Annotated in this window: 106 protein-coding genes and 2 pseudogenes (2 of these 108 only partly in view); 76 read left to right on the top strand and 32 right to left on the bottom strand. The window is 71.5% G+C overall.

Annotated features, from left to right (window positions below; all coding sequences use genetic code 11):
- The 3 genes from metH to GA0115234_RS13650 all read left to right on the top strand — a co-directional run.
- Positions 1–1,120, top strand: partial view of a methionine synthase gene (metH, locus tag GA0115234_RS13660; RefSeq protein WP_093541292.1) — the end only. 2,393 nt of this gene lie to the left of the window's left edge; the window shows 1,120 of its 3,513 coding nt (coding positions 2,394–3,513); its start codon lies off the left edge, out of view; it ends in the stop codon at positions 1,118–1,120.
- A 121-nt stretch (positions 1,121–1,241) separates the two neighbouring features.
- Entirely contained in the window at positions 1,242–1,943 is a 702-nt protein-coding gene (locus tag GA0115234_RS13655; protein WP_093541291.1) for an HAD family hydrolase, read from the top strand.
- Positions 1,944–2,309: 366 nt separating this feature from the next.
- Positions 2,310–3,908, top strand: a complete 1,599-nt coding sequence (locus GA0115234_RS13650; protein ID WP_093541289.1) for an ABC transporter substrate-binding protein — start codon at positions 2,310–2,312, stop codon at positions 3,906–3,908.
- 54 nt (positions 3,909–3,962) lie between these two features.
- Here GA0115234_RS13650 and GA0115234_RS13645 read toward each other — a convergent pair whose 3' ends face one another.
- Positions 3,963–4,634: a response regulator gene (locus GA0115234_RS13645; RefSeq protein WP_093541287.1), complete on the bottom strand. Its 672-nt coding sequence runs from the start codon at positions 4,632–4,634 to the stop codon at positions 3,963–3,965.
- Between the two features lie 26 nt (positions 4,635–4,660).
- Complete coding sequence (locus GA0115234_RS13640; protein WP_237541346.1) at positions 4,661–5,506, bottom strand: RecB family exonuclease; 846 nt, start codon at positions 5,504–5,506, stop codon at positions 4,661–4,663.
- Between the two features lie 171 nt (positions 5,507–5,677).
- On the opposite strand from GA0115234_RS13640, the gene GA0115234_RS13635 reads away from it, so the two are divergent.
- The 3 genes from GA0115234_RS13635 to GA0115234_RS13625 all read left to right on the top strand — a co-directional run bounded on the left by GA0115234_RS13635 (position 5,678) and on the right by GA0115234_RS13625 (position 8,723).
- On the top strand, positions 5,678–6,928 hold the full coding sequence (locus GA0115234_RS13635; RefSeq protein WP_093541285.1) for a site-2 protease family protein: 1,251 nt from the start codon (positions 5,678–5,680) through the stop codon (positions 6,926–6,928).
- Between the two features lie 61 nt (positions 6,929–6,989).
- Entirely contained in the window at positions 6,990–7,895 is a 906-nt protein-coding gene (locus GA0115234_RS13630) for a tRNA (adenine-N1)-methyltransferase (protein WP_093541283.1), read from the top strand.
- A gap of 249 nt (positions 7,896–8,144) precedes the next feature.
- On the top strand, positions 8,145–8,723 hold the full coding sequence (locus GA0115234_RS13625; RefSeq protein ID WP_093541624.1) for a hypothetical protein: 579 nt from the start codon (positions 8,145–8,147) through the stop codon (positions 8,721–8,723).
- A 39-nt stretch (positions 8,724–8,762) separates the two neighbouring features.
- Here the strand turns inward: GA0115234_RS13625 and GA0115234_RS13620 are convergent, their stop codons facing one another.
- Entirely contained in the window at positions 8,763–9,074 is a 312-nt protein-coding gene (locus tag GA0115234_RS13620) for a ferredoxin (RefSeq protein ID WP_093541280.1), read from the bottom strand.
- Positions 9,075–9,316: 242 nt separating this feature from the next.
- Here GA0115234_RS13620 and arc point away from each other — a divergent pair, with 242 nt between their 5' ends.
- The 6 genes and pseudogenes from arc to prcA all read left to right on the top strand — a co-directional run bounded on the left by arc (position 9,317) and on the right by prcA (position 15,131).
- Positions 9,317–11,083 carry a proteasome ATPase gene (arc, locus tag GA0115234_RS13615; protein ID WP_093541278.1) on the top strand — a complete coding sequence of 589 codons (1,767 nt, stop codon included), beginning with the start codon at positions 9,317–9,319 and terminating at the stop codon, positions 11,081–11,083.
- A gap of 235 nt (positions 11,084–11,318) precedes the next feature.
- The gene (gene dop / locus GA0115234_RS13610; protein WP_093541276.1) at positions 11,319–12,830 is read left to right on the top strand and encodes a depupylase/deamidase Dop; all 1,512 of its coding nucleotides are present in this window, start codon (positions 11,319–11,321) and stop codon (positions 12,828–12,830) included.
- A gap of 122 nt (positions 12,831–12,952) precedes the next feature.
- Complete coding sequence (locus tag GA0115234_RS13605) at positions 12,953–13,171, top strand: ubiquitin-like protein Pup (RefSeq protein WP_093541274.1); 219 nt, start codon at positions 12,953–12,955, stop codon at positions 13,169–13,171.
- A gap of 101 nt (positions 13,172–13,272) precedes the next feature.
- Positions 13,273–13,463, top strand: a pseudogene (locus GA0115234_RS43400) (endonuclease domain-containing protein); the annotation flags it as partial.
- Complete coding sequence (gene prcB, locus GA0115234_RS13595; RefSeq protein WP_093541272.1) at positions 13,415–14,260, top strand: proteasome subunit beta; 846 nt, start codon at positions 13,415–13,417, stop codon at positions 14,258–14,260. The pseudogene GA0115234_RS43400 and the gene prcB, both read left to right, overlap by 49 nt.
- Positions 14,261–14,318: 58 nt before the next feature.
- Positions 14,319–15,131 carry a proteasome subunit alpha gene (gene prcA, locus GA0115234_RS13590; protein WP_093541270.1) on the top strand — a complete coding sequence of 271 codons (813 nt, stop codon included), beginning with the start codon at positions 14,319–14,321 and terminating at the stop codon, positions 15,129–15,131.
- Positions 15,132–15,199: 68 nt separating this feature from the next.
- Here the strand turns inward: prcA and GA0115234_RS13585 are convergent, their stop codons facing one another.
- Entirely contained in the window at positions 15,200–16,240 is a 1,041-nt protein-coding gene (locus GA0115234_RS13585) for a LacI family DNA-binding transcriptional regulator (protein WP_093541268.1), read from the bottom strand.
- 133 nt (positions 16,241–16,373) lie between these two features.
- Here GA0115234_RS13585 and GA0115234_RS13580 point away from each other — a divergent pair, with 133 nt between their 5' ends.
- From GA0115234_RS13580 to GA0115234_RS13525, 12 genes are all read left to right on the top strand, one after another.
- Entirely contained in the window at positions 16,374–17,633 is a 1,260-nt protein-coding gene (locus GA0115234_RS13580; RefSeq protein ID WP_093541266.1) for an MFS transporter, read from the top strand.
- Positions 17,634–17,642: 9 nt separating this feature from the next.
- On the top strand, positions 17,643–19,004 hold the full coding sequence (gene pafA / locus GA0115234_RS13575; RefSeq protein ID WP_093541264.1) for a Pup--protein ligase: 1,362 nt from the start codon (positions 17,643–17,645) through the stop codon (positions 19,002–19,004).
- A 126-nt stretch (positions 19,005–19,130) separates the two neighbouring features.
- Positions 19,131–20,072: an FKBP-type peptidyl-prolyl cis-trans isomerase gene (locus GA0115234_RS13570; protein ID WP_093541262.1), complete on the top strand. Its 942-nt coding sequence runs from the start codon at positions 19,131–19,133 to the stop codon at positions 20,070–20,072.
- Between the two features lie 46 nt (positions 20,073–20,118).
- Positions 20,119–20,490, top strand: a complete 372-nt coding sequence (locus GA0115234_RS13565; RefSeq protein ID WP_093541260.1) for an FKBP-type peptidyl-prolyl cis-trans isomerase — start codon at positions 20,119–20,121, stop codon at positions 20,488–20,490.
- 116 nt (positions 20,491–20,606) lie between these two features.
- A complete protein-coding gene (locus GA0115234_RS13560) occupies positions 20,607–21,560 on the top strand; it encodes a helix-turn-helix transcriptional regulator (protein WP_093541258.1) in 954 nt (317 codons plus the stop codon).
- Between the two features lie 16 nt (positions 21,561–21,576).
- On the top strand, positions 21,577–22,545 hold the full coding sequence (locus tag GA0115234_RS13555; RefSeq protein ID WP_093541256.1) for a helix-turn-helix transcriptional regulator: 969 nt from the start codon (positions 21,577–21,579) through the stop codon (positions 22,543–22,545).
- Positions 22,546–22,552: 7 nt separating this feature from the next.
- Positions 22,553–22,825 (top strand): CpXC domain-containing protein, encoded by a 273-nt coding sequence (locus GA0115234_RS13550; RefSeq protein ID WP_237541320.1) that lies wholly within the window; start codon positions 22,553–22,555, stop codon positions 22,823–22,825.
- Positions 22,826–22,892: 67 nt separating this feature from the next.
- Positions 22,893–23,090 (top strand): hypothetical protein, encoded by a 198-nt coding sequence (locus GA0115234_RS13545; protein WP_093541254.1) that lies wholly within the window; start codon positions 22,893–22,895, stop codon positions 23,088–23,090.
- A gap of 265 nt (positions 23,091–23,355) precedes the next feature.
- Complete coding sequence (tatA, locus tag GA0115234_RS13540; protein WP_093541252.1) at positions 23,356–23,649, top strand: Sec-independent protein translocase subunit TatA; 294 nt, start codon at positions 23,356–23,358, stop codon at positions 23,647–23,649.
- 65 nt (positions 23,650–23,714) lie between these two features.
- A complete protein-coding gene (tatC, locus tag GA0115234_RS13535; RefSeq protein WP_093541250.1) occupies positions 23,715–24,665 on the top strand; it encodes a twin-arginine translocase subunit TatC in 951 nt (316 codons plus the stop codon).
- A gap of 17 nt (positions 24,666–24,682) precedes the next feature.
- Positions 24,683–25,603, top strand: a complete 921-nt coding sequence (locus tag GA0115234_RS13530; RefSeq protein WP_093541248.1) for a diacylglycerol kinase — start codon at positions 24,683–24,685, stop codon at positions 25,601–25,603.
- Between the two features lie 44 nt (positions 25,604–25,647).
- Positions 25,648–28,482: a DEAD/DEAH box helicase gene (locus GA0115234_RS13525; protein ID WP_093541246.1), complete on the top strand. Its 2,835-nt coding sequence runs from the start codon at positions 25,648–25,650 to the stop codon at positions 28,480–28,482.
- A gap of 412 nt (positions 28,483–28,894) precedes the next feature.
- On the opposite strand, the gene GA0115234_RS13520 is transcribed toward GA0115234_RS13525, so the two are convergent.
- The 3 genes and pseudogenes from GA0115234_RS13520 to GA0115234_RS13510 form a co-directional block, all read right to left on the bottom strand.
- Positions 28,895–29,995, bottom strand: coding sequence for an LLM class flavin-dependent oxidoreductase (locus GA0115234_RS13520; RefSeq protein WP_093541244.1), 1,101 nt, complete (start codon positions 29,993–29,995; stop codon positions 28,895–28,897).
- 219 nt (positions 29,996–30,214) lie between these two features.
- A pseudogene (locus tag GA0115234_RS13515) lies at positions 30,215–31,486 on the bottom strand (allophanate hydrolase); the annotation flags it as partial.
- 9 nt (positions 31,487–31,495) lie between these two features.
- A complete protein-coding gene (locus tag GA0115234_RS13510; RefSeq protein WP_093541240.1) occupies positions 31,496–33,016 on the bottom strand; it encodes a PucR family transcriptional regulator in 1,521 nt (506 codons plus the stop codon).
- Positions 33,017–33,105: 89 nt separating this feature from the next.
- On the opposite strand from GA0115234_RS13510, the gene GA0115234_RS13505 reads away from it, so the two are divergent.
- From GA0115234_RS13505 to GA0115234_RS13485, 5 genes are all read left to right on the top strand, one after another.
- Positions 33,106–34,152 carry a DUF917 domain-containing protein gene (locus GA0115234_RS13505; protein WP_161275595.1) on the top strand — a complete coding sequence of 349 codons (1,047 nt, stop codon included), beginning with the start codon at positions 33,106–33,108 and terminating at the stop codon, positions 34,150–34,152.
- The gene (locus GA0115234_RS13500; protein ID WP_093541236.1) at positions 34,149–35,489 is read left to right on the top strand and encodes a hydantoinase/oxoprolinase N-terminal domain-containing protein; all 1,341 of its coding nucleotides are present in this window, start codon (positions 34,149–34,151) and stop codon (positions 35,487–35,489) included. Before GA0115234_RS13505 ends, GA0115234_RS13500 begins: the two co-directional genes overlap by 4 nt.
- 95 nt (positions 35,490–35,584) lie before the next feature.
- A complete protein-coding gene (locus tag GA0115234_RS13495) occupies positions 35,585–37,021 on the top strand; it encodes a purine-cytosine permease family protein (protein ID WP_093541234.1) in 1,437 nt (478 codons plus the stop codon).
- A gap of 48 nt (positions 37,022–37,069) precedes the next feature.
- Positions 37,070–38,665 carry a hydantoinase/oxoprolinase N-terminal domain-containing protein gene (locus GA0115234_RS13490; protein ID WP_093541232.1) on the top strand — a complete coding sequence of 532 codons (1,596 nt, stop codon included), beginning with the start codon at positions 37,070–37,072 and terminating at the stop codon, positions 38,663–38,665.
- Entirely contained in the window at positions 38,658–39,731 is a 1,074-nt protein-coding gene (locus GA0115234_RS13485) for a DUF917 domain-containing protein (protein ID WP_093541230.1), read from the top strand. Before GA0115234_RS13490 ends, GA0115234_RS13485 begins: the two co-directional genes overlap by 8 nt.
- Positions 39,732–39,874: 143 nt before the next feature.
- Here GA0115234_RS13485 and GA0115234_RS13480 read toward each other — a convergent pair whose 3' ends face one another.
- Together GA0115234_RS13480 and GA0115234_RS13475 are read right to left on the bottom strand one after the other, a co-directional pair.
- Positions 39,875–40,318, bottom strand: coding sequence for an SPW repeat protein (locus tag GA0115234_RS13480; protein ID WP_093541228.1), 444 nt, complete (start codon positions 40,316–40,318; stop codon positions 39,875–39,877).
- A gap of 154 nt (positions 40,319–40,472) precedes the next feature.
- On the bottom strand, positions 40,473–42,083 hold the full coding sequence (locus GA0115234_RS13475; RefSeq protein ID WP_370804386.1) for a molybdopterin-dependent oxidoreductase: 1,611 nt from the start codon (positions 42,081–42,083) through the stop codon (positions 40,473–40,475).
- Between the two features lie 158 nt (positions 42,084–42,241).
- On the opposite strand from GA0115234_RS13475, the gene GA0115234_RS13470 reads away from it, so the two are divergent.
- The 3 genes from GA0115234_RS13470 (at position 42,242) to GA0115234_RS13460 (ending at position 44,951) form a co-directional block, all read left to right on the top strand.
- Positions 42,242–42,907 (top strand): PadR family transcriptional regulator, encoded by a 666-nt coding sequence (locus tag GA0115234_RS13470; RefSeq protein ID WP_093541618.1) that lies wholly within the window; start codon positions 42,242–42,244, stop codon positions 42,905–42,907.
- Positions 42,908–43,161: 254 nt separating this feature from the next.
- Positions 43,162–44,175, top strand: coding sequence for an ATP-binding cassette domain-containing protein (locus GA0115234_RS13465; protein WP_093541226.1), 1,014 nt, complete (start codon positions 43,162–43,164; stop codon positions 44,173–44,175).
- Complete coding sequence (locus GA0115234_RS13460; protein WP_093541224.1) at positions 44,172–44,951, top strand: ABC transporter permease; 780 nt, start codon at positions 44,172–44,174, stop codon at positions 44,949–44,951. The genes GA0115234_RS13465 and GA0115234_RS13460 overlap by 4 nt, the downstream gene beginning before the upstream one ends.
- 342 nt (positions 44,952–45,293) lie before the next feature.
- Here GA0115234_RS13460 and GA0115234_RS13455 read toward each other — a convergent pair whose 3' ends face one another.
- Both GA0115234_RS13455 and GA0115234_RS13450 read right to left on the bottom strand, forming a co-directional pair.
- Positions 45,294–46,136, bottom strand: coding sequence for a siderophore-interacting protein (locus tag GA0115234_RS13455; RefSeq protein ID WP_093541222.1), 843 nt, complete (start codon positions 46,134–46,136; stop codon positions 45,294–45,296).
- A 77-nt stretch (positions 46,137–46,213) separates the two neighbouring features.
- Complete coding sequence (locus tag GA0115234_RS13450) at positions 46,214–47,122, bottom strand: 5'-3' exonuclease (RefSeq protein ID WP_093541220.1); 909 nt, start codon at positions 47,120–47,122, stop codon at positions 46,214–46,216.
- Positions 47,123–47,538: 416 nt separating this feature from the next.
- Between GA0115234_RS13450 and GA0115234_RS13445 the strand changes: the two genes are divergently transcribed.
- The 4 genes from GA0115234_RS13445 (at position 47,539) to GA0115234_RS13430 (ending at position 52,667) form a co-directional block, all read left to right on the top strand.
- Positions 47,539–48,612 carry a quaternary amine ABC transporter ATP-binding protein gene (locus tag GA0115234_RS13445; RefSeq protein ID WP_093541218.1) on the top strand — a complete coding sequence of 358 codons (1,074 nt, stop codon included), beginning with the start codon at positions 47,539–47,541 and terminating at the stop codon, positions 48,610–48,612.
- Entirely contained in the window at positions 48,605–51,241 is a 2,637-nt protein-coding gene (locus GA0115234_RS13440) for an ABC transporter permease/substrate binding protein (RefSeq protein WP_093541216.1), read from the top strand. The genes GA0115234_RS13445 and GA0115234_RS13440 overlap by 8 nt, the downstream gene beginning before the upstream one ends.
- Before the next feature lie 160 nt (positions 51,242–51,401).
- Positions 51,402–51,947: a helix-turn-helix domain-containing protein gene (locus GA0115234_RS13435; protein WP_093541214.1), complete on the top strand. Its 546-nt coding sequence runs from the start codon at positions 51,402–51,404 to the stop codon at positions 51,945–51,947.
- A gap of 12 nt (positions 51,948–51,959) precedes the next feature.
- Complete coding sequence (locus GA0115234_RS13430; RefSeq protein ID WP_093541212.1) at positions 51,960–52,667, top strand: helical backbone metal receptor; 708 nt, start codon at positions 51,960–51,962, stop codon at positions 52,665–52,667.
- On the opposite strand, the gene GA0115234_RS13425 is transcribed toward GA0115234_RS13430, so the two are convergent.
- Positions 52,606–53,775, bottom strand: coding sequence for a TDT family transporter (locus tag GA0115234_RS13425; protein ID WP_093541210.1), 1,170 nt, complete (start codon positions 53,773–53,775; stop codon positions 52,606–52,608). The two genes, GA0115234_RS13430 and GA0115234_RS13425, sit on opposite strands and share 62 nt — an antisense overlap.
- Positions 53,776–53,845: 70 nt before the next feature.
- Here GA0115234_RS13425 and GA0115234_RS13420 point away from each other — a divergent pair, with 70 nt between their 5' ends.
- Together GA0115234_RS13420 and GA0115234_RS13415 are read left to right on the top strand one after the other, a co-directional pair.
- A complete protein-coding gene (locus GA0115234_RS13420) occupies positions 53,846–54,781 on the top strand; it encodes a LysR family transcriptional regulator (RefSeq protein WP_093541208.1) in 936 nt (311 codons plus the stop codon).
- Between the two features lie 61 nt (positions 54,782–54,842).
- Positions 54,843–55,799: an aminoglycoside phosphotransferase family protein gene (locus GA0115234_RS13415; RefSeq protein WP_093541206.1), complete on the top strand. Its 957-nt coding sequence runs from the start codon at positions 54,843–54,845 to the stop codon at positions 55,797–55,799.
- A 92-nt stretch (positions 55,800–55,891) separates the two neighbouring features.
- On the opposite strand, the gene GA0115234_RS13410 is transcribed toward GA0115234_RS13415, so the two are convergent.
- A complete protein-coding gene (locus GA0115234_RS13410) occupies positions 55,892–56,587 on the bottom strand; it encodes a FadR/GntR family transcriptional regulator (protein ID WP_093541616.1) in 696 nt (231 codons plus the stop codon).
- Between the two features lie 163 nt (positions 56,588–56,750).
- Between GA0115234_RS13410 and GA0115234_RS13405 the strand changes: the two genes are divergently transcribed.
- Positions 56,751–57,683: a DUF2510 domain-containing protein gene (locus GA0115234_RS13405; RefSeq protein WP_093541204.1), complete on the top strand. Its 933-nt coding sequence runs from the start codon at positions 56,751–56,753 to the stop codon at positions 57,681–57,683.
- A gap of 15 nt (positions 57,684–57,698) precedes the next feature.
- Here the strand turns inward: GA0115234_RS13405 and GA0115234_RS13400 are convergent, their stop codons facing one another.
- The gene (locus tag GA0115234_RS13400) at positions 57,699–58,901 is read right to left on the bottom strand and encodes an amino acid deaminase/aldolase (RefSeq protein WP_093541202.1); all 1,203 of its coding nucleotides are present in this window, start codon (positions 58,899–58,901) and stop codon (positions 57,699–57,701) included.
- A 473-nt stretch (positions 58,902–59,374) separates the two neighbouring features.
- On the opposite strand from GA0115234_RS13400, the gene GA0115234_RS13395 reads away from it, so the two are divergent.
- Together GA0115234_RS13395 and mycP are read left to right on the top strand one after the other, a co-directional pair.
- The gene (locus tag GA0115234_RS13395; protein ID WP_093541614.1) at positions 59,375–60,271 is read left to right on the top strand and encodes a hypothetical protein; all 897 of its coding nucleotides are present in this window, start codon (positions 59,375–59,377) and stop codon (positions 60,269–60,271) included.
- A complete protein-coding gene (gene mycP / locus GA0115234_RS13390) occupies positions 60,268–61,461 on the top strand; it encodes a type VII secretion-associated serine protease mycosin (protein ID WP_093541200.1) in 1,194 nt (397 codons plus the stop codon). The genes GA0115234_RS13395 and mycP overlap by 4 nt, the downstream gene beginning before the upstream one ends.
- Before the next feature lie 13 nt (positions 61,462–61,474).
- On the opposite strand, the gene GA0115234_RS13385 is transcribed toward mycP, so the two are convergent.
- The gene (locus GA0115234_RS13385) at positions 61,475–62,188 is read right to left on the bottom strand and encodes a serine hydrolase (protein WP_370804381.1); all 714 of its coding nucleotides are present in this window, start codon (positions 62,186–62,188) and stop codon (positions 61,475–61,477) included.
- A 112-nt stretch (positions 62,189–62,300) separates the two neighbouring features.
- On the opposite strand from GA0115234_RS13385, the gene GA0115234_RS13380 reads away from it, so the two are divergent.
- A complete protein-coding gene (locus tag GA0115234_RS13380; protein ID WP_093541196.1) occupies positions 62,301–63,029 on the top strand; it encodes an SseB family protein in 729 nt (242 codons plus the stop codon).
- Between the two features lie 66 nt (positions 63,030–63,095).
- On the opposite strand, the gene GA0115234_RS13375 is transcribed toward GA0115234_RS13380, so the two are convergent.
- Positions 63,096–63,458 carry a DUF1844 domain-containing protein gene (locus GA0115234_RS13375; protein WP_093541194.1) on the bottom strand — a complete coding sequence of 121 codons (363 nt, stop codon included), beginning with the start codon at positions 63,456–63,458 and terminating at the stop codon, positions 63,096–63,098.
- Positions 63,459–63,801: 343 nt separating this feature from the next.
- Here GA0115234_RS13375 and infC point away from each other — a divergent pair, with 343 nt between their 5' ends.
- From infC to GA0115234_RS13325, 9 genes are all read left to right on the top strand, one after another.
- On the top strand, positions 63,802–64,500 hold the full coding sequence (infC, locus tag GA0115234_RS13365; protein ID WP_218107178.1) for a translation initiation factor IF-3: 699 nt from the start codon (positions 63,802–63,804) through the stop codon (positions 64,498–64,500).
- A 120-nt stretch (positions 64,501–64,620) separates the two neighbouring features.
- Positions 64,621–64,815: a 50S ribosomal protein L35 gene (rpmI, locus tag GA0115234_RS13360; protein ID WP_072484441.1), complete on the top strand. Its 195-nt coding sequence runs from the start codon at positions 64,621–64,623 to the stop codon at positions 64,813–64,815.
- Between the two features lie 109 nt (positions 64,816–64,924).
- On the top strand, positions 64,925–65,308 hold the full coding sequence (gene rplT, locus GA0115234_RS13355; protein WP_072484442.1) for a 50S ribosomal protein L20: 384 nt from the start codon (positions 64,925–64,927) through the stop codon (positions 65,306–65,308).
- A gap of 125 nt (positions 65,309–65,433) precedes the next feature.
- Entirely contained in the window at positions 65,434–66,264 is an 831-nt protein-coding gene (locus GA0115234_RS13350; protein ID WP_093541190.1) for a TrmH family RNA methyltransferase, read from the top strand.
- 103 nt (positions 66,265–66,367) lie between these two features.
- The gene (locus GA0115234_RS13345; protein WP_093541188.1) at positions 66,368–67,531 is read left to right on the top strand and encodes a sensor histidine kinase; all 1,164 of its coding nucleotides are present in this window, start codon (positions 66,368–66,370) and stop codon (positions 67,529–67,531) included.
- 146 nt (positions 67,532–67,677) lie between these two features.
- Positions 67,678–68,805: a phenylalanine--tRNA ligase subunit alpha gene (gene pheS / locus GA0115234_RS13340; protein ID WP_093541186.1), complete on the top strand. Its 1,128-nt coding sequence runs from the start codon at positions 67,678–67,680 to the stop codon at positions 68,803–68,805.
- Positions 68,805–71,318: a phenylalanine--tRNA ligase subunit beta gene (pheT, locus tag GA0115234_RS13335; RefSeq protein ID WP_093541184.1), complete on the top strand. Its 2,514-nt coding sequence runs from the start codon at positions 68,805–68,807 to the stop codon at positions 71,316–71,318. The genes pheS and pheT overlap by 1 nt, the downstream gene beginning before the upstream one ends.
- Positions 71,319–71,743: 425 nt before the next feature.
- Complete coding sequence (locus GA0115234_RS13330) at positions 71,744–73,093, top strand: transcriptional regulator (RefSeq protein WP_093541182.1); 1,350 nt, start codon at positions 71,744–71,746, stop codon at positions 73,091–73,093.
- An 87-nt stretch (positions 73,094–73,180) separates the two neighbouring features.
- The gene (locus tag GA0115234_RS13325) at positions 73,181–73,711 is read left to right on the top strand and encodes an NUDIX domain-containing protein (protein WP_093541180.1); all 531 of its coding nucleotides are present in this window, start codon (positions 73,181–73,183) and stop codon (positions 73,709–73,711) included.
- A 72-nt stretch (positions 73,712–73,783) separates the two neighbouring features.
- Here the strand turns inward: GA0115234_RS13325 and GA0115234_RS13320 are convergent, their stop codons facing one another.
- Positions 73,784–74,644, bottom strand: a complete 861-nt coding sequence (locus GA0115234_RS13320) for a 3-hydroxybutyryl-CoA dehydrogenase (protein WP_093541178.1) — start codon at positions 74,642–74,644, stop codon at positions 73,784–73,786.
- 215 nt (positions 74,645–74,859) lie between these two features.
- Between GA0115234_RS13320 and GA0115234_RS13315 the strand changes: the two genes are divergently transcribed.
- Positions 74,860–76,110, top strand: a complete 1,251-nt coding sequence (locus GA0115234_RS13315) for a glycoside hydrolase family 10 protein (RefSeq protein ID WP_093541176.1) — start codon at positions 74,860–74,862, stop codon at positions 76,108–76,110.
- 131 nt (positions 76,111–76,241) lie between these two features.
- Here GA0115234_RS13315 and GA0115234_RS13310 read toward each other — a convergent pair whose 3' ends face one another.
- Together GA0115234_RS13310 and GA0115234_RS13305 are read right to left on the bottom strand one after the other, a co-directional pair.
- Complete coding sequence (locus tag GA0115234_RS13310) at positions 76,242–76,451, bottom strand: DUF1918 domain-containing protein (protein ID WP_093541175.1); 210 nt, start codon at positions 76,449–76,451, stop codon at positions 76,242–76,244.
- Positions 76,452–76,537: 86 nt separating this feature from the next.
- Positions 76,538–77,527, bottom strand: coding sequence for a DMT family transporter (locus GA0115234_RS13305; RefSeq protein ID WP_093541173.1), 990 nt, complete (start codon positions 77,525–77,527; stop codon positions 76,538–76,540).
- Here GA0115234_RS13305 and GA0115234_RS13300 point away from each other — a divergent pair.
- Both GA0115234_RS13300 and GA0115234_RS13295 read left to right on the top strand, forming a co-directional pair.
- Positions 77,526–78,995, top strand: a complete 1,470-nt coding sequence (locus GA0115234_RS13300; RefSeq protein ID WP_093541171.1) for an aminotransferase-like domain-containing protein — start codon at positions 77,526–77,528, stop codon at positions 78,993–78,995. The genes GA0115234_RS13305 and GA0115234_RS13300 overlap by 2 nt on opposite strands.
- Positions 78,996–79,142: 147 nt before the next feature.
- On the top strand, positions 79,143–79,718 hold the full coding sequence (locus tag GA0115234_RS13295; protein WP_093541612.1) for a histidine phosphatase family protein: 576 nt from the start codon (positions 79,143–79,145) through the stop codon (positions 79,716–79,718).
- Positions 79,719–79,961: 243 nt separating this feature from the next.
- Here GA0115234_RS13295 and GA0115234_RS13290 read toward each other — a convergent pair whose 3' ends face one another.
- The 3 genes from GA0115234_RS13290 to GA0115234_RS13280 all read right to left on the bottom strand — a co-directional run bounded on the left by GA0115234_RS13290 (position 79,962) and on the right by GA0115234_RS13280 (position 81,925).
- Entirely contained in the window at positions 79,962–80,705 is a 744-nt protein-coding gene (locus GA0115234_RS13290; RefSeq protein ID WP_093541169.1) for a Clp protease N-terminal domain-containing protein, read from the bottom strand.
- A 108-nt stretch (positions 80,706–80,813) separates the two neighbouring features.
- A complete protein-coding gene (locus GA0115234_RS13285) occupies positions 80,814–81,317 on the bottom strand; it encodes a hypothetical protein (protein ID WP_093541167.1) in 504 nt (167 codons plus the stop codon).
- A gap of 110 nt (positions 81,318–81,427) precedes the next feature.
- Entirely contained in the window at positions 81,428–81,925 is a 498-nt protein-coding gene (locus GA0115234_RS13280; RefSeq protein ID WP_093541165.1) for a peptidylprolyl isomerase, read from the bottom strand.
- Positions 81,926–82,196: 271 nt separating this feature from the next.
- Here GA0115234_RS13280 and GA0115234_RS13275 point away from each other — a divergent pair, with 271 nt between their 5' ends.
- A complete protein-coding gene (locus tag GA0115234_RS13275) occupies positions 82,197–82,979 on the top strand; it encodes a DUF6796 family protein (RefSeq protein ID WP_141718425.1) in 783 nt (260 codons plus the stop codon).
- Positions 82,980–83,051: 72 nt separating this feature from the next.
- Here GA0115234_RS13275 and GA0115234_RS13270 read toward each other — a convergent pair whose 3' ends face one another.
- On the bottom strand, positions 83,052–84,236 hold the full coding sequence (locus tag GA0115234_RS13270) for a serine hydrolase domain-containing protein (RefSeq protein WP_093541161.1): 1,185 nt from the start codon (positions 84,234–84,236) through the stop codon (positions 83,052–83,054).
- Positions 84,237–84,579: 343 nt separating this feature from the next.
- Here GA0115234_RS13270 and GA0115234_RS13265 point away from each other — a divergent pair, with 343 nt between their 5' ends.
- Positions 84,580–86,022: an MFS transporter gene (locus GA0115234_RS13265; protein ID WP_093541159.1), complete on the top strand. Its 1,443-nt coding sequence runs from the start codon at positions 84,580–84,582 to the stop codon at positions 86,020–86,022.
- On the opposite strand, the gene GA0115234_RS13260 is transcribed toward GA0115234_RS13265, so the two are convergent.
- Entirely contained in the window at positions 86,000–86,602 is a 603-nt protein-coding gene (locus GA0115234_RS13260; RefSeq protein ID WP_093541157.1) for a TetR/AcrR family transcriptional regulator, read from the bottom strand. The two genes, GA0115234_RS13265 and GA0115234_RS13260, sit on opposite strands and share 23 nt — an antisense overlap.
- A gap of 139 nt (positions 86,603–86,741) precedes the next feature.
- Here GA0115234_RS13260 and GA0115234_RS13255 point away from each other — a divergent pair, with 139 nt between their 5' ends.
- The 3 genes from GA0115234_RS13255 (at position 86,742) to GA0115234_RS13245 (ending at position 90,830) form a co-directional block, all read left to right on the top strand.
- Positions 86,742–88,334: a class I adenylate-forming enzyme family protein gene (locus GA0115234_RS13255; protein WP_093541155.1), complete on the top strand. Its 1,593-nt coding sequence runs from the start codon at positions 86,742–86,744 to the stop codon at positions 88,332–88,334.
- Positions 88,335–88,395: 61 nt separating this feature from the next.
- Entirely contained in the window at positions 88,396–89,592 is a 1,197-nt protein-coding gene (locus GA0115234_RS13250; RefSeq protein ID WP_093541153.1) for an acyl-CoA dehydrogenase family protein, read from the top strand.
- A gap of 71 nt (positions 89,593–89,663) precedes the next feature.
- Entirely contained in the window at positions 89,664–90,830 is a 1,167-nt protein-coding gene (locus GA0115234_RS13245; RefSeq protein ID WP_093541151.1) for a CaiB/BaiF CoA transferase family protein, read from the top strand.
- A 304-nt stretch (positions 90,831–91,134) separates the two neighbouring features.
- On the opposite strand, the gene GA0115234_RS13240 is transcribed toward GA0115234_RS13245, so the two are convergent.
- Positions 91,135–92,157, bottom strand: a complete 1,023-nt coding sequence (locus GA0115234_RS13240; RefSeq protein WP_202553647.1) for an NAD(P)/FAD-dependent oxidoreductase — start codon at positions 92,155–92,157, stop codon at positions 91,135–91,137.
- Between the two features lie 173 nt (positions 92,158–92,330).
- A complete protein-coding gene (locus tag GA0115234_RS13235; RefSeq protein ID WP_093541147.1) occupies positions 92,331–92,651 on the bottom strand; it encodes a hypothetical protein in 321 nt (106 codons plus the stop codon).
- A 302-nt stretch (positions 92,652–92,953) separates the two neighbouring features.
- On the opposite strand from GA0115234_RS13235, the gene argC reads away from it, so the two are divergent.
- Genes argC through GA0115234_RS13210 form a run of 5 tightly spaced genes read left to right on the top strand, consistent with a single transcriptional unit; the run spans position 92,954 to position 97,772 of the window.
- Positions 92,954–93,982 (top strand): N-acetyl-gamma-glutamyl-phosphate reductase, encoded by a 1,029-nt coding sequence (gene argC / locus GA0115234_RS13230; protein WP_093541145.1) that lies wholly within the window; start codon positions 92,954–92,956, stop codon positions 93,980–93,982.
- Positions 93,979–95,133: a bifunctional glutamate N-acetyltransferase/amino-acid acetyltransferase ArgJ gene (gene argJ / locus GA0115234_RS13225; protein WP_093541143.1), complete on the top strand. Its 1,155-nt coding sequence runs from the start codon at positions 93,979–93,981 to the stop codon at positions 95,131–95,133. The genes argC and argJ overlap by 4 nt, the downstream gene beginning before the upstream one ends.
- The gene (argB, locus tag GA0115234_RS13220) at positions 95,130–96,032 is read left to right on the top strand and encodes an acetylglutamate kinase (RefSeq protein ID WP_093541141.1); all 903 of its coding nucleotides are present in this window, start codon (positions 95,130–95,132) and stop codon (positions 96,030–96,032) included. Before argJ ends, argB begins: the two co-directional genes overlap by 4 nt.
- Positions 96,029–97,225 carry an acetylornithine transaminase gene (locus tag GA0115234_RS13215; protein ID WP_093541139.1) on the top strand — a complete coding sequence of 399 codons (1,197 nt, stop codon included), beginning with the start codon at positions 96,029–96,031 and terminating at the stop codon, positions 97,223–97,225. Before argB ends, GA0115234_RS13215 begins: the two co-directional genes overlap by 4 nt.
- 10 nt (positions 97,226–97,235) lie before the next feature.
- Entirely contained in the window at positions 97,236–97,772 is a 537-nt protein-coding gene (locus GA0115234_RS13210) for an arginine repressor (protein WP_093541137.1), read from the top strand.
- A gap of 24 nt (positions 97,773–97,796) precedes the next feature.
- Here GA0115234_RS13210 and GA0115234_RS13205 read toward each other — a convergent pair whose 3' ends face one another.
- Together GA0115234_RS13205 and GA0115234_RS13200 are read right to left on the bottom strand one after the other, a co-directional pair.
- Positions 97,797–98,498: a L,D-transpeptidase family protein gene (locus GA0115234_RS13205; protein WP_093541610.1), complete on the bottom strand. Its 702-nt coding sequence runs from the start codon at positions 98,496–98,498 to the stop codon at positions 97,797–97,799.
- A 55-nt stretch (positions 98,499–98,553) separates the two neighbouring features.
- A complete protein-coding gene (locus tag GA0115234_RS13200; protein ID WP_093541608.1) occupies positions 98,554–99,168 on the bottom strand; it encodes a pyridoxamine 5'-phosphate oxidase family protein in 615 nt (204 codons plus the stop codon).
- Positions 99,169–99,450: 282 nt separating this feature from the next.
- Between GA0115234_RS13200 and argH the strand changes: the two genes are divergently transcribed.
- Both argH and GA0115234_RS13190 read left to right on the top strand, forming a co-directional pair.
- The gene (argH, locus tag GA0115234_RS13195; protein WP_093541135.1) at positions 99,451–100,884 is read left to right on the top strand and encodes an argininosuccinate lyase; all 1,434 of its coding nucleotides are present in this window, start codon (positions 99,451–99,453) and stop codon (positions 100,882–100,884) included.
- A 115-nt stretch (positions 100,885–100,999) separates the two neighbouring features.
- Complete coding sequence (locus tag GA0115234_RS13190; protein WP_093541133.1) at positions 101,000–101,971, top strand: aldo/keto reductase; 972 nt, start codon at positions 101,000–101,002, stop codon at positions 101,969–101,971.
- 28 nt (positions 101,972–101,999) lie between these two features.
- On the opposite strand, the gene GA0115234_RS13185 is transcribed toward GA0115234_RS13190, so the two are convergent.
- Positions 102,000–102,515 carry a hypothetical protein gene (locus tag GA0115234_RS13185; RefSeq protein ID WP_093541131.1) on the bottom strand — a complete coding sequence of 172 codons (516 nt, stop codon included), beginning with the start codon at positions 102,513–102,515 and terminating at the stop codon, positions 102,000–102,002.
- Between the two features lie 82 nt (positions 102,516–102,597).
- On the opposite strand from GA0115234_RS13185, the gene GA0115234_RS13180 reads away from it, so the two are divergent.
- Positions 102,598–103,149, top strand: a complete 552-nt coding sequence (locus GA0115234_RS13180; RefSeq protein WP_093541129.1) for a TetR/AcrR family transcriptional regulator — start codon at positions 102,598–102,600, stop codon at positions 103,147–103,149.
- Positions 103,146–104,690 (top strand): MFS transporter, encoded by a 1,545-nt coding sequence (locus GA0115234_RS13175; protein WP_093541127.1) that lies wholly within the window; start codon positions 103,146–103,148, stop codon positions 104,688–104,690. Before GA0115234_RS13180 ends, GA0115234_RS13175 begins: the two co-directional genes overlap by 4 nt.
- A 98-nt stretch (positions 104,691–104,788) precedes the next feature.
- Here the strand turns inward: GA0115234_RS13175 and GA0115234_RS13170 are convergent, their stop codons facing one another.
- On the bottom strand, positions 104,789–105,460 hold the full coding sequence (locus GA0115234_RS13170) for a lysophospholipid acyltransferase family protein (protein WP_093541125.1): 672 nt from the start codon (positions 105,458–105,460) through the stop codon (positions 104,789–104,791).
- A 234-nt stretch (positions 105,461–105,694) separates the two neighbouring features.
- On the opposite strand from GA0115234_RS13170, the gene GA0115234_RS13165 reads away from it, so the two are divergent.
- The 3 genes from GA0115234_RS13165 (at position 105,695) to GA0115234_RS13155 (ending at position 108,069) form a co-directional block, all read left to right on the top strand.
- Positions 105,695–106,867, top strand: coding sequence for a glycerophosphodiester phosphodiesterase (locus tag GA0115234_RS13165; RefSeq protein ID WP_093541123.1), 1,173 nt, complete (start codon positions 105,695–105,697; stop codon positions 106,865–106,867).
- Positions 106,868–106,962: 95 nt separating this feature from the next.
- Positions 106,963–107,529, top strand: a complete 567-nt coding sequence (locus GA0115234_RS13160) for a sigma-70 family RNA polymerase sigma factor (RefSeq protein WP_093541121.1) — start codon at positions 106,963–106,965, stop codon at positions 107,527–107,529.
- Positions 107,530–107,565: 36 nt separating this feature from the next.
- Positions 107,566–108,069, top strand: a complete 504-nt coding sequence (locus GA0115234_RS13155) for a GNAT family N-acetyltransferase (protein WP_093541119.1) — start codon at positions 107,566–107,568, stop codon at positions 108,067–108,069.
- Positions 108,070–108,094: 25 nt separating this feature from the next.
- Here the strand turns inward: GA0115234_RS13155 and GA0115234_RS13150 are convergent, their stop codons facing one another.
- Both GA0115234_RS13150 and GA0115234_RS13145 read right to left on the bottom strand, forming a co-directional pair.
- A complete protein-coding gene (locus GA0115234_RS13150; protein WP_093541117.1) occupies positions 108,095–108,532 on the bottom strand; it encodes a hypothetical protein in 438 nt (145 codons plus the stop codon).
- A gap of 2 nt (positions 108,533–108,534) precedes the next feature.
- On the bottom strand, positions 108,535–108,894 hold the full coding sequence (locus tag GA0115234_RS13145) for a hypothetical protein (RefSeq protein WP_093541115.1): 360 nt from the start codon (positions 108,892–108,894) through the stop codon (positions 108,535–108,537).
- 604 nt (positions 108,895–109,498) lie between these two features.
- Here GA0115234_RS13145 and GA0115234_RS13140 point away from each other — a divergent pair.
- The 5 genes from GA0115234_RS13140 to cbiE all read left to right on the top strand — a co-directional run.
- Positions 109,499–110,560 carry a methionine ABC transporter ATP-binding protein gene (locus tag GA0115234_RS13140; RefSeq protein WP_161275594.1) on the top strand — a complete coding sequence of 354 codons (1,062 nt, stop codon included), beginning with the start codon at positions 109,499–109,501 and terminating at the stop codon, positions 110,558–110,560.
- The gene (locus GA0115234_RS13135; RefSeq protein ID WP_093541111.1) at positions 110,557–111,228 is read left to right on the top strand and encodes a methionine ABC transporter permease; all 672 of its coding nucleotides are present in this window, start codon (positions 110,557–110,559) and stop codon (positions 111,226–111,228) included. The genes GA0115234_RS13140 and GA0115234_RS13135 overlap by 4 nt, the downstream gene beginning before the upstream one ends.
- Positions 111,229–111,303: 75 nt before the next feature.
- Positions 111,304–112,170, top strand: a complete 867-nt coding sequence (locus GA0115234_RS13130) for a MetQ/NlpA family ABC transporter substrate-binding protein (RefSeq protein WP_093541109.1) — start codon at positions 111,304–111,306, stop codon at positions 112,168–112,170.
- Between the two features lie 140 nt (positions 112,171–112,310).
- The gene (locus GA0115234_RS13125; RefSeq protein WP_093541107.1) at positions 112,311–112,958 is read left to right on the top strand and encodes a GNAT family N-acetyltransferase; all 648 of its coding nucleotides are present in this window, start codon (positions 112,311–112,313) and stop codon (positions 112,956–112,958) included.
- Positions 112,959–113,066: 108 nt separating this feature from the next.
- Positions 113,067–113,338, top strand: the start of a protein-coding gene (gene cbiE / locus GA0115234_RS13120) for a precorrin-6y C5,15-methyltransferase (decarboxylating) subunit CbiE (protein WP_093541105.1). It continues 955 nt past the right edge of the window; the window shows 272 of its 1,227 coding nt (coding positions 1–272); its start codon is at positions 113,067–113,069; the stop codon falls past the right edge of the window.

The following is a 113,338-nucleotide window of genomic DNA, read 5'->3' as shown; positions in this document are numbered from 1 at the left end:
CACCGTGATCATGAAGGAGAACCTGGAGGAGCTGAACCAGCGCAAGATGGCCGCCGACTTCCCCGTCATCCTCGGCGGCGCGGCCCTCACCCGGGCCTATGTCGAGCAGGACCTCCACGAGATCTACGAGGGCGAGGTCCGCTACGCCCGCGACGCGTTCGAGGGGCTGCGGCTGATGGACGCGCTGATCGCCGTCAAGCGCGGTGTCCCGGGCGCGGTCCTGCCCGAGCTCAAGCAGCGCCGGGTGCCCAAGCGCGACACCGCGGTCCTGGAGGTCGACGAGCCGCAGGAGGGCGTCCGTTCCGATGTCGCCGTCGACAACCCGGTCCCCGAGCCGCCCTTCTGGGGCACCCGGGTCGTCAAGGGCATCCAGCTCAAGGAGTACGCGTCCTGGCTCGACGAGGGCGCCCTCTTCAAGGGTCAATGGGGCCTGAAGCAGGCCCGCGCCGGTGACGGACCGACGTACGAGGAGCTGGTGGAGACCGAGGGCCGCCCGCACCTGCGCGGCTGGCTCGACAAGCTCCACACCGAGAACCTGCTGGAAGCCGCCGTCGTCTACGGCTACTTCCCGTGCGTGTCCAAGGGCGACGACCTGATCCTGCTCCACGAGGACGGCTCCGAGCGGACCCGCTTCACCTTCCCGCGCCAGCGCCGCGGCCGCCGCCTCTGCCTCGCCGACTTCTTCCGTCCCGAGGAGTCCGGCGAGACGGATGTGATCGGCCTCCAGGTGGTCACCGTCGGCTCGAAGATCGGTGGCGAGACCGCGAAGCTCTTCGAGGCCAACTCCTACCGCGACTACCTGGAGCTGCACGGCCTGTCCGTGCAGCTGGCCGAGGCCCTCGCCGAGTACTGGCACGCCCGGGTCCGCTCGGAGCTGGGCTTCGCCGGCGAGGACCCCTCCGACGTCGAGGACATGTTCGCGCTGAAGTACCGGGGGGCGCGCTTCTCCCTCGGCTACGGCGCCTGCCCCGACCTGGAGGACCGGGCGAAGATCGCCGAACTGCTCCAGCCGGAGCGGATCGGGGTGCACCTCTCGGAGGAATTCCAGCTGCATCCGGAGCAGTCCACCGACGCGATCGTCATCCATCACCCGGAGGCGAAGTACTTCAACGCCCGGTAAGGCGCCGTTCAACGCGCCGTAGCAGGACAAGTCGTAGACTGGTCGGTCCAGTGCAGGCCGGTCGCCCTTCCCACGGGAAATGGCGGCCGGCCTTCTCGTCCCTTTACGGAAGGTGTGCCGGATGACCAGTACGGTTCCCGCGTCCTCGACCCGCACGGCCGAGGGCGCCGCGCTCCAGGCCGTCCTCCTCGACATGGACGGCACCCTCGTCGACACCGAGGGGTTCTGGTGGGACGCGGAGGTGGAGGTCTTCGCCGAGCTCGGTCACCGGCTCGACGAGACGTGGCGGGACGTGGTGGTCGGCGGGCCGATGACCCGCAGCGCCGGGTACCTCATCGATGCCACGGGTGCGGACATCACGCTCGGTGAACTCACCGTGCTGCTCAACGACCGCTTCGAGCGGCGGATCGGCCGCGGTGTGCCGCTGATGCCGGGCGCGGCGCGGCTGCTCGCCGAACTGGCCAGGCACGAGATCCCCACGGCCCTGGTCTCCGCCTCGCACCGGCGGATCATCGACCGGGTGCTGGAATCGGTGGGCCGGCACCACTTCGCCCTGACCGTCGCGGGCGACGAGGTCTCCCGGACGAAGCCGCATCCGGAGCCCTATCTCACCGCCGCCTCCGGTTTCGGCGCGGAGCCCGAGCGCTGTGCGGTCATCGAGGACACCGCGACCGGGGTCGCCGCCGCGGAGGCGGCGGGCTGCCGGGTGGTCGCCGTACCGTCCGTCGCGCCCATCGCCCCCGCGTCCGGCCGGATGGTCGTCCGTTCGCTGGAAGAAGTCGATCTCGCCTTCCTCCGGGGTCTGGTCACGGGAACACATTGATCCGTGCACCGAGAGTGTTTCTGTGAATGAACGGAAAAGCTCTCGGCGGTGGATGGTGCTTTTTCTGTCGTGCGGAAGTGTGGGAATGCCGGTGCGCGATAGAGGATTCGAACGGTGAAAGGCGTGAGCTTCATCACCTGAATGTGCTTCGGAAGGGTTTCGGGATCACCTGGCGTGTCTGTTTTGGGGTGATGCAATGTCCCGGTTCATTGCGATATCCGCGAAACCCTTCCGGTAGGGGGAAATCGGCTCGCCGCCCCTTCCCGTCACCATCCGATGACGCACCGGCGCTTCGCCGGTCCGGCATTGCCGGTGGCGCGCACTAAGGTCGCTTTCTCCATGCACGGATGAGGGAGAGCGTCCACGATGAACCGCAAGACTCTGGTGCTGCCGGCCGTCGTCGGCCTGCTCGCGCCCGTACTCGCCGCCTGCGGCGCGTCGGATGACGGGAGCGAGGGCAAGGCCGCCATCGTTGTCGGCACCACGGACCGGTTCGTCGCCTCGAAGGACGGCCCCGCGCCGCTCGATCCCGCCATCGGCTACGAAGCCGGCGTGTGGAACGTGCTCCGGCAGACCTTGCAGACCCTGGTGCATGTGCCGCGCGGCGGCGGCGAGCCGGTGCCCGAAGCCGCGGAGAGCTGCACCTTCACGGACACACAGAGCGAAAGCTACCGCTGCAAGCTGCGCAGCGGTCTGAAGTTCGCCGACGGCAAGCCCGTGACCGCCGACGACGTGAAGTACTCCATCGACCGCGTCATCCGCATCGACGCGCCCAACGGGCCGGTCGCCCTGCTCGACAACATCGACACGGTCGAGACACAGGGCGAGCGGGAGGTCATCTTCCACCTGCGCGCCCCGGACGCCACGTTCCCCTACAAGCTCGCCACCCCGGTCGCCGGGATCGTGCCGCGCAGCCGGTACGAGGCGAAGTCCGTGCGCACCGGATTCCAGGTCGACGGCTCCGGCCCGTACACCATGAAGCCGGAAGTCGAGCACAACCAGATCGTCAAGGTGGTCTTCACCAGGAACCCCCACTACAAGGGGGATGTGAAGGTGCGCAACGAGAAGGTCGAGCTGGACGTCTTCCCCGACGCGACGGCCATGGGCAAGGCCCTCGACAGCCGGAAGATCGACATGATGACCCGCACGATGTCGCCCGAGCAGTCCCAGCGGATGCTCGAAGAGCCCAGGGACGACATCAAGCTCACCGAGGTGCCCGGCCTAGCCATCCACTTCCTGGGCTTCAACACCAAGGACCCGGCCGTGAAGAACAAGGCCGTCCGCCAGGCCATGGCCCAGGTCATCGACCGAGGCGAGATCGCGAGCAAGGTGTACGGCACCACGGCCGAACCGCTGTACTCGCTGATCCCGCCCGGAATCACCGCGCACACCAACGCCTTCTACAACGCGTACGGCGAACCCAGCACCGAGAAGGCCGCGGCGATCCTGAACGACGCGGGCGTCGAGACCCCGGTGAAGTTCACGCTCCACTACCCGACCGACCGGGTCGGCGCCGGCACCCCCGCCGAGTTCGCGACCCTGAAGAAGCAGTTCGACGCCACCGGGCTCTTCGACGTCACCGTCCGGGGAACCCCCTGGGCGAAGTACCGCCCGGCACAGCTGCGCGGCGACTACGCGGTCTACGGCATGGGCTGGTTCCCCGACTTCCCGGACCCCGACAACTTCACCGCGCCGTTCCTCGACCGGAACAACTTCCTCAACTCGCCCTACACATCGGCCCCGGCGCAGAATCTGATCGCGCAGTCACGCCGCGAGAGCGACCGCAGCGCCGCGACCAAGACCTTCCAGCGGATCCAGGAGATCGTCGCCACGGACGTTCCCGTCCTGCCGATCTCACAGGACAAGCAGTACGTCGCCTCGCGCGACGGACTCACCGGCGTCGAGTGGGCGGTCAACTCCTCCGCCGACCTCCAGCTGTGGGAACTGGCGAAGGACACCCACTGAGCCTGGACGCCACTCCGGTCCGGGCGGGGGACACCCACCCGGACCGGGACGGGCTCACTGGGCGCCGGGGCGCACCAGACCGCTCTCGTACGCGTACACGGCGGCCTGCACCCGGTCGCGCAGACCGAGCTTGGTCAGCACATGGCCGACATGCGTCTTGACCGTCGTCTCGCTGACGAAGAGATCCGCGGCGATCTCGGCATTCGACAGACCGCGCGCCACCAGCTTCAGCACCTCGACCTCACGGTCGGTCAGCGTGTGCAGGGTGTCGGGCACCGGCTCCTCGCCGGAGGGAAGATGGTCCGCGTACTTGTCGAGGAGCCTGCGGGTGATGCTCGGCGCGAGCATCGCCTCGCCCGCCGCGACCACCCGGATGGCCTGCACCAGCTCATTGGCCGGAGCGTCCTTCAGCAGGAAGCCGCTGGCCCCGGCGCGCAGCGCCTCCACCACGTACTCGTCGAGATCGAAGGTGGTCAGCACCAGCACCTTCGCCGGGCCGTCGCGGCCGGGACCGGTGATCTGGCGCGTCGCCTCGACGCCGTCCATCCGCGGCATGCGGATGTCCATCAGCACCACATCGGGCTGCAGCGCCCGCACCTGGTCGAGCGCCTGGAGACCGTCACCGGCCTCGCCCACCACCGCGAGGTCGCCCTCCGCCTCCAGAATCATCCGGAAGCCGGTGCGCAGCAGTGGTTGGTCGTCGACCAGTAGGACGCGGATAGCCACAGGGTCTCCTTCACGGTCCTTCGAATTCACGGCCCTTCGAGAGCCACAGGCCGGCCGGCCTCGGCAGGGACCGGATCCATTCTGCCCTGCGTATCCTGCCCCGGCTCCGCCGGGCGGACCGTCAATGGATAGACCGGGGGAGTACCACCGAATTCGGGGCATACCGACCGGTGGTCGCACCAGCCGCAGAGCTTCGTGGGCCGGGGCCGCCACTCGCCCGTCTCCGTGGCCAGCCGGATCGCGTCCCACAGCGCCAGGAGCTTGCGCTCCACCCGCTCCAGGTCCGCCACCACCGGGTCGTACGTCAGGATGTCCCCGCTGCCGAGGTAGACGAGCTGGAGCCGGCGAGGCACCACGCCCTTCAGCCGCCAGATCACCAGCGCGTAGAACTTCATCTGGAAGAGCGCGCCCTCCGCGTACTCCGGACGCGGCGACTTTCCGGTCTTGTAGTCGACGATCCGGACCTCGCCCGTCGGCGCCACATCGATCCGGTCGATCACCCCGCGCAGCCGCAGCCCCGACTCCAGCTCGGTCTCGACGAAGAGCTCCCGCTCGGCGGGCTCCAGCCGCGTCGGATCCTCCAGCGAGAACCACCGCTCCACCAGGCTCTCCGCCTCCGAGAGCCAGCGCGCGAGCCGCTCGCCCCCGGCATCCTCGGCGAACAGCTCCGACAGCTCCGGCTTCGACTCCAGCAGCCGGTCCCACTGGGCCGGGATCAGCGCCGTGGCCCGGCCCGAGGTGCGCTCGACCGCGGGATTGTCGAAGAGCCGTTCCAGCACCGCATGCACCAGCGTGCCCCGGGTAGCCGCCTCGCTGGGCTTCTCCGGCAGCTTGTCGATGACCCGGAAGCGGTACAGCAGCGGACACTGCATGAAATCACTCGCCCGCGACGGCGACAGGGACGAAGGCGGCTGAGCGGGCCGCGGCAGGGAGGTCATGTCGAAGACCCTACGGCCCGCCACTGACAGCGGGCGGCATACCATCGACCACACAGCCTCGAACACTGCATGATCGTGCCGTAGGGCACCGACCGAAGGGACCCCGTGGACGAGAGCGGCGACAGCGGGCGCCCGCAGCCCGGCGCAGGGGGAACGGCCCCCGGCACCGGCCCCGACAAGGGCGAACCGCAGCGCCCCGAAGAGCCCGGAGGCGGCATCCTCATGGGCCGCCCCTTCGGCGTGCCGGTGTACGTCGCGCCCAGCTGGTTCCTCGTGGCCGCGCTGATCACCTGGGTCTTCGGCGGCCAGCTCGAACGGGTGCTGCCCGAGCTCGGCGCGGCACGCTATCTGGTCTCCCTCTTCTTCGCGATCGCCTTCTACGCCTCCGTACTCGTCCACGAACTCGCCCACACCGTCGTGGCGCTGCGCTACAAGCTGCCGGTGCGCCGCATCCAGCTCCAGTTCTTCGGCGGCGTCTCCGAGATCGAGAAGGAGTCCGAGACCCCGGGCCGCGAGTTCCTGCTCGCCTTCGTCGGACCGCTGCTCTCCCTGGTGCTCGCGGGTGTCTTCTACATCGGGATGAAGTTCGTCGCGCCCGGCACCGTGCCCGGCGTCCTGCTCGCCGGGCTGATGATCTCCAACCTCCTGGTGGCCGCCTTCAACCTCCTGCCCGGCCTCCCGCTGGACGGCGGACGCATGCTCCGCGCCGTCGTCTGGAAGATCACCGGACGGCCGATGAGCGGCACCGTCGCCGCCGCCTGGGTCGGCCGCGCCCTCGCCGTCATCACGCTGATCGGCCTGCCGCTGCTCACCCACACCGGGACCTTCGGCAACGACCCCGGCGACCTCAGCGGCATGGACACCATCACCGACGCGCTGCTCGCCGCCATCCTCGCCGCGATCATCTGGACCGGAGCGGGCAACAGCCTGCGCATGGCCCGCCTGCGCGAACACCTCCCCGAGCTGCGCGCCCGCACCCTCACCCGGCGCGCCGTCCCGGTCGAGGCCGCCACCCCGCTCTCCGAGGCACTGCGCCGGGCCAACGAGGCGGGCGCCCGCGCGCTCGTCGTCGTCGACGGACACGGCGAGCCGAAGGGCATCGTCCGGGAGACGGCCATCGTCGGCGTGCCGGAACACCGCCGCCCCTGGGTCGCCGTCAGCGGCCTCGCCCAGGACCTCACCGACGGTATGAAGGTCTCCGCCGAGCTGTCCGGCGAGGCGCTCCTGGACAGGCTCAAGGCCAGCCCGGCCACCGAGTACCTCGTCCTGGAGGAGACCGGCGAGATCTACGGCGTCCTCTCCACCGCCGACGTCGAACGCGCGTTCGTCGCCGCCCTGGCGAGGCCCGCCGCCTGACGGCCCTGCCCCGCCCCGGGCTCGCGGTCGGAGCCCTGGGAATCACCGGTACGCTGGTCACATGTCTGAACCGACCGGTGCCGCCCGCCGACGCGGGCCCTTCAAGGTCGGGGACCAGGTCCAGCTCACCGATCCCAAGGGACGCCACTACACCTTCACGCTCGAAGCCGGAAAGAATTTCCACACCCACAAGGGTTCTTTCCCGCACGACGAGCTGATCGGTGCCCCCGAGGGCAGTGTGGTCCGAACCACGGGAAACGTCGCCTATCTCGCGCTGCGCCCCCTGCTCCCCGACTACGTCCTGTCCATGCCCCGCGGCGCCGCCGTGGTCTACCCCAAGGACGCGGGGCAGATCCTGGCCTTCGCCGACATCTTCCCCGGCGCCCGCGTCGTGGAGGCCGGCGTCGGCTCCGGCTCGCTCTCCACCTTCCTGCTGCGCGCCATCGGCGACCAGGGCATGCTGCACTCCTACGAGCGCCGCGAGGACTTCGCCGAGATCGCCCAGCAGAACGTGGAGCGCTACTTCGGCGAACCGCACCCGGCCTGGCAGCTCACCGTCGGCGACCTCCAGGACAACCTCTCGGACACCGACGTCGACCGCGTCATCCTGGACATGCTCGCCCCCTGGGAGTGCCTGGAGGCCGTCTCCAAGGCACTGGTGCCCGGCGGCATCCTCTGCGCCTACGTCGCCACCACCACCCAGCTCGCGCGGACCGTCGAGTCCATCCGCGAGATCGGCTGCTTCGCCGAACCGCAGCCCTGGGAATCGATGATCCGCAACTGGCACGTCGAGGGCCTGGCCGTCCGCCCGGACCACCGCATGATCGGCCACACCGGCTTCCTCGTCACCGCCCGCCGCCTGGCCGACGGTGTGGAGGCCCCGCTGCGCCGCCGTCGCCCCGCCAAGGGCGCCTACGGCGAGGACTACGACGGTCCCGGCAGCCAGAGCGGCTCCTCGCGCGGCTGACCGCGCAACGTACCGGCGCCGCCGCCGAGTTCCCGGACCGACCCGGGAACTCGGCGGCGGCGCCTCTTCGTTGCCGGTACGGGGACACCGTCCCCACTGGCCCGCCGATCCGTACCGACCCCACCGTTCCGCTGTTCTGTGAGGTGTGGCACGATGCTGGCCACCCCGCGCCGCCGCGGCGGTACCACCGTCGGCGCCGCCGCTCATGCAGGCATCCTCGATCCTCAGGAACCACAGGAGACATCCCGCGTGCAGACCTCCGAGCTCCCGGACCTCGCGCACACCGACACCAAGCCGCTGCACTGGCTCGCCACCGCGGCGGCCATGGCCGCCGTCGTCGCGGCCGCCGGCCTGCTCCAGCCGGACCCCACGGCCTCGGCTTCCACCCCCCACCGCACCACGGCTCAGCACGGCACCACGACCGTCGCGGCCCCCGATCCCGCCCGCGCGTCCTTCCCGCTGGACTGCGGCCAGGTCGGCAGCACTGTGGCCAAGCAGGCCACCGGAGACCTCGACGGCGACGGCCGCCCCGAGACCGTCGCGGTGGTCCGCTGCGCGGCCGGCTCCGGCACCCCGCCCAGCGGCGTCTACGTCCTCACGCACGGAAGCGGGGCCGCACCGAGGGTCGTGGCAACCCTGGTGGACCCCGCCCAGGAGATCAGCGTCGGTGATTTCGCGGTGCGTGACGGAATTGTTTCGGCCACTCTGTTCGGCTACTCCTCGGACACCGTGGCGCGCTGCTGCCCCGACCGGCAGGAGCGGGCCACCTGGCAGTGGAAGGGCGGCGCGTTCGTCCGCGCCACCCAGGCCGCCCCGAGCGCCGCCTGACCGCTCACCGAGGGTGACCGAAGGCCCGAGGCCGCCGGATCAGGCGGCCTCGGGGCCGTACACCTCGACGCTGTCGGAGACGCGGCGGACATGGATGCAGTCGCCCGGACACTCCTTGGCCGAATCGACGACGTCCTGGAGGAGCGGCAGCGGGACGGGTGTCGTCGCGCCCTTGTCCTGCAGCAGTTCGTCGTCCGCGCTCTTCACGTACGCCAGACCGTCGATGTCCAGCTCGAAGACCTCGGGCGCGTACTGGACGCAGATGCCGTCTCCCGTGCAGAGGTCCTGGTCGATCCAGACCTCCAGGTCCTGCGTGTCGCCACCGTTGGGAGCGTCCTGCTGCACGGTCATTTCTCCTGCCGTTCCCTGCGTATACGAACCAAAAGAAGCCAGCCCTGACGGGTGTTGAACGGTTCGACGATACAACCGGCCGCTTTCCGATGTTGAAGGGTGGGTATTCCCCTGACACGAGGGGGGAACGCAAGGGTGAAGATCGGACACGTACCGCAGTCTTTGTGATCTAGGGGTTTCAATCATCACCCACCCAGGTAGGGTCAGGAAGCGTCCAGCTCCCCTTGGAGGAGGTGAGGACCGTGGCAGCCCACGACGACGACATCAACCGCGGCATCCGGCCCGTGCGGGGGTCCGAAGACCCAGCCGGCCAGGTCGCCTATCTTGAGCAGGAAATCGCCGTCCTGCGACGTAAGCTCGCCGACTCTCCGCGCCATACGAGGATTCTCGAAGAGCGGATCGTCGAGTTGCAGACCAACCTGGCAGGCGTGTCCGCACAGAATGAGCGGCTCGCCAACACATTGCGCGAGGCCCGCGACCAGATCGTGGCCCTCAAGGAAGAAGTCGACCGGCTCGCACAGCCACCGGCCGGTTTCGGTGTGTTTCTGCAGGGCAATGAGGACGGCACCTGCGACATCTTCACCGGGGGCCGAAAGCTCCGGGTGAACGTCAGCCCCAGCGTCGAGCTCGACGACCTCCGGCGCGGCCAGGAAGTCATGCTCAACGAAGCACTCAACGTGGTCGACGCCATGGAATTCGAGCGGGCCGGGGACATCGTCACCCTCAAGGAAATCCTTGAGGACGGCGAGCGGGCCCTGGTCATCGGGCACACCGACGAGGAACGGGTGGTCAGGCTCGCCGAGCCGCTGCTGGACATCACCATCCGCCCCGGCGACGCCCTCCTGCTCGAACCCAGGTCCGGCTACGTCTACGAAGTGGTCCCCAAGAGCGAGGTCGAGGAGCTCGTCCTCGAAGAGGTACCGGACATCGACTACGACAAGATCGGCGGTCTGGGCGACCAGATCGAGCTGATCCGCGACGCGGTCGAGCTCCCCTACCTCCACCCCGACCTCTTCAAGGAACACGAGCTGCGCCCGCCCAAGGGCATCCTGCTCTACGGCCCGCCCGGCTGCGGCAAGACACTCATCGCCAAGGCCGTCGCCAACTCCCTTGCCAAGAAGGTCGCCGAGGTCACCGGCCAGCCGGCCGGCAAGAGCTACTTCCTCAACATCAAGGGCCCGGAGCTGCTCAACAAGTACGTCGGCGAGACCGAGCGACACATCCGCCTGGTCTTCCAGCGTGCCCGTGAGAAGGCGAGCGAGGGCACCCCCGTCATCGTCTTCTTCGACGAGATGGAGTCGCTCTTCCGCACCCGGGGATCCGGCGTCAGCTCGGACGTGGAGAACACCATCGTCCCCCAGCTGCTCGCCGAGATCGACGGCGTCGAGGGCCTGGAGAACGTCATCGTCATCGGCGCCTCCAACCGCGAGGACATGATCGACCCCGCGATCCTGCGGCCCGGCCGCCTCGATGTGAAGATCAAGATCGAGCGTCCGGACGCGGAGGCCGCGAAGGACATCTTCGCGAAGTACCTCACGCCTTCGCTGCCGCTGCACGCGGACGACCTCGCGGAGCACACCGGCTCCAAGGAGGCCGCCGCACACGCCATGATCCAGTCGGTCGTCGAGCGGATGTACACGGAGTCCGAGGAGAACCGCTTCCTGGAGGTCACGTACGCCAACGGCGACAAGGAAGTCCTGTACTTCAAGGACTTCAACTCCGGCGCGATGATCCAGAACATCGTCGACCGGGCCAAGAAGATGGCCATCAAGGCCTTCCTCGACCAGGGCCAGAAGGGCCTTCGGGTCTCCCATCTCCTCCAGGCCTGCGTGGACGAGTTCAAGGAGAACGAGGACCTGCCGAACACCACCAACCCGGACGACTGGGCCAGGATCTCCGGCAAGAAGGGCGAGCGGATCGTCTTCATCCGCACGCTCGTCACCGGAAAGCAGGGCGCGGACACCGGTCGCTCCATCGACACGGTGGCGAACACCGGGCAGTACCTGTAAGCACGCGCACCGGCTGCGGATGCCCGGCCGGGCATCCGCAGCCGGTCGCTTTCGGTCCAGCTCGCGCGACACCGCAGCAATGACGCAATTGATCTCCCCACCAGCACAGAGGCGCTCTAGGCTCTTGCGTACCGCCCGGTCGCGCAGTGCGTGGACGGGCAGCGCACGCGCACCGACAAGCAGCGGTACTTGAGCGCCGCCCCTCAAGGGAGCGCCGCCGGGCAAGGAGGGCCGCATGACCGTACGGCGAGTAATGGGCATCGAGACGGAGTACGGGATCTCCGTCCCCGGCCATCCCAACGCCAATGCCATGCTCACCTCGTCCCAGATCGTCAACGCCTACGCAGCGGCGATGCACCGGGCGCGCCGCGCCCGCTGGGACTTCGAGGAGGAGAATCCGCTGCGGGACGCGCGGGGTTTCGACCTCGCCCGCGAGACCGCGGACTCCAGTCAGCTCACCGACGAGGACATCGGCCTCGCCAATGTCATCCTCACCAACGGGGCCCGCCTCTACGTCGACCACGCGCACCCGGAGTACAGCTCCCCGGAAGTCACCAATCCGCGGGACGCGGTCCTCTGGGACAAGGCCGGCGAACGCATCATGGCCGAGGCGGCCGAGCGCGCGGCCCAGCTTCCCGGCGCCCAGCCGATCCATCTCTACAAGAACAACACCGACAACAAGGGCGCCTCGTACGGCACGCACGAGAACTACCTGATGAAGCGGGAGACCCCGTTCTCCGACATCGTGCGCCATCTGACCCCGTTCTTCGTCTCCCGCCAGGTGGTCACCGGGGCGGGACGGGTGGGAATCGGCCAGGACGGCCACGAGCACGGCTTCCAGATCAGTCAGCGCGCCGACTACTTCGAGGTCGAGGTCGGGCTGGAGACCACGCTCAAGCGCCCCATCATCAACACCCGGGACGAACCCCACTCCGACGCCGAGAAGTACCGCAGGCTCCATGTGATCATCGGGGACGCGAACCTCTCGGAGATCTCCACCTATCTCAAGGTCGGCACCACCGCCCTGGTCCTGTCCATGATCGAGGACGGCTTCATCAACGTCGATCTCGCGGTCGACCAGCCGGTGCGCACCCTGCACCACGTCTCCCACGACCCGACCCTGAAGCATCTCGTCACGCTGCGCAGCGGCCGCACCCTCACCGCGGTACAACTGCAGATGGAGTACTTCGAGCTGGGCCGCAAGTACGTCGAGGAGCGGTACGGGGCCGATGCCGACGAGCAGACCAAGGACGTCCTGAGCCGCTGGGAGGACACTCTCAACCGGCTGGAGAACGATCCGATGAGCCTCTCCGGCGAGCTCGACTGGATCGCCAAGCGGGAGCTCATGGAGGGCTACCGCCGCCGTGACGGCCTGGACTGGGACGCGGCGCGCCTGCACCTGGTGGATCTCCAGTACGCCGACGTGCGGGCCGAGAAGGGCCTGTACAACCGTCTGGCGGCCCGCGGGAAGATGAAGCGGCTGCTGGACGAGGACGAGGTCGAGCAGGCCCGTACGAAGCCTCCGGAGGACACCAGGGCCTACTTCCGCGGCCGGTGCCTGGAGCAGTACGCCGACGACGTGGCCGCGGCCTCCTGGGACTCGGTCATCTTCGACCTGCCGGGTCATGACTCCCTGCAACGGGTACCCACGCTGGAACCGCTCCGCGGCACCCGCAACCACGTCAAGGAGCTCCTGGACCGCTGCCGCACGGCGGAGGAGCTGGTCCAGGTCCTGTCGGGCGGCTGAAAAGGCCGGGATCGGGGAATCATCGGTATGACCCCCGGACGTTGAGGGAAAGTACCGGGCCGAAGTCGGAGCCCGTGGGTAGGGTCTGATTCAAGTGCTTCGAACCGAGCGGGGTGAGCTAGATGGCGACCAAGGACACCGGCGGCGGACAGCAGAAGGCGACACGGTCCACCGAGGAGGTCGAGGAGCAGGCGCAGGACGCCCAGACCTCCGAGGACCTCAAGGACCGCCAGGAGAAGCTGAGCGACGACGTCGACTCCGTCCTGGACGAGATCGACGACGTGCTGGAGGAGAACGCGGAGGACTTCGTGAGGTCCTTCGTACAAAAGGGCGGCCAGTAGTTCACGGATGTGAACGCGGGGGAGTGGAGAGCGGTGCGCGCGGTACGGGCCGGGTCGGCCCGTACCGCGCGGGCGCAAGCGGCACCGCGAGCCGCGCAGCTGCCCCCGCGGCCCATGTGGATCGCCGCCGCGGGGCGGGTAGGGTCCGTGGCGTAACCGCATCAACTGCAATTCGGCCATCGGCAAGTTGGGAGACGATCCTGACGCCTAGCTCAGGGCCGTCGTTTACCTGGAGGGAAACGCGTGGAAGCCAACACTCGTAGCACCGGGCGTCTACCAGCTGCCTTCCTGACGCCGGGATCCTCTTCTTTCATGGATTTCCTGTCCGACCAGGCACCCGGCATGCTCCCCGGAAACCGGAGCCTGCCGCCCCTGCAGGGGGCCATCGAGGCGCCGCACGGGACGACCATCGTCGCGGCGACGTTCCCCGGCGGTGTGGTCCTGGCCGGTGACCGGCGCGCGACCATGGGCAATGTGATCGCACAGCGCGACATCGAGAAGGTCTTCCCCGCCGACGAGTACTCGGCGGTGGGCATCGCCGGTACGGCCGGTCTGGCCGTCGAGATGGTCAAGCTCTTCCAGCTGGAGCTGGAGCACTTCGAGAAGGTCGAGGGCGCCCAGCTCTCCCTGGAGGGCAAGGCGAACCGGCTCTCCACGATGATCCGCAGCAATCTGGCCATGGCCATGCAGGGCCTGGCCGTCGTGCCGCTCTTCGCCGGCTTCGACGTCGACCGCGAGAAGGGCCGCATCTTCTCGTACGACGTCACCGGCGGCCGTTCCGAGGAACACGGATACGCGGCCACCGGCTCCGGGTCGGTCTTCGCCCGCAGCTCGATGAAGAAGCTCTACCGCCAGGACCTGACGGAGCAGGAGGCCCTCACCCTGGTCGTGCAGGCGCTGTACGACGCCGCGGACGACGACTCGGCGACCGGCGGCCCGGATGTGGCCCGGCGGATCTACCCGATCGTCACCGTCATCACCGACGAGGGCTTCCGGAAGCTGGACGAGGCGGAATCCTCCGAGATCGCCCGCTCCATCCTCGAACGCCGGCTGGAACAGCCCGACGGCCCGCGCGCCGCGCTGCTCTGACCTCCGTTCCGCTGCTTCTTCGATGCTCTTGTCACTGACAGAAAGGGACGGATAACCGGTGTCGACGCCGTTCTATGTCTCACCTCAGCAGGCCATGGCCGACCGGGCGGAATACGCCCGGAAGGGCATCGCCCGTGGTCGCAGCCTGGTTGTGCTGCAGTATGCCGACGGCATTGTGTTCGTCGGCGAGAACCCGTCCCGCGCGCTGCACAAGTTCAGCGAGATCTACGACCGGATCGGTTTCGCCGCCGCCGGCAAGTACAACGAGTACGAGAATCTCCGCATCGGCGGCGTGCGCTATGCCGATCTGCGCGGGTACACCTACGACCGTGACGATGTGACGGCCCGTGGGCTGGCCAACGTCTACGCGCAGACGCTGGGCACCATCTTCTCCAGCGCGGCCGAGAAGCCGTACGAGGTGGAGCTGGTGGTCGCCGAGGTCGGCTCCGAGCCGGACGGCGACCAGATCTACCGGCTGCCGCACGACGGCTCGATCGTCGACGAGCACGGCTCGGTCGCGGTCGGCGGCAACGCCGAGCAGATCAGCACCTTCCTGGACCAGCGGCACCGCGACGGGATGACGCTCGCCGAGGCGCTGAAGCTGGCCGTGCAGGCGCTGTCCCGTGATCCCAACGGCAGCGAACGGGAGATCCCCGCGGAGCGGCTGGAGGTCGCGGTCCTGGACCGTACGCGGCCGCAGCAGCGGAAGTTCAAGCGGATCGTCGGCAGGCAGCTGGCGCGGCTGCTGGAGGCGGACGGCGGATCCGCGCCGACGGACGCCCCCTCCGACACGGAGGAGGGCGAGGGCGGCGCGTCCGCCACCACGACGGATGCTCCCAAGTCCACCGACTCGGGCGGGGACGTGGAGTAGTCCTCCCAGGGACGCCCCACCGCTGTGCCCGTGCCCCGGTCCGCCGCTTCCGGCGGGCCGGGGCACCGTCATGACCGCGGGGCGTCCGGGGGAGCGGGCGCCGAGGAGCCGCGGGCCACCAGATGGACGGGGAGGCTGCCGGGCTCGACCGGCCGGTCGTCCAGGACCGCCAGCAGGGCGGCCATGCCGCGCTCCCCGACCTGCTCGGCGGGCAGCTGCACGGTGGTGAGCTCCGGCTCCACGGCCGTCGCCAGGGCCAGATCGTCGAACCCGGTGACGGACAGGTCCTCGGGCACGCGGAGGCCGAGCCTGCGGGCCGCCTTGCAGGCACCCGCGGCGAGGATGTCGTCGTCGCAGACGAGGGCGGTGGGCCGGGGGCCCGGGGCGGCCAGCGTGCGCTCCGCGGCCACGCGGCCCGCGTGGACGTCGAGCGCCGCGCTCACGGTCCGTACGGAGGTGCCGGGTACCGCCCGCAGGGCGTCGTGGAGCGCCCGGCCGCGTGCCGCGAAGGTCCAGGAGTCGACCGCCGACGCCAGGTGGACGAAGCGGCGGTGGCCGAGGGCGAGCAGATGGCCGGCGACCTGCCGCATTCCGTCGGCGATGTCCAGGTTGACGCGGGCGGCGACACCGGTGTCCGCCGGGTCGCTGTCGAGCATGACCAGCGGCAGGCCGGCGCCGCGCAACGCGTCGAGCGCGCCGGCGGCCATGGAGGAGGCGATCACGCCGCCCAGCGAGGTGCTCGCCGAGGCGAACGGGTCCCGGGCCGGTCCGGTGCCGTCGGGGGACGGGTAGAGGACGACGCCGAAGCCGTGCTCGGCGGCGACCGCGGCGGCGCCGGTGTAGACGCGCGCGAAGAACTCGTTGGTGAGCGCGGGGACGACCAGCAGCGCGGTCCTGGTGCGGCCCAGGCGCAGGCTGCGGGCGGCGAGATTGGGCCGGTAGCCGAGGTCGTGGGCGGTGCCGCGCACGCGTTCGGCGGTGGCCTCGGAGACCCTGCCCCGCCATTTGCCGCCGAGCACGAGGGAGACGGTGGCCTGCGAGACACCCGCCGCCCGCGCCACATCGCGGCTGGTGGGCCGGGTCGGGGCGGGCTGTGGTGCGCTGGTCACTCGGGCCTCCGGGCCGGTCGGGGCAGGCGTCGTGAGGTGGACCTGCGGACTGGGCCATGGTACGTATGAACCTCGACGTTATACGTAAAACCTCGCGGTCGTCGGACCGTACGGGGGAGAGGGGCGACAGGACATGGCCGCGGGATATCTGGACATCCTCCGGGCGCGGCACGCCGCCCGGCTGCTGGCGGGGACCCTGGTGGGGCGGCTGCCGAACGGCACCGCCCCGGTCGCGATCGTGCTGTTCACCCGCGCCGAGGGCGGCACCTACACCCTGGCGGGGGCCCTCGCGGCCGTGTACGGGCTGGCCACCGCCGTCGGCCAGCCGCTGCTGGGCCGCGCCGTGGACCTGTACGGCCAGCCGCGCGTCCAGTTCCCGGCCGCCGTGGTGTCGGCGCTCGGCATGGCCCTGCTGGCCCTGGTGGGCCTGGGATCGCTGCCGCTGGCCTACGGGGCGGTGGCGGTGGCCGGAGTCTTCACACCGCCGCTGGAGGGCGGCCTGAGGGCCCTGTGGCCGAGCGTCCTGGGCCGCGAGGACCGGGTGCACCGCGCGTACGCCATGGACGCCGTCGCCCAGGAAATCATGTTCACCGTGGGCCCGCTGCTGGTGACGGTGCTGGTCTCCCTCTGGTCACCGGCCGCCGCCCTGCTCGTCATCAACGCGACAGGCGTCCTCGGGGCCCTCTCCGTCGTCCTCTCCGAGCCCTCCCGGACCTGGCGCTCCGCGCCCCGCGAGGCCCACTGGCTGGGCGCGCTGCGCTCCCCGGGGCTGCTGGCGCTGCTCGGGTCGTTCTTCTTCGTCGGGCTCGCGCTGGGCTCCATCACGGTGGCCGGCGTGGCCTACGCCGACGACCACGGCCGGGAGTCGGTGTACGGCTGGCTGATGGCCGCGCTCGGGCTGGGCGCGCTGATCGGCGGCGCGGTCTACGGGGCCCGGCAGTGGGCCGGGGCGCCGGAACGCCGGCTGCGGGTCATCGTCGCGCTGCTGGCACTGGGCTATCTGCCGCTGATGCTGACCCCGGGAGTGGTCGCCATGACCGCACTGGCGGCAGTGGCCGGGGTCTTTCTGGCACCCGCGATCGCCTGCTCCTTCATCGTCGTCGACCGGCATGCCCCGCGGGGCACCGTGACCGAGGCGTTCTCCTGGCTGGTGACGACCTTCGGGGTCGGCGCGGCGGCGGGAACGGCCGTGGCGGGCCCTGCCGTCGAGCTGGGCGGCACCTCGTGGAGTTTCGCCGTGGCGGGGGCCGGTGGGGTGGCGGCGCTGCTCGTTCTGCTGGCGACCGGAAAGGTGCTGGCAGTTCCCGGGCGTACGGCGGTTGCCGCACAGGGATCGGAAAATGATCGGAACGGTGCTGTCGAACCCGGTTTCAGCTCAGGCCATCAGGCGTAATGTTCAGTCATGGACCGCCGCATTTTCGGGCTGGAGAACGAGTACGGCGTCACGTGCACGTTCAGGGGACAGCGCCGACTGTCCCCTGATGAAGTGGCGCGCTACCTCTTCCGCCGTGTTGTGTCATGGGGCCGCAGCAGCAATGTCTTTCTGCGGAACGGCGCCCGCCTCTACCTCGACGTGGGATCGCATCCGGAATATGCAACCCCCGAATGCGACAACCTGACCGAACTGGTCACCCACGACAAGGCCGGCGAGCGCATTCTCGAAGGCCTGCTCGTCGACGCCGAACGCCGCCTGCACGAGGAGGGAATCGCGGGCGACGTCTATCTCTTCAAGAACAACACCGACTCGGCGGGAAACTCCTACGGATGCCATGAGAACTACCTCGTGGCCCGCCATGGAGAATTCTCCCGGCTCGCGGACATCCTCATTCCCTTCCTCGTCACGAGGCAGCTGATCTGCGGCGCGGGCAAGGTGCTGCAGACCCCCCGGGGCGCGGTCTACTGCGTCAGCCAGCGTGCCGAGCACATCTGGGAGGGTGTCAGTTCCGCGACCACGCGTTCGCGCCCGATCATCAATACGCGTGACGAACCGCACGCGGACGCCGAGCGGTACCGCCGCCTCCACGTCATCGTCGGTGACTCCAACATGTCCGAGACGACCATGCTGCTCAAGGTCGGCGCGACCGATCTGGTGCTCCGCATGATCGAAGCGGGCACGGTGATGCGGGATCTGACGCTGGAGAACCCGATCCGGGCGATCCGGGAGGTCAGCCACGACACCACGGGTCAACGCAAGGTGCGCCTGGCCAGTGGCCGCGAGGCGTCCGCCATCGAGGTGCAGCGCGAGTACTACGAGAAGGCCGTCGACTTCGTCGACCGCCGTGGCATCCGCACCGGGACCGTCGCCCAGGTCCTGGAGCTCTGGGGCCGTACGCTCGACGCCATCGAGGCCGAGGATCTCGACCGGATCGAGACCGAGATCGACTGGGTGATGAAGTACAAGCTCATCGAGCGGTACCGGGCCAAGCACAACATGACCATGTCGCATCCGCGGGTCGCCCAGATAGACCTCGCGTACCACGACATCCACCGTCGTCGCGGTCTGTACTACCTGCTGGAGCGCAAGGGGCAGGCCGCCCGCGTCTGCAACGACCTGAAGATCTTCGAGGGCAAATCCGTGCCCCCGCAGACGACCAGGGCGCGGCTGCGCGGCGACTTCATCCGCAGGGCGCAGGAACAGCGGCGGGACTTCACCGTCGACTGGGTCCACCTCAAGCTCAACGACCAGGCGCAGCGCACCGTGTTGTGCAAGGACCCCTTCCGTTCGGTGGACGACCGGGTGGAGAAACTGATCGCGGGTATGTGAGCCGGCACAGGACGATCCCGGCCTCCGACGCGACGCGGGCCCCGTGCGTTCCTCGTACGGGGCCCTGCGTACGCCCTAGAGTGTCGGGGACTCAACCAACTGTGCCGTCTGAGATCTGAGGAACAAGTGCGCCGACTTGCCGGCCTTCTCGTCGTCCCCCTGTTGCTGCTGACAGCGGCCTGCGGGAGCGAAAAGGGCTCCGATTCCGTTTCCGCCACGTCGAAGGACGGGTTCCCCGCGATCACCGCGGGCGCGAAGTTCGGTGAGAAGCCGACCCTGGCCAAGGGCACGGGCAACCCGCCCAAGGAGCTGAAGACCCGGGTCGTCAGCCAGGGAGACGGCGCCGCGCTCAAGAACGGCGACGCGATCCAGGTCAACTACCTCGGTCAGGCCTGGGACTCCGACAAGCCCTTCGACAACAGCTTCGACCGCAAGCAGCCGTTCGACCTGACCCTCGGCGCCGGCATGGTCATCCAGGGCTGGGACAAGGGCCTCGTCGGCCAGAAGGTCGGCAGCCGGGTCCAGCTGGTCATTCCGCCGGACCTCGGATACGGCGACCAGGGCCAGGGCGACATCAAGCCCAAGGCCACGCTCGTCTTCGTCGTCGACGTCCTCAAGGCGACGCAGATCCCGGCCTCCGCCAAGGGCACCGAGGTCGCCCAGGACAACATCGACCTCCCGAAGGTCGGCACCAACACCGACGGCAAGGCCCCCAAGGTCACCATCCCGACCAAGAGCGCCCCGCCGAGCAAGCTCGTCTCCAACTACGTCCTGGAGTCCAAGGGCGAGGTCGTGAAGGACACCGACAGCGTCGTCGTGAACTACGTCGGCCTGCTGTGGAAGGACGGCAAGGAGTTCGACAGCACCTACAAGGCGGGCAAGACGCAGACCTTCCCGCTCGCCCAGGTGACCCTGAAGGGGCTGAAGAACGGTCTGGTCGGCAAGAAGATCGGCAGCCGGGTGCTCCTGGTCATCCCGCCGGACCAGGGCTTCGGTGACAAGGCTCAGCAGACCATCCCCGCCAAGTCCACGCTGGTCTTCGCCGTCGACCTCCTGGCGAAGATGTAAGACTGTCCCGGTTGCCCAGTAGTTCATCAGTAAGAGGAGCAAGTCAGTGAGCATCGAGAAGCCCGAGATCGACTTCCCGGGTGGCGAGCCGCCGGCCGACCTGGAGATCGAGGAGATCTGGGAAGGCGACGGCGCGGTGGCCAAGGCGGGCGACAAGGTCTCCGTCCACTACGTGGGTGTCGCCTTCTCCACCGGCGAGGAGTTCGACGCCTCCTGGAACCGCGGCGCTCCGCTCCAGTTCCAGCTCGGTGTCGGCCAGGTCATCGCCGGCTGGGACCAGGGCGTGCAGGGCATGAAGGTGGGCGGCCGTCGCAAGCTGACCATCCCCGCGCACCTCGCGTACGGCGACCGCGGCGCCGGTGCCCGCATCGCGCCCGGCGAGACGCTGATCTTCGTCTGCGACCTGGTCGCCGTCTGATCCGCCGCCTCCGTGCGATACGAGGGCCCGTGCCACCAGGCACGGGCCCTCGCTTTTGTCCCGACAGCGCGTAGCGGTACGGTCGACCGTCGGAGAGCGAAACAGAAAGGGCGTCGATGGCGATTGCCAAGGCCGAGCGGCTGATGAACCTGGCGCTGTGTCTGCTGGGGACCCGCCGTCCGCTCAGCAAGCGCGAGCTGCGCGGTTCCATCGAGGCCTATCTGGAGGCGGGCTCCGACGACGCCTTCAACCGGATGTTCGAGCGCGACAAGGATGATCTGCGCGAGCTCGGTCTGATCATCGAGACCGTGGAGAACCTGGACGGCGAGACGGGATATCTCGCCCGCCGCGACAGCAACCGGCTCCCCCCGATCACGCTGGACGCCGAGGAGGCCGCCGCGCTCGGGCTGGCCGCCAAGGTCTGGCAGCAGGCGCGGCTGGCCGGTGCGGCCAGTGGAGCCCTGCAGAAGCTGCGGGCCGCAGGCATGCCGGAGGCCGAGGACGCGTACGAGGTGCACAGCGCCCTCGAACCGCGCATCCCGGTCCACGAGGCGGCCTTCGAGCCGCTGATGCTGGCCTGCCGCGACCGCCGCCCGGTGACCTTCGACTACCGCAAGGGCAATGCCGCCACGCCCGAGCAGCGCCAGGTCGAGCCGTGGACCCTGGAGTGCTGGCGCGGACACTGGTACCTGGCCGGCTGGGACCGGGACCGCGGCGCCGAGCGGGTCTTCCGGCTCTCCCGGATCACCGGCCGGGTCCGCTCCCGGGCCGGGGCCTTCACCACCGAGGTGCCCGACGTGGTGACCGTGCGCGAGACGGTCGAGAGCTGGGCCGGTGAGACGGCCACCAGGACCGCGCTGATCAGGCTGCGCACCGGCGCCGGCTACCCGCTGCGCTCGCGCGCCGTGTCGGTCCGGGAACTCGGGAACGGGTGGGACGAGTTGGAGATTCCGTACGGACACGGTCTGGACGCCTGGCTCGTCGAGTTCGGTCCGGACGTCGTCGTACAGGAACCCGCCGACCTGCGGGCCGATGTGGTGGACCGGCTGCGCGCCGTGGCCAAGGACTGAGCGAGGGACGGCACTCATGGCCACGAACGCGATCGACCAGACCCGCCGGATGCTCTCCCTGGTGACCTATCTGCGCGAGCGCCCCGGCGCCCACGTCCAGGACGTCGCCCGAGCCTTCGGGATCACCGAGGACGAACTGATCTCGGACCTCGACGTACTGCCCATGTGCGGGACGAGCTTCCGCGGCGGGGACCTGCTGGACATCGACACCGACGGCGACCGCATCTGGTGGCACAACCCGGACGACGTCGCGGAGCCGCTGCGGCTCGCCGCCGACGAGGCGACGGCCCTCCTGGTCGCCGCCCGCGCCGTGGCCACGCTGCCGGGGCTGCGCGAGAGCGACCGGCAGGCGCTGCTGCGGGCCACCGCGAAGCTGGAGACCGCGGCCGGCGAGGTGGGGGCGGCGAGCTCGCGGCTCTCGGTCACCTTCGAGTCCGAGGGCGGTGTCTTCGCCGATGTCGACCGGGCGATCTCCGAGCGGCGCCGCCTCTGGCTGCGCTACTACTCTCCCGCGCGCGACGAACTCACCGAGCGCGAGGTGGACCCGATCCGGCTGTTCGCCGTGGGACACACCTATATGGAGGCCTGGTGCAGGTCGTCCGAGGACCGGCGTACGTTCCGGCTCGACCGGGTCGCCGAGATCCGGCTGCTGGACGAGCCCGCCGCACCGCCCGAGCTGGAGCTGAGGGACCTGTCCGCAGGGCTCGTCCAGCCGGCCGCCGAGGACCCGGAAGTCGTCGTCGAGGTGGGACCCGGCGGACGCTGGGTCGCCGAGTACTACCCGCACGACAGCGCGGAGGAGCTGCCCGACGGCGGGCTTCGGATCGCCCTGCGCACCCCCGACCCGGCCTCGCTGCGGCGGCTCGCGCTGCGCCTGGGCGGGGAGGGCCGCATCGTCTCGCCGCCGGAGCTGGCGCGGAGCGCACAACAGGCGGCCCGTGCGGCGCTCGCCGCGTACGACGAGCCGGTCCGAGCGGAGGCCTGAGGGAGATATGAGCAACATGCCCGTGGTGTCAGGTGTTGCGACCGTGGTCGTGCCCGAGTCCGTACGGTTCAGGGCCGCTTGCCCGGACTGCCGCGAGCGGTTCGAGCTGGCCGCGGCCGCCATTCGTCTCGCGGTGGGGGCGAGCCGCCGGACGACGTTCTACTCCTTCACCTGCCCGCAGTGCGGCGCGGCCGTACGGAAGCCCGCCGGGGAGCGGATAGTCGAGCTCCTCAGCGGGGGCGGGGTGCGGACGCTGCGCCTCCACACCACCGGCCTCTAGAGAACTTCCACCTGCCTCCAGCGAACTTCCACGCCGTCGGCCCCCTAGACACATCGAGGCTCTGCGCATGTTCTGGCCCATGCTCGCCATCGCCCTGGGATTTCTCGGGATCGCCGTTCTCGGCGTGCTGGCCGTCAAGGTCTTCATCGAGGCCCAGCGGCTCGGGCATCAGGTGACCCGGACCACCCAGCGCATCAACCGGGCCGCGGAGGACCTCGAAAGGGCGGCGACGGACCTGGCCGCGACCGGCGAGGCGCTGCGCTAGAAGTCACCGCCCCGCTGGGCCCGTACACGGCTGTGAGCAGGGCGGATCGATCCGGACGGGCGTGGCCTCCTGTTTCGCGGGTTCGGAGGGTACGCTGCTGAAGGCGGCCCTGAGAGCGAGGCATGGGCCGTAATCGCAAGGATGCATGGGTATTGCCCTGCGTTTACTCCTGCGGGATACGATCGCTGACGGTAAGAAGATCGGACGTCTCGTCCGAGGTTCCATCCGCCCCACCCCTGCTGCCTCGGTGAGAAGGTACACGCATATGTTCGGAAGGCTCGGCGCTCCCGAGATCATCCTGATCCTCGTCGTCATTGTTCTGCTGTTCGGCGCGAAGAAGCTTCCTGACATGGCTCGCTCGCTCGGCAAGTCGGCCCGCATCCTCAAGAGCGAGGCCAAGGCCATGAAGTCCGAGAGCGGCCCGTCGGCGACCCCGGCCGAGCCGGCCGCGAACGACGACGCCCAGGACCAGGCCGCCCAGCGCACCATCAAGGCCGCCCCCGGCGACGTGACCAGCGCGCGTCCGGTCGCGGAGCCGACCGACACGACCAAGCGCTGACAAGAAACGGGCCGACGCAGGCGCCCTGATCGGTGAGGGCCTGCTGCACGAGATGAGGACGTGGGTTGCTCAAGTCTGCCCGCAAGCAGGAGACGGACCCAGAGGGGCGCATGCCCCTGGTCGAGCACCTGCGTGAGCTGCGTAACCGGTTGGCCAAGGGGCTGCTCGGGATCGTCGTCGTCACGATTGTGGCCGCGTTTTTCTACAAGGAGATCATCGAGCTCTTCACCGACCCGGTGCTGAAGTCGGTCGGGTGCGCGTACAGCTTCGCCGAGCTCACCCAGCAGAAGGACGGTACCTGCGCGCGTATCGTCCTGAACGGTCTGCTCACCCCGTTCACCCTGGCCCTCAAGGTCTCCTTGATGTCCGGTGTCGTCCTGTCGTCCCCGATCTGGCTCTACCAGTTGTGGGCCTTCGTCGCGCCGGGGCTCCACAAGCACGAGAAGAAGTACTCGCTCGCCTTCGTGGGCGCGGGATTCCCGCTCTTCCTGGCCGGTGGCTTCTTCGCGTACAAGACGCTGCCGACGATGGCGCGGGTGCTCCTGGAGTTCTCGCCGGCCGACCTCGACAACCAGTTGCCGCTGGACGAGCTGCTCGACCTGATCACACGCATGGTGGTGGTCTTCGGGCTCTCCTTCGAACTGCCGCTGCTGCTCGTCATGCTGAACTTCGGCGGGGTCATCACCGGCAAGCGGATGCTCGGCTGGTGGCGGGGCATGATCATGGGGATCACGGTCTTCGCGGCCGTGGCCACGCCCAGCACCGACCCGGTCAGCATGCTGGGTCTCGCCGGACCGATCTGGGTGCTCTACTTCGTGGCGACGGGGATCTCGCTCCTCAACGACCGCCGCAAGGAACGGACCGCCGCGGGCGGACCCTCCGACGACGAGGCCTCGGAGCTGGACCTCACCCCCGAGGACATCGGTGAGATCGAATCGGTCTCGTCCAGCCGTTCATTGCCCACCCAGGCGAGCTCGGACCGTGACCGCCTGAACGGTTACGACGACATCACCTGACCTTGTAGGGTCCCCGGGTGACCAGCGAGATCACCCTTTTCGTCAATCCCACCGCAGGACGCGGCCGGGGCGCGCACGCCGCGCAGCCGGCCGCTTCCGCGTTGCGGGACGCCGGATTCTCCGTGCGCACGGTTCTCGGTGAGGACGCCGACGACGCCCTGCGGCGCGCCCGTGAGGCCGTTGCGGGCGGGACCGGCGCCCTGATCGCCGTCGGCGGGGACGGCATGATGTCGCTCGCCCTGCAGGCGGTCGCGGGAACGATGACCCCGCTCGGCGTCGTGGCCGTCGGCACCGGGAACGACTTCGCCCGCGCGCTCGGACTGCCGATACGGGACCCGGCCGCCGCCGGACGGCTGGCCGCCGAGGCGCTCAAGGGCGGGGCCGTCCGGGAGATCGACCTGGGCCGGGTCGGTGAGCGCTGGTTCGGGTCCGTGCTCGCCTCCGGCTTCGACTCCCGGGTCAACGACCGGGGGAACCGGATGCGATGGGTCGGCGGACGGTTCAAGTACGACCTCGCGATCCTCGCCGAACTCGCCGCGTTCAAGCCCATCCCGTACCGCATCAGGCTGGACGGCGGGCCGGTCCGGGAGATCGAGGCGACGCTCATCGCCGTCGGCAACGGGACGACGTACGGCGGCGGCATGCGGATCTGCGCCGACGCCGTCATGGACGACGGGCTCTTCGACGTGACCGTCGTCGGGGACTGCAGCCGTACCACCCTGATCAAGGTCTTCCCCCGCGTCTACAAGGGAACGCACCTCGGCCACCCCAGGGTCACCGTGCACCGGGTCTCCTCGATCGAGCTGGCCGCGGCCGGTGTCACCGCGTACGCGGACGGTGAACAGCTCGGTGCGCTGCCGCTCACCGCACACTGCGTACCGGGCGCGGTCCGGGTGCTCGTACCGGGTCCTCCCGCCGGAATTTCCGCCGGAATTTAAAGACCGCGTCACTGTCAGAGGCGGCGGGTAGGCTCGTAGACAAGATGACAGAGGACCTCTCACCAGCTGAGCGATACCAGGCTTCTCGGATCCGCGCCGCCGAGCTGGCCACCGCACTCGCGCCCTTCCGCGAGTTGTACGAATTCGATCTGGACCCCTACCAGATCGAGGCCTGCGAGGCGCTGGAGGCCGGCAAGGGGGTGCTCGTCGCGGCCCCGACCGGCTCGGGCAAGACGATCGTCGGCGAATTCGCCGTGCACCTCGCCCTCGAACAGGGCCGCAAGTGCTTCTACACCACCCCCATCAAGGCCCTGTCCAACCAGAAGTTCGCCGATCTGGTCAAGCGCTACGGACCGGAGAAGGTCGGCCTGCTGACCGGCGACAACAGCGTCAACGCCGATGCCCCGGTGGTCGTCATGACCACCGAAGTGCTGCGGAACATGCTGTACGCGGGCTCGCAGGCGCTGCGGGGGCTCGGCTTCGTGGTGATGGACGAGGTCCACTACCTCTCCGACCGCTTCCGGGGCGCGGTCTGGGAGGAAGTGATCATTCACCTCCCGGACTCCGTGACGCTGGTGTCGCTCTCGGCGACCGTGTCCAACGCGGAGGAGTTCGGCGACTGGCTGGACACCGTCCGCGGGGACACCCAGGTGATCGTCTCCGAGCACCGCCCCGTGCCGCTCTGGCAGCACGTGCTGGCCGGCCGCCGGATGTACGACCTCTTCGAGGAGGAGAGCGACCACGGCGGCCGCGGCACCGCTCGCCGCGAGGTCAACCCCGATCTCGTCCGGCTCGCCCGGATGGAGAACCAGCGGGGGTACAACCCGCGGGAGCGCCGTCGCGGCAAGATGGTCCGCGAGGCCGACCGCGAGCGCGAGCGGCGCCAGCGCAGCCGGATCTGGACCCCGTCGAGGCCCGAGGTCATCGACCGGCTGGACGCCGAGGGGCTGCTCCCCGCCATCACGTTCATCTTCAGCCGGGCCGGCTGCGAGGCCGCCGTGCAGCAGTGCCTGCACGCCGGACTGCGGCTCAACGACGAGGACAAGCGACGCCTGGTCCGCGAGATCGTCGAGGAGCGGACCGCTTCCATTCCCGGCGAGGACCTCCATGTGCTGGGCTACTACGAGTGGCTCGAAGGGCTGGAGCGGGGCATCGCCGCGCACCACGCGGGCATGCTGCCGACGTTCAAGGAAGTCGTCGAGGAGCTGTTCGTACGCGGGCTCGTCAAGGCCGTCTTCGCCACGGAGACCCTCGCCCTCGGCATCAACATGCCCGCGCGCTCGGTGGTGTTGGAGAAGCTCGTCAAGTGGAACGGCGAGCAGCACGCCGACATCACCCCCGGCGAGTACACCCAGCTGACCGGACGGGCCGGGCGGCGCGGTATCGATGTCGAGGGCCACGCGGTGGTGCTGTGGCAGCGCGGTATGGATCCGGGGGCGCTCGCCGGGCTCGCGGGCACGCGCACGTATCCGCTGCGATCCAGCTTCCGGCCCTCCTACAACATGGCCGTGAACCTGGTGCAGCAGTTCGGCCGGCACCGTTCGCGGGAGCTGCTGGAGACCTCCTTCGCGCAGTTCCAGGCGGACCGGTCGGTGGTCGGCATCTCGCGGCAGGTCCAGAAGAACGAAGAGGGCCTGGAGGGCTACCGGGAGGGCATGACCTGCCACCTCGGGGACTTCGAGGAGTACGCGCGGCTGCGCCGCGACCTCAAGGACCGGGAGACCGAGCTCGCCAAGCAGGGCGCGACGCAGCGGCGGGCCGAGGCCGCGGCGTCCCTGGAGCGGCTCAAGCCCGGCGATGTCATCCATGTGCCCACCGGCAAGTTCGCCGGACTGGCCCTGGTCCTCGACCCCGGTCTGCCCGCCGGGCGGACCAATGGGCACGGCCACCGCGGGCTCGAATACCACGACGGGCCGCGGCCGTTGGTGCTCACCGCCGAGCGTCAGGTCAAGCGGCTCGCCTCGATCGACTTCCCGGTTCCGGTGGAGGCGCTGGAGCGGATGCGGGTACCGAAGTCGTTCAACGCGCGCTCCCCGCAGTCGCGCCGTGACCTGGCCTCCGCGCTGCGGACCAAGGCCGGGCACATCGTGCCCGAGCGGCACCGCAAGGGGCGGTCCGCCGCGGCCGACGACCGGGAGATCGCCCGCTACCGGGCGGAGTTGCGCGCGCATCCCTGCCACGGGTGCGCCGAGCGCGAGGACCACGCGCGGTGGGCCGAGCGGTATCACCGCTTGCAGCGCGACACCCGGCAGCTGGAGCGGCGGATCGAGGGGCGGACGAACACCATCGCCCGCACCTTCGACCGGATCGTCGCCCTGCTCACCGAGCTCGACTATCTGCGGGGCAACGAGGTCACCGAGCACGGGCGCCGTCTGGCCCGGCTCTACGGCGAACTCGACCTGCTGGCGAGCGAATGCCTGCGGGCGGGCGTGTGGGAGGGGCTGAACCCTGCGGAACTCGCGGCGTGCGTCTCGGCGTTGGTGTACGAGGCGCGGCAGGCCGACGACGCGGTGGCGCCGAAGGTGCCGTCGGGGCCGGCGAAGACCGCGATGGGCGAGATGGTCCGGATCTGGGGGCGGCTCGACGCCCTGGAAGAGGACTTCAAGATCAACCAGGCGGAGGGCGTCGGGCAGCGCGAACCCGATCTCGGCTTTGCCTGGGCGGTCTACATGTGGGCGTCGGGGCGGTCGCTGGACGAGGTGCTGGGCGAGGCGGAGATGCCGGCCGGGGACTTCGTGCGGTGGTGCAAGCAGGTGATCGACGTGCTGGGGCAGATTGCGGCTGCGGCGCCGCGGGACGGGAGTTCCGTGGCGCGGAATGCGCACAAGGCGGTGGATGCGGTGTTGCGGGGGGTTGTGGCGTACAGCTCTGTGGGGTGAGGTGTCCGCTGGGTGCGGTGGGGGAGCGGTGCGGTTCTGGTGTGGGGTGCGGTGGGGCTGCTCGCTGGGGGTGCGCCTGCGGCGGGCTTGTTCCCCTGCCCGCCCCTTCCCGTAACCGGGGGCTCCGCCCCCGGGCCCCCGCTCCTCAAACGCCGGAGGGGCTGGAGAGGGGTGCCTGCGGGGTGTGGGGATGCATGCCGGAGGGGCTGGAGAGGGGTGTCGGTGGGGTTGGGGATGCATGACGGAGGGGCCGGAGGCGGGCTTCGGTGCGGTAGGGGTGCATGTGGGAAGGGTTGGAGGCGGGCGCCGGTGGTGCTGGAGGTGCGTGCCCGAAGGCCCGGAGGTGGGTGCCGGAGGGGCGAACTGCCGCGCCGGAGGGGCTGGGTTGGGCGGTCCCTCCGGCGCGGGGGCGTTATGCGGCCTGGTGGGACGCGTCTCGTTTGGCTACTTCCTCGCGGACGATCGGGATGACGTGCCGACCGAAGTCGATCGCGTCGTCCAGCAGGTCGTAGCCGCGGGCCGAAAGGATTTCCACGCCCAGGTCGTAGTAGTCCAGCAAGGCCTGGGCCACTGTCTCGGGGGTGCCCACCAGGGCCGTCGAGTTACCGGCGCCACCCGTCTCCGCCGCGGTCGGTGTCCACAGGGCGCGGTCGTGGAGGTCGCCCTCGGCGGCCACTGCCAGGAGTCGTCGGGAGCCGGTGTTCTCGGGGTTCCTCAGCGGGTGACGGCGGCTCAGCGGGGTGCCGGACTTGCGGGCCCTGATCCGGGCCAGGGTGCGGTGGGCCTTCTCCCAGGCCAGTTCCTCGGTCGGTGCGATGATCGGGCGGAAGGCGACCTGGATCCTCGGCACATCCGTACGCCCCGCCGCCCTCGCGGCCTCCTTCACCGAGGCGATCTGCTCCGCGGTCTGGGCCAGCGGCTCGCCCCACAGGCAGTAGATGTCGGCCTCGGCGCCCCCGGCCGCGTACGCCGCGGGTGAGGAACCACCGAACGAGACCTGCGGATGCGGCTGTTGCACGGGGAAGGTGTCGCTCACGAAGTCGTTGAAGCGGTAGTGCGTGCCCTCGTGGTCGAAGGGCTCGTGCGAGGTCCAGGCCCTCTTGATGATCTGGATGGCCTCACGGGTGCGTGCGTACCGCTCGTCCTTGGTCAGGAAGTCGCCCTCGCGCTGCTGCTCGTGGTCGTTGCCCCCGGTGATGAAGTGCACGGCGAGGCGGCCGTCGCTGATCCGGTCCAGGGTCGCGAAGGTCTTGGCCGCGAACGTCGGGTACGAGACGTTGGGGCGGTGCGCCACCAGGATCTGGAGCTTTTCGGTGTGGGCCGCGACATAGGCGGCGGCCGGGGACGGGTCGGGGGAGCCGGAGCCGTAGGCGAACAGCACCCGGTCCCAGCCGTGGTCCTCGTGCGCGCGGGCCAGCTTGAGCGTGTACTCCTTGTCGAAGGACGCCCCGGCGCGGGGTGTCACTTCGGAACCATCGTTCGTCGCTGCGATGCCGAGAAACTCGACGGGCATGGCGAAGCCTCATCTCGTGCTGCGGAAAACCGGTCGGGTGAAGGGCTGACGTGGAACGGTCAGCGGCAACACGAGGCGGACCACACTCGACCGAAGTCGATGTGGTCACGGGTGACCAGCCGCAGCTGAGGGCGCATCTGCCCAGTGGAACAGGTGTGCTGGCGGCCAGTCAACCGTTTCCGGGGGCAATGGCCGGGACCCGTCCCGGCGTCAGGGCGCCGGGGCCAGCAGGGCGGCGATCCGGGCCAGACGTTCGTCGGTGTGCGCCGGGCCGATCAGCATCACGCCGAACGGCAGGCCGTCCACCACACCGGCGGGAGCCGCCACCGCGCACAGCCCGAGCAGGTTGGTGGAGCTGGTGAACCGGCCGAGGCGGGTATGGGCGCCCACCGGGTCCGCGGCGACCTCGGCGAGGGTGGGGTGCCCCGGCGCGGTGGGCAGCAGGAGCGCGTCCGCGTCGCCGAGTGCGGCCGTCGCGGCGGTACGGAGGACGGCCAGCCGGGCCTGGTCGGCGAAGAGCCGGTGGGCCGGGATGTCGCGGGCCGCGGTGATGATCCGGGCCACCGTGGGGTCGAGGTCCGGGGCGGTGGGGTCGCCGTCGATGAACGCGCCGACCGCGGTGTAGCGCTCGGCGACGAACGCACCGCCGTACAGCAGCGCACCGGCCTCGGTGAACGGTGTCAGGTCGACCGGCCGGAGCCGGGTGCCCGCCGCGCGGAGCCGGGCGGCGGCCGATTGGTACGCCGCGGCCCAGCCCGGGTCGAGTGCGCCGAGCTGTCCGTTGGACGGCACCGCGATCCGCCAGGGGCCCGGAGCACGGGGGCGGTCGGGGCGCGGGGCCGGGCCGGCCATCAGGGCCATCGCCCGTTCGGCCTCGGGGAGCGTACGGGCGAGGACGGTGACGCAGTCCAGACTCGCGCAGGCGGGGACCACCCCCTGGGTCGGGACGAGACCGCGGGTCGGCTTGAGTCCGAAGACGCCGTTGAACGCGGCGGGGATCCGGCCGGAGCCCGCGGTGTCCGTGCCCAGTGCGAGGTCGACGAGGCCCAGGGCCACCGCGACCGCCGAACCCGAGCTGGAGCCGCCGCCGACCCGCTCCGGATCCTGCGCGGCGGCCACCGCGCCGTACGGGGACCGGGTGCCGGTCAGGCCCGTGGCGAACTGGTCCATGTTGGTCGTGCCGAGCACCAGCGCCCCGGCGGCCCGCAGCCGGGCCACCGCCGGGGCGTCGCGGTCCGGCTCGTACGCGTACGAGGGACAGCCCGCCGTGGTGGGGAGGCCGGCCACGTCGATGTTGCCCTTGACGGCCAGCAGCCGGCCCGCGAGGGGGAGGGACTCGCCCGAGGCCAGGCGGGCGTCGAGCCGCTCGGCCTCCGCCGCCACCTCGTCCCGGGGTCGCAGACCGATCCAGAGTTCGGGGCGCCCGACCGCTTCGATCCGGTCATGGGCGGCCCGGACACGGGCGAGGACGGGGGAGGTCGTCGGTGGCACGGTCGCTCCTCAGGGGCGGTTCGCCGGGGCGGCGGACAGGCCCGCGCGGCAGGCCAGTTGGAGGGCGAGGCGGACATCCGGCTCGTTCAGATCGGCGCCCGTCAGCTGGACGATCTTGCGGATCCGGGCGCCCACCGCGTTCCGGTGCAGATGGAGGGCCTCCGCCGCGAGGGCGGGGGAGTTGTTGTGGTCCAGGTACCCCTGGAGCGTACGCAGCAGGGGTTCGGCGCGCTCCGGGCCCAACGCCACTACCGGGGCGAGGAGTTCACTGACCGCCTCGCGCGCCGTGTCGGAGGCGTACCACTCCAGCAGCATCCGGTCCAGGCCCACCGCGTCGTGCGCCGCCACCGAGGGCCCCGCCCCGCGCGGCACCGCGGCACGGGCCTCACGGGCGGAGGTACGGATGCCCAGCGGGCCCCGGTGCGACGAGCCCACGCCGCATCGCAGACCGGCCTCCGGGCGCAGTCCGGCCAGCCGGTCCACCACCCGGCGGGCGCGGGCCAGAGTGGCGCGCCGCCCGTCCGCCCCCGGGTCGGCCGGCCAGGTGCTGAGCAGGACGAGGGCATCGTCGACCAGCGCGGCGTTCCACTGGACGGCGTCGGCGGACCGCGGTGCGGGAGCGGACGGGGCGGCGGGGGTGGTGGGGAGCGCCGTCCCGTCCCAGGTGCGCAGCAGGGTCAGCGCCTGGGACATCACCGCGTCCAGGGCCTTGGGCCGGTTCGAGGCGTCGAGGCCGCCCGCCTCCACCCGCAGCGCGATGTGCCAGCCGTCCACCGGCAGCGCCAGCGCCCGGCCCCGGGCGGCCAGCCGGGCGGCCTGGTCCTGCGGGGCCACGAGCAGCTCGGCGAGCAGCCGGCCCCGGGAGCGCACCGGTACGTCGCCGTGCCCGCCGCCCGCCGCCGCGAGGGCCGCCAGCGCGAGGACGGAGCGCACCGCCTCCCCCGCGTGACCGGGGCGGGCCGGGGCCGCGAGCCGGATCTCGCCGTCCGGGCCCGCGGCGGCCGCGCCCTCCTCGCCCGGACCGGCGGCGCGCAGCTCCACGGGCAGGCCCAGGGCGCGTCCGGCCGCCGTGGCCACCCGGTCGGGGTCGCCCGCGACGGCCGTCACCTCCCGTGCCGCGGCCGCGACCCGGGCCAGCGCGTCCGCCGCGGACCCGGCCACTGCCCGCTCCACCGCCACCACGAGGGCCGCGAGGTTCCCGTCGGCGTACAGCACCGCGACCCGGCCTCGCTCGGCGAGCGCCCGCGCCGTGGCCGTCACCTCGGCGGGCAGCCCGTGCGGCGTCTCCGTCACGCCCGTCAGGACCAGCGCGGCGGCCCCCGCCGCGGCCGCGTCCCGCACCGCCACGTCCAGCAGATGCCCCGGCACCGGGGCCAGCAGCACGGCGACCGTCCCGGCCGGGATGGCCGCGAGCCGGTCCGGGCGAGCCTCCAGACGCACCCCCGTGACCTCCCCCGCGTCGAGCGGGCCCACCAGCGGGCGGACCGCGTCGAGCCCGGGGGCGGAGAGGAGTTCCAGGATGTTCGCCATTCCCCCAGTGTGCTGCAAGCACATCAGGTGGTGGAATCGCGGGCTTCTGGCCCATGGGGAGCGTGATCCGTCTCCGTACGCTGGGATTCATGCACGTGGACGCCGGAGCACTCGCCGACTTCGCGCGGGGCTGTGCCGTCCTGGGATCAGGGGGCGGCGGACCCGCCGATGTGACCCTTCCCGTCGCCGGACAGGCGATCGAGGAGTGCGGCCCGGTGCCCGTCGTCGACCCGGCCGCGCTCCCCGCCGACGCGCTCGTCATGCCCGTCGGGCTCGTGGGATCGCCCGCCGTCGCCGCCGAACGGATCGGCGGCCGGGACGAACCCGCACGGCTGCGGGACCGCTTCGAGGCCCTGCACGGCGCCCCGGTCGCCGCGGTGATGAGCAGCGAGATCGGCGGCCTCAACGGCTGCGTCGCCGTCGCCTGGGCGGCCCGGCTGGGGCTGCCGCTGCTCGACGCCGACTCGATGGGCCGGGCCTTCCCCCGGATGGACCAGAACGTCCTGGAACTGGCCGGACTGCGCCCGGGACCGGCCGTGCTCGCCGACGAACACGGTCACACCGTGGTGGTCGACGACGTCGACGGCGCGCACCTGGAACGGTTCGCCCGCGCCGCCGTCGTCGCCTTCGGCGGGCGCGCCGCGTCCACCGACTACCCCCTGACCGCCGGACAGGCGGCCCGGCACGCCGTCGCCGGATCGGTCACCCGCGCCCTGGCCCTCGGCCGCGGCGAAGGACCCACGCCGCTGCTGACCGGCAAGGTCTCCTCCGTACGGCGGTACGCCACCGAGGGCGCCGACGGCGACGACGCCACCGGCGTCCTGCTGGAGGGCGGCGGCCCCGACGCGGGCCGGCTGGTGCTCGTCGAGGCCCGCAGCGAATTCGTCGCCGCCCTGGAGCACGGCACCCCGCTGGCCGTCGTACCGGACGTCATCGCCCTGGTCGACGTGGCGACCGGATGGGCCGTCCCGGTCGAGGAGGTCCGCTACGGACTGCGCGTCCACCTCGTCACGCTCCCCTCGCACCCCGCCTGGTACACGCCCGAGGGCCTGCGGCTGGCGGGCCCGTCCGCCTTCGGTCTCACCGGCCTGCCGCCCGCCGCGGCCGGGCACCGGGCCCCGGGAGGCACCTCATGATCCTCGGAGTGGACGTCGGGCCCACCAACACGGACGCCGTGCTCCTCGACGGCGACCGGGCGGTGCGGGCCGTGAAGGTGCCCTCGCTGGCCGGTGACGCCGTCGGATCGCTCGCCGCCGCCGTCCGCGCGCTCCCCGCCGGGCCGCGCGGCCGGGCCACCCAGCTCGCCGTGGGGCTGCGGGTCGCCGCCCGCGCGGTCAGGGAGCGGGACGGGCTCGCCCGGGTCGGCGTGCTGCGGGTCGGGGGCGCCGCCGCCGATGCCGTGCGGCCGCTCTTCGGCTGGCCCGGGGCGCTGCGCGACGCCGTGTGCGCGGGCACCGCGAACGTCCGGGGCGGCGGCGGTCTGGCGCCCCGTGACACCACCCCGCTCGACCGGGACGCCGTCGCCCGGTTCGGCGCCTCGCTGGCCGGCCGTGCCGAGGCGTTCGCCGTCACCGCCGTGTTCTCGCCCGTCGACGGCGGACAGGAGCGGGAGGCCGCCGAGATCCTGCGCGCCGAGACGGGCCCCGACACGACCGTCCTGCTCTCCAGCGACGTCGGCACCCTCGACCTGCTGGCCCGCGAGAACGCCACGGTGCTCGACGCGGCCCTGTCCGTGCTGGTGGCCCGGGTCGCCGACGAGCTGACGGCCACGCTGCCCCGCCTCGGCCTCGCCCCCGGCGCCGCCGTTCTCGTCACGCGCAGCGACGGCACGCTGATGAGCCTGGAGTACCTGCGCCGTCAGCCCGGACTCAGCCTGGGCAGCGGACCCGCCTGCACCATCCGCGGCGCCGGACTCCTGGCCGGACTCCGGGACGCCGTCGTCGCCGACATCGGAGAACGCCGCGCCCGGGTCGGGGCGCTGACCGGCGGCTATCCGCAGGAGGCAGGCCCCGGCGAGCGCATCGGCGGCGTCCCGGTCAGCCTGCGCTTCCCCGACCTGATCACCGTGCGCGCCGACGCCCACCGCGAACTCGCCGAGGCCGCCGACCGGATGCGCCCCGCCGCCGGACTCCTCCCGCTGATCCTGGTCGGCGGCGGTGCGGGCGGCGTACCCGGCGGGGCGCTCACCGGGTTCGACGTCGTACGCCCCGAACACGGCGGCGTGGCCGGGGCGTTCGGCGCGGCGGCCAGCCCGGTCGGCGGCCAGTACGACCGGATCGTCCACCGCGGCCCCGGCCGACGGCTCGACGCCGTACGCGACGAAGTACGCGACCTGGCGCGGGCCGGTGCGGTACGGGCGGGGGCCGACCCCCGGCGCGTACGCACCCACGCGGAACCGGACCTCCCGGTGCCGTATCTGCCCGGTGCGGTGCTCCTGCGGGCCCGCGCCGTCGGGCCGCCCCTTCCGCTCTGACCCCCGCTCATCACGCCTTTCCCTCCCCTTCGGAGCAGCCCGGTGCCGTGCTGCTGCGCCCTCCTGCCCGCCCGCTCACCCGAGGACCCGTCCCCATGACCCAGCAGTTCGATGTGCACCGAGAGCCATCCACCAGGCCACCCGCCCAGCCCCGGCCCCAGGAGCGGGACGAGGACTACCCGCTGGAGCGGGTGCCGCGCGCGGCCCGCTACTCCTGGTTCAACGTCGCGGTGCAGCGCTTCGGCCAGCTCTCCGACCTGACGCAGTTCCTGCTGGGGGCCGCGCTCGGCGCCGGGCTCTCCTTCTGGGGCGCCTTCTGGGCGTTCACCCTCGGCTCGGTGATCCTGGAGATCGTCTGCATATTCGTCGGCATCGCCGGCATGCGGGAGGGTCTGTCCACCTCGATGCTGGTCCGCTGGACCGGCTTCGGCCGCTACGGCTCCACTCTCATCGGACTCGTCATCGCGGTCAGCCTCTTCGGCTGGTTCGGTGTGCAGACGGCGGTGTTCGCGGCCGGGCTGCACTCGATCGTGCCCGCGCTGCCGGTCTGGGCCTGGTGCCTGATCTGCGGTCTCGGTGTCACCGCGCTCGTCCTGCGCGGCTTCCGCGCCATGGGCTGGACCGCGTTCGTCACCGTGCCCGCCTTCCTCGGCCTCGCGGGCTGGGCGATGATGGTCGAGTTCTCCCGGCACGACGTGGGTGACCTGGTGGCCTCGGCGCCGTTCGGTGCCCACATGTCCATCGCCACCGGCGCGACCATCGTCGCCGGTTCGTACATCGTCGGCGCGGTCACCACCCCCGACATGACCCGCTTCAACCGCAACACCGGCGATGTCGTCAAGCAGACGGTGGTGGGCATCAGCCTCGGCGAGTACGTCCTGGGCCTCGGCGGGGTGCTGCTCGCCTACGCGGTGAAGTCCTCCGACCTGATCGCCATCATCACCTCCTCCTCCGGTGTCATCGGCGTCATCGTCCTGGTCTCCGCCACCGTGAAGATCAACAACTGGAATCTGTACTCGTCGTCCCTCGGCCTGATCGGCGCGGTCGAGGCGCTCTTCAAGGTCCGGCTGAACCGGGTCGGCACGACCGTCACGATCGGTGTGTTCGGCAGCCTCGCCGCGGCCGCCGGAATCCTGGACCGGTTCACCGACTTCCTCACGGTCCTCGGCGTCCTCACCCCGCCCGTCGCCGGGATCATGGTCGCCGAGTACTTCGTGGTGAAGAAGTGGCGGCCGCAGCTGGACGCCTCGCGCTCGGCGGGACGGCTGCCCGAGACCGAACCCAGCTGGGTGCCGGCCACCATCGCCCTGTGGGCCGCGGCCTCCCTGTTCGGCTGGCTCGGCGACCACTACCAATGGTGGGGTGTCCCGGCGCTCAACTCCCTGCTGCTGGCCGGGCTCGGCTACGTCGTCCTCGGCAAGCTCGGCCTGGTGCGCGGCGTCCGTGAACTGCCGTTCGAACAGCCGGCGCGCCCCGCGGCGGCGATCGAGGCGGAAGCGGGCACGGCCTGGTCGTCGAAGGCCGCCGCCTGACCCGTACACCACCCGAGAACCCCACCCCCTACGAAAGACAGACACACCATGCGCATCGGAATCGACGTCGGAGGCACCAACACCGACGCCGCCCTTCTGGGGGACGACGACCGGATCGTCGCGACCGCGAAGACCCCCACCACCTCCGACATCACCTCCGGCGTGACCGCGGCGATCCGGGCCCTCGACCCGCCGATGGAATCCGTCACCGCCGTGATGATCGGCACCACCCACTTCCTCAACGCACTGATCGAGGGCGCCCGGCTCGCCCCCGTCGCCGCGGTACGCCTCGGTCTGCCCGCCACCGCGGCGCTGCCGCCGATGACCGACTGGCCGGAGCGCCAGCGTGCGGCCGTGGGCGGACACGGTTATCTCTGCCACGGCGGGCGGGAGTTCGACGGCCGGCCGCTGTCGCCGCTCGACCCCGAGGAGCTGAGGCGGACCGCCGCCGACATCGCCGCGCGCGGGCTGACCTCGGTGGCCGTCTCGTCGGTGTTCTCCCCGGTCGCCGAGGAGGACGAGCGCCGGGCCGCCGAGATCCTCGGCGCCGAACTGGGCCCCGGTGTGCACTTCTCGCTGTCGCACGAGCTCGGCCGGGTCGGGCTGCTGGCCCGGGAGAACGCCACGATCATCAACGCGGCCCTGCGCGACCTGGCGACCGCGATCGTGGAGTCGTTCGCCAAGTCGCTCGCCGAGGTCTCGCTGACCGCCCCGTTCTTCCTCTCGCAGAACGACGGCACGCTGATGGACGTGGACTTCGCCCGCGCCTACCCGGTGGCCACCTTCGCGTCCGGGCCCACCAACTCGATGCGCGGCGCCGCCTTCCTGTCCGGTCTCGGCGACTGCGCGGTCGTCGACGTCGGCGGCACCACCGCGGACGTCGGCATCCTCGCGGGCGGCTTCCCGCGCGAGGCGGCGGGGGAGAGCGAGGCCGCGGGCATCCGTACCAACTTCCGTATCCCCGACGTCCTCTCGCTCGGCATCGGAGGCGGCTCCCTGGTGTCGCCGGACGGCGAGACCGGTCCGCGCTCGGTCGGATTCCGGCTCACCGAGGAGGCACTGGTCTTCGGCGGCTCCACCCTGACGGCGACCGATCTCGCGGTCGCCGCGGGCCGCGCCGACATCGGTGACCGGTCCAAGGTCGCCCATCTGGACCCGGAGTTCACCGCTCGCGCGCTCGACCGGATCGCCGGGCGGCTGGCGGAGACCGTCGACCGGATGCGTACCTCGGCGGGGCCGCTGCCGGTCGTCGCGGTGGGCGGCGGCAGTGTGCTGGTGCCCGAGGTCCTGCCCGGCTTCGACGATGTGCGCCGCCCCGGCCACTTCGACGTCGCCAACGCGGTGGGCGCCGCGATAGCCCAGGTCGGCGGCGAGGTGGACCGGGTCTTCCAGGTCCCGGAGGGGCGCCGGGACTCGGTGCTCGCCGAGGCCCGGGAGGAGGCCGTGGGCCGGGCCGAGAGCGCGGGCGCCCGGCCGGGCACGGTCCGCGTCGTCGACGTGGAGGAGGTCCCGCTGGCCTATCTCCCGGGCGGCGCGACCCGGATCCGGGTCAAGGCGGTCGGCGACCTCGACCTGAACGGCATCGGCAGCACCCGCGCCCCGGCCGGGGCGCGCGACACCCATGGAGCAGCGTCACATGCGTGAGATCAACCTCGACAACCTGGACGACATCGCGCGCGGCGCGGGCATCCTCGGCACCGGCGGGGGCGGCGACCCGTACATCGGCAAGCTGCTGGCCCGTGAGGCCATCCGGAAGTACGGCCCGGTCCGGCTCGTCGCCTTCGACGAGGTGCCGGCCGACGCGACCGTGGTGCCCGTCTCGGGGATGGGGGCGCCCACGGTGCTGCTGGAACGGGTCCCGGCCGGTGGCGAGGAAGTGGCCGCCCTGCGCGCCCTGGAGAAGCACATCGGCCGGGCCGCCACCCACATCGCGCCGATCGAGGTCGGCGGCGTCAACTCCATGCTGCCCATCGCCTGCGCCGCCGAGGCGGGGCTGCCGCTGGTGGACGGTGACGCGATGGGCCGTGCCTTCCCCGAGGCGCAGATGGTGCTGCCCGGCCTGATCGGGGTCGCCAACACCCCGATGGCGCTCGCCGACGACAAGGGCAACAGCATCATCGTCGACGCCGTCTCCAACCATGCCGCCGAGCGCATCGCGCGGGCCGTCTGCGTGGAGCTCGGCTGCCAGATCTCCAGCGCCGACACCGTGATGCGGGGCGACCAGCTCACCGACGGGCTCGTCCCCGCCACGCTGACGCTCGCCGAGCGGCTCGGCGCCGCCGTGCGCGAGGCGCGCGCCTCGCACACCGACCCGGTGCGCGCGGCGCGCGCCATGCTCTCCGGTACGCATCTGCTGACCGGCAAGGTGGTCGACGTGAGCCGACGGACCCAGGGCGGCTTCGCCCGGGGCGGCGCCCGGATCGAGGGCATCGGCGAGGACGCGGGCCGGGTGCTGGAGCTCGGCTTCCAGAACGAGCATCTGCTGGCCACCCGCGACGGCGAGACGGTCGCCACCACGCCGGACCTCATCTGCGTGCTGGACACCGACACCGGCGACCCGGTCACCACGGAGGGGCTCCGCTACGGCCTGCGCGTCAGCGTCCTCGCGGCCCCCTGCGACCCGCGCTGGACCACCCCGGGCGGCCTGGCGCTCGCCGGTCCGCGGTACTTCGGCTACGACGTGGACTATCTGCCGTTCCGGCAGGACTGACCCCCTGGCAGGACTGACCCCCTGGCAGGACTGACCCACCGGCCGCCACACCGGCTCCCGGCCGGACCATACCGGCGCCCGGCCGGTCCGCTCCACGGACCGGCCGGGGGCTTCCTCGCGCAGCCCTGCGCGCGGTGCCTTTCTCAGACCGGGCGCTTGCCGCTCTTCATGGATGCGCCGACGCAGACCAGTCCGAGCAGCACGGTCAGCCCGCCGATGATGATGTTGCTGATGACGACGCCGAGGCCGGGGCTGCTGCCGACGATCCACGTCGAGACGATGGTCCAGGCGCCCATGGCGCAGATGGCCCAGCTCAGGCCGTACATGCGCTCGGGCATGACGGTGAACCCGAGACCCAGCGCGGCGATCGCGATACCCATGATCAGGTTGTGCGTCGTGAGGGCGGGCTGGCTCGTCGTGAAGTGCAGCACCCACGGCGAGATGGCGCAGTAGAGACCGACGAGGAACACCGGTGCGTCCACCAGGGCCACATCGCGGCCACCGAGCATGCGGGCATAGCGATCGCGCATTTCGGATACATCGGGGTGACTGGCCATGTCACGGCCGGTGTGCGAGAGGTTTGACATGGGGTTCGTCTCCTTCGCTCGTGCAGACCGGAACGTCCCTTCCGGCGAAAGCGGCCTGCCCTGCCATTCTGCTCTTATATCTCCCTTATGTGTAGATTTGGGGGCCTGTGAAAATCCCATGGATCCGCATGAGCCCCCCCGGGGAGGCGTCCTCTCAGGAGACGTCCACCACCACCGAGTGCCAGCCGGTCGCCCCGTCGGGGACGGTGTCGGTCCGTCGTCCGGTCTGGGTGGCGCCGGTGCCGTCGGTCGCGCGGACTTCGAGCGTGTGGCGGCCCGAGCTGGCCGGCCACTCCCAGACCCACTGGCGCCAGGTGTCCCGGCTGTCCTCGGCCGCCAGCCGGGCCGGGTGCCACGGACCGCCGTCCACCCGGACCTCCACCCGTGAGATGCCTCGGTGCTGCGCCCAGGCGACCCCGGCCACCGGTACGGTGCCGGGCTTCGGGGACGCGGAGGCGCGGGGGGTGTCGATCCGGGACTCGGTCTTGACCGGTGCCTGCTGGGCCCAGCTGCGCCGGACCCAGTAGGCGTCGTACGCGGCGAAGGTCGTCAGTTCGATCTCCTCGATCCACTTGCAGGCCGACACGTATCCGTACAGGCCGGGTACGACCATCCGGACCGGGAAGCCGTGGGCGAAGGGCAGCGGCTGACCGTTCATGCCGAAGGCCAGCATCGCGTCGCGTCCGTCCATGACCGCCTCGACCGGCGTGCCGGTCGTCATGCCGTCGATGGACCGCGCCACGAGCTGGTCGGCGGGCCCGCCAGCCGAGGGCGGCCGCACCCCGGCCTCGCGCAGCAGATCGGCCAGCCGCACCCCGAGCCATCTGGCGTTGCCGACGTAGGGGCCGCCGACCTCGTTGGAGACGCAGGCCAGCGTGATGTCCCGCTCGACGGTCTCCCGGCGCAGCAGATCGTGGAGGCCGATCGTCATGGGCCGGGAGACCCCCTCGCCGTGGATCCGCAGCCGCCAGCCGGTCGCGTCGATCCGGGGCACGACCAGGGCCGTGTCCACCCGGTAGAAGTCCTGGTCCGGGGTGAAGAAGGGGCTCAGCCCCGGGATCCGCAGATCGGCACCGGCCGGGACCGAGGGGGCGGCGGAGTCGGGTACGGGCAGGACCAGGTCATGGCGCGAGGCGGTGGCCCCGGCCTGGACGGAGGAGGTGAGCCGCCGCCCCAGGAGCCCCGCACCGGCCGAGACCACCGTCGCCACGGCCGCCGTGACGACGAAGCCCCGGCGGTCGAAGGCGCCGTACGCCTCGCCGGCCCCGGGCGGCGGAGGCGGGGCCGTCGCGAGCCGTCCGGCCAGCAGGAAGAGCACTCCGGCGCCCGCCGCGGCCCCCACCACCGACGGCAGCGCGTCCGCCGCGGCACCCTCCGGCCGCCCCACCGCGGCCACCGCCCCGACCACGCCGAAGACCAGGACGGCCGCCGAACCGGTCCGCCGGTGGTGCAGCGCCCACACCCCGACCGCCATGGCGAAGAGCGCCAGCACCACCACGATGCCCAGTTGCAGCACCAGCTTGTCGCCGGTGCCGAAGTGCCGTACGGCGAACTCCTTCAGGGCCGGGGGAGAGCGGTCGATGACCGCCTCGCCCACGGCCGCGACGGGCCCCGCCTCGGGACGGACGAGGGCCGAGGCCAGCTGGGCCGCGGCCAGGGCACAGAACCCGGCGATCAGCCCGGCGAGCGCCGCGAGCGCGGTGCGGGCCGGGTGTCCTCCCCCGGCCCGGGAGGTTCCCTGACGTTGCGCGTCGGCTTCCTTCACACGGTCCGCCTTCCTGGCTGTGTCCGTACGGAACGGTCGGTGTGCGGGATCCTGTCACGCCGTCAGGAATTCGCGATACATCGTGGTTGACGCGTCTGGGTGAACGCGATATGTTCGCTCGCGAGTATTCGATGGCGAGGTAGAGAGTGGTGGGGTCGGTGGCCAAGCGGCGCAAGCTCAGCAACCCACTGGCGCTGACGGTCATGGTGCTGCTCGCCGAACGTTCCATGCATCCGTACGAGATCGCCCAGACGCTGCGGCGGCGCGGCAAGGAACACAGCGTCAAGATCAATTTCGGCTCGCTCTACACCGTCGTCCAGAACCTGGAGAAGCACGGGTACGTGGAGGTGGCCGGCGTCCAGCGGCAGGGCAACCGCCCCGAGCGCACGCTCTACGGCATCACCGAGGCCGGGCACGCGGAGATGCTGGACTGGCTCTCCGATCTGCTGGCCGTCCCCGCCGCCGAGTACCCGGTCTTCGAGACGGCGCTGTCGCTGCTGCCGGTGCTGCCGCCGCAGGACGTGGCGGAGCTGATGGAGACCAGGACGGCGGCGCTGGCGATCCAGGCGGCGGCGGTACGGGGTGTCCTCGGCCAGCTGGGGGAGAAGCTGCCCCGCGTCTTCGTCATCGAGACCGAATACCAGCTGCACATGCTCGACGCGCAGCTGGAGTGGATCAGGAACTTCCACACCGAACTCACCGACGGGACGATCACCGGAATCGAGGAGTGGAAGTCCTTCCATGAGACCGGCGAGGTCCCGCAGGACTGGAAGGACCTGGACGAACAGGAAATCGTCCTGGCCCCGGAACGGCACAGCCCGTAGACAAGCGGCGCGGCCCAGAGATGAGCGGCACGGCCCGTAGACACACGAACCAGACAGGGAAAGACCCCGGTCGGAGCTGTTGGAGCAGCGACGGCCGGGGTCTCGAACCCCGGACCGGTCACGCCGTGGAGGCGAGCCGGGCGATCGAGGTGCGGCACACCAAGGATAGCCCGGCGCTCTTCAGGCGGATCGGCTCGGCATGCCCGAGTGCTCGGTGCACCCGAGCACCCCGCCGACCACAGGAGAGCTCTGTCATGAGCACCCGTGCGCCCGCAGTAGCGGCGCGAGACCTGATCAAGACCTATCCCGGTGATGTCACCGCCCTGGCGGGCATGGACCTCACCATCGACGCCGGCACGGTCTTCGGACTGCTCGGCCCCAACGGCGCCGGAAAGTCCACCACCGTCAAGATCCTGACCACCCTGGCCCGCCCCGACTCCGGCACCGCGACCGTCGCCGGACACGACGTGCTCCGCCACCCCGACCGGGTCCGCCGCGCCATCGGCGTCGTCGCCCAGAAGTCCGGCGCCGATCCGGTCGCCACCGGCCGGGAGAACCTCCTGCTCCAGGGCAGGCTGTACGGAATGCGGGGCGCGGCGGTCCGGCACCGCACCGATGAGCTGCTGGACCGCTTCGACCTCGCCGACGCGGGCAACCGCCAGGTCAAGGGGTACTCCGGAGGGATGCAGCGACGCCTCGACGTGGCGCTCGGCCTGGTCCACCGGCCCGAGGTGCTCTTTCTCGACGAACCCACCACCGGGCTCGACCCCGAGGCCCGCACGGCGATGTGGGACGAGATCGCCCGGCTGGCCGGCGACGAGGGGCTGACCATCGTCCTGACCACGCACTACCTGGAGGAGGCCGACCGGCTCGCCGAGCGCATCGCGATCGTCGACCGCGGCCGGATCGTCGTCGAGGGCACCCCCGACGAGCTCAAGGGCGAACTCCGGGGCGACGCCGTCCACATGGAGCTGCGCGCCGAGGGCGACACCGGGACGATCACCGCCGCGCTCACCGGACTGCCCGGTGTGCACGAGGTACTGGTCGACGGCCGCCGGGTGAGCGTACGCGCCGGGGACGGCGCCGCGGCCGTGCCCCTGCTGCTCGCCGCCTTGGAGCGGGCCGGTGCGGCGGTCGCCGCCGCCACCGTGGCCCGCCCCTCCCTCGACGACGTCTACCTGCGCTACGCCGGACGCCGCTTCGCCGAGGCCGAGGCCGCGGACGCCCGCCACATCCCCGCCCTGACCTCGGCCGGAGACGCCCGATGAACAGCCAAGCACTCGCCCAGACCTGGTACATGACCCAGCGTCAGCTGATGGCGATCATCCGGCAGCCGGTCTTTCTGGTGATCTCCCTGGTCCAGCCGGTGATCTGGCTGTTCCTGTTCGGCAACCTCTTCAAGAAGGTCGTCGAGCTCGGCGGTTTCGGCACCACGTCCTATCTGGACTACCTGATCCCCGGCATCGTGGTGATGAGCGCGCTCGGATCGAGCATGTGGGCCGGGATGGGCACCCTGGAGGAGATCGAGCGGGGCACCCTCAACCGCTTCCTGACGACCCCGGTCAGCCGCAACGCGCTGATGAACGCCAACGTCGTGGAGAACGGCATCGCCACCGCCGTGCAGTCGGTCGTCATCGTGCTGCTCGGCTGGGCCGCCGGGGCCACCTACCAGGGCGGTGCGGGCGGACTGCTGGTCCTGGTCGTCGCCTCGGTGCTGCTCGGTACGGTCTTCGGCGCGCTCTCCAACGCGCTGGGCATGCTGGTCCGCCGACGCGAGTCGATCATCGGTATCAACACCTTTCTGCTGCTGCCGCTGACCTTCCTCTCCTCCTCCTTCATGGCCCCGAGCCAGATGCCGTCCTGGATGCGGCACATCGCCGACTTCAACCCGGTCAACTGGGCTATGGTGGCGGGCCGTTCGGCGCTGAACGGTGACCCGGACCGGGGTCTGGTGCTCGGCCGTGGGGGAGCCCTGCTGGTCCTCGCGGTGGTGGCGGTCGGGCTGTCGACCCGGACGTTCCGCTCGTACCAGAAGTCCGTCTGACGGGCGCGCCCACGGCGTCGTCGTGCCGCCGACCCGGTCCGGGGCCGAATCCCCGGGCCGGGTCCTCGGCCTCCGTGCCGCCCTCGGCGCGAGGAAGGCCGGCGGCCCGAACGGCGGGAGCGGGATCTCGAAGAGCGCGGCGGTCATGACACGAGTTCCTTCCGGGCAGGACCGGAACTCGAACCGGAACCCGGATCGGAATCGGAATCGGCCCAGGGCTCGGGAGTCGGTGGCGACGGCGGCGGTGGAGCGCGGCGGGTGGGGGACACCGACGGGTGATCCGGCGCCCCGGACATGGGTGTGCCCCGGCCGGGGGCCGGGGCACGTCCGGATGATCCGGTGTTACGCGGCGCTCTCCTGCTCGCGCTCCACCTGTGCGTTCCACTCGCGCTTGACCGAGCGCCAGGTGTCGTCGTTCTGGCCGAGCCGCCAGTAGCCGGAGATGGAGAGCCGGTCGAGCGGGATCCCGCGGTCGAGGCGCAGATGGCGGCGGATCTCCTTCACGAAGCCCGCCTCGCCGTGGACGAACGCCTGGACCTCGCCCGCGGGGAACTCCAGCTCCTTCACGGCGGCGGTCAGCGCCTCGCCGACCGGGCGCTCGCCGCGGTGCAGCCAGGTCACCTCTACGCCGTCGGGCGTCACGATCTTCTGCTCCTCGGAGGCGTCCGCCACCTCGACGAACGCGTGCACCACCGCGCCCGCCGGCATCTGCTCCAGGGCCGCCGCGACGGCAGGCAGCGCGCTCTCGTCCCCCACCAGGAGGTGCCAGTCCGCCGAGGCGTCCGGGCCGTAACCCCCGCCCGGTCCCAGGAAGGTCACCCGGTCGCCCGGGACCGCCCGCGCCGCCCAGGGCCCGGCGAGGCCCTCGTCGCCGTGGACCACGAAGTCGATCGCCAGCTCACGGGCGACCGGATCCCAGGAACGCACCGTGTACGTACGGGTCGTGGGCCACAGCTCCCGGGGCTGCTCCTCGCGGATGCGCGCCATGTCGAAGGGGTGCGCGTAGTCGGCGCCCTCGGGGGCGAAGCAGAGCTTGACGTAGTGGTCGGTGTACCCGGAGAGCCCGAAGCCGGCGAGGCCCTCACCGCCGAGCACCACACGCACCATGTGCGGGGTGATCTGTTCGGTGCGCACCACCTCGGCCCCCTGTGCCTGAGGTGCCTGCCGCGCCGGTCGTTCTGCCACGAGGTTCTCCCTGTATCGATTTCTTAGGCTTACCTAAGCTAGCACTTCCTCCCTGGAGTGGGGAGGGAGTGGGCACTTCATCTCTGCAGAGCGAGGAGCAGGCGCTGGAGCGCACCGCCCAGCCCCCACCGCCTCGCGAGGGCGTCGAGGGCGGCGGGATCGCGCGGCCCGGCGGGCAGTGCCGGGTCGAAGTCCGGCAGGGGTACGTCATCGGCGACCCGGACCACCTTCGGCGCGACGGCCACGTACGCACGCGCCTCGTCGAGCCGCTTGCGCCGGGCCGGCGTCAGCTTGGCCTTCGGGTCGTCGACGGCAGCCATGATCCCGGCCAGATCGCCGAAGTCCTCCAGCAGTTTCGCCGCGGTCTTCTCGCCGATGCCGGGGACGCCCGGCAGGCCGTCGCTCGGGTCGCCGCGCAGCAGGGCCAGATCGACATAGCCGGGGCCGTCGACCCCGTACTTCTCGCGCAGCCACGCCTCGTCCGTCAGCTGGAGCGAGCCGACGCCCTTCAGCGGATAGAGCACCCGCACTCCGCGTGCGTCGTCGACCAGCTGGTAGAGATCCCGGTCGCCGGTGACGATGTCCACGGGGCCGGTCGCCAGGCCGGTGAGGGTGCCGATCACATCGTCCGCCTCGTAGCCCGCGACGCCGACCCGGGCGATACCGAGCGCGTCGAGCACGTCCTCGATGACCGGCACCTGCGGGGCCAGGGTGTCCGGGGTCTCCTCCTCGTCGGGCAGCCCCTCCGTGGTCTCCACCGCGACCCGGTGCGCCTTGTACGACGGGATCAGCTCGACCCGCCAGTGGGGCCGCCAGTCCGCGTCCATGCAGGCGACCAGGTCGTCCGGGCGGTGGTCCTGCACCAGCCGCCCGATGAAATCGAGCAGCCCGCGCACGGCGTTGACCGGTGTGCCGTCCGGGGCGCGCACCGAATCGGGGACCCCGAAGTAGGCGCGGTAGTAGAGGGAGGCGGTGTCGAGGAGCATCAGGCGTCGCGTCACCCCACGATGATGCCGCACCCCTCTGACACCGGCCGTGGTGGACACCGGCCATCGGGGACGCCGGCCTTCGCCGATGGTCGCCGTCGCCGTCGCCGGCCACCCGCCGACACCGGCCGTCGGGGACACGGAAGGGCCGGGGACGGGTGACGGAAACCTTTCGTTCATATGTGACCTGGATCACTCTTGTGTTTGGGTTGTGTAAGTGGGGGCAGGCGCGCAGCCGGAGCGGATCACGTACCGGTTTCAACCAGTGCACGTGTCATGCGGACCGAATCCGCGCCGCTCCACGGTCTGCCGGAGGGGGTGGCAGACCGTTTTTCGGTTCAACCCGCGAGGTGTATGTGTCAAGGCTGCAAGCTGAACGCTTGTACAAAGTGTTCGGCAGACGACCCGATCAAGCCGTGCAGAAGCTCGAAGGCGGCGCCGACCGCGACGAGCTGCGGGCCGACGGAACGACCGCAGCGGTGATCGACGCCTCGTTCACCGTCGAACCGGGACAGATCTTCGTCGTGATGGGTCTGTCCGGGTCCGGAAAGTCCACGTTGCTGCGCATGCTCAACGGCCTTCTGGAGCCCACAGCCGGACGCGTGCTGTTCGACGGCCAGGACCTGACCGCCCTGAGCCCCGCCGAACTGCGCCATGTCCGGTCCTCCAAGATCAGCATGGTGTTCCAGCACTTCGCGCTCTTTCCCCACCGCAGCGTGCTGGAGAACGCCGGATACGGCCTGGAGGTCCAGGGTGTGCCGCGCGCCGAGCGCGAGAAGCGCGCCGCCGAGGCGCTGGAGCTGACCGGCCTGGCCGGCTGGGAGAAGTCCTGGCCCGACGAGCTGTCCGGCGGCATGCAGCAGCGTGTCGGCCTGGCCCGCGCCCTGGCCACCGACGCCGACCTGCTGCTGATGGACGAGTCCTTCAGCGCGCTCGACCCGCTGATCCGCCGCGACATGCAGGACCAGCTGCTCGAACTGCAGAAGCGGCTGAAGAAGACCATCGTCTTCATCACCCACGACCTCAACGAGGCCATGCGCCTCGGCGACCGCATCGCCGTGATGCGCGACGGGAGGATCGTCCAGCTCGGCACCGCCGAGGACATCCTCGTCACCCCGGCCAACGACTACGTCGCCTCCTTCACCCAGGACGTCGACCGGACCCGGGTGCTGACCGCGGGCGCCATCATGGCCGAGCCGCACACCGTCATGGGCACCAGCACGGACGACGGCAAGGAACTGCGCACCGCCGCCGATGTGCTCGCGGCCGCCCCGGCCACCGTCACCGAGTCCACGCCGATCATCGAGCTCTTCACGCCCTGCTCGCAGAGCGGGGTCGCGGTCGCCGTGACCGACGACGCCGGCAAGCTCATCGGTGTCGTACCGCGCGCCCGGCTGCTCGCCGTACTCGGCGAGCCGATGACTCCCGCCGAGGCCCCGAAGGACATCCGGACCGGTACGACCGCCACGAAGAAGGTGGCCAGTGTTTAGGCTCCCTCTCGGCGACTGGGTCGACTCCGCCGTCGACGGGCTCCAGACCCATCTGGCCTGGCTGTTCGACGCGATCAGCTCGATCGTCAGCAATATGTTCGACGGCATAGCCGCCGTGCTCTCCGCCCCCGCCCCGCTGCTCTTCGCGGGCATCGTCGCGGTCATCGCCTGGTGGCTGCGCGGTCTGCTCGCCGGGGTCCTCGCCTTCGTCGGCTTCGCCGTCATCGACTCCGTCGAGCTGTGGGACGAGGCGATGGACACCCTCACCCTGGTGCTCGTCGCCACCATCATCGCGTTGGTGCTGGCCGTACCGCTGGGGATCTGGGCGTCCCGCTCCAAGACAGTCAGCGCGGTGACCCGGCCGGTCCTGGACTTCATGCAGACCATGCCCGCCATGGTCTATCTGATTCCCGGCGTCATCTTCTTCGGCGTCGGCGTGGTGCCCGGCATCATCGCCACCATCATCTTCTCGCTGCCTCCGGGCGTCCGGATGACCGAACTCGGCATCCGCCAGGTCGACGGCGAGCTCGTCGAGGCCGCCGAGGCCTTCGGCACCACCAAGCGCAACACCCTGCTGCGGGTCCAGCTGCCCCTCGCGCTGCCCACGATCATGGCGGGCATCAACCAGGTCATCATGCTGGGCCTGTCCATGGTGGTCATCGCCGGCATGGTCGGCGGCGGCGGCCTCGGTGGCGCCGTCTACCGCGCCATCGGCAACGTGGACGTCGGCCTCGGCTTCGAGGCGGGCATCTCCATCGTCATCGTGGCGATGTACCTGGACCGGATGACCGGCGCGCTCGGCCGCGAGGTCTCCCCGCTCGCCCGCCGCGCGCTCGCCAGGGCGCAGTCCATGACCGGCGGACTCAAGATCTGGAACCACCGCCCGCAGCCCGTCGTCGCGGTCTCCGGCGTCGTGATCCTCGCGCTCGTCGCGGGCGCCCTGGGCATCTTCGGCTCCTCCGGTTCGGACCAGGACAAGAACACCGCCGACGGGTCCGACATCGGCGCGGGCAAGAAGATCAGCATGGGTTACATCCCGTGGGACGAGGGCATCGCCTCCACCTTCCTCTGGAAGGAGATGCTGGAACGGCGCGGCTTCGAGGTCGACGTCAAGCAGTACGAGGCCGGCGCGCTCTACACCGGTATGGCCAACGGCCAGATCGACTTCGAGACCGACTCCTGGCTCCCGGTCACCCACGCCAGCTACTGGAAGAAGTACAAGGACAACCTTGAGGACATGGGCTCCTGGTACGGCCCCACCTCGCTGGAGCTGGCCGTTCCGTCCTACATGAAGGACGTCCGGTCGCTGGAGGACCTCAAGGGCAAGGGCTCGCAGTTCAAGGGCCGGATCGTCGGCATCGAGCCGAGCGCCGGTGAGACGGGTCTGCTCAAGGACAAGATCCTGCCGGGCTACGGCCTGGACAAGGAGTACAAGGTCGTCGACGGCTCCACGCCCTCGATGCTGGCCGAGCTGAAGCGCGCGTACGCCAAGAAGGAACCGATCGTCGTTCCGCTCTGGTCGCCGCACTGGGCCTACAACCAGTTCGAGCTCACCAAGCTCAAGGACCCCAAGAACCTCTGGGGCAAGGGCGACGGCATCCACACCCTGGCCCGCAAGGGCTTCTCCGCCGACAACCCCGAGGTCGGCAGCTGGCTGAAGAACTTCAAGATGACCGAGGACCAGCTCACCAGTCTTGAGGCGCAGATCCAGAAGTCCGGCTCCGGCAAGGAGCAGGAGGCGGTCCGCACCTGGCTGAAGGCCAACCCGGGTGTCGCCGGCACATGGACCCCGGTCGCCAAGGGCGGTACGGCCAAGGGTGCGAACGGCAAGGACGAGCGTGACCGCGCCGTCGAGATGGCCTGGTTCCCCTGGGAGGAGGACATCGCCGCCACGTACCTGTGGAAGGCGGTCCTGGAGGAGCGCGGTTACAAGATCAACCTCAAGCAGTTCGAGGTCGGCCCGATGTACGCCGCGATGTCGCGCGGCCAGATCGACGTGCAGTTCGACGGCTGGCTGCCGTACACCCAGAAGAACTACTGGGAGAAGTACGGCTCGCAGCTGAGCGACCTCGGGTCCTGGTACGGCCCCACGTCGATCGAGGTCGCGGTGCCCTCCTACGTGAAGGACGTCAAGTCCCTCGCCGACCTCAAGGGCAAGGGCTCGCGGTTCAAGGGCCGGATCGTCGGCATCGAGCCGGGCACCGCCACGATGGAGAACCTCAAGAAGAACGTCCTGCCGGCCTACGGCCTGGACAAGGAGTACAAGGTTCTCGACTCCTCGACGCCCGGCATGCTGGCCGAGCTGAAGCGCGCGTACGCCAAGAAGGAGCCCATCGCGGTGCTGCTCTGGACCCCGCACTGGGCGTACAGCGAGTACGGCATGACGAAGCTGGCAGACCCCGAGAAGGCCTTCGGCAACGGCGACCGGCTGCACACCATCGCGGCCAAGGACTTCCCGAAGAACTACCCGCGGCTGACCAAGTGGTTCAAGGACTTCAAGCTGAGCGAGGACCAGCTCGCCGGTCTGGAGAACCAGATCCAGAAGCACGGCGCGGGACACGAGGAGGAGGCCGTGAAGGCCTGGATGGAGAAGAATCCGGGCATCGCGGACAAGATGGCTCCGCAGTAGGGCCTCCCGCAGGCCCCGAAGCACCGGAAAGGGTGGGTACCGCCGACGGCGGACCCGCCCTTTCCGGGTTTCCGGACGTTCACCGCCCGGCCGACCTTGCGCAACCGCATGCGTAATGTGCCCGCAGCCGGGAGGATGACGAGTCGGGAGGGAGCCGGACATGGACGAGAAGGAAGCACTCCGCGTGGGCGCCGCGGTCCGCCGGAGGCGCAGAAGCCTGGGGCTCACACTGGCCGCGGTCGCCGGCCGCAGTGGTCTGTCCGTGCCGTTCCTCAGCCAGATCGAGAACGAGCGGGCCCGGCCCAGCGCCCGGTCCCTGGACCGGGTCGCCGAAGCCCTGGAGACCACCACGGCACGGCTGCGCGCCGCCGCGGACTCCGCGCGCGCCGTCGATGTCGTCCGGGCGGGCGAGGGCGACGGGGCACGCAGGGTGGTGCGCGGACGCCATCAGCTCAGCGCCCTGGAGTTCACCGGGGAGCTCGACCTCGGGCGCGAGTTCCAGCACCGCAACGACGAGGTGATGTACGTGGCGCAGGGCGCCGCCGAGGTGGAGGCCGAGGGGCAGGCCTACCGGCTGGAACAGGGCGACACCCTCTTCCTCTCCGGCGGGGTCCGGCACCGCTGGCGGGCCACGGTGCCCGGTACGCGGCTGCTGTTCGTCGCGGTCGCCGAGCACATCGACGCCACCTATGACCCCCGCCGCTGAGGAGGGCCCGTCGTGCGAGTCGTCTCCCTGGTCCCCTCGCTCACCGAGGCCGTTGCCGTCACCGCCCCCGGCCTGCTGGTCGGGGTCACCGACTGGTGCACCCACCCGGCCGGACTGACCGCGGCCCGGATCGGCGGCACCAAGAATCCCGATGTGACCGCGGTACTCGCGCTCCGGCCCGATCTCGTCGTCGCCAACGAGGAGGAGAACCGCGAGGCGGACCTCGCGGCGCTCCGCGCCGCCGGAACCGAGGTGTTCGTCACCGCGATCCGCACTCTCGACCAGGCCTTCGAGGAGCTGGACAGGGTCCTGGTCACCGCCTGCGGGGCGGCCAGGCCGCGCTGGCTGGACGAGGCCGAGGCGGCCTGGGCCGCACTGCCGCCGCCCCGTGCGCCGCGCCGCGCGATCGTGCCGGTCTGGCGCAGGCCCTGGATGGTGCTGGGCCGCGACACCTTCGCCGGGGACCTGCTGGCCCGGCTCGGCGTCGAGAACACCTACGCGGACCACGCCGAGCGCTATCCCCGTATCCCGCTCGACGCGCTGAACGCGGCGGGCGCCGATCTGGTGGTGCTGCCCGACGAGCCGTACCGCTTCACCGCGGACGACGGGCCCGAGGCCTTTCCGGCCCTGCCCGCCAAGCTCGTCGACGGGCGGTACCTCACGTGGTACGGGCCGTCACTGGTGCGGGCGCCTGCGGTGCTGCGAGCAGCGCTCCGCTGAACAGCCCGCGCAGCGTCCGCGCCCCGGCCACCGCCCACGCCGTCACCAGCAGGACGTACAGCGCGACGGCCAGCCAGGTGTACGCCGTGAGACCGGTGTGCCGGGCCAGCCCCGCGGCGCCCGTGACACACGTACCGACCGGGAAGGTGAAGCCCCACCAGGTCATGCCGAAGGTCATCCCGTTCCGCGCCGCCCGCACCACCAGCGCGACGGCCAGCGCCAGCCACAGCAGCGCGAAACCCATCACCGGCACCCCGTACAGCACGGCGAAGACCCCGAGCCCCGAGGCATACGGTGCCCCGATCGCGCCCGGCGCCACATCGGCGAGCTGGTTGACCGCGGTCGTCGACTGCCCCAGCGGGCCGAGGACCAGGAACAGCGTGGGTGTCAGCGCGAGCGGCAGCGGCCCCTGGTGGACGAGCCGGGCGAAGATCAACGGCAGCATCACCAGCGTGGCCAGCAGGCTCAGCCCGAACATCGCGTAGCAGGCCAGCAGCATCGCCTCCCGCCACTGACCGGCCGGCAGCTCCGGCACCAGCAGCGGACCGAGAGCCGCGGAGACCATCGGGGCCACCACCGGCAACAGCCACACCGGCGAAGCGGTACCGGGCTCGATCCGGTGGCGTACGACCATCAGATACGGGATCGCGACCGCGGCGCCCAGCCCGATCAGCGTGCCCGCCGTGTACAGCACCACGTCCAGTGCGAGGGCCGCCCCGTGTCCGATGACATCCTTGCCGACCACCATCGACGAACCGCCGACGGCCAGCAGGGCCATCGACAGACAGCCGTAGAACGGGGCCACCGCCGGATCGAGAAGATGGCTGCGGGCCTGGTCGCGATGGGCGATCCAGTGCCCGGTACGGGCCACCAGCACCGCGGCGAGCGCGAGCGCCGCGAGCGCCCACACCACCGTGCAGGCGGTCCGCAGTCCCGGGACGTGCACGGGCAGCGCGACACCCGCGCTCGCCACGATCGCGGTGCCCATGACGGACGCGTACCAGTTGGGGCCGATGTACCGCAGGGACGGCAGCCGCTCGGCGGCCGGGATCGGAACGGGGGACTGCTGCGCCCGCTGTGTCTGCTGCGTCTGCGGAAAGATGGCCATGCCACGATTTTCCTGGCGGGCGTCGGCCCCCACCAGGGACTCCGCATCTATGAGGTCATAAGGTGGCTTTATGACCGGCGAAGCGCATGTCCCCCTCTCCCACCGGGTCCCCGACCTCGGAGCGCTGGAACTCCTGCTCGCCGTCGCCCGCCACGGCAGCCTGGGGCGCGCCGCCCGGGACGTCGGCGTCACCCAGCCCGCCGCCAGCAGCCGCATCCGGTCCATGGAGCGGCAGCTCGGCGTGGCCCTGCTGGACCGCTCACCGCGCGGCTCCCGGCTCACCGACGCGGGCGCGCTGGTCACCGACTGGGCGCGCAGGATCGTCGAGGCGGCCGAGGCCTTCGACGCGGGCGCGCAGGCGCTGCGCGACCGACGGGACTCCAGGCTGCGGGTCGCCGCCTCCATGACCATCGCCGAGTACCTGCTGCCCGGCTGGCTGATAGCGCTGCGCGCCGAACGGCCGGACACCGCGGTCTCGCTGCTCGCCGGGAACTCGGCGGCGGTCGCGGGCCGGCTGCTCGTGGGCGAGGCCGACCTCGGATTCGTGGAGGGCCTGTCCGTGCCGGAAGGGCTCGACGGCACGGTCATCGCCCACGACCGCCTGGTCGTCGTGGTCGCCCCGGCCCATGCCTGGGCCCGCCGCCTCACCCCCCTCACCCCGCAGGAACTGGCCGCGACCCCGCTGATCCTGCGCGAACACGGCTCCGGCACCCGCCAGGTCCTGGACGCGGCCCTCGCCGTGCACGGCGGCCTCGCCCAGCCGCTGCTCGAACTCTCCTCCACCACCGCGGTGAAGGGAGCGGCGGAGAGCGGAGCCGGTCCGTGTGTCCTGAGCGAACTGGCGCTCGGCGAGGAGCTGTCCTCGCGCCGCCTGGTCAAGGTCCCGGTCGCCGGAGTACGCCTGCGACGCCAGCTGCGCGCCGTCTGGCCCGCCGGCCACCGCCCGACGGGTCCGGCCCGCGATCTGCTCTCCCTGACCGCCCGGGACGGCCTGGCGCATCCGTGAGGTCCCGTACGCCCCGGTAAAACCGCTGGTGGACGGCGGTGCCGTGGTGAAGGATGCGCGGATGGACGTGATCGCTCCACCCGCCATGGGTGTCCGCCGGCACTGGGCCGACCTGCCCGCTTCCGTCCGGAGCGCCGTCGAGGACGTCCTCGGCGCCCGCGTCGTCGAGGCGCGCAGCCAGAGCGGCGGGTTCTCGCCGGGGGTGGCCGCCCGTGTCCGGCTCGCGGACGGGAGGCGCGCCTTCGTCAAGGCGGTGAGCGCCGAGACCAATCCCCACAGCCCCGACCTGCACCGCGCCGAGGCCCGGCACACCGCCGCGCTCCCGCCCGGCGCCCCCGTGCCCGGCCTGCTCGGTTCGTACGACGACGGCACCGTGGTCGCCCTCGTGCTCCAGGACATCGACGGCCGCCAGCCCCGCGTCCCCTGGGACCCCACCGAACTGGAGCGGGTCCTGGCGGCGGTCGGTGAGCTGGGCGCCGCCCTGACCCCGGCCCCGTTCGACGCGCCCGCCGTCGCCGTCAGCGAGGCCGAGGCGTTCAGCGGCTGGCGGAACCTGCTCGCCGCGGGGGATCCGGGGCGGCTCGACCCGTGGGCGGCCCGCCACCTCGGTCTGCTGGCGGAGCTGGAGTCCGGCTGGGCGGAGCCCGCCACCGGGGACAGCCTCGCCCACAGCGACCTGCGGGCCGACAACATCCTGCTCACCGACGACCGGGTGGTCTTCGTCGACTGGCCCCACGCGCTGCGGGCCGCCCCCTGGTTCGACCTGATGATGCTGCTGCCGTCCGTGGCCGCACAGGGCGGCCCCGATCCGGAGGCCGTCTTCACCGCCCACCCGCTGGGCAGGAACGCCGACGGGGCCGGCGTGACGGCGGTACTCGCCGCGCTGACCGGCTACTTCGTATCGAGCTCACTGGAGCCGGACCCGCCCGGCCTCCCGACGCTCCGGGCCTTCCAGTACGCGCAGGGCGCGGCGGCGCTGCGCTGGCTGCGGGGGAGACTCGGGCCCGGCGCTCCGTGAGGCCGCCCCTCGGACACAAGGTGCCAAAGGTGACGGATCAGACCTTTGTGTCGTCCGGGTGCTCCGGGCTCGGTCGTCCGTGTGCTCCGGGCTCAGGTCAGGAAACCGCGCAGCAGCGCGGCCGTCCCCGCGCAGTGCTCGCGCATCACCGCGCGCGCGGCCTCCCCGTCCCCGTCGAGGACCGCCTCGACGAGGCTGGTGTGCTGGTGCTGCGAATGCTCCAGGTTCCGTACGAGCAGCGGTATGCAGTCCAGCAGGTCGTTCAGGCCGGCCCGGACGGCCGCGTACTGCGTGGTCAGCGACGCGGACCCGGAGAGCTCGGCCAGGGTCAGATGGAACAGCGTGTCGCGCCTGCGGTAGTCCTGGAGCGGCGCCTCGTGCGTCGCCGTCAGGGCCGCGCGCAGCCGGTCCGCGCCCTCGCCGTCGAGCCCCCGCGCGGCGCACAGCTCGGCCGCCCCGGCCTCCAGCACCTCGCGGAAGCGCAGCACGTCCTCGATGTCGACGGACGCGATCCTCCGGCGCAGCTCGTCCTCGCCGGGGCTCTCGGTGCGCAGCAGCACGAACGTGCCGCCGTACCGGCCGCGCCTGCTCTCCACCAGACCCTGGTCCTGCAACACCTTCAGCACCTCGCGCAGGGTGACCCGGCTGATCCCCAGCAGCTCGGCCAGATCGCGCTCGGCCGGCAGCCGGCCGCCGCCCGGCACCAGCCCGAGCCGGATCACCTGGAGGATCTGCTCCAGCGCCTCCTCGAAGCCGTTCCCCGCCCGGACCGGCCGCAGCACGGGCATCAGGCGGTCGATGAACTCGCTCTCCCCTGCCACGCCCCGTTCCCTTCCCGGTCACCCGGCCGACCGTCGGATCAGTGGTCGACCGGTAATGGTTGACGGTCACACCTTAAGTCTTCCGCCGATCGGCCGGTCCGCGCCGGTGACCGGACCCTAGAGTGGGCGGATGAGCAACGCGACACCGCCCGGCTGGTACCCGGACGCCTCGGCACCGGGCACCGACCGCTGGTGGGACGGCACGGCGTGGACCGCGCACACCCGCCCGGCCGCCCCGGCACCCCAGGCATTCGGTCCGCCCGAGCCGGTCACCGCCGCGTCCGGCGACACCACCACCGCGGCCCGGGGCGGCACCCGGATCGTCGCGCTCGCCGTGGCCGGGCTGATCGTCGTCGGCGCCGCCGTCACCGGAGCCGTCCTGCTGGGCAGGGGCGACGACACCACGCGCCCCGAGGCCGGACCGAGCGGCTCCGTACCGCCGTCCACCACCGCGACGGCCACCCCGTCGCCCGACGGCTCACCGGCCGAGGACGACCCCAAGGTCCTCGTCGACCAGCTCAACGGCATCACCCTGCCGGTCCCCGACGGCTGGGAGAAGCCCGGCAGGACCGTCGAACCGGTCCCCACCATGCGCACCGTCGACCCCTACGAGTGCCCCGGCAGCTCCTCCGACTTCTGCTACCACGGCACGGTGACCAGCCGCACCGCGAGCGCCACCGACATCACCTCCGCCGAGCAGCTCGCCAGGCAGGACATCACCGCCGCCGCCGACCGCGCCTACGAGAAGAACATCGTCGGCGACCGGATCCACGGCGGCATCACCTCCCACGACCAGCTCGACTCCGCGCCCGTGAGCGTCGCCGGGCGGGCCGGGTACCAGGTGCGCTGGCGCGTGAACACGGCCAAGGGGCCCGGTGGTTACGTCCAGTCGCTCGTCTTCCCGTCCACGGTCGGCAGCGAATCGCTGATCATCGTGCGCTACGCCTTCGACGCGGGGCCCGACGGGCCGCCGCTCTCGCTGATGGACACCCTCACCAAGGGAATCCGGCCGATCGGCGACAGCGCGACGAGCGGTGGAGCGGGCAGCTCGATCGCGCCCTGACCCGGGCCGCCGGGCTCACAGGAACGTACGGCCCTCGCCCCGGTACGTCGGCACGGTCGCGGTCACCCGGTCGCCCTCGATCAGCTGCAACTCATCGAAGCGCTCGCACAGTTCACCGGCCTTCGCGTGCCGGAACCACACCTTGTCGCCGATCAGCAGATCGTCGGCCGGAGCGCCGAGCAGCGGGGTCTGCACCTCGCCCGGCCCCTCCTGCGGGTCGTAGCGCAGCCCCTCCGGCAGATACGGGACGGGCAGCCGGTCCGGGCCCGCGGGCCCGGACGCCGGATAGCCGCCGCCGAGGACCGTCACCACGCCCACACCCGGCCGGCGCACCACGGGATGGGCGAACAGGGCCGCCGGACGCGCCGTGAACGACGTGTAGTTGTCGAACAGCCTCGGTACGTAGAGCCCCGACCCGGCCGCGATCTCGGTCACCGCGCGCTCGGCCGCCGTGTGCTGCACGCTGCCCGTGCCGCCGCCGTTCACGAACTCCAGGTCCGGCGCCACCGCCCGTACCGCGCGCACCACCTCGGCCCGCCGGGCGGCCAGTTCCCTGCGGCCCGCGGCCTGCATCAGCCGGACCGCCCGGGAGCGCAGCGGCCGGCCCGCGACCGAGTCCCCGACCCCGGCGATATGACCCTCGTACGCCATCAGGCCCACCAGCCGGAAACCCGGCCGCCGGGCCACCGAGCGTGCCAGCTCGGCCAGTTGGGCGGGGGAGCGCAGCGGTGAACGCAGGGCGCCGACCCTGACCCGGCCGCCGAGCAGCCGGAGCGAGGTGTCCAGCTCCAGACAGACCCGGATCTCCTCGCCCCCGCCCGCCCGCGCCGCGTCGATCAGCTCCAGCTGCGCGTGGTCGTCGACCATCACGGTCACCGCGGCGGCCAGCTTCGGATCGGCGGCCAGCTCCGCGAAGGCGGCCCGGTCAGCCGACGGATAGGCCAGCAGCACGTCCTCGAACCCGGCCCGCGTGAGCCACAGCGACTCCGCCAGCGTGAACGACATGATCCCGGCGAAACCGGGCCGCGCGAGCACTCGCTCCAACAGGGCCCGGCAGCGCACCGACTTGCTCGCCACCCGGACCGGCTTCCCGCCCGCCCGGCGGACCAGATCGTCGGCATTGGCGTCGAACGCGTCGAGATCGACGACGGCGATCGGGGCGTCCAGATGGGCAGTGGCCCGGTTGTAACGGGTCCGGTCAGCGGCGCGGGCAGTCATGGCCGCAGCTTGCCAGACGTCCGTACCGCTGGGTAGGGGGATGATCCGCGCAGATCGTCCGGGGCCGGGCGGCCCGCTCCCGCAGGGGCCGTCCCACCCCGTAGAGTGACGGCACGCGGCAACCAACGGGCCTGCCTGTGACGTCGATCCGCGCACGGTACGGAATGGGACCAGGGGGGCGGATGAGTACCGAGGCGCAGCGCGCTCCCGTCCCGCCCCGCCCCACCACCCCGCCCCCGACGCAGGACCCGGCGGCGACGACCGACGGCGTCCCCGCCCCGACGGGCCCGGACACCCCGCCGCCCCCGGCGGACGTCCCGCCCGTGGAGACCACGGCCCGGCTCCGGCCCGTGCCCCCGGCTCCCGCCCCACCCGCCGGCCCCCCGCCCGCGACCGTCCCCGAGACGCCCGCCGTCGTCCCACCGCGACCGGAACAGCCGCCCGCGGCGACCCGTCGGCGGCCCGTCGGTGCCGTGGACCTCACCCCGCGCCCGGGAGTGGCCCCGACCGGGCCGGCCCCCGTCCCGTACGCGTACCGACCGCCCCCGCCGTACCACGGCGTCCCTCCCGAGACGCCCGCCGAGACCACCACCCGGCTCCGCCCGATCCGTACCCGGCACCCCGCCAGGACCGCGAGCGCCGCGGTCTGCGTCGTGCTCGGGCTCGGACTGATCGGCGGCGCGGCCACCGGCGCCTGGCTCACCAGCGACTCCTCGGCCGACGCGACCGCCCACAGCGCCTACACCGTGGGCCGCTCCGCCTGGCACAGCGTCCCCGTGGACACCCTCTTCCCCCGCACGCTGAAGGGGGAAGGGGCGGGCCCCGGCGGCGCCGACCGGGTCTGGACCCGGATCGCCGTCGCCCCGGACAGCGGCTGCCGGGCGGCCCTGGACCCGCTGCTCGCCAGGACCCTCGGCCCGGTCGGCTGCGAGCGCCTGCTCCGCGCCACCTACACCGACGCCACCAGCAGCAGCGTCACCACGGTCGGGGTGATCTTCACCGAGGGCGACGCGGCGGCGATGAGGGCGCTGAACTCCCGCTTCACCGGCCAGCACCTCGGCCGGCGCACCGACCTGATGCCCCGCACGTACCCCGTCAAGGGCACGGCCGCCGCCGGATTCGGCGACCGGCAGCGGGCCAGCTGGACGGTCCACGTACTGACCGAGGTGCCCGTCGTGGTGTTCGCCGTGTCCGGCTTCGCCGACGGGCGCACCGTCACCGACCCGCAGCCCGTCGACAGCGCCACGGCCGCGGACGCCACGACGGCCGCCGCCCAGGCCGGGCTGGGCCACGAGGCCAAGGGCATAGCCGACCGGATCGAACGCGATCTGCGCCGGACCGTCACCGACCTCACGGAGAAGCCGGAATGAGCCGCCGCAGCCGCCGCCGCGCCCTGGGCGCGGTCTGCGCCGCCACCGCGTTCGCGCTCCTGCCCGCGTCCCCGGCCCGTGCCGACGCCATCCGGGACCAGCAGTGGGGCCTCCAGGCCCTCCACACCGACCAGGCGTGGCGGACCACCAAGGGGAAGGGAATCACCGTCGCCGTCGTCGACACCGGGGTCGACGGCAGCCTTCCCGACCTCACCGGACAGGTCCTGCCCGGCAAGGACATGATCGGTTTCGGCGCCGGGCGGGGCGACCGCGCCTGGGCCCGGCACGGTACCGCGATGGCGGGCATCATCGCCGGTCACGGCCATGGAGACGGGCGCGGCGACGGGGTGCTCGGCATCGCGCCCGAGGCGAAGATCCTCCCTGTCCGGGTGATCCTCGAAGCCTCCGACCCGGCCCGCGCCAAGGCCCGGGAGTCACGCGGCACCGCCCTCGCCGACGGCATCCGCTGGGCCGCCGACCACGGCGCCGACGTCATCAACCTCTCGCTCGGCGACGACAGCAAGTCCGCCCACCCCGAGCCGGGCGAGGACGCCGCCATCCAGTACGCGCTGAAGAGGGGGGCCGTCGTCGTGGCCTCCGCGGGCAACGGGGGCGAGAAGGGCGACCACATCTCGTACCCCGCCGCCTACCCCGGCGTGATCGCGGTCGCGGCCGTCGACCGGTACGGCACCCACGCCGCGTTCTCCACCCGCCGCTGGTACGCCACCGTCAGCGCCCCCGGGGTCGACATCGTCGTCGCCGCACCGGACCACCAGTACTACGTCGAATGGGGCACCTCCGCCGCCTCCGCCTTCGTCTCGGGCGCGGTCGCGCTGGTCCGCGCCGCGCACCCGGGACTCACACCCGCCCAGATCAAGAAGCTCCTCACGGACACGGCCCGCAGCGCCCCCTCGTCCGGCCGTGACGACGCCCGGGGGTACGGCGTCGTCGACCCCGCCGCCGCGATCGAGGCCGGGGCCGCGCTCCGCCCGGCCGGTCTGCGCGCAGAGTCCGCCGGATCGGGCTACCGCAAGCGGTACTTCGGCCCCGGCCCCGACCTCGGACACGACGAGAGCAGCCCCGCGGTCTGGCTCGCCGTCGGCGCGGGCGGTCTCGGAGCGGTCCTGCTGGCCCTGGCCGTGGTGCTCTGGCGCGGCAGGGGCCGAGGTCCGGCCGCCACCCGCGGCTGAGCCGCGGGCCCGCTCAGCGCGGGGTGCCGACCACGCCCACCGCGGCCCTCGCCACCCCTTCGACCAGCGCGATCCCCGACTCCTTCGTCGCGTGCCCGTCCGAGAGCACCGCGACCAGACAGGTGCGCCCGCCGGTCCGGACCCGCCCGATGCTGTTGATGTCCCACAGCCCGGTCGTCGTCCGCGGCATCCAGCCGTTCTTCAGGGCCCAGCCGCCGCCCGCCGCCGACACCCCCCACCGCTGACCGGGCTCGACCCGCGCCATCAGCCCCCGCAGATACGCGCGGGACTCCTCGCCCAGCTCCGAATCCGTGCCGAACACCGCCCGCAGCAGCGTCAGCTGGTCCGCCGCCGTCGTCCGGGTCAGCCCCCAGGCGCGCGCCGCCACGGTCCCGGTCAGCCCCAGGCGCCCATGGGCCGCGTCGAGCGCCGCCGGGCCACCGATGGCCCGCAGCAGGGCGGTGGCGGAGGCGTTGTCGCTCCGTACGATCATGGCGGTGGCGCGGTCGTGCTCGACGGCCGTCAGCGCGCGCCCCTCGTCCTGGGCGATGAGCAGCAGCGCCGCGACCAGGCCGACCTTGACGATGCTGGCGGTGTCGAACGCGCCGTCCCCGTGGACCGCCCGCGCCCCGCTCCCCGTGTCCAGCACGGCGGCCGACACCCTCGCACCACCCGCGTCCCTCAGCAACGGCTCCACCGCGTCGGTCAGCGCCGCGTCGAGATCCACCGGCCGCTCCTTACTCCTCGTCGCCGCGACCGACGATACGGACCCGGCCCCGGGGGCCGGCCGACGCCGACCTGTCGGCGGGGCGCAAGAGCCCAGGCACTACGCTCGCCCTGTGGCGCAGAAGAACATTCCGGACCCCGGATACTCCGACGACGACGGCACGGCCGACCCGGCACTCACCGAGGCGCTGGCCGCCTGGGCCGAGGACCGCAGAGCGGTCGGCCCGGTACTCGAAGCCCTCAAGGGCACCCGGCTCCTGGTCCCGGTCGTCGCGGTGCTCGGGGAGGTGGAGGAGGACGAGAACGGGCTGCGTCGCGAGAAGACCAGCGACATGGCCGTCCCCACCCTCCAGGCGGGGGACCGCCGTGCCCTGCCCGCCTTCACCTCGACGGCCTCGCTGGCCCTCTGGGATCCGCAGGCACGCCCCGTCGCCGTACCGCTCCACCAGGCGCTGCAGGCCGCCGCGCACGAGAAGGCGGACACGGTCGTCCTCGACCTCGCGGGCCCGGTCGCGTTCGAGCTGACCGGCCCGGCCCTGCTCGCCCTCGCCGAGGGCCGCAGCAGCGCCGACCCGCTGGACGACCCCGCCGTCACCTCGGCGGTGCGGAACGCGGTCGCCGCCGAGCCCGCGGTGGTCCGGGCCCATCTCGGCCCCGGCCGGGCCGACGGCACCCTCGCCCTCGTCCTCGCACCCGGTGCCGACCCCGCCGAAGCGGCCCGCCGGGTCGCGGAGCTGCTGGCGGCCGACGAGGTCCTGCGCGCCCGACTGGTGCGCGGACTGGACCTGGCGCTGCTGCCGGCCGACGCCGCCGCACCGGGTGAGCCCCTGTTCACGCGCTGAGCGTGCGTGAGCCCCCTGTCCGCGCCGGGCAGGGGGCTCACGCACGCTCGGGGAAGCCGGGTGGGATCAGCCGAAGACGGGGCCGGTGTACTTCTCGCCGGGGCCCTGACCGGGCTCGTCCGGTACGAGCGACGCCTCGCGGAAGGCGAGCTGGAGCGACTTCAGGCCGTCCCGCAGCGGGGCCGCGTGGAAGGAGCTGATCTCGGTGGTGCTGGCGTCCAGCAGGCCGGCCAGCGCGTGCACCAGCTTGCGGGCCTCGTCGAGGTCCTTGTGCTCCTCGCCGTCCTCGGTCAGCCCGAGCTTCACGGCGGCGGCGCTCATCAGATTGACCGCGACCGTCACGATCACCTCGACCGCGGGCACCTCCGCGATGTCGCGGGCCATGTCGTCGAAGCCGGGGGAATCACTGGTGGGGGTCGCGTCACTCATGCGCCATACGATAGGCCCACGCCGATGCCGCCCCGCTCGCGGGAGCGGTGGTCGCAGGCTGGTTAGCGTACGCCCGGGGGAGCTGCTAACCTTGTGTAACGACCGGCTGGGCAGCTATGTGCCCGGCCCACAAGTGGAGGCTCCGATCTCCCACCTGGCCGCTCTTCAAGGGCGGCGGGTCATCCGGTCAGGCGGTGGCCATCGTTCCGTACGGACGATGGGACCGCCCGATGTGCCCCGCGGTTGACCGCGGTGGTTCCGGTTGTTCCAGGAGCCCCGCCTGTGTCCCGTCCGGGGCATTTTTATTGCACTGGTGCGGTTGGTCTCACGAAACAGACGTTACGTGGCTGTCCGCCAGGCGGCCGCGTGGTGCTACCGAGGAGGATCCATCAGCGCCGAGCCCCGCATCAACGACCGGATTCGCGTTCCCGAGGTGCGACTTGTCGGTCCCAGCGGCGAGCAGGTCGGGATTGTTCCGCTTGCCAAGGCCCTGGAACTCGCACAGGAGTACGACCTCGACCTGGTCGAGGTGGCGGCGACCGCCCGTCCGCCCGTGTGCAAGCTCATGGACTACGGGAAGTTCAAGTACGAGTCGGCCATGAAGGCCCGTGAGGCGCGCAAGAACCAGGCGCACACGGTCATCAAGGAGATGAAGCTCCGGCCGAAGATCGACCCGCACGACTATGACACCAAGAAGGGTCACGTCGTCCGGTTCCTCAAGCAGGGCGACAAGGTCAAGATCACGATCATGTTCCGTGGTCGTGAGCAGTCCCGCCCGGAGCTGGGCTTCCGACTGCTCCAGCGTCTGGCTTCGGACGTGGAGGAACTCGGCTTCATCGAGTCCAACCCGAAGCAGGACGGCCGGAACATGATCATGGTTCTGGGCCCGCACAAGAAGAAGACCGAAGCCATGGCCGAGGCCCGCGAGGCCCAGGCCGCCCGCAAGGCGGAGCGTCAGGGTTCCACCCCCGACGCCGAGGCCGCGGACGAGGTTGCCGAAGCGCAGCCCGAGGCTCCGGCCGAGACACCTTCCGAGGCGTGACCTCAGGGGTCGCCATCCAGGCGACCCCGGGTCTCCCCGGAATTCCCACCAAGATCTGACGCCCCTGCTGCCCGGTGCCCGCACCGCGAGGGGCGCCACTGACGAGGAGAGAACGGCGCGATGCCGAAGAACAAGACGCACAGCGGTGCCAGCAAGCGCTTCAAGATCACCGGCTCCGGCAAGGTGCTCCGTGAGCGCGCGGGCAAGCGCCACCTTCTTGAGCACAAGTCGTCCAAGAAGACCCGCTCGCTGACCGGCACGGTCGTAGTGGCTCCGTCCGACGCCAAGAAGATCAAGAAGCTTCTCGGCAAGTGAGTCCGCGGCCCGCGGTGAACCCGTGGGCGGCGTACTCGACTCAGACCGGGACCAATTCGTTTCCGGGCCGTGTGAGTCCAACCACGGCCCCGCTACAAGGAGTTAAAAAGTGGCACGCGTCAAGCGGGCAGTAAACGCGCACAAGAAGCGCCGGGCGATCCTCGAGCAGGCCAGCGGTTACCGGGGCCAGCGCTCCCGTCTGTACCGCAAGGCGAAGGAGCAGGTCACCCACTCCCTCGTCTACAACTACAACGACCGCAAGAAGCGCAAGGGCGACTTCCGTCAGCTGTGGATCCAGCGCATCAACGCCGCTGCCCGCCAGAACGGCATGACGTACAACCGCCTCATCCAGGGTCTGAAGGCCGCCAACATCGAGGTGGACCGCAAGATCCTGGCCGAGCTCGCGGTCAACGACAGCAACGCGTTCGCCGCTCTCGTCGAGGTTGCCCAGAAGGCCCTCCCGAGCGACGTCAACGCCCCGAAGGCCGCCTGATCCAGGTCGCACTTCCTGTCTTCTGAGCCGGACCCGCAGGCGCTCGCCGTCTGCGGGTCCGGTGCGTTGCACGACACATTCCGCAACCCCGCCACCTCCGTACGCAGAGAGGCCCGCCGCCGACCATGGGCACCCCCGAACTGATCTCCCCGCGATCGCCGCGCGTCACCGCCGCCCGACGGCTGGCCAAGCGCAACTTCCGCGGCAAGGAGCGCAGGTTCATCGCCGAGGGGCCGCAGGCCGTGCGCGAGGCCGCCGAGCACCGCGGCAGCGACGGCGAGCCGACCCTGACCGAGCTGTTCGCCACCGTCGAGGCGGCCGAGCGGTACGCCGACATCGTCGCCGCCGCCCACGCGGCCGGCGCCCGGGTGCACCTCGCCGACGGCGAGGTGCTCGCCGACGTGTCCCAGACCGTCACCCCGCAGGGCCTGATCGGTGTCTGCCGCTTCCTCGACACCCCGTTCGACGCGATCCTCGCCGCGAAGCCGAAGCTCGTCGCCGTCCTCGCCCATGTCCGTGACCCCGGCAACGCCGGTACGGTGCTGCGCTGCGCCGACGCGGCGGGCGCCGACGCCGTCGTGCTCACCGACGCCTCGGTGGACCTCTACAACCCCAAGTCCGTCCGGGCCTCGGTCGGTTCGCTCTTCCACCTGCCGGTCGCCGTCGGCGTCCCGGTCGAACAGGCCGTGCGGGGGCTGCGGGAGGCGGGCGTACGGATCCTCGCCGCCGACGGCGCGGGCGAGGACGACCTCGACGACGAGCTCGACGCGGGCACCATGGGCGGCCCGACCGCCTGGGTCTTCGGCAACGAGGCCTGGGGCCTGCCGGAGGAGACCCGGGCACTGGCCGACGCCGTCGTACGGGTGCCCATCCACGGCAAGGCGGAGAGCCTCAACCTCGCGACGGCGGCGGCCGTCTGCCTGTACGCCTCCGCGCGGGCCCAGCGCCCGAGGTGATCGCGCCTCCGCGCCACCGCAGGGTGTCGCTCCGTCACCGACGACTAGTAGGGTGGCGAACTCGGGGGCCCACTGCACCGGTTCGAGAGGTGGGGTACGGGATATGGCTGTCGGCATGAGCAGGCCGCGCGAGACACATGCGGCCGTCGTGCGCGCCTGCGAACTCCCCGGCGCGGCCGGTGGACCGGACGGGAGCCCGGAGCTCGGAGCCATGGACATGAGTGTCGATCCCGACGACCTGCCCGACGGCCTGGTCGTCGCCGACGAGACCGGCCGGGTCATCTGCTTCAACTCCGCCGCCGCCCGGATCACCGCGGTGCCCCGGGCCGCCGCCCTCGGCCGCTCCCTGGAACACGCGCTGCCGCTGGAGGACCTCAAGGGCCGCCGCTGGTGGACCCTGACCGATCCCTACGGCGGCCTCGCCACCCGGGTCGGCCAGCCCGAGCGCAATCTTCTGCTGCCCGGCGGGCGGGAGGTCCTGGTCTCCGCCCGCTATGTGCGCGAGCACCCGACCGGCCCGGTGCGCCGGGTGGTGGTCTCGCTCCGCGGCACCGAGGCCCGCCGCCGCACCGAGCGCAGCCACGCCGAGCTGATCGCGACCGTCGCCCATGAGCTGCGCTCCCCGCTGACCTCCGTCAAGGGCTTCACCGCGACCCTCCTCGCCAAGTGGGAGCGGTTCACCGACGACCAGAAGCGCCTGATGCTGGAGACGGTCGACGCCGACGCGGGCCGCGTCACCCGGCTGATCGCCGAGCTGCTCGACATCTCCCGGATCGACTCCGGCCGCCTGGAGCTGCGGCGCCAGCCCGTGGACCTCTCCGCCGCCGTCGAGCGCCACATCCAGGCGTTCACCGCGAGCGGCCAGTCCCCCGACCGCTTCCTCGTCCGCACCTGCCAGCCGCTGCCCGCGGTCTGGGCCGACCCGGACAAGGTCGACCAGGTGCTGGGCAACCTGCTGGAAAACGCGGTGCGCCACGGCGAGGGAACCGTCACCATCGAAGTCGCACCCGCACCCGCGAAGAGCGACGAGAAGGGAACGGCCGTCACCGTGAGCGACGAAGGCCCCGGCATCCCCGAGGAGTCGATGGGCCGTGTCTTCACCCGCTTCTGGCGGGGGAGCAAGCGCGGCGGTACGGGCCTGGGCCTCTACATCGTCAAGGGCATCGTCGAGGCGCACGGCGGCACGATCACGGTCGGCCGCGGCCCCGGCGGCGGCGCGGAATTCCGGTTTATCCTGCCCGTGAGCACGCCGGCCTACCTGGTCTGAGCGGCCCACGGGCCTCCCACACATCCTGTGGCCCTTAGACTCGACCTTTGGCACCTTTGCGTCCTCCAGTCGTCGATCGGGGCCATGGGGGTCCGGGGCATCCCCCCGGTAAGCGCAGTATCAGCCAATCGGAAGCACGGGAAGAGATGTCGGCACCGAACAAGTCGTACGACCCAGTCGAGGTCGAGGCACTGAAACCGGAAGAGATCGAGCGCATGCGGGACGAGGCGTTCGCCGCCTTCGCCGCCGCCAGTGACCTCGACGCGCTCGCCCAGGCGAAGACCGCGCACACCGGTGGTACCTCGCCGCTGTCGCTCGCCAACCGCGAGATCGGCGCACTGCCGCCGCAGGCCAAGGCCGAGGCCGGCAAGCGCGTGGGCCAGGCCCGCGGCGCCGTCTCCAAGGCCCTCGCCGCCCGTCAGGCGGAGCTGGAGGCCGAGCGGGACGCCCGCGTGCTGGTCGAGGAGGCGGTGGATGTCACCCTGCCCTACGACCGCACCCCGGCCGGTGCCCGCCACCCGCTGACGACCATCATGGAGCGCGTCGCGGACGTCTTCGTGGCCATGGGCTACGAGGTCGCCGAGGGCCCCGAGGCCGAGGCGGAGTGGTTCAACTTCGACGCCCTGAACTTCGTGCCCGACCACCCGGCCCGGCAGATGCAGGACACCTTCTTCGTCCAGGGCGCCGACGGTGCCAGGACCGACGAGTCCGGTGTCGTGCTGCGTACCCACACCTCGCCGGTCCAGGCCCGTTCCCTGCTCGACCGGGAGCCGCCGGTCTACGTCGTCTGCCCCGGCCGCGTCTACCGCACCGACGAGCTCGACGCGACGCACACCCCCGTCTTCCACCAGATCGAGCTGCTGGCCGTCGACGAGGGCCTCACCATGGCCGACCTCAAGGGCACCCTCGACCACATGGTCCAGGCGCTCTTCGGCCCGGACATGAAGACCCGGCTCCGGCCGAACTTCTTCCCGTTCACCGAGCCGTCCGCCGAGATGGACATGGTCTGCTACGTCTGCCGCGGCGCGTCCGTCGGCAACCCGGACCGCCCCTGCCGCACCTGCGGCAGCGAGGGCTGGATCGAGCTCGGCGGCTGCGGCATGGTCAACCCCAAGGTGCTCATCGCCTGCGGCGTCGACCCTCAGAAGTACAGCGGATTCGCCTTCGGGTTCGGCATCGAACGGATGCTGATGTTCCGCCACAACGTAGAAGACATGCGAGACATGGTCGAGGGTGACGTCCGGTTCACCCGGCCGTTCGGGATGGAGATCTGATGCGCGTCCCGCTTTCCTGGCTGCGGGAGTACGTCGACCTGCCGGCGACGGAGACCGGCCGTGACGTACAGGCCAAGCTCGTCGCCGTGGGTCTGGAGGTCGAGACCGTCGAGCAGATCGGCGCCGGCCTCAAGGGCCCGCTGGTCGTCGGACAGGTACTGACCATCGAGGAGCTGGAGGGCTTCAAGAAGCCCATCCGCTTCTGCACCGTCGACGTCGGCGACGCCAACGGGACCGGCGAGCCGCAGGAGATCGTCTGCGGCGCCCGCAACTTCGCCGTCGGCGACAAGGTCGTCGTGGTCCTCCCGGGCGCCGTGCTGCCCGGTGACTTCGCGATCGCCGCACGCAAGACGTACGGCAAGACCTCGCACGGCATGATCTGCTCCACCGACGAGCTCGGCATGGGCGACGACGGCACGCACGGCATCATCGTGCTGCCGCCGGAGCACGAGGCCGGCACCGACGCGATCGAGCTGCTCCAGCTCGTCGACGAGGTCCTCGACATCGCCGTCACGCCCGACCGCGGCTACTGCCTCTCCATGCGCGGCGTCGCCCGCGAGACCGCCATCGCGTACGGGCTGCCGCTGCGCGACCCGGCGCTCCTGGACGTGCCCGCGCCGAACGCGTACGGCTACCCGGTCAAGGTCGCCGACCCGATCGGCTGCGACACGTTCACCGCGCGCACCGTCGTCGGCCTCCAGCCCGAGGCCCGCTCCCCGATCTGGCTCCAGCGCCGGCTGCAGAAGGCCGGGATGCGCCCGATCTCGCTCGCCGTCGACATCACCAACTACGTGATGCTGGAGCTCGGCCAGCCGCTGCACGCCTACGACCGCACCCGTGTCGACGGGCCGATCGGGGTGCGCCGCGCCCAGCAGGGCGAGAAGCTCACCACCCTCGACGGCACGGTCCGCGTCCTGGACGCCGAGGACCTGGTCATCACGGACAACCGCGGGCCGATCGGCCTCGCGGGCGTCATGGGCGGTGCCAACACCGAGATCGCGGACGCCCAGGACGGCGAGCACCGCACCACCGAGGTCGTCATCGAGGCCGCGCACTTCGACGCGATCTCGATCGCCCGGACCGCGCGCCGCCACAAGCTGTCCTCCGAGGCGTCCAAGCGCTTCGAGCGCGGCTCGGACCCGCAGGCCGCCGCTGCCGCCGCGCAGCGCACCGTCGACCTGCTGGTGCTGCTCGCCGGTGGCACCGCCGAGGCCGGGGTCACCGAGGTCAGCGCCCCGTCCGCGCCCCGCACCATCGCGATGCCCGCCGATCACCCCGACCGGGTGGCCGGTGTCGCGTACGGCCGCGAGACCGTCGTACGCCGCCTCCAGGAGGTCGGCTGCGACGTCTACGGGCAGGACGAGCTGATCGTCACCGTGCCGTCCTGGCGCCCCGACCTCAGCGAGCCGAACGACCTCGCCGAAGAGGTCATCCGGCTGGAGGGGTACGAGAACCTCCCGTCCACCCTCCCGACCCCGCCGTCCGGCCGCGGGCTCACCGACCGCCAGCGGCTCCACCGCAGGGTCGGCCGGGCGCTCGCCGGAGCCGGCTACGTCGAGGCACTGAACTACCCGTTCCTCGGTGACGCGGTCCTCGACCAGCTCGGGCTCGACGCCGACGACGCCCGTCGCCGTACCGTCAAGCTCGTCAACCCGCTCTCCGACGAGGAGCCGGCGCTCCGCACCACGCTGCTGCCGGGCCTGCTCGGCGCACTGCGGCGCAACGACGGCCGCGGCAGCCACGACCTCGCGCTCTTCGAGACCGGTCTGGTCTTCAGGCCGACCGGCGCCGAGACCAAGGCCGTCCGGCTGCCCGTCGACCGTCGTCCCACCGACGAGGAGATCGCCGGGCTCGACGCCGCGCTGCCGCGTCAGCCGCGCCGTGCCGCGGTCGTCCTCGCGGGCGCCCGCGAGCAGGCCGGCTGGTGGGGCAAGGGCCGCCCGGCCGACTGGGCGGACTCCGTCGAGGCCGCCCGCACGATCGCCCGCGAGGCGGGCGTCGAGGTGACCGTCCGCGGTGACCGGCACGCGCCGTGGCACCCGGGCCGGTGCGCCGCGCTGTACGTCATGGTCGACGGAGAGGAGACCCTCTTCGGACACGCCGGTGAGCTGCACCCGCGCGTCGTGAAGGACCTCCACCTGCCCGAGCGCACCTGTGCCATGGAGGTCGAGCTCGACGTCCTGGAGCAGGCCGTCGACGGCGCGCTCCAGGCGCCCCGGATCTCCACCTTCCCGGTGGCGACCCAGGACGTCGCGCTGATCGTCGCGGAGAACGTCCCGGCCGCCGACGTGGAACGGGCGCTGCGCGAGGGCGCGGGCGAACTGCTCGAATCGGTGCGGCTGTTCGACGTCTTCACCGGTGAGCAGATCGGTGCGGGCCGTAAGTCCCTGGCGTACGCGCTGCGCTTCCGCGCGGCGGACCGCACGCTGACCGTCGACGAGGCCTCGGCCGCGCGCGACGCGGCGGTGGCACTGGCCGCCGAGCGGACGGGCGCGGTGCTGCGGGGCGCGTAGCGTCACGCGGGAACACGGGCGAAGAGGGGCGCATCCGGTGGTGACCGGGTGCGCCCCTCCCGCATGCTCGCCGAGCGGCGCGGACCGCACCCGGGCTCCGGCGCGGCCCGGGGGAACACGGCTCCGGGCCGGCCCGCAGCCACCCTCCGATCCGTGGGCAGTGGGTCGTGCGGTCCGGCGCCGTCCGCGCTGCCGCGGAGTGTCGGGCAGGTCGGCAGAGCGGACGGCGCGGATGCGGGTCGTCGTGCTGTACGAGGGGGAGCAGACGACCCGTCCGCCTCTTGCGAGACGACTGATTCAACCGATCCGCGCGCCGGTGCGACAGGGTGCGCGGCGGGACGGTTCGGGCATTGCGTTCACACCCCGTGTGAATCGTGCTCCACTGGTGCGACACGCCTCGGCGTGCCGAACCACCGGAGGGGCACATGGGGGCAACGGAGCCCAACATTCTGCTGGCTGCCCTGATCGAGGAGGCGGGGGTCTCCCGGGCGGGTCTCGCCGCCCACATCAACCGGGCCGGCCGCTCCCGGGGGCTGCGGCTGCGGTACGAACACACCGCGGTGGCCCGCTGGTTGAAGGGGCAGCGTCCGCGCGGCCAGGTGCCCGACCTGATCTGCGAAGTGCTCGGCAACCGACTGAGCAGGCCCCTCGCGCTGGACGACATCGGCATGGCGGCCCCGGGCACGGCCCCGGCCGTGCCCGCCTCCTCGCTCACCGGCTTCGTGGAGCGGGCCACCGCGCTGTGGCACTCCGACGAGGGGCGGCGCCCGCACGCCCCCGTCCCGGCCGCCGTCACCGGCACCGCGGCGGTGATGCCCGTCTGGGAGTGGGAGAACCCGCCGGAGGACACCGATGTGTCGCGCGGCGGGCCGGTCCGGGTCTGCATGGCCGACATAGTGACCTTGCGCGCGGCCCGTGCCCACTACGAACTGATGTACCGCAGGGCGGGCGGAATCGCGACCCGGTCCCGCGTCGTCGGCTTCCTCAACGCCGAGACCGCCCCGCTGCTGCGCGGCGGCTACACCGACGCGATGGGCCGCCGACTGCACCGGGCGGCGGGCGGTCTGGTGGCGGTCGCGGGGATCTGCGCCTACGACTCCGACGCGCACGGGCTCGCCCAGCGCTACTTCCACCAGGCGCTACGGCTGGCCAAGGCGAGCGGGGACCGGGGGTTCGGCGGCTATGTGATCGCCCTGCTGGTCAACCAGTCGCTCCTGCTCGCCGACTACCGGCAGTCCGTGGCCTTCGCCCAGGCGGCGCTGCGGGCGGCCGGAGGCCACATCAGCCCCGCGCTCGCCGCCGATCTGTACGCGATGCAGGCCAAGGCGTACGCCCGCCTCGGCGACCCGGGCGGTGCCCGGGAGTGCATCCGGCGCGCCGAGTCGGAGGCCGGGCGCATCAGGCCGGGCCATGAACCGGACGAGACGGGGTACGTCCAGCCGGGCCTGGTCGATGTGCAGGTGGCCGAGGCCCTGCTCGGCATCGGTGATCTGGCGGGGGCCCGGGAGCACGCGGCGCAGGCCGTACGGATCCCGGCGCACGACCGGGGCCGGGTGCACCGGCTGGCCGTGCTGACCCATGTCGAGCTGCGTCAGGGCGAGGCGGACCGGGCGGCGGCCACGGCCGAGGAGATGGCGGAGCGGGCCAGGGGTATGGAGTCGCGGCGGCTGCGCGAGCGGTTGCGCGCGGTGCGCGAGGAGCTGGTCGCGAGCGGCTGCGCCGACGCGGGGCGGGCCGCGGACCTGATCGACGGGGCGTTGCGCGTACCGCTGTGAGTGCGCACCCGCGGGGAACGGTGTGTTCCGTTCCGATCCCGCTCCTGCTGCGATGTTGCCACCTACGTGTCGGAAGGTGGCAGAAACGTGCAATGGGCGAATCTGAACGAACAAACTGTGTATGAGAACCGTTGGTTCCGGGTCAATCTCGCGGATGTGGTCATCCCCGACGGGCGCCATCTCGACCACTACCTCATCCGGCTGCGCCCCGTCGCGGCGGCCACCGCCGTCAACGAGGCCGACGAGGTCCTCCTCCTCTGGCGGCACCGGTTCATCACGGACAGCTGGGGCTGGGAGCTGGCCGCGGGAGTCGTCGAGGACGGGGAGTCCCTCGCGGCCGCCGCCGCCCGGGAGATGGAGGAGGAGACCGGCTGGCGCCCCGGGCCGCTGCACCCGCTGCTGACCGTGGAGCCGTCGAACGGACTCACCGACGCCCGGCACCATCTCTTCTGGTCCGAGGAGGCCGCCTGGACCGGTGCGCCCAGTGACGGCTTCGAGTCCTCGCGCCGCGAGTGGATACCGCTCGATCGGGTGCCCGGGATGATCGCCCGGGGCGAGGTCCCGGCCGCCGGCATGGCCGCCGGGCTGATGATGCTCCGTCACTTACGGCTGGGGTGAGACACCGGGAACCGCGTACGGGGCCGGCCCGGGGATCGCCCGGACCGGCCCCGTACGGGCACGAGGGAGGGATCAGGAGTACGGGTAGAAGCCCGAGCCGGTCTTCCGGCCGAGCCTGCCCGCGTCCACCATGCGCTGGAGCAGCGGGGGAGCGGCGTACAGCGGCTCCTTGAACTCCGCGTACATCGAGTCGGCGACCGAGGCCACCGTGTCGAGACCGATCAGGTCGGCGAGCTTGAGCGGGCCCATGGGATGGGCGCAGCCGAGCTCCATGCCGTTGTCGATGTCCTCACGGCTGGCGATCCCGGACTCGAACATCCGGATCGCGGAGAGCAGATACGGAATCAGGAGCGCGTTGACGACGAAGCCGGAGCGGTCCTGGGCGCGGATCGGGTGCTTGCCCAGCACGTCCTGCACCAGCGCCTCGGCGCGCTTGACCGTCTCGTCGGACGTCGTCAGCGCGGGGATCAGCTCGACGAGCTTCTGCACCGGGGCCGGGTTGAAGAAGTGGATGCCGATGACCCGGTCCGGGCGGGAGGTCGCCACGGCCAGCTTCACCAGCGGGATGGAGGAGGTGTTGGAGGCGAGGATCGCGTCCTGCCGGGTCACCACCTGGTCGAGCACCTGGAAGATCTCGGTCTTGACCTGCTCGTTCTCCACGACGGCCTCGATGACCAGATCGCGGTCGGCGAACTCGCCCAGATCCGTGGTGAAGCTCAGCCGGGCGAGTGTTCCGTCGCGCTCCTCGGGAGTGATCTTGCCGCGCTCGGCGGCCTTGGAGAGGGAGTTGTGCAGCCGGGTCCGGCCGATCTCCAACGCCTCGCCGGTGGTCTCGGCCACCAGGACCTCGAGACCGCTGCGGGCGCACACCTCCGCGATACCCGCGCCCATCTGGCCACAGCCCACCACTCCGACGCGTGCAATGTCGGCCATAGAGTCCGTCACCTCGTGCCTTTCGCTGTTCTGCGTGTCGCAGGTTCCCGTCCGATTCCGGTGCCCGCCCCGACCCCCCGACGTTACCCGCGACCTACGGGTCATCGTGGGCCGGGGCGGGCATGCTCTGCGTTATGCCCGGATACCAGGGTGACGGACGCGGACAGAGAGACGGCAGGTGCAGCGAAATGCGGCAATTGGCCCGAAGAAGCTTTGTGGCGGGTGCGGCCGGGGTGGTCGCGGGGGTGGTGACCACCGTCACCGCGGCCGGTGAGGCGGCCGCGGTGACGCCCCGCCGGACCGGCGTACCGGCGCGCCCGGGTGGTCATCACGTCGAGCGGCGCGAGCTGCGCGGCATGTGGGTCGCCACGGTCGGCAATCTCGACTGGCCCTCGGCTCCCGGCCTGTCGCCGGCCGTGCAGCGGGCCGAGCTGATCGCGTACCTCGACGAGGCCGTGGCCCGGCGGCTGAACACCGTCGTCCTCCAGGTCCGGCCGACCGCCGACGCGTTCTGGCCCTCGCCCTACGAGCCGTGGTCCCAGTACCTCACCGGCGTCCAGGGCAAGGACCCCGGCTGGGATCCGCTGGGCACCGCGGTCGGCGAGGCGCACCGCCGCGGCCTGGAGCTGCACGCCTGGTTCAATCCGTACCGGGTCGCCAACCACACCGACCCGTCCCGGCTGGCCGCCACCCACCCGGCCCGGCTGCACCCCGACTGGGTCCTGCCGTACGGCGGGAAGCTCTACTACAACCCCGGGATTCCCGAGGTCCGCCGCTTCGTCCAGGACGCGATGCTCGACGCGGTCCGCCGCTACGACATCGACGCCGTGCACTGGGACGACTACTTCTACCCCTACCCGGTGGCCGGGCAGGTCTTCGACGACGACGCCACGTACGCCAAGTACGGCGCGGGTTTCCCGGACAAGGCCGCCTGGCGGCGCGACAACACCGACAAGCTGGTGCGCGAGACCGCCGAGCGCATCAAGAAGATCAAGAAGAACGTCCAGTTCGGGATCAGCCCGTTCGGGGTGTGGCGCAACGCCGCGACCGACCCGCTCGGCTCCGAGACCAAGGCGGGGGTGCAGACCTACGACGATCTGTACGCCGACACCCGCGGCTGGATCAGGAAGGGCTGGATCGACTACATCTGCCCGCAGATCTACTGGAACATCGGCTTCGCCGCCGCCGACTACGCCAAGCTGGTGCCCTGGTGGAGCGAGGTCGTGCGCGGCACGGGCGTCGACCTGTTCGTGGGGGAGGCGCTCTACAAGGCCGGTGACCCCGCCCAGCCCGCCGCCTGGCAGGACCCGGCCGAACTCTCCCGCCACATCGACTTCGCCGCCGCGTACGACCAGGTGCGCGGGCACGTGTACTTCGCCGGGCGGGACGTGGTCACGGACCGGGTCGGGGCCATGGACCGGGTGGTGCGCGACCACTACCGCAGCCGGGTCCGCCCGCCCCGCTGACAGGACGGCGCGCCCGCTCCGCCGACGCGAGAGGCGGAGTGGGCGCGGATGGGTGTCGGGGGCGGGCTGCCGGGAACCGGGCGGCCCGCCCGCGGCCCGGGGCGAAGGACGCTGCCGTCCGCCGGAGGCCGCTACGGAGTCGGGGTCTGCTTCCGGATGCCGGTGTGCTGTACGACGCTGTCGGGACCGGGCGCAATCAGGTGTTCGTGTCCGTCGTCGGAGCGGACGCGGTACGGGGGAGCGCCCCCGTCACCGAGCACTTCGACGATCTCTGCGACCTTGTCGTGCCGGCCCACGGTCCTGCCGTGTGTCACCAGCCGGTCGCCCGTGTGTGCCTCCATCGGGACTGACCTCCTCACGGGTGGCGGTCCATGTCGACAAGTCTATGACCGAACGGCGACTTCGCCCGGTGGAGCGGGCCGGGGCCTCACCGCGCGCGTCCCGTCCGCTGGGTGGCCGCGATGCAGACGAGCACCGCGAGGGCCGCCATCGGCGCCGCCGCCGGGACCTCCTCGCCGATCAGGAGGAACGACCACACCAGGGTCAGCAGCGGCTGCCCGAGCTGGAGCTGACTGGCCCGCGGCACCCCGATCTCCGCCATCCCGCGGTACCAGACGTACAGCCCGAGGAAGGTCGAAACGGTCGCCACCCAGACCAGGCCGATCACCCCGTGCGCGGTCAGCCGCACAGGCTCGGCCGGCAACGCGACCGCCGCACCCACCACCGCCAGGGGCAGACAGAGTACGAGGGCCCAGCCGACCACCTGCCAGCCCGGCATGACGCGGGCCAGCCTGCCCCCCTCCGTGTACCCCGCCGCACACACCAGCAGCGCACCGAACAGATACGCATCGCCGCCGGACAGCTCGCCCCCGCTCTGCTGCACGGTGAACGCGATCACCACGGCCGCGCCGGCCAGCGCCGCGACCCAGAAGGCGCGGGGCGGGCGCGCTCCCGTCCGCAACGAGGAGAACACCGCGGTGGTCAGCGGCAGCAGCCCCACGACCACGGCCGCGTGCGAGGTTGTCGAGGTCCGCAGCGCCAGCGTGGTCAGCAGCGGGAAGCCGATCACCACACCCGCGGCGACGACGACGAGCCCGGCCCGGTGCCGACGTTCCGGCAGCGCGACGCGTCCCAGTAGCAGCGCACCGCCCGCGATCAGGGCGGCGAGCAGGGTGCGCAGCGCCACCAGCGACCAGGGGCCGAAGCTCTCCAGCCCCCAGGCCGTGGAGGGAAAGGTCAGCGAGAAGGCGAGGACGCCGAACCCGGCGAGCGCGAGGCCGCCGCGGTTCGCGCCGGGGCCGGTGGCGGGGGCTGTCCCGTCGGTGACCGCCGTGTCGGTGCCGCTACCGGTCCCGGCGTCGGCCGATGAATCAACCGCTATCGTGCTGTTGGTAGTAGCGCTATTCTTGGCTCTCATGCATGAGCGTAGCAGCGTTGCCGACCTCGCAGGATCTCTCCGGAGCGAGCTGAACCGCTACTCACCCGGTGGAAAGCTGCCGTCCAGTCGGGCGCTCGTGGAGCGCTTCCGGGTCAGCCCCGTGACCGTCTCCCGGGCCATCGCCCAGCTCGTCGCCGAGGGCCTCGTGGTCACCAGGCCCGGCTCCGGTGCCTTCCGGGCGCAGCCCCGCCCCGATGTCCCCCCGTCGGGCGACACCTCCTGGCAGGAGGTCTCCCTCAGCGGCGACGGCGGTCCCGAAGTGGTGCCGCGCACCGTCGACGCCTCGGGGGTCCTGGTCACGCTCGCCGCGCCGCCGCCCGGGGTCATCGAGCTGAACGGCGGCTACCTCCACCCCTCCCTCCAGCCGGAGCGGGCGCTCGCCGCCGCCCTCGCACGGGCCGGCCGCCGCCCCGGCGCCTGGGGCCGGCCACCCACCGACGGCCTGACCGAACTGCGGTCCTGGTTCGCCCGCGAGATCGGGCCCGCGCTCACCGCCGCCGATGTCCTGATCACCGCGGGCGGCCAGAGTGCCCTGGCCACGGCGCTGCGCGCGCTCGCCCCGCCCGGCGCCCCGCTGCTGGTCGAGTCGCCGACCTACCCCGGCATGCTGGCGGTCGCCCGTGCCGCCGGACTGCGGCCCGTGCCGGTCCCCGTCGACGCCGACGGCGTACGGCCGGAGCTGCTCGACGCGGCGTTCCGGGCCACCGGCGCCCGCGTCTTCGTCTGCCAGCCGCTCTTCCAGAACCCGACCGGCGCGGTCCTGGCCCCCGGACGGCGTGCCGAGGTGATCCGGATCGCCCGCGCGGCGGGCGCCTTCGTCGTCGAGGACGACTTCGCGTGCCGGCTGGTCCACGACGACGCGGGGCCGCTGCCCGCGGCCCTGGCCGCCGACGACCCGGACGGGGTGGTCGTCCATGTCCGCTCTCTCACCAAGATCGCCTCGCCGAGCCTGCGGGTGGGGGCGCTCGCGGCCCGCGGGCCGGTGCTGGGCCGGCTGCGCGCCATCCAGGTCGTCGACAGCTTCTTCGTCCCGCGGCCGCTCCAGGAGGCCGCGCTCGAACTGGTCGGATCCCCGGCCTGGGGCCACCATCTGCGTTCCGTGGCGACCGCGCTGAAGAACCGCCGCACCGCCATGACGGCGGCCCTGGGCCTGGAGCTGCCCGCCCTCACGCTCCCGCACGTACCCGCCGGTGGCGGCAGTCTCTGGCTGCGCCTGCCCGAGGCGGAGGCCGGTACGGACGAGTCCGCGGTGGTCTCGGCGGCCCTGCGCGCCGGTGTCGCCATCGCACCCGGCCGCCCGTACTTCTGCGCGGAACCCCCGGCCCCGCACATCCGGCTGAGCTACTCCGCGGCCGCCGGGGCGGCCGAGATCGCCGAGGGGATCCGCCGGCTGCGGACCGCCTGCGACGACGTCCTGACCGGTGCCGGGGGCGGCCTCCGGCCCTGACCGGCGATGCCCACGAGGCCCGCGGGAAGGGCTGATTCAGGCCAATCGAGGACGCGCGTCACCGGACACGACCCCGACCGGGCCGGGCCGGAAGGACTCACGACGGCCCCCTTGACCGGCAGAGTGTTCGGATCCACGATCACCGCCATGACTTCTCGCGTCTCGTTGGTCGCCGCGGCACGCAGCTCCGCCCTGCTCGCCGAGCGCTTCGACGACGACCGGCCGCTCGACCACACCGGTCTGTACGAGGTCCGGCTCGCCGCGCCCGCCCTCATGCCGCTGGGCGCGGCCGAGCTGCGCTACTGCTCACCGACCCCGCGCAGCCGCGCGACCGGCGACGTACTCGGCTTCCACCCGCTCGTCCAGCCGGCCCTGCGCGACTGCGACATGGGCCGTTGGCGCGGCTGCACCCTCGCCGACGTCACGGCCTGTGAACCAGCGGCGGTCGACGCCTGGCTCGCGGACCCGCGCGCCGCCCCGCACGGCGGTGAGCCGCTGCTCGCCTTCATCTCGCGGATAGGGGGCTGGCTGGACACCCGCCCCGTGTGCGACGGAGCCATCGTCGCCGTCGCCGAACCGGCGGTCGTCCGGGCCGCGCTCGTCTACGCGCTCAAGGCCCCGCCGTCGACGTACTGGAACGTGGAGGTCGGACCGCTCTCCACGGTCACGCTCACCGGCGCGCCGGGCCGATGGAGCCTCCGGCTCGAAGCGGGGGTCCGCTGACCGTCCGACGTCCCCGGCGGGAGGGCTCCCGGCGGCCGCCCGGGTGCGGGATGCCCTGGTCGGCGGCCTGTCCAGGGCCGGGGGCCGACCGCTCCGCGCGGCCGGGCCCCCGTCGACCGGATCCCGTCCGCCCCGGCGCCGGGGCGGACGCTTCCTGGCCGGAATTGACCACGGCAGGGGCCGACGCCGACGTACGACGACCGGCGTCGGCCCCTGCCGTGCCTCCGGCGGGTGCCGCCCCGCTCAGTCCTTCTCCGGCGGGGCGGTGATCAGGGCGAGGGCTTCGGCGATGCCCGACTCGGCGGTGGCCTTGTCGATGCCGAGACCTGTCAGCACCCCCGCGCCGTCCTCCTGCTCCAGCAGCGCGAGAAGGATGTGCTCGGTCCCGATGTAGTTGTGGCCCATCCGAAGGGCCTCCCGGAACGTCAGTTCAAGCGCCTTGCGGGCCCCGGCGTCGTACGGGACGATCTCCGGAAGCTCGCCGGTCACGGCCGGGGGCAGTGCCTCGGTCGCGGCCCGGCGGACGTCCTCCAGCGTGATGCCCTGGGCCTTGACGAACGCCGCGGCCAGCCCTTCCGGCTCGCTGAGCAGTCCGAGTACCAGGTGTGTGGTGCCCACCTCGTCGTTGTGTGCCGCGCGGGCCTCGTTCTGCGCGGCCATCACGACGTTCCTGGCCCGCGGGGTGAAGCGGCTGAACCCCTGGCTGGGGTCGAGGTCCGACACCTCGCCGGGGTCCTTGGCCACGAACCGCTTCTGGGCTGCCTGCCTGGTCACCCCCATGCTCGTGCCGATCTCGGTCCAGGAGGCGCCCGAGCGCCGGGCCTGGTCCACGAAGTGGCCGATCAGATGGTCGGCGATGTCACCGAGGTGGTCCGCGGCGATCACCGCGTCGGAGAGCTGGTCGAGGGCGTCGGTGTGGACTTTCTTGATGGCCTCGATCAGGTCGTCGAGGCGCACGGGATGGGTTGGGCGTACGGGATTCTCCATGTGTCAACCGTAGGTTGACAGTCCCAGGGTGTCAACCGTTGGTTGACAGTGGGGATGGTGGTGGGGCGATGCGGCGCGGGGGCGAAGGGTGGTGCGTCGCGGAAGGCGTCAGCAGGGCGACGCGTTGCAGAACACGCACGGCTCCCAGTACGCCGGCGCGTACAGCACGCGGTGGCGTACGCACATGGCCATGGCGGCCTCCTCCGGGCCGGGGAAGGGGAGGGTGCCGCTCGTCCGCCCGGCGTCGGCGGGGTCGAACGCCTCGACCATCTCCCGGTACTGCCGCAGATATCCCTCGGCGAAGGGCGGGTCGTAGCCCAGCTCGTCCCACCGGTGCCTGCGCAGGGCCAGATCGAGCACCCGCAGGACGAAGTCCTTCGCCGCCGCCCGTTCGCGCGGGGAGCGGCCCCAGTCGATGTCCTCCAGATCGAATCCGACCACCCCGCGACCCATGACGCTCTGGTCCTGCAGGGTCACCAGGGTGGCGAAGCGGTACTCCCAGACGCTTTCGGCGAGATCGGAGACGGCCAGCATCAGTACATCGACGAAGACGGCCGTGCCCCCGTTGGACATGGACAGATCACGGCCCCCGCCGTGGAAGATGTTCCCCATCCCGGCACGGTACCGAGCGCGGCGGGCGCTGTCCGGCCGCCGGTACGACGGAGCGCGCCGCCCGGCGGGAATGCCGGGCGGCGCGCTCGTTCAGCGGAGGTGTGCGCGGCTCAGACGGTGCCGCTGTCCGCGATGGTGATCTTCGCCTGCGGGCGGCCGCTCTGCGAGCCGAGGGCCTCGATCTTCTTGACCAGCTTCATGCTGTCCTCGTCGTCGACCTCGCCGAAGACCACGTGCTTGCCGTCCAGCCACGACGTCACGATCGTCGTGATGAAGAACTGCGAGCCGTTGGAGTGCGGGCCGCTGTTGGCCATGGACAGCTGGCCCGGCTTGGTGTGCGACAGCTTGAAGTTCTCGTCCGGGAACTTGGCGCCGTAGATGCTCTGGCCGCCGGTGCCGTCGCCCCGGGTGAAGTCGCCGCCCTGGAGCATGAACTCGGGGATGATCCGGTGGAAGGACGACCCCTTGTAGCCGAAGCCCTTCTCGCCGGTCGCCAGCTGGCGGAAGTTCTCCGCGGTCTTGGGAACGACGTCGTCGAACAGCTTGAACGTGATCCGCCCTGCGGGCTCGTCGTTGATGGTGATGTCGAAGTAAACCTTGCTCGTCATGGAACCATCCTGACATCGACTCGTTCGGCGCCGACGGGCGGGCGGGTCGATCCATCCCCTTGGAGGGATCCGGGGCGTCCCGGGGATTCGGGAGGGTCCGGCAGGTCCGGGGCGGCTCGGGGGCGAGTGTCATGTCTCCTTCGATTTCCCCGATGTCGCCGGGAGCCGAGTGCGGTCGCATGCCGTGCGGCGGGAGCGGAGCGCGACCGGCGTGATCTATTTATTAGGTTAGCCTGACCTAAATATGATCACGGTGGGGGAGGCCGGCACAGTGACGGACGACAAGACGGTCGGGCGAGTGGGACTCGCCGGGATCGCGGGGGTTCTGGCGTCGATCGCCTGGCTCGCGGGCGACATCCTGCTGTTGGGCAAGCCGGTGGCGTCGGCCGGCCTGCATCCCGTTCTGGGTGACTACGACGGCATGTCAGGCGTCTCGCTGGCGGCGATGCTCCCGGCGTCCACGGCGCGGCTGGCGTGGGGAGCGCTGCTCGGCGTACTGACCGGCCCGCTCTACCTGCTCGCGTGCTGGCACCTGTACCAAGGGCTCCGGCCGGCGAGGCGCTCGCTCGCCCTGCCGCCGTTCCTGCTGCTGATCTCGGGCTTCGCGATCGCTCCCTTCGTCCACGGTTCGTTCTTCTACTGGGGGCAGGCGGTCAAGGCGATCGACGCCTCGGGGGACCGGTCCGCCGCTCTCGCCGCCCTGCCGCACGACATGGCGAACGTGCTGTTCACCGCCTACGCGGCGCTGATGGTCTGTTGGGTGCTGGGTTCGGTCTGGATGGCCGTGTGCGTGCTCCGGGGCGGTGCGGCCTTCCCGCGGTGGGCATGGTTCGTGAACCCGCTGATCTGCCTTCCGGTGGGTGGCCTCGTCGCGATGCTGGCGCCGGGGACCGCGCTCCAGGGGGCGCAGCTGAGCATCGGCAACCTGCTGCTCTTCACCCTGTCGACCGTCGTGCTGTGGAAGGCCCGTCCGGAGGCCGGGGCGGAGCAGCCGGTACCGGTGGCGGCCTGGGGCGCGGACGGGGCGGTGGGGCGGGAGGCGTCACCTGCGTGAGCGCGGGGGGCGGCACCGCGCCCGGACGGGCCCCGTCCGGGCGCGGTGCCGCCCGGCCCGTGGTGTCCGGGGTCAGACCATGCGCCGGAGATGGGTGCCGATCTGCAGGAACGCCGGGACGAGCGGGGCCATCGGGGCGACCGGGGACATCACCTGGGACCCGTAGTGGACGATGACGGTCTCCAGCCCGGGGGAGACGAAGAGGCGCTGGCCGTGAATGCCGCTGGCCATGAAGGAGCCGTCGGGGTCGTTCAGGATCCACCAGTAGTCGTGGTACGAGAGGGTGGCGGGGGTGCTGGGCGGTGCGGCGGGGAACCGGACGCGCTCGGCGTAGCCCTCCGGGGCGTCGGGGATGGCGGCGGTCACCGCTTCCGGAATGACCTGCCGGTCCGCGACGGCGCCGCCGCAGCGGATCATTTCGCCGAGCCGGGCCACATCGCGGGCGGTGGCGCTGAATCCACCGCAGGCGGCTTCGGTGCCCTCGCCGTCGAGGACGTAGTAGGCGTCCTCGTCGGCGCCGAGGTGGGACCAGACCATGTCGCTCAGCAGGGTCGAGGTGGTGGTGCCGGTGATGCGGCGGAGGATTTCGGCGAGCGTTTCGACATGGCCGTTCTCGTAACGGAACTCGGTCCCCGGCGCGGCTGTCGCGCGGGCGGTGGTGAGGTGCTCGCGGATGCCGGCGGGGCCGCTGTAGCCGTAGGGGCGCAGGGGTGGTGCGACGACCGCGAAGTAGCGCTGGGCCTCGACGGCCTTGTCGAAGGGGCGCCCGGCGTAGGAGACCTGGGTGCCCATGTGCAGCAGGTGGTCGACGGTGCTGTCCCCGAAGGCGGTGCCGGCGAGTTCGGGGAGGTGGGCGGAGGCCGGTGCGGCGCGGTCGAGGATGCCCCGGTGGGCCAGGGTGGCCGCCAGGAGGCCCAGGTACGACTTGGCGGCCGAGGCGTTGAAGTGGGGGTCGTGGGGCCCCAGTCCGTGCGGGTAGTGCTCGTAGACGACGGTGCCGCGGTGCATCACCAGGAAGGCATCGGTCTGGGCGGCCGCGAAGAGGTCCTGGAGGGTGAGGGTGCGGCCGTCCGGCGCGGTGATCGTGAGCCCGTCGATGCCCGCGCTGTCCGTCGGCAGGGCGCGGGCGGGGCCGGGTCCGCGCCACACCCGCCGGCTGGGCAGCAGCTCGCGGCCCGCGGTGGTGTAGCGGCGCACCCATGCCGGGTCGGTGTAGCCGCGGGACCAGTGGAGATCCGCCAGCGGTGCGTCGGTCATGCGCGCTCCTCAACATTGAGTGACGTTCTTGTCGTTACCATACGCAGTGTCTGGTTTTGATGGCGCGGGAGTCAAGAGCCGTCGCCTTCGATGGTCAGCTCCAGCGATCGGGCTGTGATGCGGAGCCTGACTTGTCACTGGAAGCATTGACCAGAAGTGGCCAGCAGGTTACGTTGCCGAATCAATAGCCTGTTAATGGACGTTTAGTTCAATTGATTTTCCGTCGCACCCCGACAGGGCGTGCCCGGACGGGAGTGGCGCCGCCACCCGCGTACGCCTGATGCCGGATCTCCCGTGACGGAGCACTCGCCCCCTGCTTCTTCCGAACCGCAGGAGTCTCCCCATGCCTTCGCAGCCCTCATCGCCGCCGGCTCTCGATGTGCCCGCCGACCTCGCGGCGCCGGTGTTCGACCGGCGCCGCGCCTGGCTCGTCACCGCGTTGATCGTCACGTTCATGATCGTCAATTTCGCGGACAAGTCGGTGCTCGGACTGGCGGCCGACCCGATCATGGACGAGCTGGGCATCAGCCACAGCGCCTACGGCCTGATCTCCAGCTCGTACTCGATCCTGTTCAGCCTCTCCGGGCTGGTCGTCGGCTTCTTCTCCGCACGGGTCTCCAGCCGCGTCCTGCTGTTCGTGATGTGTCTGGTGTGGGGCCTGGCCCAGCTGCCGGTCCTGATCGTGACGGCCGTGCCGGCGCTGGTCGCCGGCCGGGTGCTGCTCGGTGCGGCGGAGGGGCCGGCCACGCCGATGTCGATGCACGCGCTCTACAAGTGGTTCCCGGTGGGCCGCCGCGGTCTGCCCTCCGCCCTCCAGATCAGTGGTGCCGCACTGGGCACCCTGATAGCCGCCCCCGTGGTGACATGGCTGATCACCCAGTCCGGATGGCGTTCGGCCTTCGCCGCGCTGGCCGTGACGAGCCTGGTGTGGAGTGCGGTGTGGTGGTTCGTCGGGCGCGACGGTCCCTACGACCAGCCCGCCGCGCGCGTCCCGGCGAGGGCCGGCGGGCCGGTGCGCATTCCGGCGGGGACCGGCGGGCCCGTACGTGTCCCGGCGGAGCCCGGCGGGCCCGTGCGCGAACCGGCGGAGACCGAGGGGCCCGTACGCGTCCCCTACCGTCGCCTGCTGCTCTCCGGCACGGTGATCGGGAGCGTGACCAGTGCCTTTGGGGCGTCGTGGGCGATGGCGCTCAGCCAGGCGTGGCTGCCGTCGTACCTCAAGAACGAACTCACCATGAGCCCGGGAACGGCGGCGGCGGTGCTCAGTGCCGTGTCCGCCCTCAGTTTCGTACTGCTGCTGGCGCTGTCCCCCGCGGTCGACCGGCTGACCCGGCGGGGTGTGTCACTGCGCCTCTCCGGCGGTGTGCCGCAGGGTCTGGCGGTGGGGTGCGCGGGGGTGGCGATGGCGGTGTTCCCCTTCGTCGGCCCGCTGCCGGTGCGGCTCGCCCTGATCGCGGTCGCCTTCGCGGTGCACTCCATCGCCTTCCCGCTGCACTACATGACGGCCGCGGCGGTCGTGCCCGCCTCGCGGCGCGGCGCGCTCTTCGGGATCGTGGCCGCGACGGGGACCCTGCCGGGGCTGCTCGCCCCGTCCCTGACGGGCCGTCTGCTGGACACGGCGCCCTCGGCGGGCGCGGGCTACGCGCAGTCCTTCGCCCTGGCGGCGGTCGTCATGATCACCTGCGGTGCGGTGGCCGTCTGCTGCATCCGCCCGGCCCGGGACGCCGCGCGACTCGGCACGCTCCGGGGCCGGCCGGAACCGGTCAGTCCTGATCCGGTGCGGTGAAGCCGCTGGCCCAGTACCGGCCGTGCAGGGCCAGGTCCAGGAGCATGCGCACGACCTCTTCGGCCGGCATCGGAGGGGTGTCCTGCTCGGCCCACCAGCGCAGTACGGCGATCTGCTCGCCCACCCAGACGCGGGCCAGGAGGTCGGCGTCGATGCGCGGCTGGACGCTGTTGCGCTCGGCGCGGGCCTTGAACTCCTGCGCCGTCGCGGCGGCGCAGGAGTCCACGAACATCTGCAGGGGCTTGCCGTCCCCCTCGCCGCGCAGCACGACCCGGTAGGTGTCCCGCTCGTCGCTGACGTGCCGCAACATCTCCAGCAGCGGCTTGCCGGTGAACCCGACGGCACTGCCGGAGACCGCCGGCTCCAGGCGCTGCGCGAGCTGCTCCAGCAGGTCGGTGGCCACCCGTGCGAACAGGTCGTCCTTGCCCTTGAAGTGCGCGTAGAACGTGGCGCGCGCGACATCGGCCCGCTCGGTGATGTCCTCGACGGTGAGCGCGCTGAAGCCGCGCTCCAGCACCAGCTCCACCAGTGCGCTGCCCAGTGCCCTGCGGGTGCGCCTGGTGCGCCTGTCCTCGGCCATGCGGCCCCCTTCGCCTTCGATCCGTCGTGGTGCGCGCACAGTCTAGATGGCTCTTGACAGCCCACAAGATACAAAACATTGTGTCTGTAAACGTTCTTGCTGTATTCAATTGGTCGGTCTGCAAGTCTGGAGCTCATCGATGAACCTCGGCACCTACCTCACCCGCAGCGCCCGCTACTGGCCCGCCGCGACCGCTCTGGTCTGCGGCGAGCGGTCCTGGACGTACGCGGAGCTGGACAGCGCGACCAGCCGGCTCGCCGCGGCCCTGATCGCCCGCGGGCTGCGCCCCGGCGACGCGGTCGCCTCCCTGGCCTGGAACCGGGGGGAACTGGTAGAGGTCGAATTCGCCCTCTACAAGGCCGGACTGGTGCGCGCGCCCATCAACGCCCGCCTGGGGCGCGGCGAGATCGGGCACATCCTGGGATACGCGCCGGTGCGCGCCCTGGTGTTCGACGCGGCGCACCGCGACGACGCGCTGGCCGCCATCGAGGCCGCGGGCACCGACTGCCTTCCCGTACTCCTCGAAGACGGGCCGGATCCCACGGCGGGCCCGGCACCGGACGCCACCGCGCTCCTCGGCTACCGGGAGCTGCTCGCCGAGGCGGGAGCCGGCCCCGCCCCCGCCGCCATCGACGTGGAGGAGGACGCCCCCTGCGTACTGAACTTCACCTCCGGGTCCACCGGAGCGCTCAAGGCGGCCGTCCAGACCTTCGGCAACCGCCTCGCCAACATGCGCAAACTGCTGATGAGCGACGAGTCCCGGCCAGGACCGGGCACCCGCTACCTCGCCTGCGGCCCCATCACCCACGCCACCGGCATGACCCTGCTGGCCAATGTGTTCGCCGGGGCGACCACCCATGTGCTGCCGGTCTGGAGCGCCGAGGCGTTCGTCGACACGGTGGAGAGGGAGCGCATCACCACGACCTTCCTCGTCCCCGCCATGGTCAACATGGTGCTGGCCCACCCGGGGGCGACCGGACGGGACCTGTCCAGCCTGACCGGCGTACGCGTGGGAGGCGCGCCCATCTCGCCGCAGCGCCTGCGGGACGCCGTGCGGTTCTTCGGCCCGGTCGTGGCGCAGGGATACGGCCTCGGCGAGACCACCAGCGTGGTGGCGGGACTGAGCAGCCAGGAGATCGCCCGAGCCGTCGCGGACGACCCCGAACTCCTCCAGTCCTGCGGGCGGGCGATGTACGACACCGAGATCCGGATCGTCGACGAGGCCGGCCGGACGCTGCCGCCCCGCGAGGTCGGCGAGCTCATCGTCCGCGGCCCGGACTGCGTACGCGCGTACTGGCAGGAGCCCGAACTCTCCGCGCAGACGTTCCGCGACGGCTGGGTCCACACCGGCGACCTCGCCTGGATGCGCGAGGACGGCTATCTGTTCCTCGTCGACCGCAAGAAGGACATGATCATCTCCGGTGGGTTCAACATCTACTCCACCGAGGTCGAGGCGGCCCTCTACGAACACCCCGGTGTCCAGGAGGTCTGCGTCATCGGCGTGCCCGACGAGACATGGGGCGAGGCGGTCAAGGCCGTCATCGTGCCCCGCCCCGGCCACGAGCCGAGCGCCGAGGAGATCACCGCGTTCTGCGCCGAGCGCCTCGACCGCCTCAAGAAGCCCCGGAGCGTCGACTTCGTCGGCGAACTGCCCCACAACCGCAACGGAAAGCTCGACCGCAAGGCCGTGCGCGAACCGTTCTGGGCCGGCGCCGACCGCCGCGTCAACTGACCCCGCTCTCCGGCCGCCGCGTCAACCGAACCCACCCCCCGACCGCAAGGACCACCACGCCATGACCTTCTCTCTCCGCCCCGACCACGACGACCCCCAGGTCGCCGAGCTCGTCGACCGGCTCCGCACCTACCTCGACGGCGAACTCGCCGACTACGAAAGCGAGCGCGGCATCACCCACGAGAGCCGCCTCGGCCGCGCCGACCTCGAACCCGTCTGGCGGCGCAGCCGTGAACTGGGCTTCTACGGCATCCACCTGCCCGAGCAGTACGGCGGCCGGAACCTCTCCTACACCGCCCTCGCCGCCCTGAAGGAGGAAGTCGGCGCCTGCGGACGCGTCCTGGGACACAGCGTGCTCGGCGACATGGGCGGCCCGCTCCGGGCCGGCGACATCCTCGGCCACGCCACCGCGTACCAACAGGAGACGTACCTGCTGCCCCTGGTACGCGGCGAGCGCGCCTGCTGCTTCTCGCTGACCGAGACCGACGCCGGATCCGACGTCCGGTCCATGCGCACCACCGCCGTCCGCGACGGCGACGGCTACCGCCTGAACGGCCACAAGGTCTTCAGCTCCGCGGGCCCCTTCGCCGACTTCGCCATCGTCGTGGCCAGGATGGCGGGGACCGGCGAACAGGAGGGCGACAAGCCGTCCTTCTCCGCCTTCCTCGTCGACCTCGACAGCCCCGGCTGCCGGGTCGCCGACGGCGCCACGCCCATGTCCGGCGAGCACATCGAGAGCGACATCGTCCTGGACGACTGCCACGTCCCCGCACGCAACCTCCTCGGCGAGGAGGGCAAGGGCCTGCGGATCGCGCTCGGCCGCGTCACCACCAACCGGCTCCTGCACTGCCCCACCGTCATCGGTGCCACCCGCCGCGCCCTCGCTCTCACCCTGGAACGGACCCGCACCCGCAAGGTCGCCGGCGGCCAGCCGCTGCTGACCCTCCAGTCCATCCAGCACAAGGTCGCCGACATGGCCACCGAGCTGTACGCGGCCCGCTCCATGACCTACGCCGCGCTCGCCGCCCTCGACCAGGGCAAGGACGTACGCACCGAGGCGTTCATGAGCAAGCTGTTCGTCGCCGAGTCCGCCTTCCGCATCCTCGACCAGGCCGTCCAGATCCACGGCAAGGAAGGGCTCACCCAGGGCAACGAGATCGAGTTCCTGTTCCGCAAGATCCGTATGTTCCGCATCCTGACCGGCACCTCCGAGATCCAGCGCAACGGCATCGCGCACGGCCTCGCCTTCATGGGCTGACCCCACCTCTCCCACCGCAGGTCCTCCCGCCCACCGCACGTCCCCCTCACCCCGCAGGACAGGTGCACCCGATGACAACCCCCGCCCACCCCGCAGCCCCCGCCTGGTCCTCACTGACGGGCCGACGCATCCTCGACCTCTCCCGGCTCCTGCCCGGCCCGTACGCCACGTCCCTGCTCGCCGACCTCGGCGCCGACGTCATCAAGGTCGAATCCCCGGGCGCCGGCGACCCCCTGAGAATCGCCCCCGAGCTGTTCGAGGCGCTCAACCGCAACAAGCGGTCGATCACCCTCGACCTGCGCGACGAGGACGGCCGGAACACCTTCCTGGACCTGGTCCGCACCGCCGACGCCGTCGTGGAGAGCTTCCGCCCCGGCGTCCTCGACGGGATGGGCCTGGGCCTCGCCGCGCTCCACGAGGCCAACCCGCGCCTGGTGCTCTGCTCGCTCAGCGGCTACGGGCAGAGCGGGCCGTACGCACAGAAGCCCGGCCACGAGCTCAACTTCCTCGGCCTGTCCGGCTTCTTCGCCGTCCCCGGACGGCTCGACGGCGAGATCACCCGCCCCGGCGTCCGGATCGGCGACATGGCCGGAGCCATGCACGCGGCCCTCGCCCTGGCCGCTGCCCTCGGCGCCGGGACCGACACCGGGGGCCAGCACATCGACGTGTCCCTCAGCGAGTCCATCACCGCCTGGTGCTCCCTCTTCGCACTGCCGCTGCGCGACCTCCCCGACCCCCTCGAAGCCGGGCTGGTCCAGGGCGACAACGACGTCTTCACCACCGCCGACGGACGTCGGCTCTCCCTCGCCACCTTCGAGGACAAGTTCTGGTACCGCTTCCGCACCGGACTGGCGGCCGACTTCCCGGCGCTGGACACCCCCGACTACGACCGGCGCGCCGTCCGCACCGCCGCCCGGCAGACCGTGAGCGACCTGCTGCGCGGAGTCTTCCGGGCCCGCGACCACGCCTGGTGGCAGGAGCGCCTGGACGGCCTCGGCGCGCCCTGGGCCCCCGTCCTCACCACCCCCGCCGAACTCCTGGCCGACCCCCACACCACGGCCAGGCGGCTCTTCGACACCCCCGCGGACCCCGCCGCCTGCCCACAGGCCCGCTTCCCGGTGACCTTCGGAGCGCGCCTCGACACCTTCCGCACCCCGGCCCCCGCCCTGGGCGAGCACACCCGGGAGGTGCTCGGGGCGGAGCGGTCCGGCCCCGTCCGGTTACAGCGGTGGGACTGAGCGCCTCAGCCGGCGGATGTGCGCGAGAGCAGGACACGATCAAGCGCCGGCCGGCCCGCAGTTCCCCAGTTCGGCCGGCCTTGCCGGCCCCGCCGGCCCGTGCGCCCGGAACAGCTCCCGCCACTTGACCACCGTCGGCCGCGTCGAGTCCACCGCGGCCGCCACCGAGCACGTTCCCGCGACTGGTTGCGCACACGCCGGCACGATCCGCGTCCGCTCCACATACCCCGCCCGAATCGACCTCGACGTCAGGCGGTCCTGCTCCGAGAGCGGCAGTGGGGCAGGCCGCAGCGGGGCCGTGCCATCAGAAGCGATCCGGGCGGCAGCCCGACAGAGCCGGCTCTACGGTTCCGCCGACCAACTCGCGTGCGACCAGGCGGCCCACGGCCGCGGCGAGCGTGACCGCCGAGTGCATCACTGCCAGGTAGAGGCCGGGGACCTCGGCGACCGGGCCGACGATCGGCTCACCGTCGGCCGGCATGGGGCGCGCTCCGAGCCGGGTGCTGATCAGCTCGACGCTCCCGGCACCACGGAAAGCGGACCGGACGGCGGCAAGGGTCCGTTCGGGCGAGTCCGCGGCGGCGATCAGCCGGTCCGCGGCGACCTGACGGAGATCGAAGTCCTCGGTGTTGACCACGGTGCGGACCAGACAGGCCGGGGCGCGGAGCCCGAACAGCGGGCACGGCGACGGTTCCACCGGGACGCGGACGCCGAGCGACGCGCCCAGCGTGGCCGTGGCAACCCCGGCCGCCAGCACCACCGTCGCACCGGAGAGGAGGCCTGCTGTCGTCTCGACCCCGGCAATCCGGCCCGCCGTATCCCGGCGGACCGCGGTGACCGGCGTGTCCAGATGTACCCGGGCCCCATGGGCGCGAGCGCCCGCGACCAGCCGCTCGGTCACGCCCACCGAGTCGACAGCGCCGTCACCCGGCGCCCAGACGGCCCACTCCGGAGGCTGCCGAAGGTGGGGTTCGAGCGTCGCCACGGTGGCCGCGTCCACGATCGTCTGCCCGGGTCCGGCCTCCGGCGCACCGTCCTTGCCGGTCCAGCTCAGCGAGCCGGACCAGGTCACCGGGAGTCCCGGCAACTCGGCCCCGAGTCGGTGGTACTCCGCCGTCGCGGTGGCCCGCAGCCCGGCGGCCGGACCTTTGCGCACGCCGGACGCCCCGACCCAGGCGAACGAGTCCGCCGTCACGCCGGCGCCCGGCCGCCCGGCGTCGACCAACGTCACCGCGGCGCCCGCTCGGGCGGCGTGATAGGCCACCGATGCGCCGACAATGCCGGCGCCGACGACGACCAGGTCCCCACTCACCGATGAGCTCAACACGTTGGCGACCCTAGCGGCCGCCCGCGCTGCCTGGTGGGCCGACGCCCACCGACCGACGACTGCCCACGCCAACTGTCACCAGCGGCGCGCACACATGGACGCCCAACAGCCCCGACGGTGGAAGCCGCGTCAGAACCTGTGTGCCGTGCCGTGGCGGGCGCCGCTCCAACCGGTCACAGACCGGTGACGTCCCGGGCCGTTTTCAGCACGGAGTCGAGTGCGTCCACCGCGGCGCCGTGCCGCCTCGCGCGCGCCGCCCGGTCCGCCGGTACCAGCCGCGCGGCAGCCTGCACGGCATAGGCGTCCGGGTCGCCGAAAGCGGTCCGCGGGTGCTCGCCCGTATCCGCGCAGTGTGTCGTGACCTCCTTGACCGCCTGGAGCACCACTGCCCGGTCCACGCCCGGCTGCATGGCCAGCCGTACCTGGAAACGAGCCATCCACTTCTCGCGGTCCTTCTCCCCCGCCGCGTCCGCTGTCCGGTCCTTCTTCGCCACGTGCCCTCCCGGGTAATCGGCAGTCGTCCGTCAAAGGTTCGGACGCCTGGGTATCGAAATGGGTTGCGCAAGCAAGAAGCTGATGAGTCCCAGGTGACTGCGTGAGCCACACCGGCCTGGCCCACTGTCACGGAACGTCACAGGTCACAGGTCACCGGTCACAGACCTCCTGCCTCAGTGACAGCTGCCGTGCTTCGATTCGCTGAAGCGCTCAGTCACGAGCGGGTCACTCCGGCAGAAGCCAAAGCTTTGCATAAAAGTGCATAGTTGCGTATAGTCATGCCATCGACGAGGAGGTTTCGATGGTGGTACGCGCAGCAGTGGCAGGGGCGAGTGGATACGCCGGCGGGGAGCTGCTCCGCCTCCTGCTGGTTCACCCCCAGGTCGAGATCGGGGCGCTCACAGCCAACTCCAACGCGGGCCAGAGGCTCGGTGCGCTGCAACCGCATCTGCGGCCGCTCGCCGACCGGGTGCTCCAGCCGACCACCGCCGAGGTCCTCGCAGGCCACGACGTCGTCTTCCTCGCACTCCCGCACGGTCAGTCCGCCGCCGTCGCCGAGCAGCTCGGCGACGAGGTGCTGGTCGTCGACATGGGTGCCGACTTCCGGCTCAAGGACGCCGCGGACTGGGAGAAGTTCTACGGTTCGCCGCACGCCGGCACCTGGCCCTACGGGCTGCCCGAACTGCCGGGCGGCCGCTCGGCGCTGGCCGGATCCAACCGTATCGCGGTGCCCGGCTGCTATCCGACCGCTGTCTCGCTCGCGCTCTTCCCGGCGTACGCGGCCCGGCTGGCCGAGCCCGAGGCCGTGATCGTCGCCGCGTCCGGCACCTCCGGGGCGGGCAAGGCGGCCAAGCCGCATCTGCTCGGCTCCGAGGTGATGGGCAACATGTCCCCGTACGGCGTCGGCGGCGCCCACCGGCACACCCCCGAGATGATCCAGAACCTCAGCGCGGCGGCCGGTGAACCGGTCACGGTCTCCTTCACGCCGACGCTGGCGCCGATGCCCCGCGGCATCCTCGCCACCTGCAGCGCGAAGGCGAGGCCCGGTGTGAGCGCCGAGTCCCTCCGTGCGGTGTACGAGAAGGCGTTCGCCGACGAACCCTTCGTCGATCTGCTCCCCGAGGGGCAGTGGCCCGCCACCGCGTCCGTCCACGGTTCCAACGCCGTACAGATCCAGGTCGCCCACGACGCGGCCGCGGGCCGGATCATCGTGATCAGCGCCATCGACAACCTCGCCAAGGGCACCGCCGGCGGCGCCCTGCAGAGCATGAACATCGCCCTCGGACTCCCCGAGGACACAGGTCTTTCCACGATCGGAGTCGCACCGTGAGCGTCACGGCAGCACAGGGGTTCTCCGCGGCGGGCATCGCCGCGGGAATCAAGGAGAGCGGTAACCCGGACCTGGCCCTCGTGGTCAACCACGGTCCGCGTCGCGCCGCCGCGGGCGTCTTCACCTCCAACCGCGTCAAGGCCGCCCCCGTCCTCTGGTCGGAGCAGGTACTCAAGGGCGGCGAGGTCACCGCCGTCGTGCTCAACTCCGGTGGTGCCAACGCCTGTACGGGCCCCAAGGGCTTCCAGGACACCCATGCCACCGCCGAGAAGGCCGCCGAGGTGCTCACCGGCCACAACGCCGGTGAGATCGCGGTCGCCTCGACCGGGCTGATCGGCACACTGCTCCCGATGGACAAGCTGCTGCCCGGCATCGAGCAGGCCGCCGCCGCCCTCAGCGAGCACGGCGGCGAGAAGGCCGCCATCGCGATCAAGACCACCGACACCGTCCACAAGACCGCCGTCGCCGGCGGCGAGGGCTGGACCGTCGGCGGCATGGCCAAGGGCGCGGGCATGCTCGCCCCCGGCCTCGCCACCATGCTGGTCGTCCTCACCACCGACGCCGACGTCGACGCCGCCGGACTCGACGCCGCGCTGCGCGCCGCCACCCGCACCACCTTCGACCGGATCGACTCCGACGGCTGCATGTCGACCAACGACACCGTGCTGCTGCTGGCCTCCGGGGCGAGCGGAATCACCCCGGAGCAGGCGGAGTTCGCCGAGGCCGTACGGACCGTCTGCGCCGACCTCGCCCGGCAGCTCATCGGCGACGCCGAGGGCGCCTCCAAGGACATCCGGATCGAGGTCGTCAACGCGGCGACCGAGGACGACGCCGTCGAGGTGGGCCGCTCGATCGCCCGCAACAACCTCCTCAAGTGCGCCATCCATGGCGAGGACCCCAACTGGGGCCGGGTGCTCTCCGCGATCGGCACGACCCGGGCCGCCTTCGAGCCCGACCAGCTGAACGTCGCCATCAACGACGTCTGGGTCTGCAAGAACGGCGGCGTCGGCGAGGACCGCGACCTGGTCGACATGCGCTACCGGGAGGTAAAGATCACCGCCGACCTCGCCGCCGGCACCGAGTCCGCCGTCATCTGGGCCAACGACCTCACCGCGGACTACGTCCACGAGAACAGCGCGTACAGCTCATGACCCCGGCGCGGAAGCACACCGCACTCCCGAAGGCGCAGATCCTCATCGAGGCGCTGCCCTGGCTGACCCGGCACAACGGCAAGACCGTCGTCATCAAATTCGGCGGCAACGCCATGGTCGACGACGATCTGAAGGCGGCCTTCGCCCAGGACGTGGTCTTCCTGCGCCAGGCCGGCCTCAAGCCCGTCGTCGTGCACGGCGGCGGCCCGCAGATCAGCGCCCAGCTCGACAAACAGGGCCTGGTCAGCGAGTTCAAGGCGGGTCTGCGCGTCACCACGCCCGAGGCGATGGACGTCGTACGCATGGTGCTGGCCGGACAGGTCCAGCGCGAACTCGTCGGCCTGCTCAACCAGCACGGGCCCCTCGCCGTCGGCCTGACCGGCGAGGACGCCCACACCATCACCGCCGTCCGGCACCGGCCGACCATCGACGGCGAGCTCGTCGACATCGGCCGGGTCGGCGAGATCACCGCCATCGACACCGGGGCGATCCAGGCGCTGCTGGACGACGGCCGGATCCCGGTCGTCTCCTCCATCGCCCGCTCCGCCGACGACAACCACGTCTACAACGTCAACGCCGACACCGCGGCCGCGGCACTCGCCGCCGCGCTGGACGCCGAGACGCTGATGGTCCTCACCGATGTCGAGGGCCTCTACGAGGACTGGCCGCACAGCGACGACGTGATCAGCCGTCTCACCGCGACCGAGCTGGAGAAACTGCTGCCGGAACTCTCCAGCGGCATGGTGCCGAAGATGCAGGGCTGCCTGCACGCCGTGCGCAACGGCGTCGAGACCGCCAGGGTGATCGACGGCCGGGTCCAGCACTCGATCCTGCTGGAGATCTTCACCGACGAAGGAATCGGCACGATGGTCGTGCCCGACGCGCAGGGGGAGTCATGAGCAACCAGGAACTCGCACAGCGCTGGAACCACGCGCTGATGGACAACTACGGGACCCCGCAGCTGTCCCTGGTCCGCGGCGAGGGCGCCCATGTGTGGGACGCCGACGGCACCGAGTACCTCGACTTCGTCGGCGGGATCGCGGTGAACGCGCTGGGGCACGCCCACCCCGCTGTCGTCGAGGCCGTCTCCGCCCAGGTCGCCTCCCTCGGCCATGTCTCCAACCTCTTCATCGCCGAACCGCCCGTCGTCCTCGCCGAACGGCTGCTCCAGCTCTTCGGCCGGACCGGCCGCGTCTACTTCGCCAACTCGGGCGCCGAGGCCAACGAGGCCGCCTTCAAGATCGGCCGGCTGACCGGGCGGACCCACATGGTCGCCACCGACGGCGGCTTCCACGGCCGGACCATGGGCGCGCTGGCGCTGACCGGCCAGCCCGCGAAGCGCGAGCCGTTCCTCCCGCTGCCCGGCGACGTCACACACGTGCCGTACGGCGACGCGGAGGCCCTGCGGGCCGCCGTCACCACCGACACCGCACTGGTGATCATCGAGCCCATCCAGGGCGAGAACGGCGTGGTCGTACCACCCGCCGGGTATCTGGAGGCCGCCCGGGAGATCACCCGGGCCACCGGCACCCTGCTCGTCCTCGACGAGGTGCAGACCGGCATCGGCCGCTGCGGCCAGTGGTTCGAGCACCAGGCCCACCAGGGCATCGAGCCCGATGTCGTCACCCTCGCCAAGGGCCTCGGCGGCGGACTGCCGATCGGTGCGACCGTGGCCTTCGGCCCGGCGGCCGACCTGCTGCGTCCGGGCCAGCACGGCACGACGTTCGGCGGCAACCCGATCGCCTGCGCCGCCGGTCTCGCCGTCCTGGACACCCTGGCCGCCGACGGCGTCCTGGACCGGGTCAAGCGTCTCGGCGAGAAGATCCGCAGCGGTGTGGAGAGCCTCGGTCACCCGCTGGTATCCCACGTCCGCGGCTCCGGTCTGCTGCTGGGTATCGTGCTCAACCAGCCCCTCGCACCACAGGTGCAACAGGCGGCTCAGAGCGCCGGAATCCTGGTGAACGCACCCGCCCCCGATGTGCTGCGGCTCATGCCTCCGCTGATCATCGGCGACGCGGAAGTGGACGCGTTGCTCAGGGCACTGCCCGGCGCTCTCGACGCGGCAGACGGGGACGGACGATCCGGAGAATGAGGCGACGACGATGACCGAGGCGCAGGAAACCGAGCACGGCGGGCCGTCCGTGCCGCAGACCCGCACCGCACGCCACCGCCGGATCGTGGACATCCTGAACCGGCAGCCGGTGCGCTCGCAGAGCCAGCTGGCCAAGCTCCTCGCAGACGACGGGCTGAGCGTCACCCAGGCGACGCTCTCCCGCGACCTGGACGAGCTGGGCGCGGTGAAGATCCGCAACACCGGCGGCGAGCTGATCTACGCGGTGCCGAGCGAGGGCGGATTCCGTACCCCGCAGGCACCGCTGGGCGGGTCGGCGAAGGAGGAGCGGATGCGGCGGCTCTCCGCCGAACTGCTCATCTCCGCGGAGGCGTCCGCCAACCTCGTGGTGCTGCGTACGCCTCCGGGCGCGGCCCAGTTCCTCGCCTCGGCCATCGACCAGGCCGAACTGCACGACATCCTCGGCACCATCGCGGGCGACGACACCCTGATGCTGATCAGCCGTGACCCGGCGGGCGGCCAGGCCCTCGCCGACCATCTGCTGCGGCTGGCCCAGAACGAGCGCTGAGCGGCCCCGTACCGCCGGGGCCCGTCAGTAGCGCGTGATCGCGGTCGGGCCCGACCGGGTCCCGATGGCGATGTGCGGACGGCGGACCGGATCCACCCAGTCGAGGATCCGGTCCATCGCGGCCGCCGGTACGGAGACACAACCGGCCGTCGCACCACGCCCGTTGACATGGAGGAAGATCCCGGCGCCGCGGCCACGCACCGGCTTCGTGTAGTTGAACCCGATGACCAGCGCACGGGCGTACTGCGTCGGATACGCGCTCAGATGCTCGGCCTCGCCCGCCCGGCAGTCCGCGGGCCGCGGCTCCACCCAGCGGTTGTAGTCCCGCGCCGCGTTGTCCTCGCACCACCACGAGCGGCTGGTGACCCGCCGGTACGGATGGACGGTGCCGGCCGGCGCGGGCTTGATCCCGAAGGCGTACGGCAGCTCGTACAGGCCGGTGGGGGTGGTGTTGGTGCCCTGCTTGCGCGAGGCCCCCTCGGCCAGGCCCTTCGCACCGAACCTGGCGGGCGTGGACCCGCCCCTCACCCAGACCCCCCGGCGCAGGTTCCACCAGGTGACGGTGCCGGTGGTGGAACCCTTGGCCGGGGCCTCGGCCGTGATCAGCTGGGTGCCGCCGCCCGTGTCGGCCATCCGCTGCGGGAGCGGCGGCGCGGCGGCGGGCCGGGCCGCGACCGAACCCGCCAGCGCGAGCAGTACCGAAAAGGTCACCAGGGATCTGCGCATGCCCGGACGGTAGACCCTCCGGGCGGGCGCCACCCGTGGATCTGCTCCGTACGGCTTAATACCGATCCGCCGGGTCCCGGTCCGTCCGGGGCATCGCCGGCAGGGGGAGCGGCAGCCCCGGGAGGCCGTCGATGCTCGTCGCGATGTGTTCCTTCTTCTCGAAGTAGGCGCTGAGCGAGTCGTCGTCCTCGCGGGCGAAGCGCTTGGCGTGCAGCGGCCGGTCCTCGTCGTACGTCATGAACGGCACCGCGAATCCGCAGGTGTCCCGGATCAGCTCGGCCCGCACCACGATGATGGCGCGCAGCCCGTGGAGGCCGGGGTCCACGTCCGGGAAGTGGGCGAGCAGCCCGCCGAACCGCGGGTCGTCCCGGAAGACCGGCTCACCGCGACCGTGCACCCGCACGATGTTCGGCGGCCCCTGGAAAGCGCACCACATCAGCGTGATCCGGCTGTTCTCGCGGAGGTGGGCGACGGTCTCGGCATTGCTGCCCGCGAAGTCCAGATAGGCCACGGTCAGCTCGTCGACGACGGCGAACGAACCGCTGACGCCCTTGGGCGAGAGATTGATCGTGCCCTCACCGTCCAGGGGCGCCGTCGCCGTGAAGAAGATGTGCTGCTCTTCGATGAAGGTCCTGATCCGTCCGTCGATGCGTTCATATGTTTTCCCCATGGTGGCCATTGTCGGCGTCGACTTCGGCGGTGGCGAGGTGATTCCACGTGCCGGACGCCTTTCCGCGGCTCGGGGACGTCGGCCGGATCTTTGACAAAACATGCAGAGGTCTGCATAGTTATGCCTGTCGGTGATCGTGTCGTGCGGGGAGACCCGCGACCGGGCACAAGCCCGGTAAGCGTGACCTCGCCCGACCCCCAGCAGTTACGACTCCGCCTCCCCGGCCCACCACGCGGGGAGGCGGTCGCACACCCACCATCCTGTTCTTCCGAGGAGCACGCAGTGAGCAACGGCAACGGCAACAGCGACGTACGCCTCTGGGGCGCCCGCTTCGCCGACGGTCCGGCCGAGGCACTGGCCAAGCTGTCCGCCTCCGTCCACTTCGACTGGCGGCTCGCCCCGTACGACATCGCCGGTTCCCGCGCCCACGCGCGTGTCCTGAACAAGGCGGGCCTGCTCACCGAGGACGAGCTGAGCCGCATGGTCGCCGGTCTCGACCAGCTCGAAGCCGATGTCGCCGACGGCTCCTTCACCGGCACCATCGCCGACGAGGACGTCCACACCGCGCTGGAGCGCGGGCTGCTGGAGCGCCTCGGCCCCGACCTCGGCGGCAAGCTGCGGGCCGGCCGGTCCCGCAACGACCAGATCGCCACGCTCTTCCGGATGTACCTGCGCGACCACGCCCGGATCATCGGCGGTCTGATCGCCGACCTCCAGGGCGCACTGGTCGGCCTCGCCGAGGCGCACCCGGACGTCGCGATGCCCGGCCGCACGCACCTCCAGCACGCCCAGCCGGTGCTCTTCGCCCACCACGTCCTGGCCCATGCGCAGTCCCTGTCCCGGGACGCCGAGCGGCTGCGCCAGTGGGACGAGCGGACCGCCGTCTCCCCGTACGGCTCCGGCGCCCTGGCCGGGTCGTCCCTCGGCCTCGACCCGGAGGCCGTCGCCGCCGACCTCGGCTTCGAGCACGGGTCGGTCGCCAACTCCATCGACGGAACGGCCTCCCGCGACTTCGTCGCCGAGTTCGCCTTCATCACCGCGATGATCGGCGTGAACCTTTCCCGCATCGCCGAGGAGATCATCATCTGGAACACGAAGGAGTTCTCCTTCGTCACCCTGCACGACGCCTTCTCCACCGGCTCCTCGATCATGCCGCAGAAGAAGAACCCGGACATCGCCGAGCTGGCCCGGGGCAAGTCCGGCCGGCTGATCGGCAACCTGACCGGCCTGATGGCCACGCTGAAGGCCCTCCCGCTCGCGTACAACCGCGACCTCCAGGAGGACAAGGAGCCGGTCTTCGACTCCTGCGACCAGCTGGAGGTCCTGCTGCCCGCCTTCACCGGAATGATGGCCACCCTCACCGTCAACCGCGCGCGCATGGAGGAGCTGGCCCCGGCCGGGTTCTCGCTCGCCACCGACATCGCCGAATGGCTGGTCAAGCAGGGCGTGCCGTTCCGCGTCGCCCACGAGGTCGCCGGTGAGTGCGTCAAGGAGTGCGAGCGGCACGGCATCGAGCTCGACGAGCTGACCGACGAGCAGTTCGCCAAGATCTCCGAGCACCTCACCCCCGAGGTCCGCACCGTCCTCGACGTGCCCGGCGCGCTCGCGTCCCGCAACGGCCGCGGCGGTACGGCCCCGTCGGCCGTGGCCGTCCAGCTCGCCGAGGTCAAGGCCGACCTCGCCGTCCAGCAGACCTGGGCCACCGCGAAGAACTGACCGCCGCGAGGGCGGCACCGGGGCGGGGAGCGGCCGTAGGCTCCCCGCCTTCCGGTTTCCACGAGCTGGGTTACGTTGACGGGGGAGCAGACCCCGATCGACGAGGAGTCCGACGATGCCTTTCGCCAGGCTGGCCGCAGCGACCGCACCGACCGCCCACATCGGGCTCGGCCTGGCGGCGGTCGGCAGGCCCGGCTACATCAACCTCCACCGCGACCGCGATCTGCCCGCCGACCGCAGCGTCGAGGCGATGCGCGCACGCACCCACGAGCTGCTCGACGCCGCCTACGCGCAGGGCGTCCGCTACGTCGACGCGGCCCGCTCCTACGGCCGTTCGGAGGAGTTCCTGGCCGACTGGTTGACCGCGCACCCGGAGGCCGACGACGTCGTCGTCGGCAGCAAATGGGGCTACACCTACACCGCCGACTGGAGCATCGAGGCCGAGGCGCACGAGGTCAAGGACCACGGCCTCGCCACCTTCCTGCGCCAGCGGGCCGAGACCGACGCGCTGCTCGGCGACCGCCTCGATCTCTACCAGATCCACTCGGTCACCGCCGACAGCCCGGCCCTCACGGACAAGGAGCTGCACGCACGGCTGGCCGAGCTCGCCGCGGAGGGCGTCAGCGTCGGCCTCTCGACCAGCGGACCCGCCCAGGCCGACGCGATCCGGGCCGCCCTCGCCGTCACCGTGGACGGCGAGCCGCTCTTCCGTACGGTCCAGGCCACCTACAACGCCCTGGAGACCTCCGCCGGGGCGGCGCTCGCCGAGGCCCGTGCCGCAGGACTCACCGTGATCGTCAAGGAGGCCATGGCCAACGGGCGGCTCGCCGGTACGGAAGCCCCCGCCGTGGTCCAGGAGATCGCCGCCGACGCAGGCCTCGGCGGCGACGCGGTGGCCCTGGCCTTCGTGCTGCACCAGCCCTGGGCCGGGGTGGTGCTCTCCGGTGCGGCGACCGTCGGCCAGCTCGCCGGGAACCTGCACGCGCCCCTCGTCGACTTCGACGAGGAGCGGCTCGCCCGGCTCGACGCGCTGGTGGAGGAGCCCGATTCGTACTGGCGGCACCGCGCCGGGCTGCGCTGGAGCTGACCGGGGAGCGCGCCCCCGGGGCCGGCCATCAGCGCGACGCGCCGTCCGCCCAGGCCGCGAGCGCCGCGAAATCGGACGGCAGCAGCCCGATGCCGGGGTCGATCCACCGGAGCAGCGCCTCGGTGGCGCCCCGGCGAAGGGCCCACTCCCGGTCCGGTGCGCCGATCTCGTCGTCGACCCAGGCGAACGGGCGGCCGGCCGCGTACTCCACGACGTACTGCGTCTTCCAGTACGTGCCGTCCGGGGCGCCGCCGTGCATCGCGGGCCAGTCGATGTACGGCAGCGGGGGCAGCCCGAGGCGTGGTCCGATCCAGATGTTCGCCTCGTCCTTCCAGGTCGTCGCCCAGACCAGCTCGTACCGGCCGGCCAGCGCGCGCAGCGCCCCGCCGTGCTCCGGGTTGAGCAGGACGGGCAGCGGCGGGCCGTAGTCCCACCCCGTCGGCCGCATCAGATGCTTCGCGTATCCCTCCGGTGGCCGCAGGTGCGCCAGGGCCGCGTAGGGATTGAGCGGACCGTCGATATCGATCAGCAGCAGCGGCTTCATGGCGCCATGGTCCTCCCTCCCACGAGGGGAGGACACGGTTCCTGATGAGACGTTGGTGTCTCATATGGTCTATGGTTGTCTCATGAGTCTCGACCGTGAGCAGGTACTGCGGAGCGCCGCCGCTCTGCTGACCCGCAAATCGACCGCCACCATGGACGAGGTCGCCAAAGCCGCAGGCATCGGACGCGCCACCCTTCACCGGCACTTCGCCGGACGGGACGCCCTGGTCAGAGCGTTGGAGAACCTGGGCATCCAGGAGTTCGAAGCCGCTCTGGACACCGCCGCGCTCGACGAGGGCGCCGCGCCGGACGCACTGCGCCGCCTCGTCGTGGCCGTCGAACCCAGCGCCGGACTGCTCGCCTTCCTCGTCACCGAGAACCAGCTCTTCGAGGGCGAAGAGGTGAACGAGGGCTGGAACCGTCTCGACGCCCGGGTCTCGGCCTTCTTCAGGCGCGGCCAGGAGCGCGGCGAATTCCGGATCGACCTCACCCCCGCCTGGCTGACCGAGGCCCTCTACGGGCTGATCTCGTCCGGCGCCTGGGCCGTTCAGGACGGCCGGGTCGCAAGCCAGGACTTCCCCTACATGATCGTCGAGTTGCTGCTCGGCGGTGCACGCCGGAGCGTGGAGCAATGAGCCGTATCGAACAGCGCGTGGAAACCTCGGACGAGACGCACCGTCCCGGGCGGTGGATCGCCCTGGCCGTGCTCGTCCTCGCCGTGCTGCTCGTGGCGATCGACGCCACCGTCCTCGGCCTGGCGACCCCCTTCCTCACCGAGGACCTCGAACCGACCGGTACCCAGCTCCTGTGGATCGGCGACGTCTACTCCTTCGTCATCGCCGGACTCCTGGTCTCGATGGGCAGCCTCGGCGACCGCATCGGCCGCAAGAAGCTGCTGCTCTGCGGCGCGACGGCGTTCGGCGCGGTCTCGGTGCTCAACGCCTACGCGCACACCCCCGAGATGATGATCCTGGCGCGGGCGCTGCTCGGTGTCGCGGGCGCCACCCTCATGCCGTCCACGCTCGCCCTGATCCGCAACCTCTTCCACGACCCGCGCGAGCGCAGCTTCGCCATCGGGATCTGGGGAGCGATGGCCTCCGCGGGCGCGGCCGTCGGCCCCGTGGTCGGCGGGCTCCTGCTGGAGCACTTCTGGTGGGGCTCGGTCTTCCTGATCAACCTGCCGGTCATGGCGGTCCTCGTGGTCGTCGGCGCCCGGATGATCCCCGAGTCCAGGAACCCGGCCCCGGGCCCCTGGGACCTGGTCAGCGTCGGGCTCTCCTTCATCGGCATGATCGGCGTCGTGTACGCCATCAAGGAGCTGGCGGCGCACGGCGCGAGCTGGGGGACGGTCCTGGCCGGTATCGGCGGTGTGGCCGCGCTCTGCTGGTTCGTCCGCAGACAGCTCACGCTTCCCGCGCCCCTGCTGGACATGCGGCTCTTCCACCACCGGGGCTTCTCGGGCGCGGTCCTCGCCGACCTGCTGACCATTCTCGGCCTGTCCGGACTGGTCTTCTTCCTCTCCCAGTTCCTCCAACTGGTGCAGGGGCGCGGACCGCTGGAGGCCGGTCTCGCCGAGCTGCCCGCGGCCGTCGGAGCCGTCGTCGCCGGTCTGATCGCCGGGCGGGCGGCCCGCCGCTTCTCGGTGCGCTCGGTGGTGACCGGCGGCCTCGGGGCGATCGGGCTGGCGCTCGCCGCCGTCACCCTGATCCACCGGGAGACCGCCTACCCGCTGATCGGGGCGGTGCTGCTGATCGTCGGCGTGGGCGCGGGCTTCGCCTTCACCGTCACCTCCGACGTGATCCTCTCCAGCGTCCCGAAGGAGCAGGCGGGCTCCGCCGGCGCGGTCTCCGAGACGGCGTACGAACTCGGCGCGGCCCTCGGCATCGCCCTGCTCGGCTCCATCGTCACCGGCGTCTACCAGACGTTCGACACGCCCCACGGCGTCCCGTCGGCCCCCGCCGCCGCGGCCCATGAATCGCTGGGCGGCGCCGTCGAGGCGGCCCACGGTCTGCCGTCCCAGCAGGGACAGGCCCTGGTCGCCGCAGCGCAGGACTCCTTCGTCGAAGGGCTGCGGCTCGCCGCGGGGGTCGGCGCGGCGGTCCTGCTGGCGACGGCCGTCGCCGCCTGGTTCCTGCTGCGCGGTCAGAAGCTGGAGGACGGCATCGTGCACCAGTAGCCGCCCCGGTCACCCGGACGCGCGAAAGGGCCCGTAGCACCGAGAACCGGGGTACGGGCCCTTCCATATGTCCTGCTGTCAGCGCGTCGCGCCCCGGCTCACGCGGCCTTGGCCTTCGTGGCGTACATGTCGACGTACTCCTGACCCGACAGCCGCATCACCTCGGCCATCACGGAGTCGGTCACCGCCCGCAGCACATAGCGGTCGCGGTCCATGCCCTCGTAACGGGAGAACTCCATCGGCTCGCCGAAGCGGACCGTCACCTTGCCGGGGCGCGGCAGACCCGACCCGCCGGGCTGCAGCTTGTCCGTGCCGATCATCGCGAACGGCACCACCGGCGCACCGGTCATCAGCGTCAGCCGGGCGATGCCCGTACGGCCCCGGTACAGCCGGCCGTCGGGGGAGCGGGTGCCCTCCGGGTAGATGGCGAACGCCTTGCCCTCCTCCAGTACCCGACGGCCCGTCATCAGCGCCGCGACACCGCCGCGGCCGCCGTCCCGGTCCACCGGGATCATGCCGCAGCCGGTGAAGAACCAGGCCATGGCCCGGCCCTTGATCCCCTTGCCCGTCACGTACTCGTCCTTGCCGATGTAGTACACCGGCCGGTCGCAGCAGATCGGCATGATCATCGAGTCGATGAACGTCAGATGGTTGCCCGCGAGGATCACCGGACCGTCCCCGGGGATGTTCTCCACGCCTTCCACCTGGGGGCGGAACATCAGGCGCAAGATCGGTCCGAGCACTGCCTTGATGAGTGCGTGTCGGGACAACGGTTCCTCCGGTGTAGTGGCCGGGACGGCCGAGGCGCGGGATCGTGACGGTCCATGCACGTGAGGACGATACTCGCGGGTACTCGCCGCCCGCACATCGGGTTCACGGACCGGATACGCGGTGTTGACATGAGTTTGCGCCATGTTCGCCCAGGAGCTGCCCCCACGACGGTACCGCTGCCTACGCTCGGGCCTCGCCCGACAGGTGCCAGACATCACACGTGAGGAGCATTCATGACTGAGAGCGCGCAGGCCGGTCCCGGCCGCCGGACCATGCTGGGGGCGGGAGCCACCGTACTGGGCACCGCCGCCCTCGGACTGGCAGGCGGCCCGGCCGCCGCCGACACCGCGGCGAGCGCCTCCCGGCGGCCCGGCGGTCACGGCTTCCGCCTCGACCTGCCGGTGCCCACCGTCATCGGACACCGCGGCACCAGCGGGTACCGGCCCGAGCACACCCTCGGCTCCTACCAGCTGGCCCTCGACATGGGCGCGCACATCATCGAGCAGGACCTGGTGCCGACCAGGGACGGCCATCTCGTATGCCGTCACGAGAACGACATCACCGCCACCACCGATGTCGCCGACCACCCCGAGTTCGCGAGCCGCAGGACCACGAAGAAGGTCGACGGGGTCTCCCTCACCGGCTGGTTCACCGAGGACTTCACCCTCGCCGAACTGAAGACGCTGCGGGCCAAGGAGCGCATCCCCGGCACCCGCCAGAAGAACACGCTCTACGACGGCCGCTGGGAGATCCCCACCTTCGAGGAGGTGCTGCGCTGGGCCGACCGCGAGGGCCGCCGGCGCGGAAAGCCCGTCTGGCTGTACGTCGAGACCAAGCACCCCACCTACTTCCGCGGTCTCGGCCTCGGCCTCGAAGAGCCGCTCGCCAAGCTGCTGCGCCGCTACAACCGGCACCGCGAGCAGTCGCCGCTGATCCTCCAGTCCTTCGAGCCCGGCAGCATCCAGCGGCTGGCCCGGCTGGTCGAGACCCCGCGCGTCGTGCTGCTCTCCGCCGCGGGCGAGCGCCCCTGGGACTTCGTGACGTCCGGTGACCCGCGCACCGTGGCGGACCTGGTGAAGCCCGCGGGGCTGAAGTGGATGGCCTCCTTCGCCCAGGGCATCGGCCCCACCCTGGACCTGGTCATCCCCAAGGACGCCTCGGGACGGCTCACCGCACCGACCACCCTGGTGCGGGACGCGCACGCGCAGGGCCTGGTCCTGCACCCCTACACCATGCGCAACGAGAACACCTTCCTGCCCGCCGACTTCCGGCGCGGCACCGACCCCAACGCCTACGGCGACGCGTTCGGCGCGTTCCAGGCGTACTTCGCGACCGGCATCGACGGCGTCTTCTCCGACAACCCGGACACGGCCCTGCTCGCCGCGGCGGACTTCACCGCCAAGTGACGCCAGGCGTCAGCACCCGGCCGGGGCGTGCCCCGGTCGGGTGGTGCTCGCCCGGTACGGCAACCGGCCGCACGCGCGGGCGCGTCGGCCCGTGCATGACCCTTCTCGATCATGCCCCCGCAGGACCCGCCCCCGCTCCCGCCTCCGTCGTCCGCGCCCTGTATCCGCTGGTGAGCGCCGAGGCCATGGCCGAGGCGACCGCCTCGGTGACCGGTGCGGCGATCGAACCGGCCGACCTCGAACAGGCCGTCTGGCTGCGGCTGCTGGAGCGGCTCGCGGGGGAGGGGCCGCCGGTGGACCCGGCCCGCTGGGTGCGGAACGCCGTACGGGGAGAGGCCCGCAGGGCCCGTCGTACCGCCCGGCACGAACGTCCCTACCGCGACGAGACCGCCGCCGATCCGGCCGGCTGCCCCGAGCGGCTCGCCGTCGGCGCCGATGAACGCAGGGCGCTGCGCGCGGCGGTGGACCGGCTGCCCGGCAGGTGCGCCCGGCTGATGGCGGCGCTGCTCGCGCCCAGCGATCCCACCTACCGGGAAATCGCAGGGAAGTTGGGTATGTCACAGGGGAGTTTGGGTCCGATCCGTTCCCGTTGCCTTGGATGTCTGCGCAGAATGCTCGCGGCGGAGGTTGCTGCTCCTGAACTGCGGGGAAAGGAGCGTTAGACAACCGGTGGATCAGGTGGGCGGAGGCATGCGCAGATGGGCATGAGCGTGATCATCTCGGCAGCGACGGCACAGGATGCCGAACAGATCTTGAAGCTCCAGTACCTCTGTTTCCAGAGCGAGGCGGAGCTGTACGGGAACTACCGGATCGACCCGCTCGTCCAGACCCTCGACTCCCTGCACGCCGAGATCGCCACCAATCTGGTGTTCGTGGCGCGGCTGGGTGACGAGGTCGTCGGCTCGGTCCGGGGAACGGTCGGACCGGACGGCGCGGGGGAGATCGGCAGGCTCTGCGTCCATCCCCGCCTCCAGGGCCACGGACTCGGCGCCCGGCTGCTGCGGGCGGCGGAGGCGGGGCTCGCCGACGAGCGGTCGGCCACCCGGTTCCGGCTGCACACCGGCCATCGCAGCGAGAACAATCTGCGGCTCTACCGGCGGGCGGGCTACGCCCCCGTGGGCAACGAGACCGGCCGGGACGGCGTCCTGATGATCCTGCTGGAGAAGGACGCCACCAAGCCCGCGTACGTGGCCAGCGCCTGAGTGGTGGCCGGGGCCGTCCGGGAGGCTACGCCTTCCGCGCCCGGCGCAGCCACATCATCCCGGTGATCGGCAGGATCACCGGGATGAACAGGTATCCCATGCCGAAGTCGGACCAGACGGTGGCGTCCGCGAACGCCGAGGGCTCCGCCATCGTCCAGGTCCCGACGACCAGCACTCCCAGCAGCTCGGCGGCGCAGCACACCAGCGCGGTCCTGCGCGCCGTCTCGCCCCCGCGCACCAGCGAGTACGTGATGAACCCGTACACCAGCGCGGCGACGGCCGACAGCACATAGGCGAGCGGCGCCCTGCCGAAGTCCAGGATCATCTGGACGATCGAGCGGGAGGCGGCGGCGACGGTGAACACCCCGTAGAACCAGACCAGTACCCGGCCGGGACCCGTGCCGAGGTCGAAGGGCTGCTTCTCGCCGGTGGCCGCCGCGGGAGTGCGTTCGGTGTCGGTCACGGTCAGTTTCCCCAGATGTCGTAGAGCCGTACTTCGAGGACGGCCAGCACGACCGCGCCCGCCGCCACCGTCACCGAACCCCACCGGGTCCGCTCCGTCAGCGACAGGAATCCGGCCGCGGGCACCGCGAGGAAGGACCCGATCAGATACGCGATGAAGATCGTCATGCCCTGCTCGGGCCGTTCGCCCCGGGACAGCTGCACGATGCCCACCACCAGCTGGGCCAGCGCCAGCAGCGAGACCACGGCCATCCCGATGAAGTGCCAGTCCTTGGTGGGCTGGTCCCGGTAGGCGGCCAGTCCGCACCAGGCGGCGAGGGCGAGCGCGGCCACGGCGACCGCGACCGTCAGGGCGTCAAGCATGGGGTCGAGGGTATTACGGGCCCGCCGGCCCCCTGCGTGCGCCCCCGTCCCGCCGGACCGCGGGCCGGACGGGCGACGAGGACGAAGGCCGTGGCCTTGGCCACAGCCCACGGCAGGTCCGGGCGGGGCGCGGACACGGCCTCCGATGCCCTCTCCGTCATATCGATGCAGGTCACAGCCGTGGTTGCGGAAAACGCGGCGACCGGCCGGACCGGTGCGCGGCACCATCCACGACTGTCCGCTATTCGGACAAGCGGGTCGGGTGGAACGTTACGTCTGTTTTACTTGCTCCATGACCACGACGAGCAACCGCATCCTTGCGACCGAGGCGATCACGACGCCCGGTGCTCGTTGTATGTGTCGAATGCGCACCTTCTGAGGGCCCACGCCTGAGCCTCGCGCCCCGAAGCGAGACCGAGCCCGCCGCCGTCCGCACCCAGCGGAACGAGCGCGCCCCAGCACCGCTGCCCGGCCACCCGCCGCCCCGAGCCGTGCCGAGACCCCGCTTGGAACGTCCGACCGAAACGTCCAGACAGTCTCATCAGACGAATGCCCCGTGCCCGGCGGACACCGCGCCGCGCACTCGACAGTGACGGAAACCCCTGTGATCACCACTTCGGGCCTCACGAAGGTCTACCAGTCGCGCGGCCGTGAGGTCACCGCCCTGGACGGCGTCGACCTGCACGTCCGCGAGGGCGAGGTGTACGGCGTCATCGGACAGAGCGGCGCCGGCAAGTCCTCCCTGATCCGCTGCGTCAACCTCCTGGAACGCCCCACCACCGGCACCGTGACCGTGGCCGGCCAGGACCTCACCGCACTCGCCGGACGGGGCCGCCGGGCCGGCAAGGAACTGCGCGAGGCGCGCAGCCGCATCGGCATGGTCTTCCAGCACTTCAACCTGCTGGCCTCCCGCACCGTCCAGGACAACATCGAACTCCCGCTGGAGATCCTCGGCGTCTCCGGCCGGGACCGCTCCCGCAAGGCCCTCGAACTCCTCGACCTGGTCGGCCTCGCCGACAAGGCCAGGGCCTACCCCGGCCAGCTCTCCGGCGGCCAGAAGCAGCGCGTCGGCATCGCCCGTGCCCTCGCCGGGGACCCGAAGGTCCTGCTCTCCGACGAGGCGACCTCGGCCCTCGACCCCGAGACCACCCGCTCCATCCTCCAGCTGCTGCGCGACCTCAACCAGCAGCTCGGCCTGACCGTCCTGCTCATCACGCACGAGATGGACGTCGTCAAGACGATCTGCGACTCCGCCGCGCTGATGCAGAAGGGACGCATCGTCGAGTCCGGCACCGTCGGCGAACTGCTCGCCACCCCCGGCTCCGAACTGGCCCACGAACTCTTCCCCGTCGGCGGCACGGCCTCCGGCCCCGAGTGCACGGTCGTCGACGTCACCTTCCACGGAGACGCGGCCGGCCGGCCGGTGATCTCCCAGCTCTCCCGTACGTACAACATCGACATCTCGATCCTGGGCGCCGCGATGGACACCGTCGGCGGCAAGCAGATCGGCCGGATGCGCATCGAGCTGCCCGGCCGCTTCGAGGAGAACGTCGTTCCGATCGGCTTCCTGCGCGAGCAGGGCCTCCAGGCCGAGGTCGTGGCGGACGACGACCCGGTCGTCCCCGTGCAGACCCCCGCCCCGCTCACCAAGGAGGTGGCGAAGTGACCTGGTCGGAAATGCAGCCGCTGTTGACCCAGGGAACCATCGACACCCTCTACATGGTGCTCTGGTCCACGGTCGTCACCGTGCTCGTGGGACTGCCGCTCGGCGTCCTGCTGGTCCTCACCGACAAGGGCGGACTGCTCCAGAACGCCGTGGTGAACAAGGTCATCGGCGTGATCGTGAACATCGGCCGCTCGCTGCCGTTCATCATCCTGCTGATCGCCCTGATCCCCTTCACCACCTGGGTCGTCGGCACCTTCATCGGCCCGTCCGCGATGATCGTCCCGCTCTCCGTCGGCGCCATCCCGTTCTTCGCCCGGCTCGTCGAGACCGCCGTCCGCGAGGTCGACCACGGGCTCGTCGAGGCCGTCCAGTCGATGGGCGGATCCATCCCGACGATCGTCCGCAAGGTCCTGCTGCCGCAGGCGCTGCCCTCGCTCATCTCCGGCGTCACCACCACCGTCATCGTGCTCATCGGCTACTCCGCGATGGCCGGCGCGGTCGGCGGCGAAGGGCTCGGCTCCAAGGCCGTCACCTACGGATTCCAGCGCTTCGACAACCGGTTCATGCTCATCACCGTCGCGCTGCTGATCGTCATCGTGACCGTGATCCAGCTGATCGGCGACGGAGCCGTACGGCTGCTGGCCCGCCGGGGCCGCACCGCCTCCTGAGACCTCCTCTCCGCTCACAGGCCCGAACTCCTTGTCCGGGCGCACCACCCTCACCACCAGAAAGAGGCACTTTTCGTGCGTAAGAACATCAAGATCACCGCGGCTGCCGCCGCCACCGCCGCCCTCGCCTTCGGCCTCACCGCCTGCGGCACCTCGTCCGACCCGGGCGCCAAGGGCGAGACCGGTGCCAAGGCCGACACCTCCAAGGCGCTCGTCGTCGCCGCGTCCCCGACGCCGCACGCCGACATCCTGGACTTCGTCAAGAAGAACCTCGCCGAGAAGGCGGGCCTCAAGCTGGAGGTCAAGGAGTTCACGGACTACGTCCTGCCGAACACCGCCACCGAGACCGGCCAGGTCGACGCCAACTTCTTCCAGCACCAGCCGTACCTCGACGACTTCAACAAGAAGAAGAACACCCACCTGGTCTCCGTCGGCACCGTCCACCTGGAGCCCCTCGGCCTCTACTCCAAGAAGGTCAAGGATCTGAAGGACATCAAGGCCGGCCAGACCGTCGCCGTCCCCAACGACACCACCAACGAGGGCCGCGCCCTCCAGCTCCTCGCCGAGAACGGCCTCATCACCCTCAAGGACGGCGTCGGCACCAGCGCCAAGCTGAGCGACATCACCGACAAGAAGGGCCTGGAGTTCAAGGAGCTGGAGGCCGCCACCGTGCCCCGCGCCCTGGACGACGTCGACGCCGCCGTCATCAACGGCAACTACGCGATCGAGGCCGACCTCAAGCCCGCCAAGGACGCCCTGGTGCTCGAAAAGGCCGACGGCAACCCTTACGCCAACATCATCGCCGTGAAGAAGGGCAACGAGAAGGACCCCCGCGTCCAGAAGCTCGTGAAGCTCCTGCACTCCGACGAGGTCAAGAAGTTCATCGACGACACCTACCAGGGTTCCGTCATCCCGGCCTTCGGCACCGCCGCCAAGTCCTGACACCCGTACGGCATTTGCCCGACGAGCCCCGCGCACCCCACCGAGGGGGCGCGGGGCTCCGCCGTGCGGACCCGCCCATGCACGACAACGGGCCGATGCTGCATGCTGTGCCTTTAACGGTCTTCGGCATGGAGCTGCGCATGAAATCCACCTTTCCGGACATCTCCATCAGCACGGACCGGTTGGTGCTGCGCCCCTTCGACATGGCGGACGTCCCCGCGTACATCGAGATGATGAACGACGAGCTGGTCATCGCCTGGACCGAGGCCCCCCACCCCTACACCCAGGTCGACGCCGAACGCTGGGTCCGCAGGATCGCCCCCGCCCAGCGCACCACCGGCGACGGCATCGTCCTCGCCGTCACCGAATTCCTCACCCAGCGGCTCGTCGGCTCGGTCCGGCTGCGCAACACCGACTGGCGCACCCTCGCCACCGAGGCCGCCTACATCACCGCCCCCTGGGCCCGTGGCGAGGGATACGCGACCGAGTCCATGCTGGCGGTGGCCCAGTGGCTCTTCCGCGACCAGGGCTTCGAACGCATCGAGCTGCGCACCGCCGCCGACAACACCTCCTCCCAGCAGGTCGCCCAGAAGCTCGGCTGCATCAGCGAGGGCGTCCTGCGCAACGCCCGCATAGCGCGCACCCGGACGGAGAACGGCACGGACGGCGGCTGGACCGACATCAGGACCGACCTGATCGTCTGGGGCCTGCTGCCCGAGGACCTCGAAGGCGTCGCCGAGCAGCTCGCCGACGCCGGCGGCTACGGCGCCTACAACGACTGGAACTGACCCCACGAAAGGGGCCCCGGCCCCGTGCGGCCACGCACCGGGTACTCTCACCCTGCCCCTTCCGCACCACCATCCCCACCTGCGACAACTCCAGGAGACTGACGACAGATGGCCGATCGGGTCACCGTGATCGGCTGGGACGGCTCGCCACTGACCGGAGCGGCCACGGCCGCCCTCTCGGCCGCCACGCTCGTCGCCGGAGCCGCCCACCACCTCGCACTTCCCGAAGTCCCGGCGAACGCCGAACGGATCCGCCTGGGCTCCATCGACCTGGCCGCCCGCCGGATCGCCGGCCACCGGGGCAGCGCCGTGGTCCTCGCCGACGGAGACCCCGGCTACTTCGGAGTCGTCCGCAACCTCCGCGCACCCGAACACGGCCT

It is taken from the genome of Streptomyces sp. DvalAA-43, assembly GCF_900091725.1.
In the GTDB taxonomy this organism is placed as follows: Bacteria; Actinomycetota; Actinomycetes; order Streptomycetales; family Streptomycetaceae; genus Streptomyces; species Streptomyces pulveraceus.
Note: the sequence above shows the minus strand (reverse complement) of the source record. Positions and strands in the feature narration are given on the sequence as shown.

What these genes read in the sequence shown, in the direction of transcription:
- pheS (WP_093541186.1), top strand. Translation starts at nt 67,678, where the DNA reads ATGTCGGCACCGAACAAGTCGTACGACCCAGTCGAGGTCGAGGCACTG.
- GA0115234_RS13510 (WP_093541240.1), bottom strand. Translation starts at nt 33,016, where the DNA reads ATGGCGAACATCCTGGAACTCCTCTCCGCCCCCGGGCTCGACGCGGTC.
- GA0115234_RS13295 (WP_093541612.1), top strand. Translation starts at nt 79,143, where the DNA reads ATGACTTCTCGCGTCTCGTTGGTCGCCGCGGCACGCAGCTCCGCCCTG.
- GA0115234_RS13210 (WP_093541137.1), top strand. Translation starts at nt 97,236, where the DNA reads ATGACCGAGGCGCAGGAAACCGAGCACGGCGGGCCGTCCGTGCCGCAG.
- GA0115234_RS13285 (WP_093541167.1), bottom strand. Translation starts at nt 81,317, where the DNA reads ATGGGGAACATCTTCCACGGCGGGGGCCGTGATCTGTCCATGTCCAAC.
- GA0115234_RS13630 (WP_093541283.1), top strand. Translation starts at nt 6,990, where the DNA reads ATGTCTGAACCGACCGGTGCCGCCCGCCGACGCGGGCCCTTCAAGGTC.
- GA0115234_RS13200 (WP_093541608.1), bottom strand. Translation starts at nt 99,168, where the DNA reads ATGGGGAAAACATATGAACGCATCGACGGACGGATCAGGACCTTCATC.
- GA0115234_RS13435 (WP_093541214.1), top strand. Translation starts at nt 51,402, where the DNA reads ATGGACGAGAAGGAAGCACTCCGCGTGGGCGCCGCGGTCCGCCGGAGG.
- GA0115234_RS13165 (WP_093541123.1), top strand. Translation starts at nt 105,695, where the DNA reads ATGACTGAGAGCGCGCAGGCCGGTCCCGGCCGCCGGACCATGCTGGGG.
- GA0115234_RS13410 (WP_093541616.1), bottom strand. Translation starts at nt 56,587, where the DNA reads ATGCCCGTGCTGCGGCCGGTCCGGGCGGGGAACGGCTTCGAGGAGGCG.
- GA0115234_RS13520 (WP_093541244.1), bottom strand. Translation starts at nt 29,995, where the DNA reads ATGCCCGTCGAGTTTCTCGGCATCGCAGCGACGAACGATGGTTCCGAA.
- GA0115234_RS13330 (WP_093541182.1), top strand. Translation starts at nt 71,744, where the DNA reads ATGGGGGCAACGGAGCCCAACATTCTGCTGGCTGCCCTGATCGAGGAG.
- GA0115234_RS13465 (WP_093541226.1), top strand. Translation starts at nt 43,162, where the DNA reads ATGAGCACCCGTGCGCCCGCAGTAGCGGCGCGAGACCTGATCAAGACC.
- GA0115234_RS13320 (WP_093541178.1), bottom strand. Translation starts at nt 74,644, where the DNA reads ATGGCCGACATTGCACGCGTCGGAGTGGTGGGCTGTGGCCAGATGGGC.
- GA0115234_RS13375 (WP_093541194.1), bottom strand. Translation starts at nt 63,458, where the DNA reads ATGAGTGACGCGACCCCCACCAGTGATTCCCCCGGCTTCGACGACATG.
- argB (WP_093541141.1), top strand. Translation starts at nt 95,130, where the DNA reads ATGACCCCGGCGCGGAAGCACACCGCACTCCCGAAGGCGCAGATCCTC.
- GA0115234_RS13155 (WP_093541119.1), top strand. Translation starts at nt 107,566, where the DNA reads ATGGGCATGAGCGTGATCATCTCGGCAGCGACGGCACAGGATGCCGAA.
- GA0115234_RS13185 (WP_093541131.1), bottom strand. Translation starts at nt 102,515, where the DNA reads ATGAAGCCGCTGCTGCTGATCGATATCGACGGTCCGCTCAATCCCTAC.
- GA0115234_RS13605 (WP_093541274.1), top strand. Translation starts at nt 12,953, where the DNA reads ATGGCGACCAAGGACACCGGCGGCGGACAGCAGAAGGCGACACGGTCC.
- GA0115234_RS13420 (WP_093541208.1), top strand. Translation starts at nt 53,846, where the DNA reads ATGACCGGCGAAGCGCATGTCCCCCTCTCCCACCGGGTCCCCGACCTC.
- GA0115234_RS13405 (WP_093541204.1), top strand. Translation starts at nt 56,751, where the DNA reads ATGAGCAACGCGACACCGCCCGGCTGGTACCCGGACGCCTCGGCACCG.
- GA0115234_RS13305 (WP_093541173.1), bottom strand. Translation starts at nt 77,527, where the DNA reads ATGAGAGCCAAGAATAGCGCTACTACCAACAGCACGATAGCGGTTGAT.
- GA0115234_RS13270 (WP_093541161.1), bottom strand. Translation starts at nt 84,236, where the DNA reads ATGACCGACGCACCGCTGGCGGATCTCCACTGGTCCCGCGGCTACACC.
- GA0115234_RS13525 (WP_093541246.1), top strand. Translation starts at nt 25,648, where the DNA reads ATGACAGAGGACCTCTCACCAGCTGAGCGATACCAGGCTTCTCGGATC.
- GA0115234_RS13545 (WP_093541254.1), top strand. Translation starts at nt 22,893, where the DNA reads ATGTTCTGGCCCATGCTCGCCATCGCCCTGGGATTTCTCGGGATCGCC.
- GA0115234_RS13350 (WP_093541190.1), top strand. Translation starts at nt 65,434, where the DNA reads ATGGGCACCCCCGAACTGATCTCCCCGCGATCGCCGCGCGTCACCGCC.
- GA0115234_RS13650 (WP_093541289.1), top strand. Translation starts at nt 2,310, where the DNA reads ATGAACCGCAAGACTCTGGTGCTGCCGGCCGTCGTCGGCCTGCTCGCG.
- GA0115234_RS13640 (WP_237541346.1), bottom strand. Translation starts at nt 5,506, where the DNA reads ATGCAGTGTCCGCTGCTGTACCGCTTCCGGGTCATCGACAAGCTGCCG.
- GA0115234_RS13290 (WP_093541169.1), bottom strand. Translation starts at nt 80,705, where the DNA reads ATGGAGAATCCCGTACGCCCAACCCATCCCGTGCGCCTCGACGACCTG.
- GA0115234_RS13425 (WP_093541210.1), bottom strand. Translation starts at nt 53,775, where the DNA reads ATGGCCATCTTTCCGCAGACGCAGCAGACACAGCGGGCGCAGCAGTCC.
- GA0115234_RS13260 (WP_093541157.1), bottom strand. Translation starts at nt 86,602, where the DNA reads ATGGCCGAGGACAGGCGCACCAGGCGCACCCGCAGGGCACTGGGCAGC.
- GA0115234_RS13245 (WP_093541151.1), top strand. Translation starts at nt 89,664, where the DNA reads ATGACAACCCCCGCCCACCCCGCAGCCCCCGCCTGGTCCTCACTGACG.
- dop (WP_093541276.1), top strand. Translation starts at nt 11,319, where the DNA reads ATGACCGTACGGCGAGTAATGGGCATCGAGACGGAGTACGGGATCTCC.
- GA0115234_RS13555 (WP_093541256.1), top strand. Translation starts at nt 21,577, where the DNA reads ATGGCCACGAACGCGATCGACCAGACCCGCCGGATGCTCTCCCTGGTG.
- argC (WP_093541145.1), top strand. Translation starts at nt 92,954, where the DNA reads ATGGTGGTACGCGCAGCAGTGGCAGGGGCGAGTGGATACGCCGGCGGG.
- rpmI (WP_072484441.1), top strand. Translation starts at nt 64,621, where the DNA reads ATGCCGAAGAACAAGACGCACAGCGGTGCCAGCAAGCGCTTCAAGATC.
- GA0115234_RS13190 (WP_093541133.1), top strand. Translation starts at nt 101,000, where the DNA reads ATGCCTTTCGCCAGGCTGGCCGCAGCGACCGCACCGACCGCCCACATC.
- GA0115234_RS13505 (WP_161275595.1), top strand. Translation starts at nt 33,106, where the DNA reads ATGCACGTGGACGCCGGAGCACTCGCCGACTTCGCGCGGGGCTGTGCC.
- GA0115234_RS13415 (WP_093541206.1), top strand. Translation starts at nt 54,843, where the DNA reads ATGGACGTGATCGCTCCACCCGCCATGGGTGTCCGCCGGCACTGGGCC.
- GA0115234_RS13215 (WP_093541139.1), top strand. Translation starts at nt 96,029, where the DNA reads ATGAGCAACCAGGAACTCGCACAGCGCTGGAACCACGCGCTGATGGAC.
- GA0115234_RS13495 (WP_093541234.1), top strand. Translation starts at nt 35,585, where the DNA reads ATGACCCAGCAGTTCGATGTGCACCGAGAGCCATCCACCAGGCCACCC.
- GA0115234_RS13655 (WP_093541291.1), top strand. Translation starts at nt 1,242, where the DNA reads ATGACCAGTACGGTTCCCGCGTCCTCGACCCGCACGGCCGAGGGCGCC.
- GA0115234_RS13180 (WP_093541129.1), top strand. Translation starts at nt 102,598, where the DNA reads ATGAGTCTCGACCGTGAGCAGGTACTGCGGAGCGCCGCCGCTCTGCTG.
- GA0115234_RS13480 (WP_093541228.1), bottom strand. Translation starts at nt 40,318, where the DNA reads ATGTCAAACCTCTCGCACACCGGCCGTGACATGGCCAGTCACCCCGAT.
- GA0115234_RS13250 (WP_093541153.1), top strand. Translation starts at nt 88,396, where the DNA reads ATGACCTTCTCTCTCCGCCCCGACCACGACGACCCCCAGGTCGCCGAG.
- GA0115234_RS13460 (WP_093541224.1), top strand. Translation starts at nt 44,172, where the DNA reads ATGAACAGCCAAGCACTCGCCCAGACCTGGTACATGACCCAGCGTCAG.
- GA0115234_RS13255 (WP_093541155.1), top strand. Translation starts at nt 86,742, where the DNA reads ATGAACCTCGGCACCTACCTCACCCGCAGCGCCCGCTACTGGCCCGCC.
- GA0115234_RS13300 (WP_093541171.1), top strand. Translation starts at nt 77,526, where the DNA reads ATGCATGAGCGTAGCAGCGTTGCCGACCTCGCAGGATCTCTCCGGAGC.
- GA0115234_RS13175 (WP_093541127.1), top strand. Translation starts at nt 103,146, where the DNA reads ATGAGCCGTATCGAACAGCGCGTGGAAACCTCGGACGAGACGCACCGT.
- GA0115234_RS13145 (WP_093541115.1), bottom strand. Translation starts at nt 108,894, where the DNA reads ATGCTTGACGCCCTGACGGTCGCGGTCGCCGTGGCCGCGCTCGCCCTC.
- mycP (WP_093541200.1), top strand. Translation starts at nt 60,268, where the DNA reads ATGAGCCGCCGCAGCCGCCGCCGCGCCCTGGGCGCGGTCTGCGCCGCC.
- pheT (WP_093541184.1), top strand. Translation starts at nt 68,805, where the DNA reads ATGCGCGTCCCGCTTTCCTGGCTGCGGGAGTACGTCGACCTGCCGGCG.
- GA0115234_RS13620 (WP_093541280.1), bottom strand. Translation starts at nt 9,074, where the DNA reads ATGACCGTGCAGCAGGACGCTCCCAACGGTGGCGACACGCAGGACCTG.
- GA0115234_RS13310 (WP_093541175.1), bottom strand. Translation starts at nt 76,451, where the DNA reads ATGGAGGCACACACGGGCGACCGGCTGGTGACACACGGCAGGACCGTG.
- tatA (WP_093541252.1), top strand. Translation starts at nt 23,356, where the DNA reads ATGTTCGGAAGGCTCGGCGCTCCCGAGATCATCCTGATCCTCGTCGTC.
- GA0115234_RS13450 (WP_093541220.1), bottom strand. Translation starts at nt 47,122, where the DNA reads ATGCTCCTCGACACCGCCTCCCTCTACTACCGCGCCTACTTCGGGGTC.
- GA0115234_RS13345 (WP_093541188.1), top strand. Translation starts at nt 66,368, where the DNA reads ATGGCTGTCGGCATGAGCAGGCCGCGCGAGACACATGCGGCCGTCGTG.
- GA0115234_RS13580 (WP_093541266.1), top strand. Translation starts at nt 16,374, where the DNA reads ATGGCCGCGGGATATCTGGACATCCTCCGGGCGCGGCACGCCGCCCGG.
- GA0115234_RS13280 (WP_093541165.1), bottom strand. Translation starts at nt 81,925, where the DNA reads ATGACGAGCAAGGTTTACTTCGACATCACCATCAACGACGAGCCCGCA.
- GA0115234_RS13490 (WP_093541232.1), top strand. Translation starts at nt 37,070, where the DNA reads ATGCGCATCGGAATCGACGTCGGAGGCACCAACACCGACGCCGCCCTT.
- GA0115234_RS13500 (WP_093541236.1), top strand. Translation starts at nt 34,149, where the DNA reads ATGATCCTCGGAGTGGACGTCGGGCCCACCAACACGGACGCCGTGCTC.
- GA0115234_RS13485 (WP_093541230.1), top strand. Translation starts at nt 38,658, where the DNA reads ATGCGTGAGATCAACCTCGACAACCTGGACGACATCGCGCGCGGCGCG.
- GA0115234_RS13560 (WP_093541258.1), top strand. Translation starts at nt 20,607, where the DNA reads ATGGCGATTGCCAAGGCCGAGCGGCTGATGAACCTGGCGCTGTGTCTG.
- GA0115234_RS13205 (WP_093541610.1), bottom strand. Translation starts at nt 98,498, where the DNA reads ATGCGCAGATCCCTGGTGACCTTTTCGGTACTGCTCGCGCTGGCGGGT.
- GA0115234_RS13265 (WP_093541159.1), top strand. Translation starts at nt 84,580, where the DNA reads ATGCCTTCGCAGCCCTCATCGCCGCCGGCTCTCGATGTGCCCGCCGAC.
- GA0115234_RS13160 (WP_093541121.1), top strand. Translation starts at nt 106,963, where the DNA reads ATGACCCTTCTCGATCATGCCCCCGCAGGACCCGCCCCCGCTCCCGCC.
- GA0115234_RS13400 (WP_093541202.1), bottom strand. Translation starts at nt 58,901, where the DNA reads ATGACTGCCCGCGCCGCTGACCGGACCCGTTACAACCGGGCCACTGCC.
- GA0115234_RS13125 (WP_093541107.1), top strand. Translation starts at nt 112,311, where the DNA reads ATGAAATCCACCTTTCCGGACATCTCCATCAGCACGGACCGGTTGGTG.
- pafA (WP_093541264.1), top strand. Translation starts at nt 17,643, where the DNA reads ATGGACCGCCGCATTTTCGGGCTGGAGAACGAGTACGGCGTCACGTGC.
- GA0115234_RS13550 (WP_237541320.1), top strand. Translation starts at nt 22,553, where the DNA reads ATGAGCAACATGCCCGTGGTGTCAGGTGTTGCGACCGTGGTCGTGCCC.